The sequence below is a fragment of the Microlunatus sp. YIM B11417 genome, assembly GCF_059617205.1.
On record NZ_JCAMPJ010000003.1, the window covers coordinates 170,386 to 281,926 of the forward strand.

Here is a 111,541-nt window from a genome sequence, read left to right on the forward strand (position 1 = left end):
CGCCCAAGGACCGCGTCATGTTCTGCGGCTACTGGCGCCACTGACCCTTCCCCCAGAAAGGGACCCCGCCGACCGGTCACCAAAGCAGGCGTTCTGGCGGCGTGTCGGAGCGTAAGTGACGGGTCAGCGGGGAGGCACGGCGACCGGCCTGCGGGTGACGACGCCCCGACTCTCCACCAGGCCATCGAGTGGACGGTTCGACCTTGCGATCGATCTAGCCGGTGTGTCCACTCGACGGAAATCCCTTGGGATCCGGTGGTGGGCGGCGGCGCGAGGCTGGGCTTTGCTGGAGCCGTTCAGGTGCGCGTGACCGCTGAAACGGCCCGTCGGTTCCTCAGTTGCCCGCCTCGGCCTTCGCCTTCTCCTCGGCGGCGCGTTTGGCGGCCTCTTGCTTGGCAGCACCCTCCGCCTCCTTCTCGGCGGCCTCGGCCTCGCGTTTGGCGGCTTCCTCCTTGAAGGACTGCTCGGCCTCCCGCTTGGCCGCCTCTTGCTTCGCGGCCTCCTCGGCAGCGCGCTTCTCCTCGTGCTGCTGCCGTTTCGCCCGCTCGGCCTCTTCGGCGGCCTTGCTCTCGCCGGCCCGACCCTTCTCGGCCTCGAGCTCCTTGGCTCGCTTCTGCTCCTCGGCCTTCCGCTCCGCCTCGGTGCGCCGGGCAAGCTCCTCGCACTGCTTCGGATCGGGTTTGCCGGCGCAGTCGAGCCGCTCCTGATCATGGTCCTTACCGGCCGTCGCCACGGGCGGCTTGGGCTGGTCGGCCGGCTGGCTGATCGTGCCGGCGCTCTGCAGGGTGCCGATCAGGAGCGCGGAGAGGGCGAGGGCGGCGGCACCGCCGGCGGCGGCCCCGGCGGTCCGGCGGCGGCGCTGGCGGGCGGCTCGTCCCCGGGCAAGATCATCGGCGACCGGTCCCGGCGGCGGCTCGCCGGCGTAGCAGGCGGCGAAGTCGATCGTCTCCTGTTGATCATGGTGCAGGCTCATGGTCGTCCGTTCCTTCCGGTGCCGACGGGAGCCGCCGGCGCTGGGTGTTGTGGTTCCGACAAGATCGTGTTGAGGCGTACGAGGGCTCGCGCGGTCTGGCTCTTCACGGTCCCGGTGGAGATGCGCAGGTCCTTCGCCACCTCGGCGACCGAGCAGCCCCAGCAGTGCCGGAGCACAACGATCCGGCGTTGCCGGGGCGGCAGCTGCTGCAGCGCGTCGAGCAGCGCCGAACGCTCCTCGTACGCCAGCGGGGCCGACTCGTCCACCAGTTCGAGCATCCCCTCGTCGGACACGGTCCGCCGCCGGGACGCGCTCCGCCATTCATTGATCGCGGTCCGGCCGACGATCCGGCGGAGGTAGCCGTCGGCGCCCTCGGCCCGGACCCGCGGCCAGGCCAGGTAGAGCTTGATCAGGGCCTGCTGGACGATGTCCTCGGCGAGACCCCAGTCACCGCACATCAGATACGCCGCGCGCCGGCACCTGGTCCGGTGCGCGGCGACGAACTCGGTGAACTCCGCGTCCCGCCCGTTCATCGCCCTCCCGTGCTCGCTCCGATCCCCTCACCGTTCCATACACCGGCGGTACCCGATCGGTTGTCAGCGGATCGGAAAAATCTTCGGTTCGGCCGGCCGGAACGCGATCTTGACACCGATACCGTGTTTGCGATCCTGGAGTACGCCGTCGAAGGGATCATGATCATGAGGTTCACCGACAAGGTCGTCGTCGTCACCGGCGGAGCCGCGGGCATCGGACGGGCCGCCGCCGAGCTGATCGCTGCCGAGGGCGGTTCCGTCGTCGTCGCCGACCTGGACCAGAGCCTGGCCGACGAGACTGCCGCCGCACTGCTCGAGCTCGGGGCGCCGCGGACCGTCGCGGTCCGGGTCGACGTCGCCGACGAGGAGGACGTACGGGCGCTGGCCGGTCGGTGCCGCGCCGAGTTCGGCCGGGTCGACGTCTTGATCAACAACGCCGCGGCCCGGCTCTGGGGCCCGGTCACCGAGGCGACCGTCGAGTCCTGGCAGCAGATCGTCGCGGCGAACCTGATCAGCGTCGGGCTGACCGGCAAGCACCTGATCCCGCTGATGCCGCCCGGCGCCGCGATCGTCAACGTGTCCTCGGCCAACGGCATCGTCGGCAGGACGGGGATGGCGCAGTACGACGCCACCAAGGCCGGCGTGCTCGGGCTGACCCGGGCGATGGCCTGTGATCATGCCGAGGCCGGAATCCGGATCAACGCCGTGCTGCCGGGCCCGACCCTGACCGACTTCCACAAGAACCGGCTCCGGGCCGAGGGCAAGGAGATCGACCTCAGCCGGCTGGAGCCGCATCAGGGCGGCCCGGGCATCCTGCGCCGGCAGGCCCGGCCGGTCGAGATCGCGCACCCGATCGTGTTCCTGGCCAGCGACGACGCCTCGTACATCACCGGGACGATGCTGTCCGCCGACGGCGGACTGGCCGCGGTCTCGGGTCACATCGGGTGAACTCCGCGGGAACCGATCTCGGAAAGGTGCCCCGGGGCGCGCGACCAGCCGTACAGTGTGATCATGGAAGCCAGACTCACGCCGCGCCGGTCACTGTTGATCGGAGCCGGCGGATTCGCACTGGCTGCGGGGATCGGTACGCAAGCGACGGCAGCCGGGCGGTGGCATCCGGCGCCTCAAGATCATCCGTTCCGGTTGCCGGACACGGTCCCGTTGCCGAACGGGTTCCGGCCCGAGGGCATCGCGTCCGGCCCCGGCACCCGCGTCTACGCCGGGTCGCTGGCCGACGGCGCGGTGAGGGCCGGCGACGTGCGCCAGGCAGGCCTGGAACCGCTCTGGCCCGGCGAAGCGGGCCGGGCCATCCGCGGAATGATGTTCGATCACCGGACCGGACTGCTCTGGATCGCCGGCCAGATCGGGACGGCCGGCTGGGTCTGGGCCATCCACGCGTGGACCGGAGCGGTCGTCAAGGCCGTTCCGGTGCCGGGCGCCGTCTTCCTGAATGACCTCGTGATCACCCGGTCCGCGGTCTGGGTCACCGACTCACGGCTCGCACCCGACCGGCTGACCAGGATCAACCTGCGTCGCGGCCGGCCGACCGACCAGGCACCCGAGTTCGTGCCGCTCGGCGGGGCCTGGCCGGCCGGCGACGGCACCGCGGTCAACGCGAACGGCATCCGCGAGCTGCCCGACGGCATGCTGCTGCTGAACAACTCCGCTGCCGGCGGGCTGTGGCAGGTCGACCAGCGCACCGGTGACACCAGGAGCGTTCCGGTGAGCGGCGGTCCCGGGATCACCGGCGGTGACGGACTGCTGATCGAGGGCCGGACGATCTACGTGGTCCGCGGCTCAGGCCAGGCCGAGGTCTCGGTGCTGACCCTTGATCATGATCGCGCCGGTTGGACCGCCCGGTGGCGCGGTGCGCGCACCGCCGACACGCTCGACGTGCCGTCCACCGCGACCCTGGCCGGCGGCGCGCTCTGGGCGGTCAACGCCCGCTTCGGCGTGCCGGAGCCGGGCGCCGCCGAATACTGGATCACCCGGCTCCGCCGCTGACTAGTCCTCGACCGCACGGAGAGCGACGTCGTCGAGCTGCAGGATCGCGTCGCCGCCGTCGGCACCGTACCCGAGCAGCACGGTGATCGTGTCGACGTCGTCCGGGACGTCGATCACCGTCGCCTGCCGGGTGTAGCTGTCCGGCGTCGTGGGCGCGATCTCCTTGATCGACTCGCCGCCGTCCCAGCGGGCACCGATCATGACCCGCTCGACCACCGACGAGGTACGGAACCAGCCGGACAGCTCGATCCGGCTGCCCGGGACGACACTGACCCGCTGCGTCACGTACTGCGGGCCGAGCGTCTCGGAGGTCCGGACCCAGGCGTTCTTCTCGCCCGCATGGGACAGGTTGCCGCCGCCGTCGAAGCCGTGCCCGGCCTTGCCGTCGAAGCCCCAGACCGGACCGTAGTCGGAGGACTGCTCGAAGCCGCCGTCGATCAGTTGCTGTCGGTGCGACGCGGACAGCTCGGCCAGCGATGTGTAGCGCTGATCACCGCCGGCCGGCCCGATCACCCGGACGCCGGTGGCGGTCACGGTCGGGAACCGTACCGCGTACTCCTTGCGGGCTCCGGCCCGGCCGGGCACGAACGCTGGCGTGATCAACTGGCCGCGGACGTCGACCCAGCGGCCGTCCACCCGGACCTGCACCTTCGGCGCCGAGACGAACCAGCCGCCGTCCCGGCCGGCCCGGCCGGTGGTGAAGTCCACCCGGTTCAGGTCGACCTGCTCCGGCCAGGTGTAGCCCCACCAGCCCTGGTCCTTCACCTCGCCGTCGCGGTCATCGACCTGGGTGTCGGCCGCGCCGTCCCGCAGTGCTTCCAGGTCGGGCTGCCGGGACGACTTCGACACCGGTACCGCATCGTCGCGTCGACCAAGATCAACATCGGCGACCGGATTGTCCGCCGGCCCGTCCCGCAAGGGAACCAGCTCGACCCGCCGCAGCGAGTAGTGGTACGAGACGCTCGGGTTCGGCAGGCCGCAGCAGACGTTGGACTGCAGCAGCATCGAACGGCCGTCCGCGGACAGGAACTTCGACGGCAGCGTCGTCCCGTAGCCGCCGAAGACGTCCGGAGTGAGGTTCAGCGCGGTGTAGTCACGGTCGGCCAGCCGCCGCCACGGACCCCACGGTTGCGGTGCCTCGTAGAGGTGGTGGGCGTACTCGGACCAACTGGAGTAGAGGTAGCGGTCCAGCGGCTTGTCGTACAGCACATGGCCTTGGGACAGCACCGAAAGATCATTGCGGAGTCCTTGATCGAACATCCGCTGGTAGACCCGGCGCTCGTCGGTCAGCACCGGTTTCCGATCATCGATCGCGGCCGACCAGGCGGGTGCCTCCGGCGTGCCGGAGAAGAACTCCCAGGCGGACCGGTCGGCCACCTGCGCGGCCGGCACCCGGGCCAGGAACAGGTCGGTCGGGTCCGGCACGGTGTCGCGGTACGAGTCGCGCCAGTTGCCGTCCAGACCGTACGCGTAGACGTAGCCGTCCGGCGCCCAGGCCCCGCCCTTGCCGTAGTCGGCGAACCAGATCGTCGTGAAGACATGATCATCGAACATCGGGCCGGACCGGTCCCAGGTCCAGGTCCTGCCGCCGTCGTCCGAGGTGGCGATCGTCGCGGCCGGTGCGTCGTCGAAGTTGTGCGAGAGGTCCTGCACCGCGAGGTGGAGGGTGTTGCCGACACAGACCATGCCGGTCGGCTTGCGGCTGTACCCGCCGGTGGTCCAGACCCGGCCCACCTCGTCGCCGACCGCCAGGTTGCTGCCGGCCAGCTTCTCCGCGGGACCGGTCAGCCGGGCGACGCCGATGTCGAAGAACTCGCCGTCCAGTTCGAAGCCGCGACCGTCGCCCCAGGCCGAGTAGAGGTTGTCGTCGTCGGCCCAGCAGGACGGCCAGAGATCACCGTCGGCCGCGGTGCCGTACCGCTCCGCGGCCTCGATCGCGGCCGTGCCGATCCAGTCGCTCGGCTCGGCCTCCTGCCGGGTCGCCCGAGGTTCGGCGAGCGCGGAGGCCGTGCCGATCATGATCATGGCCAGCACCAGGGTGAGTGATCCCGCAAGTCGACACCGCATCGTGTCATCCCTTCATCCTCGGTTCCTAGGAGAGCCGCCCGGCCTGTTCCGGATCTGGTGCCACGGTAGCGGCACCTTCCTCCTCCGCGGCCTCGACCTCGGCCAGGTCGATCCGATCCTTCCACCGCCGGTTCGGGTCGGGGATCGGCACCGAGGACAGCAGTTGCGCCGTGTAGGAGTGCTTCGGCCGGGTCATCACCTCGCTGACCTTGCCGCGCTCGACGATGTTGCCGCGGTGGATCACCATCACGTCGCCGCCCAGGTAGTGCACCGTGGACAGGTCGTGGGTGATGAACAGCGTCGTCATCCGGTAGGTCTCCTGGAAGTCGAGCAGGATGTCCAGGAAGGCCTTGCGCACCTGGGCGTCCAGCATCGACACCGGTTCGTCCGCGATCACGAACGCCGGCCGCAGCATGTGGATCCGGGCCAGCATGATCCGCTGCCGCTGGCCACCGGACAACTGGTGCGGATAGCGGCCGAGTACCTGCTCCGGGTCCAACCGGACCGCCTCCAGCGAGGCGTTGATCAACTCCGCGCCCTGCTGCGGCGTCTTGGCCAGTTTGAACTTCTTGACCGCGGTCTGCAGCACCCGGTCCACCCGGTAGAACGGGTTGAAGATCGCGTACGGATCCTGGAACACCGGCTGGACGTTGCGCCGGTAGTCCTCGGTCGCCGCTCGGTTGAGCCGATAGATGTCCTGCCCGTTGTACGTGATCGTGCCGGCGGTCGGCTTCTGCAGGCCGAGGATGTTCCGGGCGATCGTGCTCTTGCCGCTGCCGCTCTGGCCGACCAGGCTGATCACCTGCGGCGGCTCCGAGGTCAGGTCGAAGGTGGCGTCGTCGACGGCCGTCAGGTAGCCGCCGGCCGCGCCGCGGGCGTGGAACCGCTGCTGCACCTGGTTCAGCTGGATGATCTTGGAGTCCGGTGCGGGCGCACTGGTCATCGGACCGCTCCTTCTGCCGGGGCCGACGGTTCGGGCACTTCCATCCGGGGGATCGAGGCGATCAGGCCGCGGGTGTAGTCGTCCTTCGGCGCGTCGAACACCTGGAAGACGTCGCCGACCTCGACGATCCGGCCCTGGTGCATGACGGCCACCCGGTCGACCAGCTGGGCGTGCACGCCCATGTCGTGCGAGATCACCACCAGCGTCACCCCGTACTGCTCGCGGAGGTCGGCCAGGCTCTGCAGGATCACCCGCTGGATGGTCACGTCCAGCGCGGTGGTCGGCTCGTCGGCGATGATCAGGTCCGGCTCCAGCGCGATGCAGATCGCCATCAGCACCCGCTGCTTCATGCCACCGGACAACTCGTGCGGATACATCTGGGCGACCCGGGTCTCCAGCCCCACCTGACGGAGCAGCCGGGGCACCATCTCCCGGACCTCGCCCTTCCGGTTCGGCGCATGCTCGATGATCACGTCGGCGAACTGGTCCCGGATCCGCATCACCGGGTTCAGCGAGTTCATCGAACCCTGCGGGAGATAGGAGAGGTTGCGCCAGCGGAGCGCACGGAGCTGCCGGCCCTGGGTCTTGATCAGATCGACCGGCTTGCCGCCGTCGGGACGGAACGTGATCGAGCCGCCGGCGACCCGGCCGGGTGGCTTGAGCAGTCGCAGCAGGGCCAGTGCGAGCGTACTCTTGCCGCTGCCGGACTCGCCGGCGATGCCGAGGATCTCGCCGCGCCGGACCGCCAGGTCGACGCCCTGGACTGCGGTGAAGGCGCCGGTGCTGGTCGCGTACTCCACGGTGAGGTCGGAGACCTCGAGGATGCTGTCCTGCCCTTCGACCGGCTCGGGGCGCGTTGGGGTGGAATCAGGCACCGGTCACACTCCTCAGCCGGGGGTTGTAGACCTCTTCCAACCCGATGTTGATCAAGTTCAGGGCGGCGAACAGCAGGGTCAGCAGGCCGATCGGCACCACGAACATCGGCCAGGCGCCCAGCGTCAGTGCGCCGGTGTTGATCGCGTTGAAGATCAGGTGGCCGAGGTCGATCACGCCGGACGGGCCGAGGCCGATCACCTCGAGACCGATCAGGCCGAAGATCGCGCCGAGGGCGGCGTTGGCGAACCCGACGCCGATGTACGGCAACAGGTTCGGCAGCAGTTCCTTGACGATGATCTCCAGGTCGCGCGCCTTGCTGACCTTGGCCAGCTCCACGTACGGGCGCGATCTCAGGCTGAGCACCTGCGACCTGATCGTCTTCGCCGCGAACGGCCAGGCGAAGATCGACAACATCAGGCCGACCTGGAACAGCGTCACCTCCCGGGTGTACGCGGACAGGGCGATCAGCAGCGGGAAGGTCGGGATCACCAGCAGGATGCCGGTGAAGGTGGACAGCACGCTGTCCACCCAGCCGCCCTTGTAGCCGGCGATGAACGCGACGACCACCCCGACCGCGGTCGAGATCAGACCGGCGATGCCACCGATCTGCAGCGAGACCGCGGTGCCCTTGACGACCATGGCCAGCACATCCCGGCCGAACTGGTCGGTGCCGAACGGGTGCGCGCCGGACGGCCGGAGCCACTTCTTGTAGGCGGCGATCTCGATCGGGTCGGCGCCCTGGCCGATCGCGCCGACGATCAGCGGCGCGGACAGCGCGAACAGCACCAGCACCGCGATGATGATCAGGCCGGCCAGCAGCTTCGGGCTGCCGAGGATGGTCCGGCCGATCGCGGCGAAGAACCGGCGGGCGCCGCCCGCGATGTCGGGCCGACCGGTGTCGGCGACTTCTGAAGAGGACATGATCATCACCGCCAGTACTTCACTCGGGGATCCAGCAGCGGGAGCAGCAGATCCAGGATCAGGTTCGCGGTCAGCACGAAGAAGATCGAGATCGTCGTCACCGCGAGCACCGTGTTGAAGTCGAGCTGGTTGATCGCGGTGACCAGGGTGAAGCCGAGGCCCGGGTAGTTGAACAGCTGCTCCACCAGCAGGTTGCCGTTGAAGATGAAGCCGAGCGAGATGCCGAAGCCGGTGACCTGCGGCAGATAGCAGTTGCGCAGCGCGTACCGGGTCAGGATCCGGGTCGGCCGCAGCCCCTTCGCCTCGGCGTAGTGCAGATAGTCCTCGCCGAGGATCGGCACCATCAGCATCCGGGTCGACAGCAGCCAGTTGAACACGCCGATGATCACGATCGACCCGGCCGGCAGCAGCCCGTGCTGGATCAGGCTGCCGATGAACTCGGGGGAGAAGGCGACCGGGATCGAGGAGTCGTACGCCGACCGGTTCGGCAGGATGTTCAACAGATAGGAGAAGACGTACACCAGGATCAGCGCCAGGAAGTAGAACGGCACGTGACCGAGCGCGATCGACGTCGTGGTGGCCACCTCGGCGCCGAGCTTGCCGCGCCGCCAGCCGGCGACCGCGCCGGCCAGGATGCCGAGCACGAAGGCCAGCACGGCGGAGATGCCGAGCAGGCCCACCGTCCAGGGCAGCGACTGGCTGACCACCTCGAACGCCGGTGTCGGATAGTTGATCAACGACGGTCCGAGGTCCTGCTCGAAGATCAGCCGCTGCAGGAACTTCACGTACTGGACGAAGAGATTGCCGTCCAGGCCGAACTCCTCGCGGTACTTGTTGATCACCTCCTCGCTGGCCTGCTGGTTGTAGACGTAGTTCTGCGCCAGCGTCTGGATGAACGTCTGCACCGGGTCGCCGGGGATCAGCCGGAAGAAGAAGAACGCGATCGTCAAGGATCCCCAGAGCTCGACCAGGTAGAGGCCGAACCGGCGGATGCCGTACTCCAGCAGGGGATGGGCCGCGAGGAAGGCGCGGGGGACCGACAACGGGCCGCGTCGGGCAGGCGGTTGAGGCGGCCCGGGACTGCGCTCCCGAGCCGCAGTCGTGGCGCTCACGGCGCGACCTGGCCCGTGGGCTCCAACCTGCCGATCACGAACATGAAGTGGCCCCACCAGTTCAGCGGTACCTGGTAGAGGTCCTCGTCGGTCGGCCAGCCCTTCCAGAACGTCGTGTTGTAGTACTGCGGATAGCCCGTCTGGATGATCGGGATCACCGGCAGGTTCTGGTAGTAGATCTCCAGCGCCTGGTCCAGCAGCGGCTTCGCCTCCGGCGAGGTCGGGTCCATGTTGGCCAGCTGCTTGGAGATCTGATCGAGCTGCGGGTTGCGGAACCGGGTCTTGTTCTTGTCCACCGCGTTCTTGCCGATCGGCTGGGCCCGGTCGCTCTCAAGATCACGATAGAGCTGTTCCGGGTCCTGCGAGATGTGGCAGACCCAGTTGTCGGCGATGTCGAACTCGCCCTTCTGGAACTTCTCGTCGTGCACCGAACCGCTCAGGCTGCGCATCGTGGTCTTCACGCCGAGCTTGTCCAACTCGGCCTTGAGCATCGTCCCGATCACGTACTCGGCGCCGTCGACCGCGACCGGCGTGATGATCTCGATGGTGGCCGGCTTGCCCTTGTAGGCGCGTTGGCCGTCGGCACCCTTGGGCGCGATCTCGTCCAGCAACTGCGCGGCCTTGGCCGGGTCGTAGACCAGCGGGTACTTGTCGGCGATCGCCGGGTTCTTCCATTGCTCGAGGCTGGCGTAGTCGGCCCACGGATACTGGGCCGGAGCGGTCTCGACCGGCCACACCGAGAGTCCGATCTTCTTGCGGTCGATCAGGTTGCTGACCACCCAGTGCATCTTCGGCTCGGAGATCAGTCCGCGGGACGGATCGTTGTTCAGCCAGAACGCCCGCGGGCACGGGTCGTTGAACTGGGTGGTGATCAGATTCGGGTAGCCCTTGGCCCGGAGCTGCTTCGCGTGCTCCTCGTTGACCGAGCCGACGTCCACCTGGACCCGCTCGAAGGCCAGCGCGGCCGCGTCGGCCTGCTTCGCGGTGCTCTGGTAGATCACGTACTCCGGCTTGGGATCCAGGGCCTCCTTGTTCCAGTAGTCCGGGTTCTTCTTCCAGACGAACATCTTCTGGTTCTGGATCGCGTCGTCGAGGACGTACGGTCCGGTCCGGATCGGCGGGTTGTCCTTGAACTTGGTCGGGTCCTGCTTCTCCCAGATGTGCTTCGGCCGGACGTCGAAGGAGCCGAGGATCGTGGTGATGAAGCCGTAGTGGATCCGCGGGTTCGACTTCTTGAGTTGGAGGACGGCGGTGTGCGGGTCGGGCGTGGCGACGTCCTTGAGGAAGTCGGCCCAGTCACCGCCGCCGCCGAGCAGGTCCTTGCGGTCGCGCAGCAGCCGCAGCGTGAACTGCAGGTCGGCCGAGGTGAACGGTTCGCCGTCGCTCCACTTGGCCCGCGGCTCCAGCTTGAGCGTGAGCTCGGTGAAGTCGGGGTTGTAGCTGTAGTCCTGCGCGAGCCAGTTGATCCGCTCGCCCGTGGCCAGGTTGAGATAGAAGAGGTACTCCTTGCAGAACACGTCGAAGCCGGAGCCGGACGGGGAGCCGTTGGGGACGAACCCGTTCCAGCTGTTGAAGACCGTGTATTCGGTCTGACCGACGATCAAGGTCTTCTCCCGTGGCGTCGGGATGTTCGCCTTCGCGATCTTGACCGTTCCGGTCGGCGAGGGCTTGCTGGAGCCGGTCGGCTCGTCGCCGTACGACCCACCGTCGTCGCCGGAGCATCCGGCCAGACCGGCGAGGGCCGCCGCACCGCCGAGGCCGAGCAGGCCGCGGCGATCGAACTGATAATTGAGTACGTCCCGCACATTCTCGTACTGGGCCATGGCAGACCATCCCTTCGGGCGCAACGTTGCGGAGATCCGAAAATCCGAGTTGGTTAAATCAATCCCTTTTAGTTGTTCTGGTCAAGGTCCATCTCACCGCCCGCGTGATGCGTCGTCCGCATCGTGGAACCGGCGGTCCCGGGGCGCCTGCGCAACGCCCCTGGGCAACAACTCCACAACGAAATGTGCGGTCGGCATGCAACGCAGACCTACCGTCACGGCGTATCCGTACCGGATGGATCGGTGACGAGGTCGGGGAGGGACGATGCGGGTGGAGTTCGACCAGGTCGGGAGCGACGGCGCGGGGATTCAGGCACCGCCGGGGCCGGTTGCGGCGCCGGACGTGGCGGAGCGGCAGGAAGCGGGACTGCCGGAGGGGTTCCGGCTGCCGGCGGCGCTGCGGGAACGGAAGGCAAGGCTGACCGAGCGGTTCCCGGCGCTGTTCCCGGCTGCCGTGGCCCTGCACCGGATGCGCCGCCGGGCGATCTGGGCCGCGTCGGGGATCGAGTGGGCGAGCCGGCGCCAGGCCGAGGACCTGCCGGTCCGGGTGAAGCGGCACAAGTCACTGCTGCTGCGGACGCTCGGCCAGTCCGAGATGTGGATGCAGCACAACAAGGTGACCAACCTGAGGCTCGCGGTGGAGCGGATGGACGGGCTGATCATCGAGCCCGGCCAGGAGTTCTCGTTCTGCCGCACCGTCGGTAAGACCTCCAAGCGGAAGGGCTACCTCGACGGCATGCTGCTGGACAACGGCGAGGCGAAGCCCGGCGTCGGCGGCGGCATCTGTCAACTGGCCAACCTGCTGCACTGGATGGTGCTGCACACGCCGCTGGTGGTGACCGAACGGTCCGAGCACTCCTTCGACCCGTTCCCGGACAACGGGCGGGTGCTGCCCTGGGGTGTCGGCTGCGCGATCTACTACAACTACGTCGACTTCCGGTTCCGCAACGAGACCCCGGCGACCTACCAACTGCGGGTGTCGGTGGGGGACCGCTACCTGGCCGGCGAGATCAGGTCCGACCGCCCGCAGGTCCATTCCTACAAGGTGTTCGCGGTGGACGAGGAGTTCGTCCCGTACCGCGGCCAGTGGTACCGGATGAACGAGATCTGGCGCAACGTCATCGACCGCCGGACCGGCGACCAGGTCCGCAAGGAGTTGATCAAGAAGAACTGCGCGCTGGTCAAGTACCTGCCGCCGGGCGTGGCCGCGACGACGCGCCGACCAGCCGGTTTGGGCGAGGCCGAGGTCGTACAGTAAAGTTCATCCTCGTGCCGCGGCAGTGGCCACTGGGGTATGGGGTAATTGGCAGCCCGACTGATTCTGGTTCAGTTAGTCTAGGTTCGAGTCCTAGTACCCCAGCGACGGAGACTTCCGATTCGCTGGATCGCAGAGTGTTTTGGTAGTCTTCCGCAGGCTGATCGGAGACGATCAGCAGCTAGGGCCCCGTTGTGTAGCGGCCTAGCACGCCGCCCTCTCAAGGCGGTAGCGCGGGTTCGAATCCCGTCGGGGCTACCTTACGGCCCCGCCTGTTCGCAGGCGGGGCCCTTCTGCTTCCCTGGTCAAGTCCGCGTTTCTTTGCGGGGCCCGAGGCCCCGCAGGCCCCGCGGTGCGATGGGTGCGGTGCGGTGGGTGTCAGTGGGTGCGGTGCGGTGGGTGCGGAGAGCGTGGGCTCCATGTCTCGGAGGAACACCGCAACGTTTCGGGCGGCCGGCGATGGCTCGCCGCAAATGATCATGAATCGGGTCGTGGTGGTTCGCGCTTCGGCGCGCTGCCGACCATCGCCCGACCAGTCCGAAACCGATTGCAGGCCGTTCAGATCGCTGATCAGCACCGGTAGGGTCCGAAGGGTCGGCGGCCGCCGGCAACGGGCGGAGGAGGAACTGGTGGTAGGCAACAAAGCCGTGACCTATGTCGGTTCAGGCAAGGTCGAAGTCCGCAACATCGACTATCCGGGGTTGGAGCTTCGCGACGGGCCCGGCGTCAACCCGGCCAACGTCGGGCGGAAGGTGCCGCACGGCGTGATCTTGAAGAACGTCGCGACCAACATCTGCGGCAGCGACCAGCACATGGTGCGCGGCCGGACCACCGCGCCGGAGGGTCTGGTGCTGGGCCACGAGATCACGGGCGAGGTGGTCGAGAAGGGGCCGGACGTCGAATTCATCCAGGTCGGCGATCTGTGCTCGGTGCCGTTCAACATCTCCTGTGGCCGCTGCCGCAACTGCAAGACCGGCAAGACCGGCATCTGCCTCAACGTGAATCCCGACCGGCCGGGTTCGGCGTACGGGTACGTCGACATGGGCGGCTGGGTCGGCGGCCAGGCGGAGTACGTCATGGTGCCGTACGCCGACTGGAACCTGCTGAAGTTCCCGGACCGGGACCAGGCGATGGAGAAGATCCTCGACCTGACCATGCTGTCCGACATCTTCCCGACCGGCTACCACGGCTGTGTCTCCGCCGGGGTGACCACCGGCTCCACGGTCTACATCGCCGGCGCCGGCCCGGTCGGGCTCGCGGCGGCGACGTCGGCGTTCCTGCTCGGCGCGGCCGTGGTGATCGTCGGCGACCTCAACGCGGAGCGGCTCGCCAAGGCCAAGAGCTTCGGCTGCGAGACGGTCGACGTGTCCCAGGGCGAACCGCAAGATCAGATCGAGCAGATCCTCGGCGTCCCCGAGGTCGACTGCGCGGTCGATGCGGTCGGGTTCGAGGCACGCGGGCACGGGCCGGACGGGTCGGCCGTCGAGCAGCCGGCCAGCGTGCTGAACTCCCTGATGGACCTCACCCGGGCCGGCGGCTCGCTCGGCATCCCCGGGCTCTACGTCACCGGCGATCCCGGCGCGCAGGAGGAAGCGGCCAAGGTCGGCTCGCTGTCCCTGCGGCTCGGTCTCGGCTGGGCCAAGTCGCACGCGTTCTACACCGGACAGTGCCCGGTGATGCGGTACAACCATCAGCTGATGATGGCGATCCTGCATGATCGGGTGCAGATCGCGAAGAACGTCGACGCCACCCCCATCCCGCTCGAGGACGCACCGCAGGGCTACGCCGATTTCGATCAAGGAGCGGCGAAGAAGTTCGTCCTCGATCCGCACGGGTTGATCAAGGCGGCCCGCGCGTGACGGGATCGATCAGCGAGCCGGCTCTCGACTACCGGTGGACGGCCTTCCCGCAGGATCCGGCGAAGGCGGACGGCTGGGCCCACCACGGTGTGGCCGTGACGACGGACGGCCGGGTCGTGACCTTCGCTCCGTCGGGCGACGAGGTGGTGATCACCGACGCGGAGGGCCGGCGGCTGGACAGCTGGTCCACCGGTCTGACCGAGGGACACTGCATCTCGCTGTCCCGCGATGCCGACGCTGATCACGTCTGGATCGCCGATCCCGGCAGCAAGATGGTGACCGACACTCCGGGCAGCTACCACGGCCACACGCCCGGTGATCATGGTCGGGTGGCGAAGTTCGACCTGACCGGGCGGCTGGTGCTCGAACTCCCGCTACCCGATCACCCGGCCTACGCCGAGGGACGGTTCGCCCCGACCTCGGTGATCGCGGACGCCACCGGCGACGGCGGTACGGGCACCGTCTGGGTCGGCGACGGCTACGGCGCCAGCCTGGTCCACGCCTACGGTCCGGACGGCACGTATCGGCAGACCCTGCCGAACGAGTTCAGGTGCCCGCACGGCTTGATCATCGACCGCCGCCGGGACGAACCGGAACTCTACGTCGCCGACCGGGAGAACCAGCGGCTCCAGGTCTTCGGCCTGGACGGCGGGTTCCGCCGGATGGCCGGTGAGGGGCTGCTGCGGCGACCGTCGGCGTTCGCCATCGCCGGCGAGAACCTGATCATCGCCGAGCTGGAGGCGCGCCTGGCCGTGCTCGACCTCGATGATCAACTCGTCGGCTACATCGGAGCCGACGACGAAGCGGTCTCGCGGGCGGGCTGGCCCAACGCGCTGTCGTCCGACGGCCTGACCGTGCGGCCCGACGTACAGCCGGGCCGGTTCAACTCGCCGCACGGTGTCGCGGTGACGCCCGCCGGCAAGATCATCGTCGCCGAATGGCTGATCGGCGGGCGGGTCAACGGATTGAGCCGCGACGCCGACTGACCTCCGGCGTATCCGGTCTCAGCGAACCGAGTTGCTCAGTGGCAGGTGCGCGGGCTCGGCGGGGCGGTGGCGAGGCGCGACCACTGGGCTGCCGGTCGGCCGACCCGCTCTCCGCCCTGACCCCAGCCGGTCAGCGTTCCGTCGGAGTCGGTCCGCCAGAAGGCGCCGGTCGGTCCCTGCGGCCAGCCGTCGGGGGAGTCCTCCCAAACCTCCTGCCGGCCGTAGACGGTCAGATCGATCAACTGCAGTGACGACGACATGACCTCGACCCCGCGATCGGTCGTCTCCCAGGTCAGGAAGACCCTGTCCCCGCGCCGCAGGTAACAGGCCAGGTGTCCGCTGCCGCCGGACGACAGCGCGGGGTCGTCGATCCCGTGGTTGGAGTACCAGGCATAGGTGTGACCCATGAACGCGCGCAACTGCGCCAGCTCCCCGTAGGGTCCGTCGCCGAAGACGGCGAAGGTGATGCCGCGGGTGTTGAGGTACGTGGCGTCCTGGAGCCCCCAGGTGAACAGCGTGCATCCCTCGCACTGCCGATCGATCGGTTCGCCGGGGTAGAACATGTGCTGATAGACGATCAGTTGATCCCGGCCCTCGAAGATGTCGATCAACGGTGTGGGCCCATCCGCCCCTTCGAGGTAGGTCGGTGCGATCTCCGTCATCGGCAGGCGCCGCCGGGCGGCCGCGATCGCGTCGCCCTCTCGGGTATGGGCCTTCTCCCGAACCAGGAGCTCGGCGCGCTGCCGGAGCCAGGTGTCCCGGTCGACGATCGGCGGGGTGGCTGTCTCGGTGATCATGGTGCAACTCCTTGGTGAGTGGATGGACCTGGTCGGTCGGGCCTTGACTCGACCGCGGGCCTCGACGATGCGGCCCGCGTGAGTCCTCGCGAAAGTAGATCATTCGGTCTACTGACCATATAGACCGATTGGTCTACGAGTCAAGGGTGTCCCTTGTCGGGAAATGTGAGGGATTGCCAATGTAGATCGATTGGTCTACTCTCCGAATATAGACCGATTGGTCTATCGCAGCGTGAGGAGCAGATCATGTATCAGTACGTCGACAGCGATGAGCCGAGGGCGCGGTACGCCGCGCTGGTCAGGTCACGGGAACAGGGGCGCCTCGCACGGCAGGGGCGGCGAGACGACGGACCCGTGCGGGCGCGGTTGCTCCAGTTGCTGCAGCGGGTCCTGGAGCGCCGCGGCGGTACGCGCAAGGTCGTGGGTCGCGTTGTGGGTGCGTAGTGCACGTCGGCGGGCCTCGGGTCCGCGCCGGCGCGGCCGAATGTCTCGCTGCGAGTCGTCGGCCACGCACTCCGCGGCGCGCGTACAGTAGAATGATTGGTCTACTCTCAGCAGAGGAGGCGTTCGAAGGTGCGTGACAGTGCTGTTGGCCCGCGCGAGCGGTTGCTCCGAGCCGCTCAGGAGCTCTTCTACAGCCAGGGTGCCTCGGTCGGGATCGGCGCGGTGCTCCAGGAGGCGAACGTCGCCCGGCGATCCTTGTACGAACACTTCGGTGGCAAGGACGGGCTGGTGACGGAGGTGCTCCGGCGGGCGTCCGAGGAGGACATCGCCTGGTACGAGTCGGCGCTGGCCGGGGCGACGGAGCCGCGGGAGCGGCTGCTCGGGCTGTTCGGCCGACTGGACGAACTGGTGTCGGACGAGAACTTTCGGGGCTGCCGCTATTTCGCCACCGATCTCGCCTTCGCCGAGCCCGATCACCCGGCCCATGCCGAGACCGAGAACTTCCGCCGCCGGCTGCACGGACTCCTGGTCCGCGAACTCGAGGCGATGGATCATCCGCACCCCGAGCGGACGGCCGAACAACTGCATCTGCTGATCGAGGGCGCCCTGGTCAGAGGGGCCGGGCAGAGTGGTCGACATCCCGGCCTGGCGGCGCAGGAACTCGCGGCCATCGCGATCGACGGTCGGTGAGCCGCGGGGTTCCAGGGCACGGTCGGCCGGGACAGGTCCGGCTTCCGCAGCGGGGTCAGGTCTGAGCTCCGGTTCCGTCGTACAGGTAGCACTTGACGAGCCGGTTGCCGACCGGGAAGTCGGGCGGGTTGGTCGACCGGCACCGGTCCATCACGTGCGGGCAGCGATTGGCGAACTTGCAGCCGGCCTGGCCGAACTCGCGGGCCTCGGTCGCACCCAGCGTGATCTGCTGGGTCCAGGCGGCCTTGTCCTCCGGTACGGGCTCCGGGATCGACTCCTTGAGCAGCTGCGCGTACGGGTGCGCGGGATGATCAAGGACCTCGTCCACCGGGCCGGACTCGACCACGTGCCCGCGGAGCATGATCGCGATCCGGTCCGATACGTAGTAGGCGGTGGCCAGGTCGTGGGTGATGTAGATGACGGTCACCCCCTCCTCGTCCCGCAGCCGCTTGAAGACGTTGACGATCTCCATCCGCAGCGACGCGTCGACCATCGAGACCGGTTCGTCCGCGACGATCACCTTCGGGTTCGGGATCAACGCCCGGGCCACCGAGACCCGCTGCAACTGCCCGCCGGACAACTCGTGCGGGTAGCGCTGCTGGACCTCCGCCAGCGAGAGGCCGACCGTCCGCAACGCGGCGTCCACCGGCTCAGCCGCCTGCCGGCGGTTGCTCGCGATCTTGAAGTTGATCGCGGTGTCGAACAGGTACTCCTGGACGTGGCGCAGCGGATTGAAGGTCTCGAACGGGTTCTGGAAGACCGGCTGGACCTCGCTCATGAAGGCCAGCTGGCCGTTGGTCTTGATCACCTCCGCGACCGGCCGGCCCAGGAACCGCACGTCGCCGCTGGACGGCGCCTGGTCGCCGAGCAGGACCCGGGCCAGAGTCGTCTTCCCACTGCCGCTCTCACCGGCCAGCGTGAAGATCTCGGGCTTGCCGGCGGCCAGTCGCAGCGAGACGTCGTTGACGGCGACGAGCTGGCTGCCGGCCAGCACCGAGCCGATCCGGAACGTGACGACGGCATGGTCCAGTTCGAACAGCGGCGCGTCGGCCTGCGTGGCGGTCACCGGGATTCCTCCGTCCGGGTCAGGTCGGGCCGCGGTACCGGGAGCCCCTCCTCCTCGGCGACGGCATGGCAGGCGACCCGGTGCCGGTTCTCGAGCTGGAGGGTCTCCGGGACCACGGTCCGGCAGACCTCCATGGCCGCGGGACAGCGGGGGTGGAAGCGGCAGCCGGCGGGCGGGTCGGCGAGATTCGGCGGACTGCCCGGCAGCGAGGCGCGGGCGGTCCGTTCGCCGATCTTGGGCAGCGAGGCGATCAGATGTTTCGTGTACGGATGCCGCGGCGCCTGGAAGATCGTCTCGGTGGGACCCTCCTCCATGATCCGCCCGGCGTACATGATCATGACCCGGTCGGCGACGTTGGCGTGGACCGCCATGTCGTGCGTCACCAGCAGGACCGTGTTGCCGCTGTCCGCCTGGATCTGCTTGAGCAGCTGCAGGACGCCGCGCTGCACCACCACGTCGAGAGCCGTCGTCGGCTCGTCGGCGATGATCAGGTTCGGCTGGAAGATCGTCGCCAGCGCGATCGCCACCCGTTGCCGCATGCCGCCCGAGAGCTGGTGCGGGAACGACCGCAGCACCTCCGACGGCAGTCCGAGCCGGGCCACGTGGGCGCTGATCTCCTTCCGGAACTCCGTGCGGTTGTCGATCCCGCGGTGGGTGGCCACGATGTCGGCGAACGTGCGCAGCACCCGGCGGACCGGGTTCAGCACGCTCATCGAGCCCTGCATGACGTAGGAAATCCGCTTCCAGCGCATCGTCTTGCGCAGTTCGTCGTTCGTCATCGTCGTCAGGTCGCGGTCGATGCCGTCCGCCGCGAAGCGCACCTCGCCGCCGACCACACGGAGCGGGTTCTTCAGGTTGCCCGAGATGACCTTGATCAACGTCGTCTTCCCGCAGCTGGACTCGCCGGCCAGCCCGTAGATCTCGTTCGGGTACAGGTCGAACGAGACACCGTCGACCGCCCGCACCGTCCGGGAGACGCCGTAGGCCTCGGTCCGGTAGTACGCCTTCAGGTCCGTCACTCTCAGCAGAGGTTCCATGTCAGGCTCCGATCAGACGAAGACGGGTGCGGGGATCGATGTACTCGTTGACGCTGGACATCAACAGGTACAGGCCGACGAACAGCACCATCGCCACCAGCACCGGCGCGCCGATCCACCACCAGACGCCGGCGACCAACGCCTGGTGCTGGTTCGCCCAGTACAACGACGTGCCGAGACTCGGCCGGCTCAGGTCGGACAGCCCCAGCACGCTCAGCGTGACCTCCATCCCCATCGACCACAGCATGTTGTTGATCGACGTCGCGAACACGATCGGCAGCACGAACGGCAGATGCTCGGCGATCATGATCCGCCAGGACGGTGCGCCGCTGTACGAGGCCGTCCGGGTGAACGCCCGTTCCTTCAGGCTGAGCACCTGGGACCGGATCAGCCGGGCGTCCCAGGGCCAGCCGAACAGACCGAGCAGCACGGCCAGCAGATAGATGTTGAGCTGGCCCTTGAACAGGAAGCCCAGCAGGATCAGGATCGGCAGCAGCGGCATCACCACGAACGAGTCGTTGATCGACATCAGGACCCGGTCCAGCCAGCCGCCGCGGTAGCCGGCGGTCAACCCGACGGCGATCGCGATCACGCGGCTGATCAGCGCGGTCATCAGGCCGAGCAGCAGCGAGTTCCGTACCCCGAAGGTCATCCACCAGAACAGGTCCTGCCCGCGCGACGTGGTCCCGAACGGGTGCTCGAGCGAGGGTCCGGAGTCCATGGCGACCACGAAGGTCTTGTCGGGGGAGTAGGGCGAGACGAACGACACCAGCACCATGAGCAGGATCAGCCCGATCATCGCGAAGGCGAAGCGGAACCGGACGTCGTACTTCAGCAGATCCCGGATGACTTTGATCATGGCCGCCTCACTGGTGCCGAACCCGCGGATCGAGCAGCGGATAGATGAGATCGATCACGAAGACGGCGGTCGCGACCCCGATGATCGAATAGAGGGTGATGCCCATCATCAGCGAATAGTCGTTGCGGAACACCGCCTGCAGGCTGAGCAACCCGACGCCCGGGTACCCGAAGACCACCTCCATGATCAACGCGCCGGAGAAGACGGTGCCCAGATCCATCCCCAGTCCGGTGATCTGCGGCAGCATCGCGTTCCGCGCGATGTAGTGCGGCAGCACTCGTTTCGGTGCGATGCCCGCCGTCTCGGCGTAGACGACGTAGTCCTCGGAGATCACGTTGCTGGTCAGCGCCTTCATGCCGACGAACCAGCCGCCGAAGCCGACCAGGATCAGGGTCAGCGCGGGCAGTGCCGCGTGCCACAGGTAGTCGGCGATGAAGGCCGGGGTGAACCCCGGCCGGCCGCCCACGCTGTAGGCGCCGCTGAAGGGGAAGAGCGGCAGGATGTAGGCGAAGACGACGAGCAGGATGATCGCGATCACGTAGTACGGGATCGGCCGGATCGCCTGGCTGGCGACGTCGACGATGCCGAGCAGCCGCTTCCGCGGGTAGTAGCTCGCCAGCACGCCGAACAGGTTGCCCAGCACCCAGGACAGCAGCGTGGCGGCCAGGACGATGGACAACGTCCACGGCATCGCCCGCCCGACCAGTTCGCTGACCGGGGTCGGGAAGCTGGACAGCGACGGTCCCAGATCGCCGCGGAGCAGCCTGCCCCAGAACGCGAAGTACTGCTGGAGCGGGCTGCCCGAGAGGCCGTACATCTCGGTCAGCGACTCGCGCAGATGCTGGATGGCCTCCGGATCGATCGACGAGCCGCTACTGGTGATCAAGCTGATCTGCGACTCCACCGGACTGGTCGGCGAGAGCCTCGGGATGATGAAGGCCACCGTGACGCCGATGAAGATCACGACGAGGTACTGCACGATGCGCGGGATCAGGTAGCGCAGCAGGAAAGTCCGCATTCAACCTCCTCGGGCGACGGTGCTCGGGGTCTGACGTGACGGTGATCAGCTCTTCGGTTTGATCCTGGTGAACATGTACTTCGTGTTGCCCCAGTTGGGCACCGGATTCGTGTACGGATCGTCGGCCGTCGGATAGCCGGTGAAGTACGTCGTGTCACAGACGGTGAACACGTTGTAGCTCATCATCGGCGTGACCGGCATCTCGGCCGCCGCGAGCTTGATGAACTCCTGGCCCAGTTCGATGCCCTTCGGGTCGTCGAAGTCCAGGCGCTGGATCTCGGTGATGATGCGATCCAGGTCGGGATGCTTCCAGCGCATCGTGTTCGAGCCGGCGGCCCGTTTCCCGGACGGGACGTAGAAGCGCGAATGCCACGAGTTCAGGAAGTAGAACAGGTCGGGATGGCCGCCCCAGGTCTCGATGGTCCAGCCGACCGCGGCCGAGTAGTCGCCCGGGCCGACCAGGTCGCCGGTGTTGTCGCGGGCGTCGTGGCTCGCGTCGATGCCGAACTCCTTCCACGACTCCACCACCATGCTCGCCGCGCGGTTCATCGTCGGATTGCTCTCGGCCGCGCTCAGCAACGCGATCTTGAACGGCGATCCGTCGGGCAGCGCCCAGGTGTCGCCCGACTTCTTCATCCCGGCCGCCAGCATCAGCTGCTCCGCGGCCGCCAGGTCGTGCTTCCACCAGCCGCGGCCGAGCGCCGTCTTGATCTGTTCCGGGTCGGTCGGGACAAGATCACCGAGCGTCTTCCGCGCCTCCTCCGCGGCACGCTTGGACGCCTCGGCGTCGAACGGCTTGTACGGGCTGCCGCCGACGTCGATGGTGAACTCGTTCAGCCACGACTCCAGCGGATCGAAGTAGTACTGGGGATACAGCCCGGTCGGCGGGACGTGGATCGCCGACAGCGTGGCCGCGCCCCGGTACGAGGCGAGGGACACCCGGACGATGTCGATGGCCAGGGTGAGCGCCCACCGCACCTCCTTGCGATCGAGCCCCGGCTTCTCGTTGTTGTAGATCACCATCGGCAGCGTGGGGTCGGGATGCGCCCACGGGAAGCTGGGGAACCAGCCCACCGACGACTTGCTCTCCTTGGCGAGCTTGATCATTCCCTCGGGTGCGAGGTCGTGGATCACGTCGAGGTTGTGCTGGGTCTGGGCGATCACGCGCTTGTCGCTCGGTCCCGGCGCGGTGTACATAGCGTACTTGGGGCCGGGCTCGCCGATCAGCCCCATCGACGTCTTCTGCCAGTCCTCCCGCTTCTCCCAGAGGTACCAGTTCCCGTTCGGATCGAAGTCCTTGAGCTTGTACGCACTCAGGCTGACCGGCGGATTGAACTTGAACGCCAGCGGGTCCGACTGCTTTTCGAAGATGTGCTTGGGCATCATCCAGCAGGCCGCCCAACGGACCGTGAAGTATCCGTGGAAGCGCGAGTTCGACTGCTTGAGGTTGAAGACCACGGTGTACTTGTCCGGCATCTCCATGCTGGCGACGTTGCCCCGGAACTGGCCGGTGAAGGACCAGCCGTCGTTGTTCATGTGCAGATCGACCGTGTAGTGGAGGTCCTCGGCGGTGAACTCGACCCCGTCGCTCCACATCAGGCCCTCGCGCAGCTTGACGGTCATCTGGGTGAAATCCTCGTTGTAGATCGGCTTCTCGGCGGCGCAGGCGTTGTCCCAGACGCCGTTCACGCCGGCGTCGGGATCGATGTACCAGAGCGCGTCCAGCCCGATCTGCTGCAGCCCGGTCGACGAACCGGTGAAGCCGGGGCGCCACCGGTTGAAGTCGTCGGGCGTGGTGATCCGCCCGGTCGGGTTCTCCAAGATCAAACAGTCCTTGCGTTGTACGCCCGGGGCGACTTCCTTCGTGCCGTCGGGCGGGGGAGCCTCCTCGCCGGGGTCCTGGCCGGGCCCCTGACTGGGGGCGCCCCGGTCGAGGTTGCAGGCGGCCAGTCCGGTGGTCGCGGCCGCGGCTGAGGCGGCCACCAGGAAGCCGCGTCGGGTCATCGGATGCATCATCGTTGGTCCTCCGATTCGGATGGTTGGGTGGTGCCGGTCGCGAATCGCACCGTGACAAACGCGTGGGCCGGGATCGTGACCGTGAGGGTGTTCTGGGACAGGGCCACGCCGTCGTAGGCGACCGGCGCCACGGCGTCGGGGGCCTCGCGGGTGTTGTGGGCCTGCGGGGAGTCGGCATGGAGGATCCGAGCCGAGACCTCCGCCGGGGCGCCGCCGCGCAGGTCGTAGACCACGGTGTGCTCGGCCGTGGGGTCGAGATTGGTCAGCGAGATCAGGGCGTGGCCGTCCTTCGTCGTCGCCGTCGTGGTGATCAGCGGCACGGTCCGCTCGTCGCCGTCCTGCGCTGTCGGCACGGCGTCGAGCAGATGGACGTCCAGCCGGGCGGCGTCGTGATGATCTTTGTTCATCTCGAAGACGTGATAGGTCGGCGTCTTGATCAACACGTCGTCGGAGGTCAGCAGCATGGCCTGCAGGACGTTGACGGTCTGCGCGATGTTGGCCATGATCAACCGCTCGGCGTTGCGGTGGAACGCGTCGAAGTGCAGGCCGGCGATCAGCGCGTCGCGGAGAGCGTTCTGCTGGTAGAGGAAGCGCGGGTTGGTGCCCGGTTCGACGGCCCACCAGGTGCCCCACTCGTCGAGCACCAGGCCGATCCGGCCCTCGGGGTCGTACACGTCCATGACGTTGCTGTGCCGTTCGATCATGCTCTCGACCCGCCAGGCGTTGGCCAGGGATTCGAGGTATTCATCGGTGCCGAAGTCGGTCGCGCTGCCGTGCTTGCGATTCGTCAGGCCCGTGTAGAAGTGGAACGAGACGGCGTCGAAGTAGTGCTTCGGGTTGCAGCCGCAGCCGTAGTCGCCCATGGTCTGCATCAGCGACTGGGTCCACGCGTAGTCGTCGCTGCGGGCACCGGAGGCGATCTTGTACAAGACGTTGCCGTCGTGGTTGCGGCAGTAGGTCGAGTACTGCCGGGCGAGGTCGGCGAAGTAGTCGCCGCGCATGTTGCCGCCGCAGCCCCAGGTCTCGTTGCCGATGCCCCAGAACTTCACCTTCCAGGGCTCGGCCTGCCCGTGCGCGCGGCGCAGGCTCGACATCGGTGCCTCGCCGCCGCGGGTCAGGTACTCGACCCACTCGGCCATCTCCCGGACGGTGCCGGACCCGACGTTGCCGCTGATGTACGGCTCGGTGCCGAGCTGGGCGCACAGGTCCATGAACTCGTGGGTGCCGAAGCTGTTGTCCTCGACCACGTTGCCCCAGTGGGTGTTCACCATCGACGGCCGGCTCTCCCGGGGACCCACCCCGTCGCGCCAGTGGTACTCGTCGGCGAAGCAGCCGCCCGGCCAGCGCAGGTTCGGGATCGCGATGCCTCGCAGTGCCTCGACGATGTCGGTACGGATGCCTCGGACGTTCGGGATGGGCGAGTTCTCGCCGACCCAGATCCCGCCGTAGATGCAGGCACCCAGGTGTTCGGCGAAGTGGCCGTACAGGTGCCTGCTGACGGTGGGGCCTGCGACATCGAGATTGATCACGGCGCGCAACGGGGACACAGGATTCTCCTCAGGGGGTGGATGTCACCAAGTGGTCGGATCGGGATTTCGCTTATAGTCGGTCGGGTGACAGCGATGGCGGACGTTGCTCGTCGGGCGGGTGTTTCGACGATGACCGTCTCCCATGTCATCAACGGCAACCGGCCGGTGCGGGACGAGACGCGGGCCCGCGTGCTGGCCGCGATCGAGGAACTCGACTACCAGCCGAACCTGGCCGCCCGGGCCCTCCGCCGCGGTCGGGTGGGTGCCATCGGGCTCGCCGTCGGTCACATCGAGCACCCGTACAACGCCAACCTGGCCCGCGAGGTGACGGTCCAGGCGTCCGTCCTCGACTACCACGTTGCGATCGAGGCGACCGGCGGTCACCTGGACGCCGAGGTCGCGACCTGGCAGCGCTCGCCGTTGTTCTACGACGGCCTGTTGATCAACGCCATCCAGCTGGAGCGGCTGCCGGACGGCGTCCGCAACGACTTCCCGGTGGTGTTCCTCGGCGAGAGCATGTCCGACCCCGCGGTCGATCACGTCGCGATGGCCAACGTCGACGGCACCCGGCTGGCCACCCGGCACCTGCTCGACAAGGGCTGCCGCCGGATCGCGATGGTCGGCGGCAGCCTGACCACCCGGACGCGGATGGTGGCGCTGCGGACCGAGGGCTATCTGAAGGCCCTGACCGAGGCGGGGCTGCCGATCGACCCGGCGCTCGTCGTCGAGACCGAGGAGGGCACACCGCAGAAGGCGGGCGCGGCCACGATCCGCGAGCTGGCGGCGGCCGGTGTGCCGTTCGACGGCGTGGTCTGCACCACCGACAGCATCGCCCACGGCGTGCTCCGCGGCCTTGCCGATGCGGGCCTCGACTGTCCCGGGGACGTACGGGTGGTCGGCTTCGACAACCTGCCCGACTCGAACTACACCGTGCCCAGCCTGACCTCCGTCGACCCCGATAACGAAACCCTCGTCGCGGCCGCGCTCGGCATGCTGATCGAGCGGATGGAGGGCTTCACCGGACCCGGTCGCAGCATCACGGGGACGTGCTCGCTCATCGAGCGAGAATCCACTCGCTGACTCCGTCGTCGTCTGCCCCGTCATTGGCGCCGGCACCCTTCTTGTATCGATACACAAAAGGTGGTTGGACCGACTTTAAGGGACGCATCGCCGGAGTGGAAGGGTCGAAGGACGCGAACCGGGCCGTTGCCGGTCCGCGCCGCAGGAACGCTGGTCCCGGCCGGACCGCATGCCGGGACGGTGGGGTAGCGGGCGTGGGCCTAGTGGGATGCCTGGCCGTCACCGGGACCGGCCGGTCCCGGCGGCGGAGGTGGCGGAGGCTGCCAACCCGGTGCCGGCGGCCGTCCGTGGCCGGCCGGACCGGGCGGCGCGGCCGGGTACGGGGGTCTCTGCGGCGGCGTGCCGCGCTGGCGACGGGACAGGGCGATGATCAGCACGATCGCGCCGATGATCACCGGCAGGGCGATGATCATGATCAGGATCAACTCGATCGGGCCGATCGGGAACGCCAGTGGGTGCACGGTTGCTTCCTTGTCGGTGGGCTGGCTCGGACCCACGACAATAACAGCGTTATGCGCTCACGTCGCTGTGGCGTAGGTGACCAGGTAGGAGCCGCCGGCGAAGGTCTCGACCCCGACCAGGCCGACGTCGGTCGGCGCCTGCCGCAACCGTCGGCTCCCGGACCTGTGCGGCCGTCACCGGATCGGGCGCAGTCCGCACGGCTCGCGGGCGCGGACGATCAGCGCGTGATCATGGACGGACGGGGGCATGGTGGCAGTCGTGTTCGGCGAGCTTGCGGCGGCGGCGGGCCCCGGGCGGGCAGAACGGGATGGCCAGGGCGACCACGGCCGCGGCGGCCACGAGCGCGGGACCGTAGCCGTACCGGCCGGCGCCGAGGCCGGCCAGCGCGGGTCCGGTCAGGGTGCCCAGGGTGACCGCGACGTTGACGGCGGCCAGGCCGGCGACCGGATGGCCGGAGAAGACCCGGGAGCTCCAGATCCCCTGGGCGGCGAGAACGCCGTTGTAGAAGACGCCGAAGAGGATCGCGGCCGCCGTGGCCGTCGCGAGGTGGCCGATCGCGAGACCCAGCAGGGCCAGCGAACCGGCCAGCAGCAGGCAACTGGTCAGGTAGCCGCGGCGCAGACCCCACCGCCCGAGCGCGCTGCCGCCGAGGGTGGCGAGGATGCCGGCCGCACCGCAACCGGCGTAGACGATCCGGGCCGTGGTCGCTCCGTGGCCGGCTTCGCGCAGGGCATCGACGCAGAACGCCCACCACACCGCGCTGCCCAGGCCGAGCAGTACCGCCGAGACCAGCAGCGGCCGCGACTTCGGGCAGAGGAACCAGCTCGGACTCAATTGAGGCATGCGCGCCGAGCCGCTGTCCCTGGCCGGGGCCAGCAGGACGGCGGCGGCGCCGACGGCGACCGCAGCCACGACGAAGGCGGCCCACACCAGGCGCCAGCGGTCGCCGGCCATGATCGCGATCGGTCCGGCCAGGGCGACGCCCCAGCCGGTTCCGGAGCTGATCGCCGGCCACACCCGGTCCCGGCGGCGTGGTTCCACCCGGGAGGCGACCAGGCCCGAGTACGGCGGCAGGGCCAGGCCGGAGGCGGCACCGGCGACCAGTACGCCGCAGGTCAGCGCCGCGGGGTCGGACGCGACCGCCATGATCACCATGCCGCCGGCCGCGAGGGCTGCCGAGAGGCCGATCGTGATCTTGGAACCGAAGCGTTTCATCAGGACGACGACGGCCACGTTCGCGATCAGATAGGCGGCATAGGTCGCCGACGCGATCAGTCCGGCCGCCCCCTCACCGAGCGAGAACTCCGACCGCATCTCCGGCAACAACAGGCCGTAGCCGTACCGGGCCAGGCCGAACGTGACCGCGACCAGGGCGACACCGGGCAGCAGAGTGCGAGCGGCGGGCTGGTAGCCGGCGCTCTCGTCGAGTCGTACGCGGGGCGTGGTCACCAGACTTCTCTACCCAGTCGGCCGCACCCTCACTCCGGTCGATAGGGTCGCAAGTCCGACCAGACGAGGCATCTCGATGATCGATCCGCATTTCGTCTTCCTGGCCGCAGCCATCGGTCTGACCGGCACGATCCGGTACGCGATCGGCACCCTGCGCGGATGGACGAGCCCGAACCGGGTCACCTGGACGCTCTGGGCCGCGGCACCCTTGATCGGCTTCTTCGCCCAGCTGGACAGCCAGGTCGGCCTGCCCGCGGTGTCGACGCTGGCCATCGGCGTCGGGCCGCTGCTGGTACTGATCGCCTCTTTCGTCAACCGGAAGGCGACGGTGCGGCTGACCGGGTTCGACCTCGGCTGCGGTGCGGTCGCCGTGCTCTCGTTGATCATCTGGCTGGGGATGGACGCGGCACCGGTCGCGGTGGTGTTCGCCGTGCTCGCCGATGCGGTGGGTGCCGTGCCGACCGTACGGAAGGCGTGGGCGGACCCGCGGTCGGAGAGCGCGTTGTTCTACGTCCTGGTCGGGGTCAACGGCACCCTGACCCTGCTGACCTTGATCGACTGGGCGCCGAAGTCCTGGGCCTTCCCGGTCTATCTGATCTTGCTCAGCCTGACCATGACGGTGATCATCCGCGTACGCCGCGGCGTCGTCCGGTCCTGAGGCTCAGCCGGAACGCGCCGGGACCGGTGCGAAGGACCGCCGGTAGGCGAGGGGAGTGGTGCCGACCACGCGACGGAAGTGCTGCCGGAGCCCGATGGCGGTGCCGAACCCGGCCCGGGAGGCGATCTCCTCGACCGGGAGGTCGGTCGTCTCCAGCAACTCCCGGGCCCGTTGCAGCCGCCGCTGGATCAGCCACTGCAACGGCGTGGTGCCGGTCTGGGCCCGGAACGTGCGGTTGAGCGTCCGTACGCTGGTCGCCGCCCGCTCGGCGATCTCGGTCAGGGTCAGGTCGTGATCGAGTCGGTCCTCCATCCACTGCATGACCGGCTCGAGGCTGCCGCCCGACTCGGGCTCGGCGTGGTGGATGAACTGGGCCTGGCCGCCGTCGCGCTGCAGCGGCATCACCGTGAGCCGCGCAGTCTGGGCGGCCACGGCGGAGCCGAAGTCGCGCCGGACCAGGTGCAGGCAGAGGTCCAGCGCGGCCGCGCCGCCGGCCGAGGTGACGATGTCGCCGTCGTCGATGTAGAGGACCGAGTCCTCGACCTGGATGGCCGGATAGTGCGCGGCGAGCTCGGCGGCGTGGCCCCAGTGCACGGCGGCCCGGCGGCCGTCCAGCAGTCCGGCTGCGGCGAGCACGAAGACGCCGTTGCAGATGGAGCCGATCCGGACCCCGCGGCGGTGCGCGTCGCGCAGCAGGTCGATGATCTCCGGCGGTGGCGGCACGTCGTGCGGGTTCAGGCCGGGCACCAGGATCGTGTCGGCGCCGGCGGCCTCCTCCAGGGGGTACGGCGGCGTGACCTTGAACGTCTTCCGGCCGCCGGAGAACGTCGTGGTCACCTCGGGGCCGCAGACCCGCACGTCGTACAGGGATCGCTCGCCATGCCGGTGCGGCCGGGGGTAGGTCTGGCCGAAGATCATGCAGGGCATGGCGATGTCGATCCCGCCGGCCCCGTCCAGGGTCACCACCGCAACGACGTGCATGACCAGAATCTATCGGATCATGTCATTCTTGCCACTGGGTTGGCGCGGCCTTCGCCGGAAGCATGGCGGTCATGGAGATCGGCACGTTCCTGATCGCGGTGGCGGCCGGAGGCGTCGGGCTGACGGCCCTGCTCGGGCTCGGCTGGCTGCTCGAGCGCCCGCTCGGACATGAGGTCCGCGCCTGGGTGAGCCGGCTCCGTGATCAGCGGCGCCGCTGACCCGCGTCCGTGCTGCCGAGCTTGTCGTCCGGGGCGAACTTGAGGCCGAGCACGGCGGTGATGATCAGGAGCAGACAGGCGATGATGGCCAGGTTGTCGCCCATCATCCCTTGCTCGGTACGGATCGCCGGGCGGATGACGACGCAGATGATCAACAGACCGAGGCCCATCCGGAGCAGCACCCGGGCGGCGGTCTTCATCATGATCATCGTCCTCAGGCCGCGTCGTCGGTGAGGTGGACCAGGGGCGGCACCTCGTCGGAGAAGTGGCAGGCCGACCGGTGGCCGGAACCGATCTCGGTCAGCTGCGGGGACTGCTTCCGGCAGACGTCCTGCACCAGCGGGCAGCGGTTGGCGAACACGCAGCCGGTGGTCGCCGGCTCGCCGATCATGCGTTCGGGGTCCCGGCCCTCCTCGTCGCGCTTGCGGACCAGCACCGGGTCCGGCACCGGGATCGCCTGCAGCAGCATATGGGTGTACGGATGCTTCGGCGCAGTGATCAACTCCTCCACCGGGCCCTCCTCGACGATGTAGCCGAAGAACATCACCGCGATCCGGCCGCCCTGGGCGAAGTAGCGGACCACCCCGAAGTCGTGGCTGATGAACACGTACCCGATGCCGCGGTCACGCTGGAAGGACAGCAGCAGATCGAGGATGGCCACCCGCATCGACACGTCGAGCATGCTGGTCACCTCGTCGGCGACGATCAGGCTCGGCTGCAGACTGATCGCCCGGGCGATCGACACCCGCTGCCGCTGACCGCCGGACAACTGGTGCGGGTAGCGCTGCAGGAACGCCGGCGTGGCATCCAGCCCGACCTGCTGCAACAGCTTGATCATCTCCCGCTGCACGGTGCGCCAGGTGGCCAGCTTGTGCTCCAGGATCCCGGGCGCCAGCGTGCTGCCGATGGTCAGGCCGGGGTTCAGCGACCCGTACGGGTCCTGGTGCACCATCTGCACCCGGCGCCGCCAGTGCCGGCGCTGCTTGCCGCGCAGCCGCGCGATGTCCGTGCCGTCGAAGGAGATCCGGCCACTACTGGGCTCGTGCAGCCCGGCGATCAGCCGGCCCAGCGTGGTCTTGCCGCAGCCGGACTCGCCGACCAGGGCGACGATCTCGCCCTCGCCGGTCGACAGGTTGACGTCGTGCAGCACCGGCCGGCCGGTGCCGGAGGCGTACGTGTGGGTGACCTCTTCGATCTCGAGCAGACTCACGCCTTCGACACCTCCACCAGTTCGGACCTGCGGTTGACGACGTGGCAGGCCACCAGATGTCCATGATCATCATCGAGCAGCGGCGGCTCCGTCTCGTGACAGAGCTCCTCGGCGCGCGCGCAGCGTGGCGCGAACCGGCAGCCGGCCGGCAGCTCGGCGAGGTTGGGCACCGCGCCGCCGATCGGGCGGACCCGGAGACCGGCGTCCAGCACGCTCGGGATCGCGTTGATCAACGCCTCCACGTACGGGTGCCGGCGGCCGGCCTTGAAGATCTCCTCGACGGTGCCCGACTCCACCAGCCGGCCGGCGTACATCACCGCGACCCGGGTGGCGAGCTCGGCGACCACCGCCAGGTCGTGGGTGACGAAGATGATCGTCACGCCGAGACTCCGGTGCAGGTCCTTGAGGATGTCGATCACCAGCCGCTGGTTCAACACGTCCAGCGCCGTGGTCGGCTCGTCCAGGATCACCACCGACGGCCGCAGCAGAAGGGCGACGGCGATCGCGACCCGCTGCTTCATGCCACCGGACAGCTGGCTCTCGTACGCCTTCCAGATCCGGTCCGGCGGCAGCTGGACCAGGTCGAGCAGGTGCCGGAAGTATTCCCGGCCGTCCTTCGGATCGGCGAACACCTCGGGATGGGCCTGCAGGATGTGGTCCACCTGGGTGCCGATCGTCAGGACCGGGTTGAACGCGTTCATCGCGCCCTGGAAGACCATCGCGAGCTCGGCGCCGCGGAGCGCGTTCAGCTCCCGCTTCGCCAGCGTGGTGATGTCCTGGCTACGGAACCGTACGGTGCCGCCGGTGATCCGGCCGGGCGGGGGCAGGATCTGCAGCAGCGAGTACGCCAGCGTGGACTTGCCGCAGCCGGACTCGCCGACCAGCGCGTAGATCTCACCGGCGCCGACGGTGAGGCTGACGTTCTCGACCGCCCGCACCGAGCCCGGGCCGTCACCGAAGGCCACGGTCAGGTCGTCGACCTCGAGCAGGGTTTGATCATCTGTGGTCACTGGACACGCAGCCTCGGGTTGAACACGCTGTCGAGCGCGCGGGAGAAGAACACGAAGGACACCTGCAGGATGACGATGGCGGCCATCGGGGAGAACAGGTAGAAGGCGCTGTCGGTGGTGTACAGCGCACCCTGCGCCATCGCCAGGTTGATCATGATGCCCCAGTTGTTGCCGCTGATCGGGGCCACCCCGAGCAGGAAGAGCCCGACCGAGGCGTAGATCGCTCCGGTGATCGCGAGCAGGAAGTGGATCGCGACGTACGGGCCGACGTTCGGCAGCAGCTGGCGGCCGATCATGTTGCCGAGCGAGACACCCTGGAGCTGGGCCGCCTCGACGAAGTCGCTGCTGCGCAGGCTCATCGCCTGGGACCGGATCGCCCGGGCCAGACCCGCCCACGCGGTGATCGACAGGATGCAGGCCAGCACGAACGGGTTGGTCGTGTGGATGACGCTGGCCAGCACGATGATCAGCGGCAGCCCGGGGATGGTCAGGAAGATGTCGGTGATCCGCATGATGATCGTGTCGACGACCCCGCCGATGTAGCCGGTCAGCAGCCCGACCGCCACTCCGACGAAGATCGTGATCACCGCCGACAGGACACCGACGATCATGATCGGCTGGGTGCCGACGATGATCTGCTCGAGCACACCCTGACCGAGCGAGTCGGTGCCGAGCGGGTGCTTCCAGGACGGCGGCTGGTAGGCCTGGCTGGCGTCCTGCTCGTCGCCCACCTGAACGAAGATCGGCCCGAAGATCGCCACCAGGCCGTAGATGCAGACGATCACGCCGCCGATCAGTGCGCCCTTGTCGTTGCGCAGGATCCGCCACAGGTCACTGAGGAATCTCATGCCACCGAACCTCCCGCCGGCAGCACTTCCTTGTCCGGCTCCGGCGGCTTGTCCGCGGCCCGCCGGCGGGCCGCCGGGTTGGCGATCCGCGGATCGACCAGCGGATACAGCAGGTCGACCAGCAGGTTGGTGATGATCACCGAGACGGTGATCAACAGGAAGCAGCCCATCATCAGCGAGTAGTCGCGCTGGCCGACCGACTGGATCATGTAGAACCCGATCCCCGGGTACTGGAAGTAGGTCTCGATGAAGACCGAGCCGCCGAACATGAAGCCGATCGAGAGGGCCAGCTGGGTGACCATCGGCAGCATCGAGTTGCGGCCGACGTAGGACTGGGTGATCCGGCGGTCGCTCAGGCCGCGAGCCTCGGCGGCCCGGACGTACTCCGAGCCGAGCACCGAGATCGCGCTGCCCTTCATGCCGAGGGCCCAGCCGCCGAACGACGTGATCACCGACGCCACGATGGGCAGAAAGGCGTGGTACAACACGCTGAGCAGGTACGGCCCGTTGAAGCCGGGGGTGACGTCGACGCCGTACGCGCCGCCGGAGGGGAAGATCTGGTAGACGCTGGTCAGGAAGTAGAGCAGCGCGATCGCCACCAGATAGCTGGGCACGGCGCTCAGGAACGACACGATGAACGTCATCGCCTGGGAGAACCGGCTGTTCTGGAAGGCCGCCATCACGGCGCCGATGGCGATCCCGATCAAGAAGCTGACGATCAGGGAGACCGCGACGACCATGATCGTCCACGGCAGCGCCTCGGCGATCACGGCGACCACGGTGGTCCCGGGGTTGGTGATCGGCACCCCGAGGTCGCCGCGGATCGCGCCCCACACGTACTGCAGGTACTGCTCGCCGACCGGAGCATTCGGAGTCACCCCGTAGACGGCGTTGATCCGTTGCTGGATCTCGACCTCACTCAGGCCGCCCTGCATCCGCAGCTGCGCCTCGAGCGCCGCCATCGGATTGCCCGGCATCAGCCGGATCATGAAGAAGGACAGCGAGATGACGATGAAGATGATCAACAGCGACATCGCGAGTCGCTTCGCGACATAGGAAACCATCGGCGCCTTCCGGATTAGGGGGTGTCACCGGGTGACGGGGGAGGTTGACCACGCTCCCTGAGCTTGGCGAAGGGCGAGCCCGGTGCGGCTTGGCACCTCGACAAGCTCAGCGCGCGTTCGGCACTAGGGCTTCGGGGTGATGAAGCCCTGCTGGATCGCCAGCGAGACGCCTCCGTTCATGTCGGCGGCGATGATGTCCCACAGTTCGCTGGTGTTCTTGTCGTTCAGCGGCGGCCAGTTGGTGAATTCCTTGGTGGAGAAGGGGAACTGGTACACCTTGGTCGCGTACCAGATGTACGGGACCTCCTCGTTGACCAGCTGCGCCCAGTTCCACACCTGCGCGTTCATCTCCGGGCCCGGTTCGATGGCGCGGACCTGGCCGTCGATGGTGCTGACGACGTCGACCTCACCGAGTCCCGGGACATTCTTCGTCGGGCCGAAGCCGATCCCGCGCTTGCCGGCGTAGTTGCCCTGCTTGGTGAAGTTGTAGCCCGGGCCCAGCAACGAGTTGTACATGCCGAGCGGGTTGTTGCCGCCGACGAAGCCGGAGCCGATGTCGAAGTCGCCGTTGTGCTGGTCGGCGTTCTGCTGTGCACCGGAGGTCGCGTTGACCTCGGACTTGATCCCGAAGGCCGTCAGCGCCTTGGCCGCGGAGTTGAAGGAGGTGACGATGTCGGTGGTCTCGGCGTTGGCGATGAAGGTCAGCGTGAACGGCTGGCCGTCCGGCTTGAGCCATTGATCACCCTTCTTGGTGAAGCCCTCGCCCTCCAGCAGCGCGGTCGCCTTGGCCTCGTCCACCGGGTACTTGTTCAACTGGTCGAGCTTGCCCTGGTCGAGATAGATCGCTTCCAGGGAAGGCGAGATGCCGGTGTTGACTTCCTTCCAGGTGCCGCCGGCCGCTTCGTCGGTGCCGTAGGCGGCCTCGCTGATCTGCTGCCGCGGGATCACGTACGCCAGCGCCTGCCGGACCGCCTTGGAGTCGAGCGGCTTGCGGTTGCTGTTGAACAGCATCGTGAAGCCGAAGGCCAGCGGCAGCGCGGTGTTGGAGTCCGGGGTCTTCTTCCAGCGCTGCAGGATCGGCGGCGGCATGTAGACGTTGGAGAAGTGCACGTTGCCGCTGAAGAGCTGCGGGTAGACCGTCTGGGTCGAGCCGTTCAGGTAGCGGATCCCGGCGAACGTGATCTTGCTCGCGTCCCAGAAGCCGTCCCACTTGACCAGCTTGGCCTCCTTGGTGGTGATGTTCTCCAGCTGGAACGGGCCGTTGCCGATCAGCTTCTCCACCTTCATCGCGGCCAGGTCCTTGAACACCGCGCTCATCCGCTTGAACTCCGGCAGCTTGCCGGCCTTCTCCGGATCCTCGTGCGCCGTCGTGTAGTACGTGATCACGTCCTGCTTCAGCTCGTCGGTGACGAGCTTGCCGTACACGCTGGACGGATAGGGCCGGATCGCGTTGAGAATGTCCAACTTGGCCAGGGATTCCGGCTGACCCTTCTTCAGGGTGAAGGCGACGGTGTGATCATCGACGATGTCGACGCTGGTGATGTCGTTCCAGAATCCGTCGCCGCGCAGCGCGTTGAGGATCGCGGTGTCGTGCAGGTCCTTGCTGGTCAGCGGCGTGCCGTCCTGCCACTTCGCGTCCTCGCGCAGGTGGACGTTGAGCTTGCCGTCGACGATCTCCCAGGTGTCGGCGAGCTGCGGGATGAACTCGGTCAGGCTGGGCGACTTGACGATCGCCAGCCGCAGTGTGACGAAGTCGTTCTGGATACCGAGCCCGTTCACGTTGTACGGGTTGAAGGACCAGGTCGTATTCCAACTGCAGCAGGGAAAGAACGTCAGAAACTTGCTCGAGTCGCCCGGTGCGGTGCCACCGGAGTTGGCGCCGCCGCCCGGGGTGCCGCCACCGGCAGTGCCGGCCGTGCAGGCCGCCATCAAGATCAGCGCCGTACAGGCGGCGATCACCGCCAGCAGGTGTTTTCTGGCGCGCACAACCGTTCGATGTAAGGACATCGTTGATCCTCCTCGGCCCCGAGGCCGTCCGCGTGGATGGGCAAGACCGATCATGACCGAGGAGAACCGCATTAGTAAAGGGGATGGAGGAATTTGATCAAGGTTGTCGCGCCGATGATCACAACGTCGCCCAGCCTGTCCGTCCGACGAACATTCTCGTCCGTCTGGAACCTTCCGGATTCGCCCGAGCTTGATCATGAAGGATCAGAAATATACGATCACGTATGAAAATCTCGATGGAAGAGAGGGCTGCTGTGCAACGCCGTACCTACCGGGTCATCCTGCGTGGCCGCTTCGGTGACCTGTCGGAGGAACAGCGGGAGCGGCTGCTCGGCGAGGCCGAGCGGCACACGGTGCTGGACGCTGCGTTCACCGATGCGGGAACGCTGAGCTACGAGCCCGGGCTGCACGGCTGGGTCGGGCGCGTCCAGGTCGCGACCGACGAGGCGGACCCGGCTGACGCCGATGCACTGGCCGGCCTGGTGGCCCGGGACCGGATCACCGAGATTCTGGCCGGGTTCGGGCTCGGGCTGGGTGATCCGCAGTTCTCGGCATCGTGCCTCGAGGATCTCAAGATCAACCGGAAGGGCGGAGCGGGGTCCGGCCGATGACGGGCCGGCGGGCGCGGCGCACCCAGGCGGAGCGCCGTGCCGCGACCCGGCAGGGTCTGATCGAGGCGGCCGTGGCGCTGTGGGCCGAGACCCCGGTCGCCGACGTCTCGCTGGACCTCCTGGCCGAGACGGCCGGCTACACGCGCGGTGCGTTCCACGGCAACTTCGCCGGCCGGGACGAGTTCGTCGATGCCGTCCGGGAGTCCTTGATCGACAGGGCCTCGATCATGATCAACAGCTCGGTCGATGCTGACCTGGAACCCCTGGCCGCGCTGGGCGGCCATCTCCGCGCGACCGTGCGGTACGTGGTCGAGCAGCCGGCGGAGACCCGGGCACTGGTCGCGATCACGCGCTATCAGGAAGCCCGTCGCGCGGGTTCCTACCAGGGACGGGTCGAGGCGGGCGTGGCGCCGCTGGCGGACCTGTTGCGCCGCGGGATCGAGGCCGGCACGATCCGGGACCTCGACGTGGACCTGACGGCCCGGGTCATCCAGGCGGCTCTGGACTCGCTGGTGCTGCTCGACCCGCCGGACGATCCGGACGCGGTCACCGACGAGCTGGTGGCGCTGTTCACCGCAGCGGTCCGAGCCTGATTCATGATCGGTTCGGGAGGTTGATCACGGCCGGCGGGGCCGGCATCGCGGCGCCGTGCTCGATCACTTCCGCAGCGGCCAGGCAGTCGTCCTCACGGTAGGCGCGGCCGATCAGCTGCACGCCGACCGGCAGGCCGTGGATCACGCCGGTCGGTACGGCCACGGCCGGCAGCCCGGCACACGTGCTGATCACGTTCAGGGCCATGGCGCGGCCGTAGCGCTCGTTCGCCGCGGCCGACTCCCGCTCCGCGTGGGGACGGGGTGCCGGTTCGGCGTAGACCGGGCCGAGGACGAGTTCATGATCACGGCCGAACTCGGCCCAGGCGCGGCGGACCCCGTGCAGGGCCGCGGTCGCCGCGAGATACTCCGGCAGCGGCACCGGCGGGCGCCGCTCCATCGCCAGTTCCTGATAGCGCCGGTCCTCCGGTGACAGCACGGTCTTGATCCGCTCCCAGCCCTGTCCGAACTCGGTGTTGATCAAGATCCCGTACGTGTCCAGCGCCTGCTGCTGCGCCGGAAGCTCACCGACGTCGCGTACCTCGTATCCGGCCTTGATCAGCAGCTCGCTCGCCAGGTCGAGCGCGGCAGCCACGGCGGGGGAGAGGCCGAGGCTGCCCGGGTCGCGGACCAGCGCGACGCGGCACGGTGCTCCACCGCCGAGGTCGGGCGGGATCGGCAGGGCGCGCGGATCGGTCGGATCTGCACCGCTCAGCACGCCGTGGACCAGACGAAGGTCGGCCACTGTCCGGGCGATCGGGCCGTCCACCGGAAACCACTGCGAGGCCAGCGTCGGCTCGTCAGGACCGATCCGGTGATCGGCCGGGTAGCGCCCGGAACTCGGTTTCAGAGCGGCGACACCGCAGAAGTTGGCCGGCAGGCGCAACGAGCCGGCCGAGTCGTTGCCGAGGCCGATCGCGGTCATCCCGCTGGCCACGGCGACGGCGTCACCGCCGCTGGACCCGCCCGGCGTCCGGTCGCGGTGCCACGGGTTCCGGGTGTCGCCGAAGAGTTCGCTGCTGGTGTGCATGCCGGCCAGGGTGAGAGTCGGCATGTTGGTGTGGCCGATGATCACCGCGCCTGCCGCACGCAGCCGGGCCACCGGCGGCGCGTCCTGCCGGGCGACGTGTTCCCGCAAGAACCTGGCGCCATGGGTGGTCGCCAGACCGCGCACGGCCACGCTCTCCTTGACGGTGACGGGCACGCCGGCCAGCAGGCCCAGGCCTTCCCCGCGGCGCCGTCGCTCGTCCAGCTCCGCGGCCGCCGTCAGCGCATCGTCGGCCCGTTGGGTGATCGCGTTGAGGTCGGGGTTGACCGCGTCGATCAGGCTCAGTCGTTCCTCGATCACCTCGCTCGCGGTCACGTGCCCGTCGCGGACGGCTTCGGCGATCCAGGTCGCGGTTCCGGCAGTGCGCATGCGTCAACTATATACGAGGCGGTATATAAATGAACGTCCTAGGGTCGCGAAGGGTGATCGTCGGAGGCGGCGTCCCGGCGCTGGACCAGTTTGTGCATTCCGTCGCACCAGGGCGGTTCGGTCGAGGTCCCGCACCGGCAGACCGCGACGACCGGCCGGAGCACCGGGTGCCGGTGATCGTTCTCGTCGATGATCATGGTGGCGCCGCGGACCAGCAGCGGGCCGTCCGGGCAGGACTCCAGGTCAAGCTCCTGGTCGCCGACGCACCGCAGGAAGGTCCCGGCGACGTTGATCATCCGGCAGCTGATCATGACGACGTGGCCAACTCGGTGATCGGCCGGGGCGGCGCCGGTGGCTCGACCAGGTGCCGGTCCTGCTGCCAGGCGGCCAGCAGCGGCCTGGCGGTCAGGTCGTCGGCGACCAGGCAGGCCACCGCACCGAGCGCGATGTCGCGCTGCAGGTCCGGCTCCTCCTTGATCAGGGCAGCGCAGATCCCGCGCACGGCGAGCTGCTCGTGAACGGCGTCGGCCTCGACGTGCTCGTCGAAGTAGCGGGCCACCTCCTCGCCCAGCCCGACCCGCCGGATACCCGCCGCACAACGGCGACTCGGCACCGAACTGGTCGCCTCGAACGCGGCCAGGTGTCCCATCGCCGCACCGCGGCGGGCCCGGTGCAGGCCGAACCGCGACATCACGTTGCTGATCACCAGAGTCTCCGCGGGCACCACCTCGACATAGGCGCCGTAGCCGGGATCGAGGCCGGCACCGCGCAGAGCGGTCGCGTACAGATCCTGGTGCACTCGGTCGGCGCGGCCGTCGCCGTACTCGTCGTACTGCAGCTCGACCAGTGCCGCCTTCGCCGCTCCGGTCAGCCGCGGGATGGCGAAGCTGTGCGGATCGGCCTCCTTCAGCTGATAGAGGCTGCGCAACAGCAGCATCTCCCGGACCTGGTCGAGGGTGGCCCGCCGCTGGATGTGCTCGGAGATCGGCGGCCCGTCGAAGCTCTCCGCGAGGGCGAACAGCTGGTCCGGGAAGTCGTCGGCCGGGACCGCGGCGAGCAGTTCGACCGGGCCGGCGCACTCGCGCTCCAGGGCCGTGTCGAAGATCGACTCGAGCGCTCCGCGAACGGCCAGCAGGACCGGTGACCACTCGGCCGAATCGGGCGCGTCGTCGAAGGACCGGTAGTGCAGCTCGTAGAGCACCCACAGGGTCAACTGGAAGTCGGGATCGTGCAACGCCGCGTCGGGCTCGGCCAGGACGGGGACCTTGATCAGCGCGTCGTCCGGCCGGCGGATCGCGGCCGTGACGGCCGCGCTCAGCGGTCCGCGCGGTGGGGGCAGCAGCATGATCGTTCCTCTCGTCTCGGCCGGTGCGGCCGTGATCATGGACTACCCGCAATCCGGCCACCGAAAACATCCGCCGCCGGCCGGGCCCGGGTTTGCGCTCGGGGCCTGCGGGTACCTGTCCGGCGAGCCGAGCAGAGGAGTCGCCGATGGAATCCCGGACCGGGCATCGCCCTGGCGGCAACACGGTCAGCCTGCGGATGACGGCGACGCCGGCGGAGGTCTTCGCCGTGCTCGGCAACGGCTGGCTCTATCCGGGGTGGGTGGTCGGAGCCTCCCGGATGCGCGAGGTCGACCAGGACTGGCCGCTGCCACGGTCGGAACTGCATCACTCGTTCGGCGTCTGGCCGGTGTTGCTCAACGACACGACGACGGTCCTCGAGTGGCAGTACGAGCGCCGGCTGGTGCTGCGGGCCCGCGGCTGGCCGGCCGGCGAGGCCACCGTGGTGATCACGATCGAACCGATCCACGACGGCTGTGTGGTCTCGATCGACGAAGACGTTGCCGCCGGCCCGGGTTTGGCGGTGCTGGCTCCGGTACGCCGCGGGCTGCTGCGGGTCCGCAATCGTGAGGCACTGCGCCGACTCCGGTTCCTGGCCGAGGGCGCCGCGGGGACCGACCGGGACCAGTCCTGATCATCAGGCCGACCGGCCGAGCCGGCCGAGGCGGGCGGCCGCGAGGGCGGCATGAGCGGCGTTCGCCCCGCAGGCGCCGTGCACCGCACCGCCCGGATGAGCCGCCGAGGAGGCCAGGTAGACGCCCCGGAACGGTGTCGTCGGACGGCCGGTGCCCGGCACCGGCCGGAAGATCAACTGCTGGTGCAGGCCGGCCGTGCCGCCGCCGAGCGCGCCGTCGGGCAGTCCCTCGTTGCGCTCCTCGAGGTCGGCCGGCCCGAGGACCCGGCGGGCGAGGACCGTACGGTCGAAGTCCGGCGCGTAGCGCCGCAGCCGGTCCTGCACCCGGTCGGCGAACCGTTCTTGATCAGCGGCGGACAGCCGGCCGGCACCGATCACGCCGGCCTCGTCGCCGTGGATCTCCCGCGGCAGGTGAGTGTAGGCCCACAGCGATTCGGCACCGGCCGGGGCTCGGCCGGGATCGGTGGTCGCCATCTGGCCGACCAGCAGGAACGGCCGCGCGGGGACGCGATGATGCGCGACCTGGGCCAGCGCCAGGGCGAGGTCGTCCGCGGAATCGGCCAGATGCACGGTGCCCGGAGCCACGGCCGGCCGGGTCTGCCACGGCACCGGTCCGGACAGCGCCCAGTCGATCTTGAACGTCGCCGGGTCCGGATCGAACACGGCCATTGCCGAGCGGAGCCGGGCCGGCAGCTGTTCGGCCGGGATCAGGTCGCCGTAGAGGCTCGGCGCCGGCACGTCGGCGAGCACTGCGCGGGTCCGGATCCGCTCGCCGTCCGCGGTACGGACTCCGACGGCCCGGCCGCGGTCCAGCAGGATCTGGTCCACCCGGCTGGCGCAACGCAGTTCACCGCCGCGGGTCACCAACCGTTCGGCCAGGCTGCGGGTCAGCGCCCCGGCCCCGCCGCGGGGGACCGGGAAGCCGTGGGTGTGGCCGATCATGGCCAGCAGCAGGCCCATCAGGCCGGAGCCCGGCGCCGCCAGTGGGATGTCGGCATGGGCGGCGAGGCCGGTCAGCAGCAGCCGGGCCCGCTCGCCGCCGAACCGACGCTCGGCGAGCGTGCTGGCCGGTTCGAGCAGCATCCGGAGGAAGCCGAGGCCGCCCGCCCGGCGCAGCCGAGCCAGCAGGGCGAGGCCGGGGCCGACCGGTGGGAACGGTCGGAGCAGGGCCGCCGTGAGCTGGTTCCCGACAGCGCGCCAGCGCTCGTACAGCGCCAGCCAGGCGTCGCCGTCGCCCGGATGATCTTGATCGAGACCCGCCGCGGTGAGTTCGGGATCCCTGTGCAGCAAGGCCCAGTCGCCGTCGGGCAGCGGGTGGCCGAGCACGGCGGGCGCCTGGACCCAGTCCAGTCCGAACGCCTCCAGGCCGAGACCGCGCAGGGCGGGGGAGACGGCGGCCAGCGGATAGAAGCTGCTGAAGGTGTCGTGGACGTAGCCCGGATGGACGGCGGAGTCCGAGCGGACCGCGCCGCCGGGTTCCGGCTGGGCCTCCAGCACCAGGACGTTCCAGCCCCGGTCGGCGAGCAGGTTCGCGGCGACCAGGCCGTTCGGTCCCGAGCCGATGATCACCGCGTCACGCACGGGCGGCCTCCCGGGTCCGGGCCACTGTCCGGGCACCGCGGGCCCGGCGGAGGCGGAGCAGCCGTTCGGCCAGCGTCCGCAAGCCGGCCGCGCCGCGGTCCGTGCCGAGCGCGGCGGCGCCGGCCTCCAGGATCCGGGCCGGGAGCAGCCTGGTCATCGCGGCGATCAGCCGGGCGTGACCCGGCACGGACTGCCGGCCCGGCGGTGCGGCCCGGGTCAGGCTGCGGACCACGGCCGCGGCGAGCCGGGCCGGCTCGGCGCCGTAGCGGTGCGCCAGCACGGCCACCGTCGGTGCGGTGCCGAGCAGCGGCCGACAGCGGTCGTCGCGACCCGGGCGCAGCCGCAGCAGTTGATCATGGGCGCGCAGCCAGATCCGGGTGGCGAAGACCCCGGGCTCGATCAGGCCGACCCGGATCCGCTCCGGGGCGAGCTCGGCGCGCAGGGAATCGGTCAGGCCGACCAGGGCGTGTTTGGTCAGGGCGTACGGACCGAAGAGCGGCAGCGGGACGGCGGTGATCATGGAGCCGACGAGGATCACCCGGGCGTCGCCGTGGCGGTGCCGGGCCTGGCGGAGCGCGGGCAGCAGTGCCTGGGTGAGACGCAGCGGGCCGACGACGTTGGTCTCCAGCAGTTCGGTGATCATGGCCGGATCGGCGTGCTCCAACGGAGTCGGTACGGCAGCACCGGCGTTGTTGATCACCGCGGAGAGCGGCCCGCCGCCGCGGATCAGGGAGGCCGCGTCCTTGATCGACTCCGGGTCGGTCAACTCGAGCAGGACGGGCCGGATCCGCTCGCCGTCCTTCCTCAGCGCCACCGCATCGGCCTCGGTACGGACCGTTCCCCAGACATCGAAACCCGCCTCGTCCAAGGCCACGGCGATGGCCCGGCCGAGTCCGGACGAGGCTCCGGTCACCAGGGCCTGACGTCGCATCATCACTCCTCACCCGGGGTCGGCGTTGCCGATCGGGTACCCGCCGCGGTCCGCGGACAAACTCAGTCCAGCAGCGCGACGACGGCGCGCTCGATCCGCCGCGGGTACGGTGGCGCGGCGTCGGCGCCGAGCCCGGCCACCACGGCGGGAGCGAGCACCGAGCCCTCGTGGAAGAGGTCGATCACCCGCGGGTGGATGTAGGAGGACCGGGCGATCGAGCGCGTGTTGCCGAGGCGCTCGGCGACCTCGTCGACCACCTGCAGGACCTGGGTCCGGCGCCGCCGCGCGGTCCCGGCCCGCTCCACCAGGGCCAGCAGCAACCCGGCCTGAACGGTCGCGTGCCAGGTGCGGAAGTCCTTCGCGGTGAAGTCCGGGCCGATCGCCGTGGCCAGGTAGTCGTTGACGTCGTCCGCGGTCAGGTTGTGCCACCGGCGGCCGTCCCGGAACGCGAGCAGCTCGGTGCGCAGCGACCGGCGCCGGGCGAGGGTCCGCACCACCTGGGCGGCCAGCCGGTCGGTGACCTCGATCTCGGCGAGCTCGCCGGCCTTGGCCGGGAAGACGAAGCTCATCGTGTCGCCCGAGACGCGGACCTGGTCCGGGCCCAGCGAGGCCAGGCCGAGGCTGCCGTACCGCTGCTTGTACGACTCCGAACCGACCCGGAACAGGCCGCGGTCGAGCAGCCGGAAGGCCGCGGCCAGCGCCTTCTCCCGCGGCAGCCCGGTCGCCTTGAGGTCGCGGACGGCGCGCCGCCGCGCGGCCGGCAGCCGGTCGGCGAGGCCGAGGACCCGGTCGAACTTCGCCTCGTCCTGCCGCCGGCGCCAGTCCGGGTGGTAGAGGTACTGGGACCGGCCCACGCTGTCCGTACCCACGGCTTGGAGGTGGCCGTTCGGGTCCGGGCAGATCCAGACGTCGGTCCAGGCCGGCGGGATCGCCAGCGCCCGGCAGCGCCGGAGCTCCTCGTCGGCCAGCGCCGAACCGGCCTCGTCGAGATAGCTGAAACCGCGGCCCCTGCGGCGCCGCCGCCAGCCCCGGGTCCGGTCGGTCACCCGGCGCAGGCGGGTCATCCGAAACCGTCCTCAGGAAATCCCCGATCCGGTCGTACCGGCCTGCCATTCTGGGTACCTTGCTGGCGGTCGAGCCGGTCTCGGCCGCCGATCAGCCTGTCCCGAGCGAATGGAGGTCGCATGACCCGTACGGAGTTCCACGTCGTGCCCGACCGGGGCGCGTGGGTGATCGAACACGCCGGCCGAGCCCTCGGCCGGCACGGCAGCAGGGAGGCCGCCGTCGTCGCGGCCAACGACCGGGCCCGCCGGGTCCAGCCGTCGCGGGTCATGGTCCACGACGAGGACGGCCGGGTCTTCGACCAGGCCCGGCCGGACGCGCCGCTCCCGGCCCGGAGTTGATCATCGCCCGTCGAGTTCCGGGTGCGGCTCGGTGAAGACGCAGAACTCGTTGCCTTCCGGGTCGGCCAGCACGATGAAGCTCTCCGATCCGGTCTGACCGACGTCGCAGTGCCGGGCGCCGAGTTCCAGCAGCCGGGCCACCTCGGCCTCCGGGTCCGCTGCGCCGAAGTCGAGGTGCAGCCGGTTCTTGGTCCGCTTCGGGTCGTGCGTCGGCTGCAGCCAGACCGAGGGCCCGGAGCCGCCGTCCGGCGGATGCAGGTGGATCGATTCGGTACGGGCCGGCTCGGTCGGATAGCCGAGCGCGGCGGACCAGAACTCGGCCTCGCGCTCGACGTCGTCGACGTCGAGGGTCCACTGGGCAACGGCGATCGGCATCGGGGGCCACCTTCCGGTCGGGGCAACGGACGAACTGTTCCTCTGCAGTTCCCTGCCGCGCCGTCGATCAAACCGTGCGTCGGACCGGGTTGACCTGCTCCGGTTCCGGGTACGGGATCGGCGAGTGAGCGATCGAGGAGGGGTCATGACCATCGGGAACTGGGACGCGTGGAACTTCCGGTCCGAGCCGGGTGAGGCGTGGCCGTTGATGGCCAAGCTGATCGGCTTCCGGGTGCACGCCACCGACGGCGAGATCGGCAAGATCACCGACGCGTCGACCGAGGAGAACGCCAGTTGGATCGTCGTGGACACCGGGCCGTGGATCTTCGGCCATCAGGTGGTGTTGCCGGCCGGCACGATCCAGCGGGTGGACTGGGAACGCGAGTCGGTCGGGGTCGACCTGAGCAAGGACGATGTGGCCCAGGCGCCGCCGCCGGAGACCGAGTTCGCCTCCGTCCAGGACGAGGAGTACCGGGGCCAGCTCGGCACCTACTACGGCACCGTCGTCACCGCGCACTGACCCGAGGAGGATCGATGGAGCAGGGCAGCGTGTGGTCGGCGACGGCCGATCTGCCGCGGCATCCGCCGCTCACCGCCGATCTCGAGGTGGACGTGGCAGTCGTCGGCGGCGGCCTGGTCGGGCTGACCACCGCCCTGCTGGCCTGTCGCGACGGCGCCCGGGTCGCGGTCCTGGAGGCGGCCGGGATCGGCGCCGGCACCAGCGGCCGGACCACCGGCAAGGTGACCGCGCAGCACGGGCTGATCTACGCCGACCTGGCTGAACGGCACGGCGTGGAGGTGGCCCGCGGCTACGCCGAGGCGAACCAGGCCGGGCTGGCCGAGGTCGCCGAGCTGGCCGCTGAGCTTCCGGTCGACTGCGAGACGGCGCGGCTGCCCGCCTTCGTCTACGCCGTCCGTCGGGAGGGCCGCGACCGGATCGAGGCCGAGGTGGCAGCCGCGCGGCGGGCCGGGCTGCCGGCGACCCGGACCGACGACGTGCCGCTCCCGTTCCCGGTCGAGGCGGCGGTGCGGTTCGATGATCAACTTCTGCTGCATCCGGGCCGCTACCTGGCCGGGCTGGCCCGGGCGGTGTCGGCGGCCGGCGGGATGATCTTCGACGGGACCCGGATCGGCGACGTCGACGAGCGCGGGAACGGGATGGTGCGGCTCACCGCGGAGTCCGGGGTACGGGTGCACGCGGACCGGGCCGTGCTCGCCACGCTGCTGCCGCCCGGCGTCATCGGCGGCTACTTCGCCCGGACCCGGCCGACGAGGTCGTACGCCCTCGCGGTGACGTTGCGCGGTCCGGCGCCCGCGGCGATGACGATCTCGGTGGACGCTGCCCCGACCCGGTCGTTGCGGCCGTGGCGGACGGACGGCCTGATCGTGGTCGGGAACGATCATGAACCGGGAGCGGAGACCGACACCGAGGCCGGCTATCGCGACCTCGAGGAGTGGGTCCGGTCGGCCTTCGACGTCGTGGCGGTGGAGCATCGCTGGGCGGCCCAGGACTACCGCACCCCGGACCGGCTGCCCTACGTCGGCCGGACGCCCTTCAACAGCAGGATCCTGACCGCGACCGGCTTCGCCAAGTGGGGCCTCAGCGGCGGCACCGCGGCCGCCCTGCAGTTGGCCGATCTGATCGCCGGGCGGCCGGACCGCCCGTGGCAGTCGATCTTCGACGCCACCCGGATCGGCGACGCCGCCTCGGTCGGCACGTTGATCAAGGACAACCTCTCGGTCGGCACCGAGTTCGTCGGCGGCCGGTTCGGCGAGGCAGGCGAGGCGTCCGGCCTGGCCCCGGGCCAGGGCGGCCTGATCCTGCTCGACGGCCATCGCCGGGGCGGCTACCGCGATCATGGCGGCACCTTGCACGCCGTCACGCCGACGTGCACCCATCTCGGTTGCCCGCTGCACTGGAACCAGGCCGACACCAGCTGGGACTGTCGCTGCCACGGCTCCCGCTTCGACGTCGACGGAGCGGTCCTGGACGGGCCGGCGGTCGAGCCGCTGGCCCGGCACGAGCCGCCGGAATGATCATGAACCGGACCGCAGGTCCAGCTCCCGGAGCGGCGTCCCGCCGTCGATGAGGAGGCGGCCGTGCGGCGCCAGCGCGGCGGCGAGCCGGGCCCGGGCGGCCACACCGGCGACCGGGTGCCGGCCGTCCAGGGCGCCGACCCGGACCGCGAAGGCGAGGTCGTACGGGGGCTCGCCGGGCTCCAGTTCGAAGTCCTCGACCGCGACCTGGCGGAGCCGGAGCACCCCGGCCGCGACGAGGTCCGCCGCTCCGGCGCGGGCCTGCTCGATCGCCTTCGCGGAACGGTCGATCATGAGGATCGTCCCGCCGCCGGTGAGCCGTTCGGCGACCGCACGAGCGGCGGCGCCCGGGCCGCCGCCGATCTCCAGGACCCGGAGGCCCGGGGTGAGCGGGAGGGCGTCGACGATCTGCCGCAGCCGCGGTGAGAGCTCTGCCATGGGAATGATCCTTTCCGTCGTTCGGGGTCTCGTCCGGTAGGACCGCTCCGGGGCACGCGAATCGTCGCTGCTCAGCGGGCAGTTCCGATCACGTCTGCCAATGGGGATCCTCGAGCAGCCCAATGAATCTTCCAGTCGCTGGGCGGATCGGGACGACCGATTGACTGGCAACATCCGACGACCTAGCGTCGAACGGACGGCGCGGTTCCTGCCGTCACCAGGGGCCCAACCGTGAGGGTGATCATGACCGGCACAATGACTGCCGCCGAACTGGACCATTTCGAGACCGAGGGGTTTCTGCTCAAGCGGGGACTGCTCGACCCGGATGCTGATCTTGCACCGGTGCTGAACGAGTACGCGGGAGTCCTGGACGGCCTGGCCGAGCGGCTGCACGCCGAGGGCGTGATCAGCTCGACGTACGCCGAGCTGCCGTTCGCGGACCGGGTGAACGCCGTGTTCGCCGAGAGCGGCCGGGACCACACGCAGCACTTCGACTTCTCGCTGCCGCAGGGCGGGACCAAGCCGGACACCCCGCTCTGGGTCGGGCCGGCGGTGTTCGCGCTGCTGCGCAACGAGGCCATCCTCGACGTGATCGAGTCGATCATCGGGCCGGAGATCTGGTCGAACCCGGTGCAGCACGTACGGCTCAAGGTGCCGGAGCAGCTGATGCCGCCGGACCCGGAGACCGGCCGACCGAAGAACGTCGCCACCCCATGGCACCAGGACAACGGCGTGATCACCGAGGACGCCGATGAGACCGACCTGGTCACCGTCTGGCTGCCGCTCGGCGACACCGACCCGGCCAACGGCTGCCTGATGGTGAAGCCGCGCCGGCATCGGGAGGGAGTGCTGCCGCACTGCCCGGGCAACTCGCCGATGGGTGTCCGGCGCGGCGGCGTGGGCGGCCTGGCGATCCCGGGGATCCACCTGGGCGGCGAGACGGTCGACCTGCCGATGGCGGCCGGCGACGTGCTGTTCATGCACCGGCGCACCCCGCACGCGGCGCACCGCAACACCAGTGATCATCTGCGGTGGAGCTTCGACCTGCGCTACCAGCCGATCGGGCAGCCGTCCGGTCGTGACGCGTACCCGGGTTTCGTGGCCCGCAGCGCCGCCGATCCGGGGGCCGAACTGCGCGATCCGCAGGCCTGGGCCGATTCCTGGTACGAGGCACGGGCCGCCTCCGCGGTCCCCTCGGAGCGTCGGTTCAACCGGTGGGACCCGGACGCCGCCGCCTGCGCCTGAACCCAGTGGGCCGGATTCATCGAATGAATTCTTGACCGGTGCGCGAGCCCGTACCTACTCTGTAACAGAATTTGCGCGAATCAGTGCAAATCTGAACAGGGGAGGGTTCATGCAGCGTCGTACGTTCCTTGCCGCCTGCGGAGTCGTCGTGGGCACCGCCGGATCGGTGATCACCGGCACCGCCCAGGCCGCCGAATCGATCCGGGTGGAGAGCCTGGACGCGCTCCGCCGGGCGATCGCCGAGGCCCGGCCGGGCTCGGTCATCGTCCTGGCCGACGGCAGCTACCAGGTCCCGCCGGGGGAGCCGATCCCGATCACCGGCCGGCACGGGACCGAGCGGGCGCCGATCATGATCAAGGCGGCGTCGGTCGGCGGGGTGGAGCTGACCGGCGTGCAGAGCTTCGAGCTCGGCGACTCCTCGCACCTGGTGATCAGCGGCTTCGTGTTCCGGCAGTCGACGACCCTCGAGGTGCCGGCCGACTGCCACCACGTCCGGCTGTCCCGGAACTCCTTCCGGCTGGCCGATCTCGAGGGTCTGCACTGGGTGATGATCCGCGGTGATCACTCGGTGGTCGACCGCAACTCCTTCGCCGGCAAGTCGACGCTCGGGATCTTCCTCGGCGTCGAGGGCGGCGCTGGGCCGGACGTGATGGCCCAGGGCGTCAAGATCACCAGGAATCACTTCACCGACCACACGTTTGCCGGCAGCAACGGCGGCGAGCCGATCCGGCTCGGCCTCAGCGGGCGGGCACTGGGCGACGCCGGTGCGCTGGTGGAGTCGAACCTGTTCGAGCGGGTCGACGGCGATCCGGAGGCCATCTCGGTCAAGTCGTCCGGCAACCTGATCCGGCACAACACGATCCGGGACTCGCTGGGCGGCATCGTGCTCCGGCACGGCAACGGCAACCGGGTCGACGCGAATCACCTGCTGGGCGGCCGGAACGGGATCCGGATCTACGGCGATGATCACCTGGTGATCAACAACTACCTGCACGGGATCGCCGGCTCCGGAATCGTGCTCGGCAGTGGCAGCGTCCGTGATCATCTGCCGGGGGAGTCGCCGGAGTCGCGGCGGGGCAACGACGCTCCGGACCGGGTCACCCTCGTGCACAACACGGTGATCGACTGCGGCACCGGGATCAGCGGGGAGTCGCACCGCACGTTACCGCCGCTGGACTGCGTGCTGGCCGACAACATCCTGGTCGGCGCGGCCGGCCGGCTGACCGACCTGCCGTTCCAGGACGGTACCGCCTGGGCCGGGAATCTCTTCTGGGGTGCCGCCGCGGACGGTACGGCGCCTGCCGCCGGGTTCCGCCGGCTCGATCCACGGCTGGCCGCCGGGCCGGACAGCGTGCACCGGCTGACGCAGGGGAGCCCGGCGATCGGTGCGGCCTCGCGGCGGCACCCCGGTGTCGACCATGATCTTGACGGCGACGAACGGGGCCGGCTGCGCGACGTCGGTGCCGACGAGTACGCGACCGGGCGACCGCGGTTCCGGCCGCTGACCGCCGCCGACGTGGGACCGCTGTCCCGATGAGTGGCGTCGACGAGGTCGTCCGGGCCCAGCTCGACCGGCTCCGGCTCGACCTCGTCGTGGCCAGCCGGCTCACCCGGGTGCCGCGCTCCTGGACTCGGCCGAGCCAGCCGGATCCGTACAGCCGGCTCTATCTGATCTTGTCCGGGGAGGGGCGGCTGCGGGTCGGCGACACGGAGTTGTCGCCCGGTCCGGGTGACCTGGTCTATCTGCCGGCCGACCGGCCGGTGGCGTACGGGACGATCAGCGACGACACCTACCTCAAGCACTGGCTGCACTTCTCCGCCCTGATCGGCGACAGCGATCTCGGCGAGGTGCTCGACCTGCCGTACGTGGTGCCGAGCCTCGATCCGGAGGCCGCCGCCGGACTCTTCGAGCGGGTGGCGGCGATCGACCGGGATCCGCCGGGGCTGGCCACGCCGCTGCGTCTGCGGGCCGCGCTGTCGGAGCTGTTCGGCCACTTCCTGGAGAGCGCCCCGCCGGGTTCGGTACGGCTCGCCGGCGGACCCGAGGCGGCGGGCGCCGGAGCGTTCCGGCGAGTCGTCCGCTTCGTCGGCGGTGCGCTCGGCGAGTCGCTGACCCTGGACCGGCTGGCGGCCGAGGCCGGGCTGGCCCCGGCCGAGTTCGCCCGCCGGTTCAAGATCGAATTCGGCCTGTCCCCGAAGCAGTACGTGAAGCGGGCCCGGATCGAACACGCCCAGCGGGAGCTCGTCGACACCGACCGGCCGATCGAGGAGATCGCCGCCGACGTCGGGATGGACCAGTCCTACTTCAGCCGCGCCTTCCGCCAGGTCAGTTCGATCACCCCGAGCGACTACCGGCGGCTCTACCGACCATGATCATGATGGTTCCCTGAGCCTGCCGAAGGGCCAGATCCGACGGGCCGTTCGACAAGCTCACGCAGCGTTGGGGCTCGGCGGCTCGACGTACCGGCGCCGGGCCGGATTCGCGAGCCACGGCGGCGGTGCGGGCGCGGTCGGCTCGTACACGTTCGTGCCGGCCGGGACGATCTCGTCGATCCGGTCCAGGGCGGCCTCGTCGAGCCGGGCCGGCGCATCCAGGATCGAGGTGAGTTGATCTTCGGTACGCGGACCGAGCAGCACCGTGCTGACCGCCCGATGGCTGAGCGGGAAGGCGGCCGCGAGGGCGGGCAGGCTGCTGCCCAGGTCGTCGGCGACCTTGATCAACTCCTCGACGGCGTCGAGCTTCCGCGCGGTCACCGGATCGGCCGGATCGAACCACTCGGGCCGCAGCCTGGCCCGGGCGCCCTGCTCGCTCGCCGTGTCGTCGCGCCGGTAGCGGCCGGTGAGGAAGCCCCAGGCGAGCGGGCTCCAGGTGAGCACGCCCAGACCCTGCCGCTCGGCGACGACCAGCACGTCCCGTTCGATCCCGCGGGCCAGCAGGTTGTACGGCGGCTGCTCGGTCCGGAACGGCCGCAGCCCGTGCCGGTCGGCGATCCGCTGCGCTTCGACGAGCTCGAAGGCGGGGTAGACCGAACACCCGAAGACGCCGATCTTGCCGGCCTGCTGCAGGTCGGTCAGGGTGGCCAGGGTCTCGGTCAGGTCGGTGTCCCAGTCCGGCCGGTGGACCTGATAGAGGTCCAGATGGTCGGTGTCCAGCCGGCGCAGGCTGGCCTCGACGGCTCGGGTCAGGTAGCGGCGCGAGTTCCCGCTCCGGTTCGGCCCCTCCTCGAGCGCGAAGTGGCCCTTGGTCGCCAGCACGACCTCGTGGCGATGGCCCTTCAGCGCCTTGCCGACGATCTCCTCGGACTCGCCGGTCGAGTACATGTCGGCGGTGTCGATCAGGTTGACGCCCCGGTCCAGCGCGGCGTGCAGGATCCGGGCACAGGCCTCGTGATCAGGATTGCCGGCCGAGCCGAACATCATCGTGCCGAGGGCGTACTCGGAGACCTCGAGGCCGGTCCGGCCCAGCTTGCGATAGCGCATGATCACGAGCGTAGGTCTGCAAGGGAATTTGCGCAAATGTCCTTGCTAAGGTGGAGCGATGCGAGACGGTTCACCCGGTGACGTGCGGCAGGTCCACGACGCGCGGGCGCTGGCGGCGCTCGGCCACCCGGACCGCTGGCGGATCATCGATCGGCTGGCCGTGTCCGGCACGGCGACGACCGGCGAACTCGCCGCCGCCCTCGAGCTGGCCACCGGCAGCATCTCGCACCATCTGAAGGTGCTCGGCGAGGCCGGGCTGGTCGAGCGGGCACCGGACGGCGACGACCGCCGGCAGCGGACGTGGCGACTGGTCAGCCGCGGCCTGCGCTGGAGTCCCGCCCAGTTCCGGGACAGTGCCGCGGAGGCGGCCGCGACCGCCGCGGATGGTGCCCTGCTGGCCCGCCAGTTCGAGAGCGCCCGGGCCTTCCTGGCCTCGGCCGAGGAACCCTGGGACGAGGCGGCGTACGGCAGCCATGTCTGGCTCCGGCTCACCCCGGCCGAGCTGGCCGAGTTCGGCGCCGAACTGGACGAGCTGCTGCTGCGCTGGCGCCGGCGCGACGTCCCGGACGACGGCGCCGACCGGAACACCGTCCTCGCCTTCGCCCGCGCCTTCCCCTCTGAGCCCTGATCCCCCAAAAAACCTCCGCCGACCGGTCACAAAAGCAGGCGTTTGGGCGGCGTGTCGCTGCAGTAGTGACCGGTCGATGGCTCGGGTCCGGTGGGGTGTGGGGTGGGGAGTCGGGACCCGCCCGGTGCGGGGATCTTCGCGTCAGGTCAGCGTGGCTGTCGCGGCTTGTACGGCGCGGAGCTCCTCGCGGGTCAGGGCTGCCAACTCCGCGGTCTCGCCGGCGGTCACCCAGCGGGCGTACGCACGCCTGAAGGCGAGCATGCCGATCTCGGCGGCCAGGCTGGCGGCCGGATCGGGAACGCCGCGCCGGTGCAGGGCCTCGGTGAGGACGGCAGCCAGGCCGACGTGCTTGAGCGTGTCGCGTTCCTGGAGCTCGGCGCTGGCGGCGATCGCGGCCTGCACCTTCGGTCCCAGCTCCCGACGCTCCGGGGTGAAGGCGGCCGTGGCTGCGTCGAGCGCGGCCAGGACGGCTTCCAGCGGAGTCGCGGAGTCCGGCGCGGCGGCGGCGCCCTCGGCGAGCAGGGTGGCCAGCGTGTCCTGGCCGGCGACGAGCAGCTCGCGCTTGTCCGGGAAGTGCCGGAAGAAGGTGCTCTTGGTCAGCCCGGCGCGTTCGGCGATCTGGGCCACCGTCGTCGCGTCGTAGCCCTGCTCGCCGAACAGATCGAGGGCTGCACGTACCAAGCGCTCGCGCGCGTCCGGTTCCCATCTGGCCACGGCCCCATCATAGTGACGGGACTCTTGTCTCATCACTTTGCTACAGTGATGGGACAAGAGTCTTATCACTTGCGCGAGAGGAAGAGATCATGCGCATCTTCGTCACCGGGGCGACCGGGTGGATCGGGTCTGCCGTCGTCCCGGAGTTGATCAAGGCCGGCCACGAAGTGACCGGGCTGGCTCGTTCCGATACATCTGTATCGGCGCTGCGCGCGGCCGGCGCCGAGGCCCTGCGTGGCGACCTGGCCGACCCCGCTGCCCTGGCCGCCGGGGCCGCGGCCGCGGACGGCGTCATCCACCTGGCCTTCGACCATTCGGACTTCGGCGCCGGGTTCGCCGAGGCGATCCGGCAGGAGGCGCGGACCGTCGAGGTGTTCGGCGAGGCGCTGGTCGGGACCGGGAAGGCGCTGGTGGTGGCCTCCGGCACTCCGGCGCTGCCGGGTCAGGTCTCGACCGAGGCCGACTGGCAGGCCGGCCCCGGCCGTGTCGAGGGCCGGGACCTGGCGGCCCGGGCCGCCGTCGCGCTGGCCGAGCGGGACGTCCGGACCGCGGTGGTCCGGCTGCCGCGGTCGGTGCACGGCACGGGGGACCGCGGCTTCGTCGCGCACCTGATCACGGTCGCCCGGGCCAAGGGCCGCTCGGGCTTCCTCGGCGACGGGGACAACCGGTGGCCGGCGGTCCATGTGACCGACGCCGCGCGGCTGTTCCGACTGGCCGTCGAGGGCGCGCCAGCGGGCTCGGTGCTGCACGCGGTCGGTGACGAAGGGGTACGGCTGCGCGACCTGGCCGCCGTGATCGGGCGGCACCTCGAGCTGCCGGTCGGCCCGCTGCAGCCGGCCGACTACGGTCCGCTGGGCCTGATCTTCCAGCTCGACCAGCCGTCCTCAGCGGTACGGACCCGGGAACGGCTGGGCTGGACGCCGACCGGCCCGGGGCTGCTCAACGATGTCGATCAAGGCCACTACTTCGCGGCCGCGCACCTCACCTCGAGCTGACGGTCGTCCCGTCGGTCAGGGCCAGCAGCGCTCGCCGGCGATCCAGGTCTCGGCGACCCGTACCTCCGGAAGTTCGTCGGCCGGCGCGGTGAAGATGTCGCGATCGAGCACGACGAAGTCGCCGGCCGAGCCGGGCTCGAGGACGCCGACCGGACCAAGATCAGCGAGCTGCCGGGCCCGCCCGGTGTAGAGCAGCAGGGCCTGCGGCACGGTGACGGCCTCGGGCTGTCCGATGTCGGTGCCGTCGTGGGCGAGCCGCCGGACCGCCGCGGCGACCGAGCAGAACACGTCGTCGGCGTCGTCCCAGGCCGTGGCCGGGCGGTCCGAGGTGAGGGCCAGCGGGAGGCCGGAGTCGTAGAGCGCCCGGATCGGGTACGCGACGCGAGCCTGGTCCGGTCCGAGGTTGCTCCGGTAGGCCGAGGTCTCGGCGAACAGGAAGATCGTGTGGGTCGCGATGCCGAAGCCGACCCGAGCGCGGACGAGGCGTTCGACCAGCCCCGGCGCGACCAGGGTCGCATGCTCGATCCGTACCGAAGGGACGCCGTCCAGCCAGGGCTCGTCGTCGCCGAGCAGGTCCACGACCCGGTTCAGGGCCCGGTCGCCCATCGCGTGGATCGCGAGTTGGACCCGGTTGCGGCGGGCCCAGTCGGCCGCCTGCCGCAGTTCGTCGTCGCCGATGCTGCGGAGCCCGTGCTCGCAGGAGTCCGGGTACGGGTCCTCGACCCAGGCCGTCCGGTTCGAGAAGGCCCCGTCGGCGAACACCTTGACGCCGGCGATCTTGATCGGACCGGTCCGGTCGTCCTCGGTCAGGTCGGCGAGTCCGGGCTGCCAGCCGGGGTAGAGCGCGACCCGGGGCCGGAAGCCGAGTTCGCGGGCGGCCCGGAAGGCCGGCAGCGGATCGGGTACGAAGCTGGACAGCAGATCGCAGACGCCGGTCAGGCCGTGGGAGAGGAAGTGCTCGTCCAGGTCGGCCAGCCGCCGGGCGATCGTCGCGGCGTCCGGTTCCGGGATCCGGTCGGCGACGGCGTCGACCGCGGCGATCTCGGTCAGCACGCCGGTCGGGTTGCCGTCGGCGTCCCGTTCGAAACGGGCGCCGGACGGATCGGCGGTCGCCGCCGTGATGCCCGCGAGTTCGAGGGCGCGGGTGTTGCACGAGGCGGAGTGGCCGTCGCAGCGCCGGACCAGCACCGGCTGGGTCGTCGACACGGTGTCCAAATCGGCCGCAGTCGGGGCCCGGCCCTCCGGGAAGCGGGCGTCGTCGAAGCCGGTGCCGAGGATCCAGGCATCCGGCCCGGCTCCGTACGACGGATGGTCGCGGAGCCGGTCCAGCAGCGCGGCGAGCGACGTCACCCGGGGCGGCAGGCAGTCGATCGCGTCGGCCTGGGCCGCCATCACGGCCGGATGCGTGTGGACGTCGAGCAGGCCGGGCAGGACCGTCCGACCACCGAGATCGGTCGCGGCCCGATCGGCGACCTCGGCCTGGTCGCCGACCCAGCTCACCCGGCCGCCCTCGATCCGGAACGCGGTGGCGAAGTCGTCCTCGGCGCGTCCCGTGAAGACCTTCGCGTTGCGGAACAGCCCGTCGCTCATCGGTTCTCCCGGCCGTGCCACGGCTCGATGATCATGAATCCGCCCGTTGATCATGGACCATCAGACGAGCGTAGCGGCGAGGACGGCGTCGCCGCGGACCGGGTCGGCGTGCCGGGTGGCGACCCGGCCGAACCCGGCGGCGAGCAGGGCGTCCCGGTGCTCTTCGGCCGTCATCGCGTTGCCGCCGCCGAGGGCGCCGGCGGTGTCTAGGCGGCGCCGGGCGAAGGCGTCCGCGAGCCTCGGTTCCCGGCCGGCGTCGCGCCACCACCGGTGCCAGCCGGCCAGCGCCTGCCAGTCCGGCGCCGTCGGGCCGAACCGGTCGGCGTTGATCAAGGTCGCTCCGCCGGGCAGGCGTTCGGCGAGCCGGCGGTAGAGCTCGGCCACCTCGTCCCGGCTCGGGTAGTGCAGCGCGCGTACGGCGACGACCACCCGCGGTCCGGTCTCGGCGAGCCAGTCGAGGTCGCGGAAGTCGCCCTCGATGACCGTCACCGCGTGCACCTCGCGAGCCAGCCGGCGCAGGACCGGATCGGCCTCGACCCCGGTGAGGCTCGGGCCGTCGCCGACCCGGGTGCGCAGCGCGGCCAGCAGGGCACCGGTCCCGCAGCCGAGCTCGACGACCGGCCCGCCGGACTGCCGGGCGAGATCCGCCACCAGCGGGAGACAGCGGTCCAGGCCGGGGCCGAACCGCGGCTGCAGCAGGTCGAAGCGCGCGGCGAGGACATCGAGCTCGGTCACCGTACGGCCTCCGGGCGCCGGCGCAGCAGGGCGGTGATCATGATCAGGTGCGGGAACTCGATGAGCATCCCGGCGACGATCGTGGCCACCACGGCCGGCCGGTCCGGGAACGTGACGGCCGCGATGGCGATCATCAGCGGCGCGTTCCGCGCGGAGGTCGTCATGGTCAGCAGAACGTGGTCGGGACGGTCGAACCGGCCCGCCCGCCGGACCAGTTCACCGACGGCGAGCATGATCACGAAGAAGACCGCGACGGTGCCCAGGACCCTCGGCAACGTGGCCAGCTCGGCGACCAGGGTGCCGGCGTGGCCGGCGAAGATCGTGATGATCAGAGCAGCGATCGTCCACGGCACCAGTCGCCGCGCGGCGCCGATGATCACGTCGCCCGCCGACCGGGGCAGCAACGCCCGGATCAGCAGCCTGACCAGGGAAGCCGCCAGCACGGGACCGACGAACCACTGCCCGACCGTGATCGCGATCGCCTCCGGCCGATAGCCGAGCTGTGCGGCGCCGAGCAGGGCCCAGTAGACCGGGCAGAGCAGCAGTTGGGCGATCAGGTTGAGCGGCAGCAGCACCGAGCCGGCCGCCACATTCCCGCCGGCCAGCCGGGTGAAGCCGAGGAACCAGTCGGTGCACGGCGCGGTCAGGTAGATGATCAGGCCGAGCCAGACCTCGGGACGGTCGCCGCCGAACAGCCGGGCGATCACCACCGCGAGCAGCGGCACCAGCAGGAAGTTGATCAAGAGCGCGACGGCGATCACCCGCCGATGACGGCGGAACCGGCGGATTCCGGACAGTCCGACATCGAACAGCAACAGGAACACCAGCAGCAGGACCAGGGGGTCGGTGCCGGTCGAGAGCGCACCGCCGACGGTCGGGCCGGCCAGCCCGATCAGCGTCCCGCTGATCACCGCCGCCACCAGCAGGACCGGCACCAGCGGGCTGACTCCGGCGGTCCGGTCGGGGGCCGGGGCCGGCCGCGTCAGCAGGCGCATTCCGTACCACAGCAGGAAAGATCGTCGGTCCACATGCCGGCCGAGCGCCAGTACTCCAGCCCGCCGGCGTCCCGGCCCAGCCGCTCGGCGATCGCCCGGGCCACCTGGGCGAACCGCTGCCGGAACTTGTAGACGAAGCAGAACCGGAGGTGGTCGTGCCGCAGGCCGGCACCGACCAGGAAGATCCCCGGAGTGGTGGTCGATTCGTCGTTGGTGTCCACCAGTGGCCAGCCGTCCGGGCGCCGCTCGAACAGCGGCCCGGCCGGGCCGAGCCCGGAGCCGTAGCCGGTGGCGATGATCGGTGCGGTGTCGGTGATCAACTCCGCTCCGCTGCTGAGAGCGGCCCGGAAGCCGCCGTCGATCGCGGTCAGCCCGATGACCCTGGCGGTGCCGATCAAGGAGAGCCGGCCGGTCTGCTGGGCGGCCCGGAGTCGCTGCCTGGTTCGCGGTGCCAGCAGGAAGGACGGGTCGGAACCCTGCCGGGCGTCCCACGGATGCTCGGGATCGACAACGGTCACCTCGGCGCCGTGCCCGACCTGGTGACAGGCCAGATCGATGCCGGACTCGTACCCGCCGATCACCAGCACCCGGCCCTTGCGCGAAGCCCAGGCCGGCTCGGTCGAGGCGTGCTGGCCGAGGTCGGCTCCGGGGAAGGCCGGCCGCCCCGGGTCGCCGAACTCGCCGCCGGCCCAGACGACGGTTCTGGCCCGCAGCGCTCCCCGCGACGTGACGAGCCGGAACCGCCGTGGCTCGGGATTGATCCGGTGCACCTCGGTACGGGACCGGACGGCGAGCCCGAAGTGATCGGCGACCGCGGCGAGGTAGCGCGCGTAGCCGGGCCCGTCGGGATAGTCGACACCGAGCGAGAACGCCGGTGAGGTCAGCGGGTGCACCGAGTTGAGGTCGGTGGCGCCGAAGCCGTTGCCGGTGAACGACGGCGTCAGGAAGCGCTGCTCTGCCGGCCAGTCGAGGAACGTCTGACCGACCCGGCCGCGTTCGACGACGGTCCAGGTCAGGTCGTCGATCGCGCTCAGGGCGATGGCCGTGCCCACGCCCGCGGGGCCGGCTCCGATGATCACGCAGTCCAGCTCCCGGCTCGTTCGTCGTGCCACGCCCGACCTCCTCTTATTGAAAATGGATGTCAATAAGATTAGAGCAGGAGCGTGCCGGTGCGGCGACCGGGTCAGCCGCTGGGACTGCGGAACCGGCTCGGCGGGCGGCCCGCATAGGGTTGTCGTCATGACGGCCGGGGCACGGGAGAGCGGAGGCGGGCTTCGGCTCGTCGATGATCACCGGATCGGCGCCGGCGTCCGCGAGGTGATCGTCACCGGCCGGGACTGCCCGGAACTGGCCGAGGCCGGGATCTCGATGGTCGGGCTGTCCGACGTGCTGGACGAGTTCCGCTTCGTCCGTACGGATCCGGCCGAGGCCCAGCTGCTCGCCTGCCGGGACGGCCGTGGCGCGGTCTGGGTGGACGGGAAGTGGATCACCTGCCGGCCGGGCTTCGCCTACCTGACACCGCCGCACGCCCCGCACGCCTACCGGGCCTACGAGAACACGCCCTGGTCGGTCGCCTGGGCCTCGTTCCGGCCGATCCGGGCCGATGTCGCCGGGCCGCTGCTGCGCCCGGTCGAGGCGGAGCTGTGGACCCAGTTGATCAAGGCGCTGCAGGCGGAGCGGGTCGGCACCGCCGATCCCGAGGTGATCCGGATGCTGAGCGGGCTGATCACGCTCTATCTCTCCCGGCAGCTGGACACCGGCGCCGATCCGCGGCTGGCCGGGCTGTGGCGTACGGTCCGACAGCGACTCACCGACGACTGGACCCTGGACCGGCTCGCCGAGCGGGCCGGTATGAGCGCGGAGCACCTGCGCCGGCTGTGCCTGCGCGAGTTCGGCCAGACGCCGTCGGCGATGGTCCGCGGCCTGCGGATGGAGCAGGCCCGGCTGCTGCTGCGGACGACCGACCTGACGCTCGCCTCGATCGCCCGGCAGACCGGCTACCGGGACGCGTTCTCGTTCTCCCGCGCGTTCCGCCGCGTGGTGTCGATCAGCCCTGACCGCTGGCGCCGCCGGCACCGCTGACCCGGGCGTTCCACTTCCGCCGGCGCTCGGGATCGGCGAGCAGCTCGATGAAGGCGCCGCCGACGACGGACCTGGCCTGGAACGGCCCGCCGACGTCGGCGACCCGGCCGTCGTCGGTGTGGTAGACGTCGGTCAGCGCGATCCGGGACGGCGTCTCGTTCAGCCAGCGGTAGGCCGCATCGATCATGGTCGCCCGGAAGTCGGCGTCGTCGGTCAGCGCCGCGGTCCACAACGACCAGTCGAACTTGGTGTAGCTCTCCCGGTTGTCCAGCGGCAGCCCGTACGTGTCGAGCTTGGTCCGGTAGTACGCGAGCTCGCGCTCGATCACCGCACCCGGCACCAGGTCGAGGCCGAGCAGCCGGTCCCAGACCAGGTTGTACTTCTGGCTCCAGGTGTCCTGAGCGCCGAACGCGAGCGCCGTGTGATCACCGAGATCCGCGTCGGCGTACCACTGCTTGATCATGGACTCCGCCGTGCCGCGGTAGTCGGCGGCGGCGTTCGGATCGCCGAGGGCGGCCAGGATGTCCGCGTAGCAACGGATTCCGACGATCGCCTTCGCGGCCAGGTTGATGTTGTCGGCGAACGGGCCGGCGAAGTCGTCGGTGCACAGCTGCTCGGCCGGAGAGGCGCCGTGCTCGACCAGGTAGTCGGCCCAGGTGCGCAGCAGGTCGGGGTGCCGCTCGGCCAGGCTCCAGTCGCCGGCCAGCGTGCCGAGCGCGCCGATCAAGATCAACATGTTGCCGCACTCCTCGAGCGGCATCTGATGATCTTCGGTCTCCTCGCCGCCACCGTAGACCTGGCCGTTGGCCAGCGGATAGGTGCCGAGGTCGTGCGGCGCGTACGGGAAGCGCCAGCGCGGCGACGCGGCGTAGTCGAGGATCGGCAGCAGCTGCGCGATCAGCAGCTCGGGCCGGAACAGCAGGAACATCGGCGCGGACGGGTAGGTGACGTCGACGGTGCCGATGCAGCCGTTGGAGTAGTTCTCCTTGGAGAAGTAGAGCAGCGTGCCGTCGAGGTCCTGGACCAGCTTGTGGGCCGCCAGGCACTGCCGGTACGCGAGCGAGGCGACCGCCGCGTACTCCGGGCCACCGACCGCGGCCAGATCGGCCTCGACCTCCGCGTCGAACGCGACGCAGCGTTCCTTGATCGACGCGAAGTCGGCGGCCGCCTGCCGCAGCAGCTGCTCGGCGGTCAGGCCCTGGGCCCGCCAGTACGGCCGCAGCTTGCGGTGGTGGTACTCGATCGAGAACTGGTCGTCGTAGGCGACGATCAGGTGCCGGGCGACCGGCTGGTCCGGCCGGACCGTGACCGAGGCGGTGCAGGCGGCCGCCGGAGCCTTGCGGCCGGCCGGCGCCGGGAACTCCAGCGAATCGCTGGCCGGCAACGGTTCGCCGGCCACGAAGGCGTCCAGCGCGGCCCCGCCGCGCACCACCACGGAACGCTCGAACTGGCCGTCGGCGTACGCGAGATAGGCCCAGCCCCAGTCGATCCGAAGATCATCGCCGCTCCGGTTCAGCACCCGCTGGTCGGCGTTCCCGAACCCGGCAACGGTCAGCCCCTCGACGGCCGGCCGGACCGCCACCACCGACTGGGTGCCGTTGTCGACGCTGAGCTGGGCGGGCAGTTGGAAGAACAGGTCGACCTCATGATCATGACCGTCGACCGACTCGACGCCGAACTCGAGATACGTGACCGGCCAGGACAGCCGGACCAGGTCATCCGGCAGCGCCGGCGTGATGAAGCTGAGCGTCAGCCGTACCCCGAGCTCCTCGAACCGGTACACCGTCCGGGTCGGATGCACGGCCACGTCGACCTGCGGCATCGGCTCCGGCCCGTTCCGCCCGATCACCCGCCGCGCCGTCCCGTCGATCCGGACCGCACCGACCAGCGGCTGCACCGCCGACGTCCAGTGCTTCGTCGGGGCGTCGGTCAGCCGGTCCGCCATGGACCAGACGCTGAGGTACGGGTCGACGGTGATCAACGGGACCGCCGGCGGGCGCAACGATGCTGAACTCATGCCCCGAGCCTGCCTCGCCGCGCCCCACCGGACCATGGCCCCGTTCCACCTCTCCCTGCCCCGAATCCACGCCGAACGACCAACGTGCCCTGAGCCTGTCGAAGGGCCAAGCCGGAGTTCGTGCCCTGAGCCTGTCGAAGGGCGCGGTGGGTTGGTAGCTCGTGCCCTGAGCCTGTCGAAGGGCCAAGCCGGAGTTCGTGCCCTGAGCCTGTCGAAGGGCGTGGGGGGTTGGTAGCGCGTGCCCTGAGCCTGATCAAGGACCAAGGCGGATGTGGCCCAGTCCTTCGACAAGCTCAGGGCACGTGGTGGGCGGAATCAGGGTTCGTCGCGACGTCCGTAGGACCGGGAGAGGTTCGGCAGATCCGAGAACCGTCCCTCGATCGAGGCGCGCCGCTTCTCCCGACGCCAGCCCTTGATCTTGCGCTCGAGCACGTAGGCCTCGTCGATCCGTTCGCACTCGCAGAACCAGGCCAATCGGACCGGGCGTCTCGTCACCGTGTAGCCGTCGGCGGACCCAAGATGATGATCTTGCATTCGTTGATCAAGGTTGCGCGCGCTACCGACATGGTAGGAGCCGTCGGCGCATTCGAGGATGTAGACAAAGGGCATGGGTCGAGGTTGGGTGCGGACGGTTCCCCTGGCAAGCGCGAGGCTCTCCGCTTGTGGATAACCTCCCGGAATGCCAGTTCTCCACAATCTCTCCTGAGACATCGGGCCCTTCGACAAGCTCAGGGCGCGGTTGCGAGTCAGTGGAACTGCTGCTGTTCGGTGGAGCCGGCCAGGGCGGTGGTCTCGCTGGTGGGGTTGAGGGCGGTGGCGACGGCGTCGAAGTAGCCGGTGCCGACCTCGGCCTGGTGCTTGGTCGCGGTGTAGCCGTTCGGCTCGTCGCCGAACTCGGCCTCCTGGAGCTCCACGTAGGCGGGCATGCCGCGGCGGGCGTAGTCGCGGGCGAGGCTGAACATGGAGTGGTTCAGGGCATGGAAGCCGGCCAGGGTGATGAATTGGAACGCGTACCCGAGTTCGCCGAGTCGATCTTGGAACTCGGCGATCTGCCGGTCGTCCAGGGCGGCCTTCCAGTTGAACGACGGCGAGCAGTTGTAGGCCAGTCGCCGGCCCGGGAACTCCCGGTGCAGTTCGGTCGCGAACTCCGCGGCCAGACCAAGATCAGGAGTGCCGGTCTCGACCCAGATCAGGTCCGCGTACGGCGCGTACGCCTTGGCCCGGGCCAGCACCGGCTCGAGGCCGCCGCTGACCCGGAAGTAGCCCTCGGCGGTCCGTTCACCGGTGCAGAACTCGGCGTCGATCGGGTCGACGTCACTGGTCAGCAGGTTCGCCGCCAGCGCGTCGGTACGGGCGATCACCAGGGTCGGCACGCCGAGCACGTCGGCGGCCAGCCGAGCGCTGTTCAGCGTCCGGACGTGCTGCCGGGTCGGGATCAGCACCTTGCCGCCGAGATGGTCGCACTTCTTCTCCGAGGCGAGTTGATCTTCCCAGTGCACCCCGGCCGCACCCGCGGCGATCATCTGCTTCATCAGCTCGAAGGCGTTCAGCGGGCCGCCGAAGCCGGCCTCGGCGTCGGCCACGATCGGTGCCAGCAACCGGCCCGGCTCGCCGGTCGGTCCGCGGTTGGCGGCCGTCTCGATCTGGTCGGCGCGCAGCATCGCGTTGTTGATCCGGCGCACCACGCTCGGCACCGAGTTGGCCGGGTAGAGACTCTGATCGGGATAGGTCTGGCCGGCCAGATTCGCGTCGGCGGCGACCTGCCAGCCGGACAGGTAGATCGCCTCCAGACCGGCCTTCACCTGCTGCACGGCCTGGTTGCCGGTGAGCGCACCCAGACTGCGGACGAACCGGCGCTCGTCGAGCAGCCGCCACAGCTTCTCGGCACCGAACCTCGCCAGGGTGTGCTCCTCGACCAGCGACCCGCGCAGCGCCACCACGTCCTGAGCCGTGTAGCTGCGTGAAATCCCGGACCACCGCGGGTTGGTGGCCCAGTCCCGCTGCAGGGCGAGCGCGGACTCCGCTGCGGTCCCGGTCGGCTGGGTCGGATTGATGGTACTGGTCATGATCACTCCTCGCGTCGTCGCTCCCCGGCGGTACGGGGAGCCGGTGATCATCACTGTGCAAGCCTCGGGGCCGGCCGAGCACGACCTGGCGCCGTCAAGATCAACTGATCTTGACGGAACCGGGCTAACCGAGCTTTCCCTTGTGGTACGCGGCGAGCGCGGCCTGATCGACCGCACCGACGGTCCACAGCCGGGACCGGTCGGCGGCCAGGCCGGTGAGCACCCCGGTCGACGGCTTCGGCACGGCCGGTGCCTCGACGGCCACGAACCGGCCGCCGCGCCGGACGAGGACGTACGGCTTGTTGATCACCAGATCGCCGCTCTCGAAGAACCGTTCGCCGACGGCGACCGGCCGGCCGTTCCAGAGCGCCACGGCATAGAGCTGCGCGTACTCGGCCGGGGCTTCGATCGTCCGCCAGCCGGAACCGTCGTAGTGAACCACCAGGGGCCGTTCCCGGTCCGGGGTGTGCGCGACGCCGGCGCCCCAGACGTCGGTCCGGCCGTCCGCGGCCAGTCCGGTGAGGATCCGGGAGCCGTCGGCCGGGAACTCCTCGACCGGCGTCCAGCGCTTGCCGTCGAACCGGGCCAGCCCGGGATTGGCTCCCAGCCAGACCTCCTCGGCGGACCGGACCAGCAGCGTGTTGCCGTTGATCGTCTGTTCCAGGCCGTCGCCGAGCAGCCGCCAGGACCCGTGCGCGTAGGTGTAGACGACACCCCGCTCGGCCCCGTCGACGCTCGCCCAGCCGGCCACCCAGACGGTGCCGTCCGGACCGACCGCGACATCGCCGAACGTGCCGGTCGGCACTGCCGGCGGCTTGATCATCCGCCACGCGCGGCCGTCCCACCGGAGCGCCAACGGTCGATCCACCTGATCGGTGGTGCTGCTGCCGACCGCCCAGACCTGGCCGGCCGGGCCGATCGCCACGCTCAGCAGCCTCGCGTTCGTCCGGACCGGCTGCGGGGTCGCCAGCCACCGGCCACCCTGGCGGCGCAGCGCGAGGGGCCGGGTCTCCTGGAACCCGTCCAGCAGCCGGATCCCGACGGCCCAGGTGCCGTGCCGGGTGCTCGCGACGGCGTCGAGGTACGTGTTCGGCAGCCCGATCGGCGTACCGGTCCAGGTCGGCCCCGCCGTCTCGGCCCGGGCCGGGCCGGACCCGATCGCCCAGCCCAATCCGGCCAGGCCCGTCGCCGCCAGCAGCTTCCGTCGATTCAGCATCGTGCCGTCCTCCTGTCCCCGGCGGGCCGGAGCTCGGCCCGCTCGTACCCTCTACGTCACGGTCCGGGTCCGAGGTTGCATCCGCCGGCGAGCGGGTGCCGGCAGCGGGTTCGTCAAGAACTGCAGAAATTGATGATGCTCGGCGACTCCGCCGTCGCAATCCTGGTGGTCTAATCGAGAAATGACACCTTCGCAGCGCGACGCGGCGTCAAGATCTTCGGTTCTTGACGAGGGTCACAGGCAGCCGATCGGGCCGCGTTCGCCCGTCCGGCAGGCGACGAAGGCCGACGGCCCGGATGCGCTGCTGATCGGCAAGCGGCTGCGGCACCTGCGGAAGAGCCGCGGCGGGACGCTCGATCAGGTCGCGGCCGCCGCCGGGATCTCGCCGTCCGCGCTGTCGCTGATCGAGACCGGCAAGCGGGAGGCCCGGCTCTCGGTGCTGTCCGCGCTGGCCGAGGCGCTCGGCGCGGAACTCGCCGACTTCCTCACCACCACCGCGCCGAACCGCCGTGCCGGCCTGGAGATCGAGTTGGAACGTGCCCAGCGGCTCGCCTCCTTCGCCGACCTCGGCGTCGCGCCGGTACGTGCCGGACCCAGACTGCCGCTGGACGCGTTGGAGTCCCTGGTCGCCCTGCACCGGGCGCTCGCCGCGGTCAAGGCCGAGCGCGACAGCACACCGGAGTACGCCCGCCGGGCCAACGCGGAGCTACGGGCCTGGATGCGCGCCTCGGACAACTACTTCCCGGAGATCGAACAGTTGGCCGATGCGTTGTTGATCAAGATCGGCCACCAGGGCGGGCCGCTGACCCGGTTCGGTGTGGCCGGGCTGGCCGAGGTGATGGGCTTCTCGCTGCTGTCCGTACCGGATCTGCCGCGGACCACCCGCAGCGTCACCGATCTTGAACGGCGCCGCATCTTCCTGCCCACGACGGACGCGCAATCCCAACGGACGTTGGCTCTGGCGGCGCTCGGCCATGTCGCTCTCGATCATCGTCCGCCGGCCGACTACGCGGAGTTCCTGCGCCAGCGGGTCGAGGTCAACTACTTCGCGGCGGCGGCGCTGGTACCCGAGCGATGGGCGGTCGAGTTCCTGCAGCAGGCCAAGGCGGCCAAGGACCTCGAGCTCGAGGACCTGCAGGAGCGCTACTCGGTGTCGTACGAGATGGCCGCGCACCGGTTCACCAACCTGGCCACGAAGCACCTGGAGATCCCGGTGCACTTTATGCGGGTCAACCAGGCCGGCATCATCTACAAGGCGTACTCCAACGACGGCGTGATCTTCCCGATGGACCCGTCCGGCGCGGTCGAGGGGCAGCAGGTGTGTCGCTCCTGGACCGCGCGCGAGGTGTTCGAGACCGAGGACTGGACGCAGCCGTACCAGCAGTACACCGACACCGTCGGCGGCACCTTCTGGTGTACGGCCGTCGCCGAGCGAGGGGAGCGGGAGAACTTCTCGGTCTCGGTCGGCACGCCCTATCAATACGTGAAATGGTTCCGCGGCCGCGACACGCCGCACCGGGGCCGGTCCACCTGCCCCGACCCCGCCTGCTGCGCCGAGCCGCCGGAACCGCTGGCCACGCGGTGGCGGGGCCGGAACTGGCCGAGTGCGAAGGTCCAGTCGAGCCTGCTCGCCTCGCTCCCGGCCGGCGCCTTTCCCGGCGTGGACGAGACCGAGGTGCTGGAATTCCTGGAGCGGCAGCCCTAGGGTTCACCGGTGCGAATCCGGCAGTACGTCTATCTCGCCCTGACCAGCAGCAAGCTCTCGGCCGGCCAGATCGGCCGGCGGATCGGCCTGGAGCCCGACGAGGTCGGGGTGCTCGGCAGCCGCCGCGCCGACCCGCCGAGACCGCCGCGGCACACCTGGAAACTGGTCTGCCGCGAGTCCGGCCTCCGCGTCGACGAGCAGATCGGCCAGGTCCTGGACCGGGTCCGGCCACAGCGGAACAAGATCGCCGAGGTCGCCCGCGAACTCCGCCGGGACGACCCGAACCACGGCGGCGCCCGCTTCTTCGTGGTCCGCAACTTCGATCACGAGGACGGCGAGGAGGAACTGCTCAGTCCGCCGGACGCCGAGCTGCAGAAGCTGCCCGGCCAGCACCAACTTCTCGGCTTCGACCTGGATGCCGAGCTGATGGCCTTCCTGGTCGACGCCGAGGCCGATCTGGACGTCGACGAGTACGGCTGATCGGGTCGTGCCGTGGCAGTGCCGATCGATGCGGCAGTGGGCCGACCGAGGCCGCCGGGGATGATCAGCGCAGGCCGAGGGTCCGCAGATGATCACTCTCGACGAGGTGAGCGATCGTGTCCGGGCGGACGGTCGGCAGGCCGCCGGGTCCGCTGCCGACCAGTTCGCGAAGTCCGGTGACGGCCTGGGCGGGGGTCCAGTGCGGGAAGTCGGAGCCGAACACGAGCTTCGGGACGACGTCCCATTCCTGCGCCCGGACCAGGGCGAAGTAGCCGTCCAGCGGGCGGGCCCAGACCGCCGACACATCCGTGTACACGTTGCGGTTCTTGCGGACCGTGACGATGGTCTCGCGTTGCCACGGATGCCCCAGGTGCGCGATCACCTGCACCAGGCCGGGATGCCGGCGGGCGACATCGTCGATCAGCAGCGGCAGGCTCAGCGCGAGGCTGGCGGCCGGGACCGGGGTGGCGCCCTGATGCCACAGCAGCACCAGTCCGGCCTCGGCAGCACGCCGGTAGACCGGGTCGTGGCTCGGGTCCCGCGGATCGAACAGCGCCGTCGTCGGATAGCACTTGATGCCGCGGAACCCACGGGCGATCCCGTCCTCGAGTTGATCAAGGACGTCGGGGTCGGCCAGGTCGAGCGCGGTGAACGGGATGGTCTCGGTCGCGGTCTCCTCGCAGAACCACTGGACGTAGTCGTTCGGGGTCGCGATCCCGGCCGCGGTAGCCCGGACGCCGAACACCACGGCCGCGGAGATGCCGCCCTCGCGCATCACCTGGTCGTACCGGCCCGGCGTGAAGTCCCGCTCGAACCCCGTTCGGTACGCGCGCGCCATGTCCCGCTGCCAGACCGGGCCGAGATGCACGGACTGATGGCAGTGGGTGTGGATGTCGATCATGGAACCATCAGACCATGATCACTCGCCGGAGAGCTGCAGCCAGGCCTCACGGCGCTGCCGCTGCTCGTCCGGGTCGGCGACCGGTACGGCGGCCAGCAACCGTTGCGTGTAAGGCTCCGCGGGCCGGCTCAGCACCCGCTCCGTCGGACCGGTCTCCACGATCCGGCCCTGCCGCATGACGGCGATCCGGTCGGTCAGCTGGCCGACCACCGCAAGGTCGTGCGAGATGAACAGGCAGCCGAAGCCGAGGTCGCGGTGCAGGTCGGCGAGCAGTTCGATGATCGTCTGCTGCACCGACACGTCCAGCGCGCTGGTCGGCTCGTCGGCGATCAACAGTTCCGGGTTGTTGGCCAGCGCGCGGGCGATCGCCACCCGTTGCCGCTGGCCGCCGGACAGTTCGTGCGGCAGCCGCTGGGCCAGCGCGGCACCGAGCCGGACGGCGTCGAGCAACTCCAGGACGCGGCGCCGACGCTCCACCGGCGCCACGCCGGCCAGCTGCAGCGGCTCGGCAATGCTGCGCTCGATCGGGTGCCGCGGGTTGAGGCTGGACCCGGGGTCCTGGAAGATCATGCCGAGCCGGGAGCGGGCGCGGTGCAGCAGCCGCCGGTTGGCCCGGGTGATGTCGATCCCGGCCAGCTCGACCGACCCGTCGGCGGCCCGGACCAGACCGGCCAGCCCCCGTCCGATGGTGGACTTGCCGGAGCCGGACTCGCCGACCAGCCCGACCAGGTCGCCGCGTCCGATCCGCAGGTCCACCTGCTCGGCAGCGGTGACCGCCCGGCCGAAGCCGGTGCCCGGGTAGGTGATCGTCACCTGCTTCAGCTCGGCCGCCGGCGGAGCCTCGGCATCGCTGTCCGGCAAGGGATCCGGAGACGGCACGGCCTCGGTCAGGGTGAGCCCGGCCAGCCTGGGCACGGCGCTCAGCAGGGTGCGCGTGTAGTCGTCGCGCGGGTTGCCGAACAGCTCCCGTACCGGCGCGGACTCGACCAGCAGGCCGGACCGCAGCACGGCCACGTCGTCGGCCAGGTCGGCGACCACGCCCATGTCGTGGGTGATCAACAGGATCGCCATGCCGAGTTCGTCGCGCAGCCGCCGGAGCAGGGCGAGGATGCCGGCCTGCACCGTGACGTCGAGCGCCGTCGTCGGCTCGTCGGCGATCAAGAGCTGCGGGCCGTTGCCGATCGCCATCGCGATCATGCACCGCTGCAGTTGGCCGCCGGACAGTTCGTGCGGATAGGACCGGGCGATCCGCAGGCCGTCGGTCAGCCCGACCTGGGCCAGCAGTTCGCGGACGCGGTGCCGGGCATCGGTCGGCGACAGGTTCCGGTCGTGCGCCCGCAGCGCCTCGGTGATCTGCCAGCCGACCGAGTAGACCGGGTTCAGTGCGCTGGCCGGTTCCTGGAAGATCGTTCCGATGGTACCGCCGCGGACCTGCCGCAGCCGTTCCGGCGGTGCCCCGAGCAGTTCCTCACCGGCGAGCCGGATGCTGCCGGCGACCCGGGCGGTGTCCGGCAACAGGCCGAGCGTCGCCAGCGCGCTGACGCTCTTGCCGGAGCCGGACTCGCCGACCAGGGCGAGCACCCGGCCGCGCTGGACCGCGAAGCTCACCCCGGCGACGGCCTCCACCTCGGCGCCGCGTCCCGACCGGGGCCGGAACGTGACGCCGAGATCGTCGACCTCGAGGACGGGAACGGTCATTGCTTGAGCGTGACCTTGACGTAGTTCGGATAGGCGGGGAACGCACCGATGGCGAAGTTCTGCACGTTGGAGCCGTGCAGGAACGAGTTCTTCGTGTACGTCAGCGGGATCACCGGGGCGTCGGTCATGATCTTCTTGTCGATCTCCGCCCAGATGGCCTCGGCCGCGGCCGGGTCGATCGTCCCGGTCGCCTTCTTGATCAACTCGTCCACCTCCGGATTGCTGTAGCGGGAGATGTTGTAGTTGCCGTTGCCGATCTGGCTGGACGCGAACAGCGGCTGGATGTTGCCGTTGGCGGACGGGAAGTCCGGCTGCCAGCTGCCCAGGTAGAGGTCGTAGTCGCCCTTCGGCCCGGTCGCCGTCTGGATCAGTGCGTTGGAGTCCAGCGGCCGGAGGGTGACCGTCACGCCGGCCTTCGCGAAACCCTGCTGCAGGGCCTGCGCCTGGGCCTGGTCGGAGCCGTCGTCGCCGACGATCAGCGTGAGCTTCAGCCCGTCCGCGTGTCCGGCCTCGGCCAGCAGCGCCTTGGCCTTCTCGATGTCGCCGGTCTCCGGGGCGGGGTAGAGGTCGTACACCTGACGGCCCGGGATGCCCGGCGTGATCAAGGTCGTCGCGTAGTCACCGGAGATCGGCCCGCCGACCGCGGTCAGGTAGGCCTTGCGATCGGCCGCGTACTGCAGCGCCTGGCGCACCTTCACGTCCTTCAGCACACCGCGCTGGGTGTTCATCGCCAGGTAGGACACCGCGCCCGGCTCGGAGGTGACCAGTCGCTCCTTGGCCTGCGGATTCGCCTGCGCCTGGGCCAATTGGGCGGCCGGGACGAACCCGGCGCCGAACGCGTCCTTCGCCTCGCCGGAGTCGGCGATCAGCGCCTGCGCAGCGACCGTGTCGTCCTGGCTGAGCTTGAACGTGATCTTGTCCGGCCCAGCGGTGCGGACCTGGTCGGTCTCGCGCTTCCAGTTCTCGTTGCGGGTCAGCCGCATCGCGACGCCCTGGTCGTAGCTCTCGACCGTGTACGGACCGGAGGCGGCGGGCTTCTGACCGTACGTCGCCGGATCGGTGTCCTTCGCCTTCGGGACCGGGGAGAACGCGACGGTGGAGGCGACCCACGGCCAGTCGCCGTACGGCACGTCGAGCTCGAAGATGATCGTCTTGTCGTCCGGCGTCTTGATCGAATCGAGTTCCTTGCCCTGGTACGGGCCCTCGTAGTCGGCCCCGCCGGTCAACAGCGTCTTGTGGTACGAGAGCCCGCCGGACAACTCCGGGGCGAAGGACCGCTCGATCCCGTACTTGATGTCGGCGCTGGTGATCGGCGTGCCGTCGTCGAAGGCCAGCCCGTCCTTCAGCGTGAAGGTCCAGGTCTTGCCGTCCTCGCTGGGCTTGCCCGTGTCGGTGGCGAGGTCCGGCACCACGGCCGGCGGCTTGCCCGGCGTGATGTCCCAGGCGGTCAGCCGGCGGTGCACCAGGGCATTGGAGGTGATCGCGAGGCCCTGGCTCTTCGCCGGGTCGAAGGCCATCTCGGTGGCCGAGGAGAAGATCGTCAGCGTGCCGCCGGTGGTCGGCGGAGCCGAGTTGCCGCCGCCCGGACTGGGTGCGTTGGCGTTGCAGCCGGTCAACGCGATCACCGCCGCGGCGATCAGGGCTCCGGCGAGTTTCAGTCTCTTCATGATCAGATGGATCCTTCCGTTCAGTGCACCGCAGCGCGTCGGGCGCGGGGGTCGAGGAGGCCGTACCCCAGGTCGATGACCAGGTTGGCCAGAATGATCAGGAACGCCGAGAACAGGGTCACTCCGACGATCACCGGGAGATCGAGGTTGCCGACCGCGTCCAGCAGCAGGGCGCCGAGCCCGGGCATCGAGAACACCCGCTCGGTGATCACCGCACCGCCGAGCAGCCCGCCGAGGTCGAGGCCGAACACGGTCGCGATCGGCAGCAGGACGTTGCGCAGCGCGTGCAGCGGGATGATCCGGCGCTCGCTGAGCCCCTTCGCCCGCGCGGTCCGGATGTAGTCCTCGTTGAGCACCTCGAGCAACTGGCCGCGGGTCAGCCGGGTGTAGATCGCGGCGTTGATCAGCGCCAGCACGCACCAGGGCAGCACCAGGTGCCAGAGCCAGTCGATCATGCCGTCGGCGACGGGGGAGTAGCCGCCGATCGGCACCATGTCGAGGGTGAAGCCGAACAGCAGGATGCCCAGCAACCCCACCAGATAAGAGGGAGCCGAGACTCCAGCGATGGACAGTGTCATCAGCGAGCGGTCCAGCAGGCTGCCGCGACGGAGTGCGGAGATGGTGCCGGTGCCGACGCCGAGGATCAGCCAGAGCACCGCGGCGCCGATGGCCAGCGAGAACGTCACGCCGATCCGGTCCATGATCAGGTCGGTGACCGGCGCGCTGAGCCGGAACGAGTAACCGAAGCACGGCGCCGCGCATTCGATCGCCGCCGGGCCGGAGCCGAACGTTCGGCCGGCGACGATGCCGATCGCGAACTGGACCACCTGGGTGTACCAGGGCGAGTCGAAGCCCATGAAGGTGCGGGCCTGCGCCAGCCGTTCCGGGGTGCACGGCCGGCCGCAGGACAGCTGGGCCGGGTCGGCGGGGGACAGGTAGAAGACGGCGTAGGTGACGAAGGTCAAGATCACCAACACCAGCAGCATGCCGCCGATGCGGCCGGCCAGGTAGCGGAGCAGGTTCATCGGGGTTCGCTCATCTCCCGATCCCGGCTCGGGCGGTGACGGCCGTGCGCGGGTCCAGCGCGTCACGCAGCCCGTCGCCGAACAGGTTGAACGCCAACGTGATCAGGAACAGCGCCGCTCCCGGGAAGATCAGGAACATCGGGTCGGTACCGACCCAGCCGATCGCCTCGCCGATCGAGCGGCCCCAGGCCGGGGTCGGCGGCGGCACTCCGACGCCGAGGAAGGACAGCGCAGCCTCGGTGCCGATCTTGCCCGGGATCGAGATCGTGGCGAAGACGATCACGGTCGCCGCGAGGTTCGGCAACAGCTGCCGGAACAGGACGTGCACGGTGCCGCCGCCGGCGATCTGGGACGCGATCACGAAGTTGCGGTCCTTCAGCACCAGGGTCTGGGACCGGACCACCCGGGCGATACCGGGCCAGCCGAAGAAGCCGATCACGACGATGATCAACACCGGCTTCGGCAGCCAGACGGGCACGATCGCCCCCAACGCGATCATGAACACGAGGCCGGGGAAGCCGAACACGACGTCGGCGGTCCGGCCCAGGATGCGGTCGGTCCAGCCGCCGAAGTAGCCGGCCAGCAGGCCGACCACGACGCCGAGCGCCACCGAGACGACGGTCGCCGCGATGCCCACGACGAGCGAGGTCCGCGACCCGTGCACGACGATCGCGAAGAGGTCCCGGCCGGTCAGCGGTTCGACGCCGAACCAGTGCCGGGCACTGATCCCGCCGCCGAACCCGGCCGGCGCGCCGGTGGCGTCGAGGGCGTCCAGGTCATAGGTGTACGGGTCGTGGCCCGAGATCATCGTGATCAGCGGGGCGAAGATCGCGGCCAGCACGAACACGGCGATGGTGACCGCTCCGAAGACGGCCCCGGGATCGGCGCGGAGCCGCCGGAGCAGGCTCCGGGCGCCGGTGACCCGGTCGGTCACTCCGGCGTCGGCGTACCCGTCGGTCATCGTGTGGCACCTCCCTCGTCCCCCGTACCGCTGCGCGATGCTGCCAGGCGTGATGTTGCCACGAACGGGCCGCCGAACCGGTTCATCTCACGTCGTCTCGATCGTCGCGTCGCTCGCGTACGTTCTGGTAAGGGTGAGCCTGGTGGTGCTGGTGTAGTCCTTGCGGGGGCCGGTCACGTTCCAGACGATGATCAGGCCCGACGCGTCCGGTACCGGCTCGACCGAACCGGTGTAGTCGTCGGCGCCGCAGGCGTGCCGGACCGTCTCGCCGGGTCGCCAGCGGTGGAAGAGCCGGCCGTCGTCGAAGGTGAGCTGCCAGCCGCCGGGCGCGGGTTCCAGGTAGTAGGTGCGGGTCGCCGCGCCGCGGTAGTCGCCCCATTCCAGGAGGCACTCCTCGAACCAGCGGATCCGTTCGCCGGCCGGTTCCGGCTCGAGGGTGAGCTGCCCGCTGGCCGTGCCGCGGACCTGGTTGCGGCGGTCGTCGATCACCCGGTCCAGGAGCCAGGTGCCGAGCAGGGTCAGCGGATCCGCGAGGTTCATCGCGCGCAGGTCACCGCGCTGCTGATCATGAGGCGGGTCCCGGTTCGATCGAGGCGAGCCGGGCCGAGGCGGTCGCCATGTGGGCGGCCATGGCGGAGGCCGCCGCGTCCGGGTCGCGCTGGCGCAGGGCCTCGTAGAGGGCTGCATGCTCGCGTACCGCGGTCTCGGCGTGCTCGTCGTCCTGGACGGCACGGTCGACCCAGATCCGCAGCAGGGACCGGACGATCTGGAGCAGGTCCAGCAGCACCGCGTTGCCGGTGCTGGTGGCCAGCAGGTGGTGGAAGGCGAGGTCTGCGTCGACGAACGCGGCAAGATCACCGACGCCTGCCCGCATCCGCTCCAGATGCTCGCCCAGCCTGGTCAGTTGATCATCGTCCAGCCGTTCGGCGGCGAGCCGCGCGGCGAAGATCTCCAGCCCGGACCGGACCTCGATCAACTCCAGCGTGCTCCGCTCGCCGATCACCATGCCCCAGCGCAGCGACTGCGGCAGCAGCTCGCTGGCGTGGCCCCGCAGATAGGTGCCCGATCCCGGCCGTACGTCGACGATGCCGAGGATCTCCAGTGCCGCCAGCGCCTCCCGTACCGCCGACCGGCCGACACCGAGCGTCGCCGCGAGCTGCCGTTCCGGCGGCAGCCGGGTGCCCGGCGCGATCGAACCCCCGGTGAACAGGTCCAGCAGCCGATTGGCCACCGCCGACACCGCGGAGCCGGTCGGCAACGCCCCGAGCGCGGCACTGATCTCCGCCGACTGATCCCGGTACGCAGGCATGTCGCAAACCCTAACCCCACCCCCACTTCCGCCGACCGGTCACAAGAGCAGCGTTTTCGACGGCGTGTCGCCGCGGAAGTGACGGGTCGACGGATCTGGGAGGCGGCGGTCCGGGAGTCGGGTGGCAACAATCCGGAGTCCTCGCTGCGGTCGTAGTACCAGCTGGCGCGGTCGCACTCCGAATCACCGAGTGGACAGTTTGATCTCGAGAATCGCCGCTCAGCCGGTCAAAGTGACCACTCGATGAAGGTTGGCGTGAAGCATGGCGCCGAGCGAAGGGCGCGGCAGCCTGCCACCTCGGTTCCGCGCATGTGGCCGCCTCGATGCTTGATCCCTTGGTCGAATTGGTCAACCGGTTGACAGATTCTGTTCAGGTGGGTGACCATGATCGGCATGAGGGCAGTGCAAAGTGGCCAGGAGCCTCAGCAGCATCCGGCAGAGTCAGCAGGGGCGGTCGAGCGGTTGGCGATTCGGAAGGTCGCCGTGCGGCTGGTGCCGTTCGTCGCGTTGATGTTCTTCATCAACTACCTGGACCGGACCGCGATCGGGTTCGCCGCGCCGAACGGGATGAACACCGATCTCGCGTTGTCGGCGGCACAGTTCGGGTTCGCGTCCGGGGTGTTCTTCATCGGGTACATCCTGTTGGAGGTGCCGTCGAACCTGGCGTTGCACCGATTCGGCGCCCGCCGCTGGCTGGCCCGGATCATGATCAGTTGGGGCGTGGTCGCGGCCCTGTTCACCTGGGTGCAGGGGTTCGAGCAACTGGTCGTGCTGCGGTTCCTGCTCGGTGTCGCCGAGGCCGGGTTCTTCCCGGGCGCGATCCTGTTCCTCAGCCTGTGGGTGCCGGCCCGGCACCGCAGCAAGATCCTGGCCCTGTTCTACCTGGCCCAGCCGCTGACGACGGTGATCGGCGCACCGCTGGCCGGGCTGCTGATCAACCAGCACGGCGTCTTCTTCGGCCTCGAGGGCTGGCGGTTCATGTTCCTCGGCGTCGCGATCCCGGCCGTCGTCGTCGGCGTGATCGCCTGGTTCTACCTCAAGGACAGCCCCAAGGACGCGCGGTGGCTCACGGACCAGGAGCGGGACTGGCTGACCGCGGAACTGCGGGCCGAGAACAGCGGGGAGCAGCGCCCGCACACGTCGATCAGGCACGCCTTCGGCAGCGGCCGGGTCTGGTTGTTGTCGATCATGTACTTCGGTTTCATCTACGGCCTGTACGCTCTCGCGTTCTTCCTGCCCACGATCATCAAGGGCTTCCAGGCGGCGAGCGGGACCACGTTCGACGTGGTGCAGCAGGGGCTGATCACCGCGATCCCGTACCTGCCGGCGGCGGTAGCCCTCTATCTGTGGTCCCGCGACGTGACCCGGCGCGGCCTGCGCACCTGGCACATCGTCATCCCGGCTGTGCTCGGCGCGGTGAGCATCCCGCTGGCCCTGTTCGCGCAGAGCCCGGCGCTGACGATCGCGATCATCACCATCACCGCGATGTCGATCTTCTCCGTGCTGCCGAACTTCTGGACCCTGCCGACCCGCTTTCTGTCCGGCGCCGCCGCGGCGGCCGGGATCGCGTTGATCAACACGGTGGGCAACCTGGCCGGCTTCTCGGCACCGTACGTCACCGGGGCGGTGCACGACCTGACCGGGGGCTACCAGGTCCCGATGTTCATCGTCGGCGGATTCCTCGCCCTGTCGGCGATCTTGATGGTGGTCCTGGCCCGTCGGGGTAGCGTCGCCCTGAACCCTGACGAGGAGGCCAGATGACCCGACTGTTCAACGACCCCACCGCGTTCGCCGACGAGTTCGCGGAGGGCTTCGTCGCCGCCAACCGGCGCACCGTCCGCGCCGTGTCCGGCGGCGTGGTGCGCGCGACCGCCGTTCCGCCCGGCCAGGTGGCGGTGATCATCGGCGGCGGCTCCGGCCACTATCCGGCCTTCGGCGGCTTGGTCGGCCAGGGCCTCGCCCACGGGGCAGCGCTCGGCAACATCTTCGCGTCGCCGTCGGCCGGCCAGGTCCACTCGGTGGCGAAGGCCGCCGAGACCGGTGGCGGCGTCCTGCTCACGTACGGCAACTATGCCGGCGACGTGCTCAACTTCGATGCGGCCCAAGATCGGCTGCGGGCCGAGGGCATCGCCTGCGAGACCGTCACCACCACCGACGACATCTCCAGCGCCGACCCGGCCGAGCGGGAGCGCCGGCGCGGCGTGGCCGGCAACCTGTGCGTGTTCAAGATCGCCGCGGCCGCCGCCGAGGAGGGACGCGACCTGGCCGACGTGGTCCGGCTGGCCAGGCTGGCGAACGACCGGACCCGGTCGATGGGCGTCGCGTTCGGAGGCTGCACGCTGCCCGGCGCGGGGGCGCCGCTGTTCGAGGTGCCGGCCGGCAAGATGGCCGTCGGGCTGGGCATCCACGGCGAACCGGGCCTGTCCGAGACGGACGTGCCGACCGCCGACGGGCTGGCCGAGCTGATGGTCGGCGACCTGTTGCGGGAGCTGCCGGACGGCCTGACGAGCCCGGTCGGTGCGCGCGTGGTGCCGATCCTGAACGGGCTGGGTTCGGTGAAGTACGAGGAGCTGTACGTCGTCTTCCGGCGGGTCGCCCAACTGCTCGAGGACGCGGGGGCGGTGATCGTCGAGCCCGAGGTCGGCGAGTTCTGCACCAGCCTCGACATGGCCGGAGCGTCACTGACCCTGTTCTGGCTGGACGACGAGCTGGAGCCGCTGTGGCTGGCCCCGGCCGACACACCGGCGTACCGGAAGGGTTCGGTGACGGCGGCCGCCACGGTGGACCAGGCGACGCTCGACGCCGGCACGGAGGCGGACGTCCCGCCGGCCAGCGACGAGTCCCGCGCGGCGGCGGTGATCATCGACGCGGCGCTGGCGACGATCCAGGACACCATCGACCGTTCCGTCGACGAACTGGGCCGGCTGGACGCGATCGCCGGCGACGGTGATCACGGGATCGGGATGCAACGCGGAGCCCGGGCAGGCCGTGCCGCGGCGGAGACGGCGCTGGCCGCCGGGGCCGGCGCCGGGACGTTGTTGATCAAGGCCGGTGACGCCTGGGCCGACCGGGCCGGCGGCACCTCGGGCGCGCTCTGGGGCGTCGCGCTGCGGGCGCTGGGGGAGCGGCTCGGCGACGCCGACCCTGCTTCGTCCGCTGCAGTCGTCGAAGGCGTCGCGGCGGCCCGGGACGGAGTGATCAACTACGGCAAGGCCGAGGTCGGCGACAAGACGCTGGTGGACGCGCTGGTCCCGTTCGCCGACACCCTGGCCGGCGCCGTCGGTGAGGGCGCCGACCTGGTCGATGCCTGGCGTCGTGCCGCCGGTTCCGCGACCAAGGCCGCCGCGGCCACGGCGGATCTCCTTCCCCGGAAGGGAAGGGCGCGGCCGCACGCCGAGAAGAGCCTCGGCACGCCGGACCCGGGCGCGCACTCGTTCGCGCTGATCGTGGTCGCCGTCGGCGATGTCCTGGACGGTGCCGCCGCGTCATGAGCCAGGCCAAGATCACCATCGGCGTCAGCCTGAAGATGTACTTCGGGCACGCCCGGACCCTCGCCTGGTGCCGCGACGTCGCGCGGGTCGCGGCGGACCGGCAGGGCGTCGTCCCGGAGCGGGTGGAACTGTTCGTGCTGCCGACGTTCCCGGCCCTGGCGCCGTCGATCACGGCGATCGGCGGCGCGCCGGTCGCGGTGGGCGCCCAGGACCTGCACTGGGCGGACGACGGCGCCTACACCGGCGAGGTGTCGGCGGTCGAGCTGGCCGAGCTCGGCGTCGGGTACGTCGAGGTCGGGCACGCCGAGCGGCGCCGGCTGTTCGGCGAGACCGACGAGGTGATCAGGCTCAAGACGGCCGCCGCGCTGCGGCACGGGCTGGTGCCGGTGCTCTGCGTCGGCGAGCCGGACCGGGTCGACACCGACGCGGCGATCGGCATCGTTCATGATCAACTCGACGCCGCGCTGGCCGGCGCGCCGGCCGGCCGGGTGATCGTCGCGTACGAGCCGGTCTGGGCCATCGGGGCCCCGGAACCGGCACCGGACGCGCACATCCGGGCCGTCTGCGCCGCCCTGCGCAGCACCGGTCGTGACGCGGACTCGGTGATCTACGGCGGTGCCGCCGGGCCGGGCCTGCTCGGCCGGCTGGAGGGGACGGTCGACGGCCTGTTCCTGGGCCGGTTCGCGCACGACCCGGCCGCGCTGGCCTCCGTGATCGATGAGGCCGCGGCTCTGGTGATCAAGGAGGACGCTCGGTGAACGGCAGGCTTGGGCTGGGCAGCTATGCCTATTTCTGGCGGCATTCGGACCGGGCGCCCGAGCCGTTGACCCTCGCCGACGAGCTGCGCCGGACCCGGGACGCCGGTCTCGACCTGTTCCAGATCTGCGACTACGCACCGCTGACGGACTTCACGGCCGCCGAGTTGCTCGCGATCCGAGCGGTCGCGGACGACTGCGGCGTCGACCTGGAGCTCGGGACGAAGGGCGTCGCCGTCGATCACCTGCAGCGGTTCGCCGAGCTGGCGATGATCTTGAACGCGCCGCTGGTTCGCAGCATGGTGCTGCCGGCCGACCGGGACGCCGGCCTGGCCGAGGTCGAGGCCGGGCTGCGTCGGGTGCTGCCGCGGTTCGCCGAGGCGGGGATCACGCTCGCCCTCGAGACGTACGAGCAGCTGCCGTCCACCGACCTGGTCTCCTTGATCGAGAGCATCGGCGACCCGAACCTGGGGATCTGCCTGGACCCGGCCAACAACGTGGCCGCGCTGGAGCATCCGCGGGACGTGGTCGAGCGCTGCGCGCCGTACACGAAGAACGTGCACATCAAGGACTTCGCCTTCACCCGGACCGGCGGCTGGATCGGCTTCACCCTGGAGGGCGCACCGCTCGGCACCGGGCTGCTCGATCTCGATCATCTGCTGGCCACGGTCGACCCGGTCGGCCGCGGCATCACCATGATCACCGAGCACTGGCTGACCTGGCGCGGGGACTACGCCGAGACCGCCCGCCTGGAAGGCGAATGGACCGATCAGACGATCACCCGAATGAAGGAGCACCTGACATGACCGAGCAACTGACCATCGCCGTGATCGGAGCCGGCGGCAAGATGGGCATGCGGATCTCGAACAACCTGCAGCGGACCGATCATGACGTCCGCTACGCCGAGACCTCGCCCGCCGGCCGGGACCGGGTGACCGACGCGGGGCGGGAGGTCGTCGACTCCGCCGAGGCCGTCAAGGGCGCGCAGGTGATCGTGCTGGCCGTGCCGGACCTGGCCCTCGGTCCGGTCACCGAGCAGCTGGTGCCGCTCGCCGAGCCCGGGGCGATCGTGCTCACCCTCGATCCGGCGGCCGCGTACGCCGGACTGCTGACCACCCGTGACGACGTGATCATGGGCGTCGCGCACCCCTGCCACCCGTCGGTGTTCCTGGAGCGGACCAGCAAGGAGGAGTGGGCCGACACGTTCGGCGGGATCGCCGCGCCGCAGGACGCGGTGGCCGCGATCGAGTCCGACGACCCGGCCAAGAAGACGATCTTGGAGGCGGTCATCCGGGCGATCTACGCGCCGGTGATCGACGTGCACTGGGTCACCGTCAAACAGCTGGCCCAGCTGGAGCCGACGCTGGTGGAGACCGTCGCCTGCATGATCGGCCGGCTGCTGAACGAGGCGCTGGAGGAGGCCGTCCACACGATGGGCGTACCGGAGCCGGCGGCGCGCGCGATGCTGCTCGGCCATACCCAGGTCGCCCTGGCCAACGGCCTCCGCGGCGACAACCCGTTCAGCGACGCCTGCCTGATCGCCATGGACTACGGGCAGGAGACGATCATCAAGGAGGATTGGAAGAAGATCTTCCGCGACGACGAGCTGGACAAGAACCTGGCCCGGATGCTGCACCTGGAGTCCATCCAGCGCTGACCCGAAATCGGTGGAACCTCCGGCCGGGAGGGTGCGATAGTCCGGTCATGACCAGCCCGTCGACCCCCGATGATCTTGTCCCGTTGCCCGGTGGCCTGACCCTGCGCCAGGCGGGCCCGGCGGATCTGGACCAGATCGGCACCCTGCTCACCGAACGCGGCGAGCCCGGCGATGCCCTTGATCATCGCCTGGTCGTCGAGGATCCCGATCTCGGCTGGCCTGCCTGTGCCGTGGTCGTCGACGGCGAGCGGGTGGTCTCGACGGCCACCCTGCTCGACGAGGGACTCCGGCTCGGTGATCTCCAACTGCCGGCCGGTCAGGTCGAGCTGGTGGCGACCGAGCGGTCGTACGAGGGACGCGGGCTGGCCCGGGCCCTGATGGCCTGGGCTCACCGTCGGTCCGCCGCCCGCGGTCACCTGCTGCAGATCATGATCGGGATCCCGTACTTCTACCGCCTCTTCGGGTACGAGTACGCGATCGACATCAACCCGGCCCTGGCAGCGCGAGCACCGGCCGGCCCGCCCGGGCCGGGGTTCCGGCCGGCCAGCGCCGAGGACCTGCCGGTCCTGGCGGAGCTGCAGCAGCGGACCCAGGCGGCGTTCGATCTCGCCGTGCCGCACCCGGCCGCCCGGTGGCGCTGGCTGCTGCACCAGGACGCGAGCGAGTTGTGGGTCGTGGAGCGAGCCGGTGTCGTCGTCGCCGCTGCCCGGGTCCGCCGCGGCGACGGCGAACTGCTGCTGGCCGAGGCCGCCGCGACGGACGAGCCCGCCGCGATCGACCTGCTGCGCGGCGTGGCCGGGCTCGCGCCCGAGGCGTCGCTGCAGGTGGTGCACCGCCCGGGCACCGTACCCGCAGCGGCGTGGCGAGCACTGCTTGATCATGAGACGCCCCGGCGGGCCGAGCAGTACTACGTCCGGATCCCCGACCCCGCCGCCCTGCTGGACCGGCTCCGCCCACTGCTCTGGCAGCGCCTGGCCGGAGGGCCGGACCGGACCGGCCGCGACCTGGTGATCTCCACCTTCGGCGCCCACTACCGGCTGCCAATCGGCGCGGACGGCCTCGGCCCGGTGATCAAGGGAGGCACGATGCAGAGCCCGGGCGTCGCCGGTGCCGTCGGTGTTGCGCCGGACCAACTCGCGGCCCTGCTCTTCGGCCCGTACGGTCTCGAAGGCCTGACCCGGTCGCGACCCGACGTCTACACCGCGGACGAGGAGCTCTACCGGGCGATCTTCCCGCCGGTCACCGCGGACGTGCTCAGCTACTACCTGCCCTACTGAGGGACGGGGTGATCAACGGGTCGCGAGCTGCTGTTCCAGGTCGGCCCTGAACTGATCACCGCCGCGTTTGTGCCATTCGGTCTTGAAGGCCTGGAAGTCCGACAGCGGGCGGCGGCCGGAGACGATCTGGTTGATGTAGTCGTCGGTGATCTTCTCCAACACGCCGCCGACCCGGTCGCCGACCTCCGAGGGCAGGCTGGCCAGCGGATTGTCGAAGCCGTCGGTGGCCAGGGCCTCGGCATAGGCGAGCGCGTCGGAGTGGCCGGTCGGGGTGCCGGGGTAGTAGTACGCGTGCGGGTAACCGGTGAGGCCGGTCAGCTCGGCCTGCAGGGCCGGGTCGTCGACCGGGGTCGGCTCGTGATCATCGTTGTAGTTCCAGTGCCGGCCCTCGATGCCGAACCGGTTGATCATGTATTCCTTGGTCCCGAAACGCGCGGCGAGGTAGTCGAGGCAGCGCAGGATCGTCTCGACCCGGCCGGGCTTCTCGGCGGCCTTGGCGGAGATCGCCGTACGGGAGAACCAGCCGGTCGACTTGATCCACCGGGCCTTCCCGCCGTCGTGGCCGGGCGGCAGCAGCGGGATCGTGCCCGGGTGTTTGACGATCATCTGCCGGCCTTCGGAGGTGGCGGCGAAGGCGTAGCCGATGCCGCCCTTGGCGATGCCGATCTGGCTGGAGTTGAACATGCCGAGGACCTTGATCTCCTGGGCGTCCAGGGCCAGCGCGTCCGGGTGGTAGCCGCCGGCGGCCCACAGTTCGCGGCACCAGGTGATCGCCGCCTCGTACTCCGGTGTGTCGATCCGCGGGATCACCCCGGCCTCGGTGACCTGCCAGTCCGGGCCGACCCGGAACATGGCCAGGATGAACGGCATGATCGATCCGGGGAAGGCGCCGATGCCGTACGGGGTCTGGCCGTTCTGCGGCGGGATCGCCTTCGGGATGTTGATCAGGAACTCGCGGAACTCGTCGGCGTTCGCCGGCGGCCCGGCCAGGCCGATCTTCTCGGCCCAGTCGCCACGATGGATGAAGACCGTGTCGACGGCGGGCAGCGGGTTGGCCACGCCCAGTACGCGACCGTTGATCATGGTGTTCTGCCAGGCCTCGACCGGGATGTTGGCCGCCAGGTTGGGGTAGTTCTGCATCTTGTCGCCGGCCAGGTGGTCGGTCAGGTCGGCGAATGCCCCTTGCCGCAGCGCCTTGTCACCGATCGGGTTCGGCAGCAGGCCGGTCACATCCGGCAGGTCGCCGCCGGCGAGCAGGGTGGCCAACTTCGATTCGTACGCGTCGGACGGGCCCCACACCTTCTTCAGTTCCAGGCCGAGCCGGTCGTTCAGATCAGCCCAGAACGGGTTCTGCCCGACCGGCGGAGGCGGCGGCGACCAGATGATCGAGAACATCGACATCGACGTGCCGTCGCCCGGCTTCTCCGGCCAGGAGACCCGAAGCTGATCCGGCACCTTCGCGTACGCGCTCGGCAGGCCGGGGACCTTGCTCCGGATCTCGCCCTCCACGGGCGGCGCCGGCAGGTGCTTCGGCAGCTCGCCGGTGGAGCCGGCCGGGGCCGACGGCTTCCCGCCACCCTCACCGGTGATCGCCGAGCAGCCGGCGGCAACCGCCACGGCCGTGCCGAGCCCGGCCTGGAGCAGCCGGCGGCGGCCCACGGCGCCCGGCGCGATCCGGCCGGTGGGGATTCCCTGATCACTCATGACGAGACGACCTCTCTGCCTGGTTCGGGTGATCAACGTCCGGCGAGCTGTTGCTCCAGGTCGGCCTTGATCTGATCACCGCCGCGTTTGTGCCATTCGGTCTTGAAGGCCTGGAGGTCCGACAGCGGTCGGCGGCCGGAGACGATCTGGTTGATGTAGTCGTCGGTGATCTTCTCCAGCACGCCGCCGACCCGGTCGCCGACCTCCGAGGGCAGGCTGGCCAGCGGGTCGTCGTACCCGTCGGTGGCCAGCGCCTCGGCGTACGCGAGCGCGTCCGAATAGCCGGTGGGCGTGCCCGGGTAGTAGTAGGCGTGCGGATACTGGGTCAGGCCGGTCAACTCGGCCTGCAGCGCCGGGTCGTCGACCGGTGTCGGTTCACGCTTGTCGTTGTAGTTCCAGTGCCGGCCCTCGATGCCGAACCGGTTGGCCATGTATTCCTTGGTTCCGAAGCAGGCGCTCAGGTAGTCGATGCAGCGCAGGATCGTCTCGACCCGGCCCGGCTTCGCGGCCGCCTTCGCCGAGATGCCCCAGCGGGAGAACCAGCCGGAGGTCTTGACCCACTTGGGTTTCCCGCCGTCGTGGCCGGGCGGGAGCAGCGGGACGGTGCCGGGGTGCTTGGCAATCATCTGCCGGCCTTCGGAGGTGGCGGCGAAGGCGTAGCCGATGCCGCCCTTGGCGATGCCGATCTGGCTGGAGTTGAACATGCCGAGGACCTTGATCTCCTGGGCGTCCAGGGCCAGGGCGTCCGGGTGGTAGCCGCCGGCGGCCCACAGTTCGCGGCACCAGGTGATCGCCGCCTCGTACTCCGGCGTCTCGATCCGCGACACCACCTTGCCGTCCAGCACCTGCCACTGCGGCCCGACCCGGAACATGGCCAGGATGAACGCCATGATCGATCCGGGGAAGGCGCCGATGCCGTACGGCTTCTGGCCGTTCTGCGGCGGGATCGCCTTCGGGATGTTGATCAGGAACTCGCGGAACTCGTCGGCGTTGGCCGGCGGTGCGGTGAGGCCGATCTTCTCGGCCCAGTCGCCGCGATAGATGAAGACCGTGTCGACGGCGGGCACCGGGTTGGTGACGCCCATCACCCGGCCGTTGATCATGGTGTTCTGCCAGGCGTCCTCGGCGGTGTTGGCCGCCAGGTTGGGGTAGTTCTGCATCTTGTCGCCGGCCAGGTAGTCGGTCAGGTCGGCGAACGCTCCCTGCTTGAGAGCCTTGTCGCCGATCGGGTTCGGCAGCAGGTTGGTGACGTCGGGCAGGTCGCCGCCGGCGAGCAGGGTGGCCAACTTCGATTCGTACGCGTCGGACGGGCCCCAGACCATCGTGAGCTCCAGGCCGAGCCGGTCGTTCAGGTCCTGCCAGAACACGTTCTGGGCCAGAGGAGGGGGCGGCGGCGACCAGATGATCGAGAACATCGACATCGACGTGCCGTCGCCCGGCTTCTCCGGCCACGAGGTGCGCAACGGGTCCGGCACCTTGGCGAACGCGTTCGGCAGGCCGGGGATCTTGCTCTTGATCTCGCCGTCGACGGCGGGAGCCGGAATGTGCTTCGGCACCTCGGCGGTGGCCCCGCCGGTCGTGGCCGGTGGTGCGCCGGCACCGCCCTCGCCGGTGATCGCCGAACAGCCGGCGCCGGCCACGGCCAACGACGCGCCGAGCCCGGCCTGGAGCAGCCGACGGCGGCCCACCGTGCCTCGGCTCAGGGCGGGAATTCCATGATCACTCATGACAGGACGACCTCTCTGCGTGCACCGGTGATCAGCCCTTGATCGCGCCGGTCAGCACGCCCTTGGTGAAGTACTTCTGCAGGAAGGGATAGACGAGCAGGATCGGCAGCACGGCGAGCACGACGACCGCCATCTGCACCGACTCCGGCTGCGGCGGAGTGTGGTTCGGGTCCTCGATCTGCGGCATCGGGGACCCCTGCACCACATAGAGGTTGAGCACCAGCTGGATCGGCCACTTGGTCGCGTCGTTGATGTAGAGCAGAGCGGTGAAGAACGTGTTCCAGTAGCCCACCGCGTAGAACAGGGCGATCACCGCGCTGACCGCCTTGGACAGCGGCAGCACGATGCTGGTGAAGATCTGCCGGTCGTTGCAGCCGTCGATCCGGGCCGCCTCGATCAGCTCCCGGGGCAGTTGCAGATAGAAGTTCCGCAGCACCACCAGGTTGAACGCGCTGATCAGCCCGGGCAGGATCATCGCGGCGTAGCTGTCCAGCAGGCCGAGGCTCTTGATCAACAGGAAGTTCGGGATCATGCCGGCCCCGAACAGCATCGTGAAGAGCGCCAGATACAAGATCACCCGCATCCCCGGCAGGTCAGCGGTCCGGGTCAGGCCGTACGCCATCATCGACGTGCAGACCATCGAACAGGCGGTGCCGATCACCGTGACCCCGATCGACACCAGCAGCGCCCGGGTGACGATCCCGCCCCGCAGGATCGAGGTGTACGCCTCCAGGCTGAACCGGTCGGGCAGCAGCCCGCCGAATCCGACCTCGGCCGAGTCGGCCAGCGAGACCGCGATCACGTTGAGGAACGGGTACAGCATCAGCACCGTGATCAGCACGATGACGATGATCTTGAGCGCCTGGACCGGCAGCGACGGCTTGCCGACCCAGATCGGGCGGGTCTCCCGGACCCTTGGCCGCCGCCGGCCCGCGATGCCGGACAGAGTCGCCATCAGAAGAGTCCTTCCGCGCCGAACCGTTTGGACAGGGCGTTCGCGCCGAGGACGAGCAGCGTGCCGACAACGCCCTTGACCAGGCCGACCGCGGTGGAGAAGCCCCAGTCGCTGCCGACCACGCCGCGGAAGTAGACGAAGGTGTCCAGCACCTCGGCCGCGGCTGCGCCGACGGTGTTGTACTGCAGGTAGATCTGCTCGAACCCGACGGTCAGCACGTCACCGAGCCGCAAGATCAACAGCAGCAGGATGACCGGCAGCAGCCCGGGCAGGGTGACGTGCACGATCCGCCGCCAGGCGCCGGCACCGTCCACGGCCGCGCTCTCGTACAACTCGGTCGGGATGGTGGTCAGGGCGGCGAAGAAGATGATCGTGCCCCAGCCGGAGTCCTTCCAGATCACCTGCGAGGTGACCAGCAGCTGGAACGTCTCCGGGTTGCTCATCAGGTTGACGTGTTCGATGCCGACCCGGCTGAGCAGGTCGGTGACGATCCCGGTGCCGCCGAGGATCTGCTGCCAGATGGAGATCACGATCACCCAGGAGATGAAGTGCGGCAGGTAGACGATCGATTGCAGCCACCGCTTCGTCCGGGTACTGATCAAGGAGTTCAGCAGCAGGGCCAGCGCGATCGGCGCCGGGAACGCGAAGATGATCTGGAGCAGCGAGAGCTGCAGGGTGTTGATCACCGCGTGCCCGACGTCCGGATCGGTGATCAACCGTTGGAAGTTCTCCAGACCGACCCAGGGGCTGTTCGCGAAGCCGAGGAAGGGGGAGTAGTCCTGGAACGCCGCGACGTTGCCCAGCATCGGTACGTAGGCGAAGATCACGAAGAAGATCAATCCGGGCAGCACAAAGGCGTACATACGCCAGTGCCGACGGGCCAGCAGCCAGCGGCGGCGGCGGATTCGCCCGGACGTAGCGGCGGCCCGGTCGACCGCCGTGGCTCGCGCCCCGAGCCGGCCCAACTCGGGGCCGGTTTCGCTGATCACGGACACGCTCCTTCACGGTCGCCATGCGGGATGTCGGACAGGGCTGTGCTGCCATCGTCGAACGGGCGCGGGTACGGCCACAACCGCCCTGGTTAGACCAGTCGTTACCTGTTTCCGCCGGAGTCGGTGCAGACTGGTTCAGCACAGTCGCCATGGGGACCTGAAGGAGCGAACGTGACACAGGAGGCGGTGACCTCGAAGGTCGACCTGGTCCGGACCCAGCTGCTGAACCTGATCGACCAGACCGAGGAGGGCACGGCGCTGCCGTCGGAACGGATCCTGGCGGCCCGGTTCCAGGTCGCCCGGATGACGCTGCGCCGGGCCATGGATGATCTTGCGTTCGACGGTCTGATCGTCCGGCAGCACGGCCGCGGCGTGTTCACGGCCCGGCCGAAGGTGGCCGGCCGACTGGCCGTGTCCTCCTTCTCCGAGGACACCCGACGGCGCGGCCTGACGCCCGGCACGCGGGTGATCGCGTTCCGGAAGGGCCGGGCCGACCGCAACATCGCGCGCCAGCTGCGGATCCCGGTGAACGACTTCGCGTACTTCTACACCCGGCTCCGGCTGGCCGACGGGGTGCCGATGGCGCTGCAGCACTGCACCTTGGTGGCCGACGCGGTGCCGGACCTGACCGAAGAGGACCTCACCGGTTCGCTGTACGAGTCACTGGAGCGGCGCTACGGCGTCAAGATCAACGGGGCCACGGTCGATCTCGAAGCGGTGATGCCGGACGCCCGCGGCGCGGAACTGCTGACGATCCCGATGAGCCAGCCGTGCATCCAGCTGCGCGGCTTCGGACTGGACCAGACGGGCCGGGTCGTGGAGATCGGTCGCAGCCTGTTCCGCGGTGACCGGTACCGGCTGAGCAGTTCGTTCTCCCGTGGCGATCTGGGGCCTCGGCGGGCCCGGCCGAGCGCGCGCTGAAGGCTGGTGATCATGATGTCCAGCTGGTCTAATCCGGATCGCCGGAATCCCTGGCCCGGTCCCGTACGGCCCCCTAGCTTCGTTTCCGTTGGCGAGGCTCTTGCCGGACCGAGGCCGAGGAGGCGGGTGTGAGGCGCTGGATGGCGATCGACGTCGGCCAGACGACGGTACGCCTTCGTACCTCCTGGACATCCGAGGTGATCACCGCCCCCGGCTTCCACGACCCGACAGCCGACCCGGTCGCGGCGGCCTTCGGTGCCGTCCGGCCGATCCTCGCCGCGGTCGCCGGCTCCCTGAGCGACGACGACGCACTCGTCCTGGCGATCGGCCACACCGGGTTGCCGGAACCAGCTGGCGAGCTGGATGCCGTCGCGAAGCTGATCTTGGACGAGCTGCCCGCGGTGGGCGAGGTGCGGCTGTTCCCGGACGCGGTGACGGCGCATGCCGGCGCCCTGGCGGGCCAGGCCGGCGTCGTCGTGGCAGCCGGGACCGGAACCGTCTGCCTCGGCGTGGACAGCACCGGCCGGGCGGTCCGGGTCGACGGCGTCGGGCACCTGGTCGGTGACGCCGGAAGCGCGTACGACCTCGGCCGGGCCGGCTTGCGGCAGGCCGTCTGGCATCAGGAGCAGCGGGAGGCGGCCCCTGATCTGCATGACGCGGCACGGCGCTATCTCCTCGACGATCTTGATCTCGGCGACGATCTCGGTGCGGCCCTGCGCCGGCTCTGCTGGCTGCCGGACCGGGTCAAGCTCGTCGCCGCGTTCGCCCGGCCGGTGATCGACTTCGCCCGGGCCGGCGATCCGGTCGCGACGCGCCTGGTCGGGCGTGCGGCCGCGGACCTGGCCGAGACGGTCCGTGCCTGCTGTGCCCTGATCGATCCGGCCGCCGAGGACCGCCGGATCGCCTGCATCGGTGGGATGTTCGCGAGCGACACCCTGGTGCAGCCGTTCCAAGCCGCGCTCGACCTGCCCGATTGGCGGTTGGTCCCGGCCGACGGGACCGTCCTGGACGGCACGGTGCTGCTGGCCGGAGACTCGGCAGGTCCCCACGCCTCCCTCGGCCACTTGACCGAGCGAATCTCGCTCTCGCGGATGAAAGGAACCTGATGACCGCGACGTTCACCGAGCAGATCCCGCAGCACGGACTGATCGTCTCCTGCCAGGCGACCACCGGCTCGCCGCTGCGCGAGTCGATGATCATGGCGCTGATGGCGGAGTCGGCGGAGCTGGGCGGCGCGGCCGGGCTGCGGGCCAACGGGGCGGCCGACATCGCCATGATCAGCTCCCGGGTCGACCTGCCGCTGATCGGGATCAACAAGCTCGGTGACCCGTCCGGCGTCTTCATCACCCCGACCGTGCAGGCGGCGCTGGAGATCGTCGATGCGGGGGCGACGATCATCGCCCTGGACGGGACGCAGCGGCCACGGCCGGACGGCAGTTCGCTGGCCGACCAACTGGCGATGATCAAGGCCGAGACCCAGGTGCCGATCATGGCGGACGTGGACACGGTGGCGGCGGGGATCTCCGCCCGCCGGGCCGGCGCCGACGTCGTCGCCACCACGCTGTCCGGCTACACCGCTGCCGGCGACGGCGGCCCCGGCCCCGACCTCGGCCTGGTCACAGCCCTGGCCGCCGCCGTCGACTGCCCGGTCATCGCCGAGGGCCGGATCCGGGACGACTCCGAGGCCCTGGCCGCGCTGGCCGCCGGCGCCTATGCGGTCGTCGTCGGCAGCGCGATCACCAACCCGGTCCTGACCACCCGCCGCTTCGTCGACCGCCTCGGCACGTTCGCCTCCTGAGTTCGGGCCGGGCAGTTTTTCACGTTAACGTGAAAAACTGGCGCTTCCCTCGAGATATAACGCGCGCAAAGTGACAGGAAGTGTCGGGGAAGATGGCGGCTCCCGATGGTCGTCACCCCGGCGTACCGGTGGGCGGGATCATGAAGGTGATCACGTCCTGCGCCTCGGCCGGGTCGGGCCGGACCTTGGCCAGCTCGTCCCAGAGCGTGCTGCCGCGGTCGTGCAACGCCAGCGCGGTGACGCCCCAGGCCGGGGCCCAGCCGAGTTCCAGGCACCAGGCGCCCCAGCCGGCGTCGCCCGAGCTGCCCCAGAAGTCCCAGCGGCGGAAGTCGAAGGAGCGGAACCAGCTCCCGTCCAGCTCCGGCCGGTCGCTGCGCAGCTGGATCCTGATCAGGTAGTCCGCCAGCCGGTCGGCGGCCGCGGCCACCCGATGATCATCGAGGACCGCGGCCGCCTCGTACAGGCCGAGCAGGGCGAAGCCGGAGGAGTAGAGCTGGTCGGAGGCCGGGTCTCCGGTCGCGAAGATGATCGGCTCCTCGGTGGTGCCGTACTCCTCGTTGGTCCGGGCGACCTGGAACAGGTCGATGCCGCCGGCCTCGATCTCACCGATGCCGCCACTCGCGTCCTGGCGGCTCAGCAGGGCGTCGACGACTGCGCTCAACCAGTCGCGGAATCGGTCCGACGGCTCGAGCCGGAGCTGCCACGCCAGCGGCAGCAGGATCCGGGCCAGCTCGGTCACGTCGTTGCGCCGCCAGCCGCCGGGGAAGCGCTCCATCATCGTGATCAACGCGGTCCGGGTCCGGTCCAGGAACGGCCGGTAGCCGGTCGCGGCGTAGGCCCATTGGTAGCAGGCCCACAGGTACGCCTCGAAGTGCGCGCTGGGATTGATCAAGGAACCGTCGAAGTAGTGCCGCCAGCCGTGCTCGGCGAGCTGGGGCTGGTCGATCCGGTCGCCCCGGAAGCCGGTCCGGCCGGTGGTCCGGAAGTTCGCGGTGATGGCGGTGATCAACGAGCGGTGCCCGTCGGTGACGCCGAGCGTCGCGTCGGCCAGCAGCCAGGCCAGGATCACCCGGGCGTTGTCGTCGCCGTAGTTGGCGATCTCCCAGGCCGGCGTGCCGGTGCCCCAGCCGATCAGTCCGTACGAGGGCCGCGCGGGATCGGCCCGCTCGCCGGCGCACAACCCGGACGGTCCGCGCAGGTAGCCGATCAGGTTCCGCGCCGTCCGCGGGCCGTCCGATCCGGGCTTGTCGAGGGCCAGCACCATCGCCGTCTCCGCGATGCAGTCGGCCCGCAGCGGCAGCCGGATCCGCTGGCTGCCGTCCGGCTGGATGGTGGACTCGAAGCCCTCGGCGACCCCATGGCTGCCGTCACCGGTGCCCGCCGGGAGCCGGTCCCGGTCCACGGCCTCGCCGGCGACCATCAGCTTGCGGACCGCCCGTTCCTGATCTTGGTCGAGCAGCAGCCCCGACCGGCGCAGCCAGTCCTGGTAGGCCGCCACCGCCGCCGCGGCCGCGTCGTCGGGCAGCACCTCGTCCCGGCCGAACCGCGGCGCCACCGCTCCCGGGATGATCATGGCCGGCGGCTCGGCGTCCGGCTGCAGGACGCGCAGGATCCCCTGCCAGAGGGAGATCCAGGCCGACTGCGGCTCGTACCGGCCGCGGCCGAACCGGCTCAGCTGGGTGGTGGCGACCAGCACCGGCGCGTCCGGCAGTCGGTAGAGGACCGACCGGGCGTTCTCGGGCAGGCCGTAGACGGCGGTGTCGAAGCCGGCCACCCTGGCCAGCCAGAGCAACGTGTCCGGCTGCCGGGTCGGCAGATACCGGCAGGCGTGGACGGCGAGCAGCCCGAGCTCCGGGCCGAGCCGCGGATCGCCGATCACCAACCGCTCCAGCGTCGCCGTCTCCGGCTCGGTGTCGAGCCCGGGCAGGCCGGCCGGATACTCGACCAGCACCGACACCTGCCGCTCGGCCGCGGCGCTGATCAACTCCGGCGGGAACGCCGTCCGCCGGTCCGGATAGCCGTCGGCGAGCACCAGCACCGTGTCACCGGCCGCGGCGGCGTCCAGGGCCGCGGCCGGCTCCTCGTACCGGACGGGCTGGTGATCTTCGGTGGACAGGGCTCGGAGGAGATCGTTGTCCGCATCACAGCAGAACAGAATCCGGTTCACGCTTCTGGGGTCCCCGCGGCGTAGTTCGGAGGAGCGAAGCGGGGGAGAACTACGTCGTGGGGTATCCATGGATCGTCACGCTAGTGATCATGACCGGGTCCGACACCCAACTCCGTTAGACCACCGGCACCGTGCTCAGTCGCCGCTGCGGCGCAGCACCTCGCTGAGCCGCTCGGCGGCCGCGATCACGGCCGGAGCGTGTAACCGGCCCGGCTGCCTGGACAGGCGCTCGATCGGACCCGAAACGCTCACCGCGGCAATGACCTTGCCGGACGGGGACCGCACCGGGGCCGAGACCGACGCCACGCCGGGCTCGCGCTCGCCGACCGACTGGGCCCAGCCGCGGCGGCGTACCGCGGCGAGGGCCACGGCGGAGTAGCGGGAGCCGCGCAGGCCGCGCTGCATCCGGTCCGGCTCTTCCCAGGCGAGCAGGACCTGCGCCGCGGAGCCGGCGCTCATGGTCAGCTGGGTGCCGACCGGGACGGTGTCACGGAGCCCCGAGGTGCGCTCGGCGGTGGCGACGCAGACGCGGTAATCGCCTTGCCGGCGGAACATCTGAGCAGATTCGCCGGTGATGTCCCGGAGCCGGGCCAGCACCGGTCCGGCGGTGGCCAGCAGCCGGTCCTCACCGGCGGCGGAGGCGAGTTCGGCGAGCCTCGGGCCGAGGATGAAGCGCCCTTGCAGATCGCGGCTGACCAGTCGATGATGTTCGAGAGCGACGGCGAGTCGATGGGCTGTGGGCCGGGCCAGTCCGGTGGCGGCGACCAGTCCGGCCAAGGTTGTCGGTCCCGTCTCCAAGGCACTGAGCACCAGTGCGGCTTTGTCGAGCACCCCGACACCGCTAGAGTTGTCCATGTCCTGATATTGCCGTCTCGGATGCTGGAATGCAAGTCGACAACAGGTAGCTCCGGCAACTAGGACGAGAGCCTGGAGATTCGTTGCGGGACGAGCATCTCCGAAGACATTTTTTCATTTTTCAGAGGAAGTGACCATCGATGGGCAAGACGTTGAGCGAGAAGATCTGGGACGACCATGTCGTCCGATCGCATGCCGGGGAACCGGATCTGCTCTACATCGACCTTCACCTGGTCCACGAGGTCACGAGCCCCCAGGCGTTCGACGGTCTGCGCCAGGCGGGCCGTCCGGTTCGCCGGCCCGATCTGACCCTGGCCACCGAAGATCACAACACGCCGACCCTCAACATCGACCAGCCGATCGCCGATCCGGTGTCGCGGACGCAGGTCGACACGCTGCGCAAGAACGCCGCCGAGTTCGGGGTACGACTGCACAGCCTGGGTGATCTCGACCAGGGCGTGGTGCACATCATCGGCCCGCAGCTTGGCCTGACCCAGCCCGGGATGACCGTCGTCTGCGGCGATTCGCACACCTCGACCCACGGCGCCTTCGGCGCGATCGCGTTCGGCATCGGCACCTCCGAGGTCGAGCACGTGCTGGCCACCCAGACGTTGCCGCAGGCGAAGCCGAAGACCATGGCCGTCAACATCAACGGCGAACTGCCGCCCGGTGTGGTGGCCAAGGACGTCGTGCTGGCGTTGATCGCCAAGGTCGGCACCGGCGGCGGTCAGGGCTACATCGTCGAGTACCGCGGCAGCACCATCGAGAAGATGTCGATGGAGGGCCGGATGACGATCTGCAACATGAGCATCGAGTGGGGTGCCAAGGCCGGCCTGGTGGCACCCGACCAGACCACCTTCGACTACGTGCAAGGGCGTCCGCACGCTCCGGCCGGCGCCGACTGGGACGCCGCGGTGGAGTACTGGAAGACCCTGCGGACGGATCCCGACGCGACCTTCGATGCCGAGATCGATCTTGATGCGGCGCAGTTGACGCCGTTCGTCACCTGGGGCACCAACCCAGGCCAGGGCGTTCCGCTGTCCGCCGACGTACCCGATCCCGAGGTGTTCCCGGACGCCGCCGACCGCACCGCGGCGACGAAAGCCCTGGAGTACATGGATCTCCGGCCGGGCACGCCGATGCGGGAGATCAAGGTCGACACCGTCTTCCTGGGTTCCTGCACCAACGGGCGGATCGAGGACCTGCGTGCCGCCGCCGAGGTGATCAAGGGTCGCCAGGTCGCCGACGGGGTACGGATGCTGGTGGTGCCCGGGTCCGCCCGGGTGCGGCTGCAGGCCGAGGGCGAGGGCCTGGACGTGATCTTCAAGGAGGCCGGCGCCGAGTGGCGCGCGGCGGGCTGCTCGATGTGTCTCGGCATGAACCCGGACCAGCTGGCGCCGGGGGAGCGCTCCGCCTCGACCTCCAACCGCAACTTCGAAGGCCGGCAGGGCAAGGGCGGCCGGACCCACCTGGTCTCGCCCCCGGTCGCCGCGGCGACCGCCGTCACCGGAACCCTGGCCGCGCCGGCCGATCTGCCGGCCGCCGTCTCGGCCTGATCGTCAAAAGGAATCGCGTGATCATGGAAAAGTTCAGCAGCCACACCGGAACCGCGCTGCCGCTGCGGCGGAGCAACGTCGACACCGACCAGATCATCCCGGCCGTCTACCTCAAGCGGGTCACCAAGACCGGCTTCGAGGACGGGCTCTTCGCGGCCTGGCGGGCCGATCCCGACTTCGTCCTCAATCGGCCGGAGCACGCCGGTGCCACGATCCTCATCCCCGGGCCGGACTTCGGCACCGGGTCGTCCCGCGAGCATGCCGTCTGGGCCCTGCAGAACTACGGGTTCAAGGTGGTGATCGGCGCTCGGTTCGGCGACATCTTCCGCGGCAACTCCGGTAAGGCCGGCCTGCTGATCGCGGTCGTCGACCAGAAGATCATCGAGGAGCTCTGGGAGTTCGTCGAGGCCGACCCGAGCCGTGAGCTGACCGTCGACCTGGCCGAGCGCAAGATCACGGCCGACGGCTTCGAGACCACGTTCGAGATCGACGACTACACCCGCTGGCGCCTGATGGAGGGGCTGGACGACATCGGCCTCACCCTGCGTCACGAGGAGTTGATCGACGGGTACGAGAGCACGCGGCCGTCGTTCAAGCCGGCCACGCTGCCGGCCAAGGTCGCCTCGGCCGGCTGAGCTCCGTACGGGTCCGATCGGCCCGATTCTCTTGCGACACGGCGTTTTCTCCGCGTTGGTGTTTGTCAGGACGCGTGGACTTCCCTAGCGTTATTCCTGCAGACGTACGGTACGGCTGCCCATTGGCCTACAACAAGGCTTGGAAAGTGTTCGTAAGAAGGGAAGCTGTGAACAAGGCTGAGTTGATTGAGGCGTTGTCGACTCATTACGAGGGCAACAAGGCTGAGGCGGCCCGGGCGTTGAACGCGGTGGTGCAGACCATCACGTACCAGACGGCGTCTGGCGAGAAGGTTTCGATCACCGGGTTCGGCGTCTTCGAGAAGGTGCACCGGTCGGCTCGGATGGTTCGCAACCCGCGGACCGGCGAGCGGAAGCGCGCCAAGGCCACCGCGGTCCCGCGGTTCCGTGCCGGCTCGGATCTGAAGGCGTTCGTCTCCGGCGCCAAGAAGGTGCCGAAGACCACCGCCAAGAAGGCCGCCGCGAAGACGACGGCCACCGCGACCGCCGCCAAGAAGACGGCCGCTCCGGCGAAGCGCGTCGCCAAGGCCGCACCGGCCAAGACGGCGGCGACCAAGAAGGCCGCGGTGAAGGCGCCGGCGAAGAAGGCCGCGCCGGCGAAGAAGGCTCCGGCGAAGAAGGCAGCGGCGAAGAAGACCGCGAAGCGCTGAGCCACGCACCACTGAAGATCGAAATCCGGGCCGACCCCCAACGGGGCCGGCCCGGATTTTCATGTCCGCAAGAGATCCGGGCACGGATTCGACGCCCCGCGGGTTGATCAAGCGCGCCCCAGCCGACCCGCCTCACCACCTTTCCTGTCGCCTTACCAGGGAAGCTTCTGTGGTAAGCGACAGTTTTTCACGGGACGTGAAAAACCGACGGGCGGCGAGTCGGAGGGGCCGGCGGACAGATCAGGCGGTACGGGACCAGGTCGCGATCGCCGAGCGGGCGGCGGGGCCGAGTCCCAGGCCGGAGATGGCGGCAAGATCATCCTCGGTGTCGACGTCCAGCCGCGCGTCCGGCACGGGACGGCCGATCATCGCGTCGGTCAGGGCGACGGCGCCGCTGGCCCGATGTGCGGCCGCGGACCCGGGGCCGAAGCGTGGATCGAGCGGCACGCCGTCGGCGAACAGCATCGTGGTGCCGACCCCGTCCGCGTCGGCGAGGAAGCTGCGCGGCTTCCCGGCCGTGGCGTCGATCACCGCCCGGAGCGACTCCGGTCGCAACGCCGGCAGGTCGGCGACGCAGGCGAACAGTCTCCGGATTCCCTGTCCGTGCAGGTATTCCTCGCCCGCCCGGAGGGCCTGGTTGAGGCCGCCCGGCTCGGTCTCCGCGACCAGGTCCACCGACAGGCCGTGATCAACGAGCCGCGCGTGCAGGCCCGGTTCGGCGGTGACGATCACGGTCCGGGCGGCGCCGGAAAGGATCCGTACCGTGTCCAGCAGCATGGCCCAGACCAGATCGCGACGGAGCGGACCGGGCAGCGTCGCGAGGCGCGACTTCGCCAGACCCAGCGGCTTGATCGCCACCACCGCGCCGAGACCGGACCCGGCCGCGGGCCGCGGCGTCGCCGAAGGAGCTTCCATGGCAGCCATGGTGCCACCCCGCCCCAGCCGTACGCCCTAAGGTGTGGCTGGTGGACCATCCCCGTCGCCTGCCGGACATCGTGGCCCGGATCGCCGAACCGGGCGAGCCGACGCTGCGGCGTACGGTCCGGCTGCTGAACGCGACCTTCGGCCGGCTGACCCGGCGGGACTGGCACGGCGCGGACAAGGTGCCCAAGGCCGGCGGGCTGGTGATCGTCGCCAATCACATCTCCAACGTCGATCCGCTGGCCCTCGGCCAGTTCGTGGCCTACGCCGGTCGCTGGCCGCGGTTCCTGGCCAAGGAGTCGTTGTTCCGGATCCCGGTGATCGGGGCGGTGATCACGCGCTGCGGCCAGATTCCGGTGCGGCGCGGCACCCACCAGGCCGGACACGCGCTCGATCATGCGGTCGACGCGGTACGATCCGGCCGGTCCGTGATCATCTACCCGGAAGGAACGATCACCATGGACCCCGACCTCTGGCCGATGGCCGGCAAGACCGGCGCTGCCCGGGTCGCGCTGGCCACCGGCTGCCCGGTGATCCCGATCGGGCAGTGGGGCGCCCAGGAGATCATGTACGGCAAGCGGATCCATTTCCCCCGGCTGCTGCCCCGCAAGACGTTGCGGGTGATCGCGGGCGACCCGGTGCCGCTCGATGATCTTCGGGACCGGCCGCTCACCGCCGAACTGCTGCGGCAGGCCACGGACCGGATCATGGAGTCGATCACGGCGCTGGTCTCGGCACTGCGGAACGAGGCGCGATGACCGCCCGGGTGACGGTGATGGGGTCCGGGTCCTGGGGGACCGCGTTCGCCCTGGTGCTCTCCGACGCCGGCCAGCAGGTCACGCTGTGGGCCCGCCGCCCGGAATTGGCCGACAAGATCAACAGCCAGCACTGCAATCCCGACTACTTCCCGACGATCGACCTGCCGGACACGTTGCGGGCCGATCATGATCCGGACCGGGCGATGGCCGACGCCGAGTACGTCGTGCTCGCCGTACCGGCGCAGTCGTTGCGGGCCACGATGGCGGGCTGGCGGATCCCTGCCGATGCCGTCGTGATCAGCCTGGCCAAGGGAATCGAGCTCGGCACCGGCTACCGGATGAGCCAGGTGATCGGTGAGGTCGGCGGGATCGGTGCCGACCGGATCGGCGTCGTCACAGGGCCCAACCTGGCCCGGGAGATCGCCGAGCGGCAGCCGTCCGCGAGCGTCGTGGCCAGCACTTCGCCGGAGACGGCGATCCGGCTGCAGGAGCTGTGCCACACCAGCCGGTTCCGCGCCTACACCAACCACGACGTGGTCGGCTGTGAGCTGGCCGGCGCGACCAAGAACGTGATCGCGCTGGCGGTCGGAATGGCCGCCGGGCTGGGCTTCGGTGCGAACGCCACCGCGTCGGTGATCACTCGCGGGCTGGCCGAGACGACTCGGCTCGGTGTGGCGCTCGGCGCGGACCCGTACACCTTCTCGGGGCTGGCCGGGCTCGGTGATCTTGTGGCGACCTGCTCCTCGCCGCTGTCCAGGAACCGGTCCTTCGGCGAGGAACTCGGTTGGGGCCGGACCGTCGCGGAGATCACCGGCGAGACCCGGCAGGTGGCCGAGGGCGTCAAGTCGTGTGCGTCGATCCAGGACCTGGCCCGGCGCTCCGGCGTCGAGATGCCGATCGTCGATCAGGTCGCCGCGGTGATCGCCGGCACGATCACGGCCAAGGAGATGATCCCGGCGCTGATGTCCCGAGCGGCGAAACCCGAGCGATACTGAGCACGGCCGAAATGTCGAGGTGATCCGTGCGGGCGGCAGAATCATGACCACTGTGCAGATTCGGGTACTGGGTGAGGTCGAGCTCTGGCGGGACGGCCGGCGGGTCGAATCGCTGGTCGGCAAGCAGCAGGCGCTGTTGTCGACCCTCCTCACCGCGCCCGGATTCTCGGTCAGCCAGGACTTCCTGATCGATCAGCTGTGGCCGGACAGTGATCTGGACGCGGCGACCGCGGCCCTGCACTCCTGCATCTACCGGGTCCGCAAGGCGATCGCCTCCGATGCGGTACGGCTCCGCCGGGAGGCCCGCAACTATCAACTCGAACTCGCTCCCGACGTCGTCGATCTGCAGCGGTTCGAGGCACTCACCGCCGCCGGCCGCGCCGCCCTGGACCACGGCGATCACCAGAGCGCAGCGAACCAGCTGCGGGCCGCGCTGGACTTGTGGCGCGGCGAATCCTTCTCCGGCGTCGATCTGCCCTCGGTCCGGGACCGGGCCCGGGCGGTGGACGAGACCCGGTTCGACGTCGCCGAGTGGTGGCTGAGCGCCGAACTGGCGCTCGGCCACAACGAGGAGGTCGGTCGGCAGGCGGCCGCGCTGATCGCCCGGAACCCGTTGCGGGAAAGGCTTTGGGAGCTGGAGCTGCTCGCGCTCTACCGGGCCGGCCGGCAGACCGTGGCCCTGGAGCGGTACGGGGAGCTGCGCCGGCAGCTGGCCGACGAGCTCGGCATCGACCCGTCGCCCTCGGTGCAGGAACTGCACCAGCAGATCCTGGCCGGTGCCGAGGAGTTGCGAGCCGAGCTGCCGGACCGGGCCGCCGAACGGCGCCCGGTCGCCGTACCCCGGCAGCTGCCCGCCGGGGTCGGCCGGTTCGTCGGCCGGGCCGCGCTGCTGGCCGAGCTGACCCGGCTGTCCGACCGGCCGCGGGTCACCGAGCCGCTGTTGGCGGTGATCACCGGGCCGGCCGGGATGGGCAAGACGACCCTTGCCGTGCATTGGGCGCACACGATCGCCGACGAGTACCCGGACGGCCAGCTCTACTTCAATCTGCAGGGATTCGACCCGTCCGGGCAGGTCCGGACGGTCGGCGAGGTGGCCCGCGGCTACCTGGTCGGGCTCGGGGTGCCGGCCGGTGAACTGCCGGCCGACGTCGATGATCAACTCGCGCTGTTCCGGACGATCACGGCCGACCGGGAACTCCTGATCATCCTGGACAACGCGCGCGATGCCGAGCAGGTCCGGCCGCTGCTGCCGTCCGGTCCGGGCTGCTGCGTCCTGATCACCAGCCGTGATCAACTCGGCGGGCTGGTCGCCACCGAAGGCGCCTGGACGCTACCGCTGTCGTTGCTGGAGGACGCGGAGTGCGAGGAACTGCTGGTCGGCCGGATCGGCGCCGATCGGGTCGCGGCGGATCGGCAGAGTGCGGCCATGATCATCGAGACCTGCGGCCGGTTGCCGCTGGCGCTGGCGATCGCCGCGGCCCGGGTGTCCAGCCGGCCGCAGCTGTCGCTGGCCGGTGCCGTCGAGTCGTTGTTCGATCCGCGGCGTGGCCTGGACGTGTTGGACGCCGGGACCGCGGTCGGCGACCTGCGGCAGGTCTTCTCGTGGTCGTACGCGACCCTGGATGCGGAGGCCGCGCGGTTGTTCCGGCTGCTCGGCGTCCATCCGGGCCCGGAGATCGGCAGCGGTGCGGTGGCCAGCCTGGCCGGCCGCCCGGCCGCCGAGGTGCCCCGGCTGTTGGACCGGCTCGTCGCCGCCAGCCTGATCACCGAGCACGAGCCCGGTCGCTACCAGCTGCACGACCTGCTGCGCCGCTACGCCGCGGAGCTGGCCGACCGGGTCGACGGGGCGACGGAACGACGGCAGGCCGAACTGCGGGTCCTTGATCATTATCTGCGGACGGCCGCCCGGTCGGTGGCCCTGGACGAGCCGTCCCGGCCGCCGATCGAGCTGCCGCCGCCGGAACCGGGCGTCACGCCGGAGGAACTCGACCACAACGACCTGCTGCGCTGGTGTCGGGCCGAGCACACCGTGCTGACCGCGGTCGTCTGTCGCGGGATCGAGCTCGGGGCCGACCGGGCGGCGTACGCCCTGGTCTGGGGCATCCGTACCTACCTGGCCACGATCCAGCCGCCGCTGCCCGACCTCGCGTTCAGCCGGGCAGCCCTGACCGCGGCGCAGCGGATGGGCGACCCGACGGCCGAGCTCGGTGCGCGCAGTTATCTGATGTACAACTACGCCGATCTCGGCCGGCTGGACGACGCGCTGCGGGAGGCCGAGATCGCCGGGGAACTCGCGGCCGAGCTGGACCGGCCCCGGGAGCGGGGCGTCGTCCTGATCGCCGCCGGTCACGTTCATTCCACCAAGACGGGCGACAAGGCCGACGAGCTGCCGTACAACCGGGAGGCCCTGTACTGGTTCCGGAAGGCCGGGTACACCCGCGGCGTGGCCTTCGCGCTGAACGCGCTCGGTGAGTCCGAGTTGTCCCGCGACAACGGGCCGGCCGCGCTGCAGCACTGCCTGGAGGCGGTGGAGACCTATGCGGGGGAGGGGGACGACGCCGGCCTCGGCGATCTGGTGGACACGCTCGCGGCGGCCTACGCCACGACGGGGGACCTCGACCTGGCGGTGACGACCTTCGACCGGGCCATCGAGCTGTACCACAGCGCCGGCTTCCACCGGGCCGCCGGCGACTCCTGGGTCCGGCTGGCCGGCTACTACGAGGAGGCCGACCGCTCGGCCGACGCGCTGCACGCCTACCGTCAGGCGCTGGCGATCTATCAGGAGACGGCACCGGACCGAGCCGACCAGATCCGGCGGCGGATGGTCAGCGCCGCGACGGTGCGCCGCCTGGGCGACCGGAGCCGTGCGTCCTGATCAACCCAGGGCGCGCAGCGCCTGATCGAGATCGGCCCAGAGATCGTCGACGTGCTCGACGCCGACGGACATCCTGATCAGGCCCTCCGGTACGGTCGGCAGCTCGCCGGCCCAGCGGCGGCGCCGTTCCAGCATCGACTCCACGCCGCCGAGGCTGGTCGCGAACACCCAGAGTCGCAGCGCCGCGATGAACCGGTCCGCGGTCGCGGCGTCGGCCAGCTCGATCGACAGCAGGCTGCCGAAACCGGGGTAGCGCACCTTCCGTACCGCAGGCTGCGAGGCCAACCGTTCGGCCAAGATCATCGCCGACGCCTGTGCCGCGTTCTGCCGGACCGGCAGCGTGCGCAGGCCGCGCAGCACCAGGTAGGTCTCCAGCGTTCCGGGTATCGCACCGCCGAGCTTGCGGCCGGCCTCCAGCCGGTCGTAATGATCATGATCATCGCGGTCCCGGACCACGACCGCGCCGAGCAGTGCGTCAGAATGGCCGGAGATGATCTTGGTCGCCGAGTGCAGCACCAGGTCGGCGCCGTCCCGCAACGGCTGCTGCAGCAGTGGCGAGGCGAAGGTGTTGTCCACCACCAGCACGGTGCGCGGATCGCGGCCGGCGGCGATCGCGGCCAGGTCGGCGACCTCCATCATCGGGTTCGTCGGCGACTCGAGCCAGATCACGTCGGCACTGCGGGCGGCGGCCAGGAACGCCTCGGTGTCGGCCGGGTCGGCCTCCCGGACCGTCCAGCCCTGCCGCAGCACCCGCTGCTCCATCGCCGCCGCGACGCCGAGATAGCAGTGGGCCGGGCGCAGCACGACGGTGCCGGGACCGAACAGATCCAGGATCGCGGCGGCCGCGGCCATCCCGGAGGAGTACGTCAGGCAGCGGCCGCCCTCGAGCTCGCCGATCGCCTGCTCCAGCGCCTGCCAGCCCGGATTGCCGTAACGGCCGTACCCGATCTCGGGCCCGTCGGTGCGCGGGCTGCCCACGTACGTCGCCGCCGGGGTCAACGGTGCGTTGAGCGGTGCGTCCGGGACGCGCTCCGGGCGCCCGGCGGTGACGGCGACGGTCTCGGGGCGCAGACGTGGCTGGCTCTCGGTCATGGCGACAGACTAGGAAGGACACGCCCAAGGCCCGGGCGCGGGGTGGACCGGCCGGGGTGGTCCTTGGGTAGGGTCGGCTCCGTTCAAGCATCGTAGGGAGAACCTGATGAGTGATGTCCTGACCCGGCCCCGGGTCGCGGTCGTGTTCGGCGGCGTCAGCAGCGAGCACAACGTGTCCTGCCTGACAGCGGCGGGCGTGCTGGGCGCGATCGACCGGGACGCGTACGACGTGATCGGCGTCGGCATCACCAAGACCGGCCGCTGGCTGGTCATGGAGCCGGAAGCCGTCGCGGCGCTCCAGGTCAGGGATCACCGGCTGCCGGAGCTGACCGAGTCCACCGCCGACGCGGTGCTGGTCCGCGGCAGCGCCGGCAGCGAGCTCGCGGTGCGCGACGAGAGCAGCGCGCTGGCCAAGGTCGGGCCGGTCGACGTGGCGTTCTCCCTGCTGCACGGGCCGTTCGGCGAGGACGGCACGATCCAGGGCCTGTTCGAGATGATGGGCACCCGCTATGTCGGGGCCGGGGTGCTGGCCAGCGCGGTCGGCATGGACAAGCACTACATGAAGCTGGTGCTGGCCGGCTCGGCGATCCCCGTCGGCCCGTACGCCGTCGTCACGCCGCACCAGTGGCGGACCGACCGGGTCGCGGCGCTGGAGGCGGTCGCCCCGCTGACGTACCCGCTCTATGTGAAGCCCGCCCGCGGGGGTTCCAGCCTGGGCATCAGCAAGGTCGACGACCCGAGCAAGCTGGAGGCCGCGATCGAACAGGCCCACGAGTTCGACCCCAAGGTGATCGTCGAGCAGGCATTCGTCGGGGCCCGCGAGCTCGAGTGCGGCGTGCTGGCGCAGGTCGACGGCGGCACCCCGCAGGCCAGCAAGATCGCCGAGATCCGGATGCACAACGAGTCCGGCTTCTACGACTTCGAGGCGAAGTACCTGCCCGAGGAGCAGGTCGACCTGGACGTGCCGGCCGACATCGAGCCGGCCCTCGCCGAGGAGATCCAGCGGCTCGCGGTCGAGACGTTCGAGGCGATCGGCTGCGAGGGACTGGCCCGGGTGGACGTGTTCGTCACGCCGGAGGGCCGGGTCGTGGTCAACGAGATCAACACGATGCCCGGGTTCACCGAGCACTCGATGTTCCCGCGGATGTGGGCCGCCAGCGGCGTCAGCTATCCGGAACTGGTCGACCGGCTGATCCGGCTCGGCCTGGAGCGCCCGCTCGGCCTGCGCTGACCACCCGGCACGGCTCGCCATGACGCAGTCTCGGGGGCCGGTGAAGTCGGCCGACCGGGCCCTGGCCGCGATCGACCTGGTCGCGTCGCTCGGGTCGGCGAGCTTCGCCGAGATCGCGGAGGCGCTGCAACTGCCCCGGTCCAGTGCGCACGGCCTCCTCGGCACCCTGGTCGACGCCGGCTGGCTGGACGTGTCGGCGGAGCCGCGGCGGTACCGGCTCGGGCTGCACGCGTGGCAGATCGGGCAGCGCTACGACGGGCACCGGCTGTTGCTGGAGAAGGCCAAGCCGCTGATGGACGCCCTGGTCGGCGCGACCGGCGAGACCGTGCAGCTGGCCCGCCTGGACGGCGTGGAGAACGTCTACATCGGGATCAGCCTGTCGCCGAACCCGATGCGGATGGCCTCCTCGGTGGGAATGCGGCTGCACGCGCATGCGACCGGGATCGGCAAGGCGCTGCTCAGCGTGCTCGACGAGGACGATGCCCGGGCCCGGCTGGAGTCCGTGGTGCTGCCTCAGCTGACCCCGCGGACCCTGACCGACGTCCAGGAGATCCTGGCCGCCGTCGCGCGGGCTCGCGAAGTGGGGTTCGCGACCGACGACGAGGAGTTCGTGGCCGGGTGCCGGTGCGTCGCCGTACCGCTGACGACCGAGCGGGAGACCGGGATCGCCTCCGCGTTGAGCCTGACCATGCCGACGTCGCGTACGGACGGCTCGTGGCCGCACGGCCTCTATCCGCCGCTCCGCGACGCCGCCCAGGCGATCCGGGAGCAGCTCGGACTGACCGGCGCCCTGTCGCCCTGACCCCGTTGTTGCGAGGCGCCCTCCGTTGTGGCACCATCTGCCGATTTCACATTGATGAACCCAGATTCACATCCGTGAACAGCTCTGGAGATCGACGGAGATTCCTATGACCACGACGTCGACGGCGACCCTCGCGCCCGTCATCCGCAAGGTGACAGCACGGCTCATCCCGATCCTGCTGATCATGTACATCCTGGCCTTCCTGGACCGGTCCAACCTCGGTTTCGCCAAGGCCTCGTTCCAGGCGGACACCGGCCTGTCCAATGCCGCGTACGCCCTCGGTGCCGGGATCTTCTTCCTCGGCTACGCGGTGCTCGAGGTGCCGAGCAACCTGCTGATGCGGCGGGTCGGCGCCAAGGCCTGGCTGGCCCGGATCATGATCAGCTGGGGCATCGTCTCGGCGCTGATGATGTTCGCCACCAACGAGCCGTCCTTCTACCTGCTGCGGGTGCTGCTCGGCATCACCGAGGCCGGATTCTTCCCGGGCGTGATCTACTACCTGACCCACTGGATCCCGGTCGAGCACCGGGCCCGGGTGAACGGGCTGTTCTACTTCGGGGCGCCGCTGGCGTTCATCTTCGGCGGGCCGCTGTCCGGCCTGCTGCTCGATCTCGACGGGCTCGGCGGGTTGCACGGCTGGCAGCTGATGTTCTTGATCACCGGCCTGCTCACGATCATCGTCGGCATCGTGGTGATCAGCTATCTGCCGAACGGGCCGAAGGACGCTCGCTGGCTGTCCGATGCCGAGCGGACGACGCTGCTCGCGGCGATGGACTCCGAGGACGACGCAAAGCAAGATCATTCTCCGCGCGGTGCGCTGCGAGCACTGGCGAATCCGGGAGTGCTCTACTTCAGTGCCATCTACCTGACGATCCAGATGGCCGTGTACGGCGTCACGTTCTACCTGCCGACCCAGGTGGCCGGCGTGGTCGGTCAGGACGTCGGGTTCCAGGTCGGCCTGCTCACCGGCGCGGTCTGGACGCTGGCGCTCGTCGGCGTCGTCGTGGCGACCCGGATCGCCGACCGGACCGGGCAGCGCCGGGTGGTGGCGGCCGTGTCGCTCGGCCTTGCAGCGTTGGGCATCCTGCTGTCAGTGACGCTGTCCCAGCCGGTGCTCGTGCTGCTGTCGCTGGCCGTCGGGGCGGCCGGATTCATCGCCGTCCAGCCGGTGTTCTGGACCCTGCCGACCTCGTTCCTGGTCGGTGCCGCCGCCGCGTCCGGGATCGCCTTGATCAACTCGGTCGGCAGCCTGGGCGGCTTCCTGGCGCCGATCGTGAAGAACTGGGCCGACGGCGTCTGGGGTGCCAGCGGCGGATCGATCACGTTGGCGATCATCGCGGCCGTCGGCGCCGTGCTGATCGCGGTCAGTCACTTCGTCTCCGCGGGAGTCCGTACGATCGCGGAACGCCGAGAGAACATGGAGGAGCGTCGATGAAAGCGTTGCGGCTGGAGGAGATCGGGCGGCTCGAGGTGGTCGACCTGCCCGATCCGGAGCCGGGTCCGGGCGAGGTCCGACTCAGGATCGTCGCGACCGGGATCTGCGGGTCGGACCTGCACGGGTTCACCGGGGAGAACGGACGGCGGCATCCCGGCCAGGTGATGGGCCACGAGGCGGTCGCCGTGGTCGACGCGGTCGGTGCCGGGGTGGAGGGCCTCGCGGTCGGGTCGCCGGCGACGTTCAACCCGGTGGTGCTGCCGGAAGCTGATCTTGAGGCCTTCGCCGGGCGGGAGCAGCTGTCACCGGGCAAGCAGGTGATCGGAGTGGCCCGCGAGATCGTCGCGGCCTTCGCGCAGTTGATCATCGTGCCGGCCCGCAACGTGGTGCCGCTGCCGGACTCGATGCCGATCGAGCTGGGCGCTCTGGTCGAGCCGCTCGCGGTCGCGGTGCACGCGGTGCGCCGGGCCGGTGCGTCGGCCGGCGACCGGGTGCTGGTCGTCGGCGGTGGGCCGATCGGCCAGTCGGTGGTGCTGGCGCTGCAGATGGCCGGCGTGGAGCGGATCGCGGTGACCGAGCTGGCTTCGTCGCGCCGGGCCCTGGTCGAACGGCTCGGGGCTTCGTCGCTGGACGCGGCGTCGGCGGACGCGGCGGCGGTCGCCTCGGCGCTGGGCGGGCCGGCCGACGTGGCGATCGACGCGGTCGGGGTCGAGCCGACGGTCCGGCTGGCCCTGGAGGCGACCCGGCTCGGCGGCACGGTGTGCCTGGTCGGGATGGGATCACCGAAGCTCGGCCTGGACGCCTACCTGGTCAGCACGGGGGAGCGGGCCCTGGTCGGCAGCTTCACGTACACGGCGCAGGACTTCGCCGATGCCGCCGCCTGGATCGGTCAGGCCCCGGCGCAGGCCGCGGAGTTGATCTCCCGGGTGGTGCCGCTGGCCGACGGTCCGGCCGCCTTCGTCGAGTTGGCCGGGCATGCTGACGTACCCGGAAAGATCTTGGTCCGGTTGGACGAGGAGGGACAGCGATGACGCAGCCGACGATCCGCGAGGTGCGTGCGACCACGGTTCGCGGCAAGGGCGCGGACTACCATGATCAATCCGGTTACCACTGGATCGATGATCACATCGCCACGCCGATGGCGGTCTATCCGGAGTACCGGCAGTCGCGGCAGTCGTTCGGACTGAACGTGCTCGGCACGCTGGTGGTGGAGATCGAGGCGAGCGACGGCACCGTCGGGTTCGCGGTCACCACCGGCGGTGAGATCGGCGCCTGGATCGTGGAGAAGCACCTGGCCCGGTTCCTGGAAGGGCGGCCGGTCACCGACCTGGAACGGATCTGGGACCAGCTGTACCGCTCGACGCTCTACTACGGCCGCCGGGGCGTGGTGCTGAACACGATCTCCGGTGTCGATCTTGCCCTGTACGACCTGCTGGGCCGGTTGCGCGGCGAGCCGGTCTATGCGCTGATCGGCGGGCCGGTGCGTGACGAGCTGCAGTTCTACGCGACCGGCGCCCGGCCCGACATCGCCCAGCAGCTCGGCTTCATCGGCGGCAAGATGCCGCTGCACCACGCGCCGGCCGAGGGACAGCAGGGCTTCGTCGACAACGTGGCCGAGCTGGCCGACATGCGGTCCCGGGTCGGCGACGACTTCTGGCTGATGTGGGACTGCTGGATGTCGCTCGACGTGGAGTACGCGACCCGGCTCGCGCACGCCGCCGCCGAGCACAAGCTCAAGTGGATGGAGGAGGCGCTGATCCCGGACGACTACTGGGGTTACGCGCAGCTGAAGCGGCAGGCGCCGCCCGGGATGTTGATCACCAGCGGCGAGCACGAGGCGACCCGGTGGGGCTTCCGGCAGCTGCTGGAGACCGGCGTCGACATCATCCAGCCGGACGTCAACTGGTGCGGCGGGATCACAGAGTTGATCAAGATCTCGGCGCTGGCCGATGCTCACGGCACCATGGTCGTGCCGCACGGTTCGTCGGTGTACTCCTACCACTTCGTGGTGACCCGGACGAACAGCCCGTTCGCCGAGTTCCTGATGATGCACGAGACCGCCGAGGAGGTGGTGCCGATGTTCACGCCGCTGCTGCTGAACGAGCCGGTGCCGGTGAACGGGCGGCTGCGGGTGCCGGAGACGCCGGGCTTCGGCGTCGAACTCAACCCGGAGGTGCCGCGGGAGCGTCCGTACACGCATTGATCATGACGAGGGCGTGCCCTAGCAACCGCCGCGGTCCGGGTCGTGCTCGGTGATCACCGCAGCCAGGTCGATCAAGGCGTCGCCCGGAGGCTGGTAGCGCCCGGGCACCCGGACCTCGATCAGCGCGTCCCGGCCGATCGCGGTGAAGATCGCGCCACCGTCGGCCTCCTCGGGAAACCAGTCGACGCCGTTGGCGGTGAAACAGGTGACCCCGGCCACCATGGCAGCGGGCCGTTCGACGCCGCACCGGAAGGTGATCGTCGGGGAGCCCCAGGCGGCGGCGTAGCGGCCGGGGGTCACGTCTCGCCGGGGCTGCCCGAGCACCTGGTGCGGCAGGGCGGACATCACCGCGTCGCAGGCCGCGGCCGCGGGTCCCGTCGGGGCCGGCTCGTCGAGGGCGACGGTCTGCGTGCAGCCGGCCGCGAGCAGGAGCAGCGCCGCACCGAGACCGAGCCGGCGCAGACGTACGGGCTTCAGCTGGGCCCCGCGGTTCAGATGTGGACGACCGGGCAGGTGACGGTGCGGGTGATCCCCTCGACGACCTGCACCTTGGCCACCACGAGTTGGCCGAGCTCGTCGACGTTGGCCGCCTCGGCCCGGACGATCACGTCGTAAGGTCCCGTCACGTCCTCGGCCAACGTCACCCCCGGGATCGTTCCGATCTTGGCGGCGACCTCGGCGGCCTTCCCGACATTGGTCTGCACCAAGATGTATGCCTGTACCACCATCGCGTCGGTCTCCTTGTCACTCTGCTCCAGACCGGCCGCGATCTAGGAAGCAGCGCCGCCGGATGCCGCCACGGTACAGCGTTGGCGGTTGGGCCCGCGACCGGCGGGTGCCGGAAGCCGGATTGTCGAGGAAAGCCGAGGAAGCGAACGAATGAGCGAGCCAACGATCGGGGAGTTGGGCGAGTTCGGGTTGATCGAGCTGATCACTGCCGACCTGCCGGAGGCACCGGACCTGGTGATCGGGCCCGGCGACGACGCCGCGGCGATCACGCTGGACCCGCCGGTGCTGGCGACGACCGATGTCCTGGTCGAGAACGTGCACTTCCGCCGGGCCTGGTCCACCGGGACCGACCTCGGTCGGAAGGCGATCGCGGTCAACGTCGCCGACATCGAGGCGATGGGCGGCCGGGCGGTCGCCGTGACCCTCGCCCTGTCGGCTCCGCCGGACACGCCGGTCGCCTGGGCGCGCGAGTTCGCCGCCGGGGTCCGGGCCGAATGCGTCGCGGCGGGCGTCGCGCTGGCCGGCGGCGACATCACCGGAGCCGGCGAACTCGTCGTCTCCGTCACTGCGCTCGGCGTGACCGACGGCCGGGCGCCGGTACGCCGGGACGGTTGCCGGGCCGGCGACGTGGTCGCGGTGCGCGGCAGGCTGGGCTGGGCCGCCGCCGGGCTGGTCGTCCTCGGCCGCGGGTTCCGATCACCACGGGTCGTCGTCGAGGCGCAGCGGGCGCCCGAGGTGCCGTACGGGGCCGGGGCCCAGGCCGCCCGGGCCGGAGCCACCGCGATGATCGACGTCTCCGACGGTCTGCTCGCCGACCTCGGCCACCTGGCCCGGGCCTCCGGCGTGACCATCGACGTGACCACCGCCGCGTTCGAGATCCCGGAGCCGCTGCAGGCCGTCGCCGCCGCCACCGGCACCGACCCGCTCCGCCTCGTCCTCACCGGCGGCGAGGACCATGCCCTCGCCGCAACCTTCCCCGATTCCGGCGCGGTTCCGGAAGGCTGGCTCGTCGTCGGAGCCGTACGGGACGGTGAGCCGGCCGTCCTCGTCGACGGCGAGCCCTGGCCCGACGACGACCAGGGCTGGAAGCACTTCTAGAACCCGCCGACCGGTCACAACAGCAGGCGTTCGGACGGCGTGTCGCTGCAGAAGTGACGTGTCGGCGCAGTGGAGCGGGGGTCGCCCGGGACGGGCGGCCGGTCCGTGGTCGGGCCGTCCGGTCGGCGGCCATCGGGCCGCGGTCGGGCCCGGGTCGAGTCGTCCACTCGGCGTGTGGCCGTGTCAGCGTGTGGTTCGGCGGGGACGCTGGCTGGGGTCGCGGGGCGTGCCGAGGAAGAGGGGGAGGCCGCCGTGCCAGTCGGGGGCCTGGCCGGCCAGGAGCTGGGTCGGGGTCTGGCCGGAGATGGTGCGGCACTCACGGGACAGGTGGGCCTGGTCGGCGTAGCCGGTCTCGGCGGCGAGCTCCGCGAGCTGGGCGGACGGGCGGCTGCGGGCCAGGCGCATGAAGCGTTGCAGCCGGAGGATCGAGCGAAGGGTGGCCGGGCCGTACCCGAAATGGCGCTGGCTGCGCCGCTCCAACTGCCGCTCGGTGATCGAGGTCTCCGCCGCGAGGTCGCTGATCCGCCAGTTCCGGCCGGCCAGGGCCTGGCCGATCCGGCCGGCCCACGGGTCGGTGTCATCCGTTCGCCGGCGCAGTTCGCGGGCGAGGTCCTCCAGTACGGCGACCCGGGCGGTCGCATCGGGCGCCTCGTCCAGCTGGGCGGTCACGGTACGGCCGAGCTGGGCGCCGGCGAGATCGGCCAGCCCGGCGCGACGGTTCCGCAGCTCGTTCAGCGAGGTCCGGAACAGATCGGCGACCAGGCCCGGCCGGAACCGGATCCCGACCGATCTCGTACCCGGCGGCAGGGTGAAGGTCCAGGCGCTGGTGTCCGGGCCGCACAGGACCACGCCGGCGCCGTCCAGCCACATCAGGTCGACGCAGCCGTCCGGCACCAGGCGGTGGGTGCCCTCGATCTCGGCGGTCCAGGAACAGACCAGCCGTTCGGCCAGATCCGGGGCCACCGCCCGAGGCACGTACCAACCCATGATTCGAACACTAACCCCAGCCACTGACGCCGGGCGGCGTGTACCGGGCGCCGCGGAGGTCCCGATCGCGTAGGCTCGCGACCATGGCGACCCGCGCGTCTTCCCCGTCGCGGTCTCGGACCACCAGCGGTTCCCGCTCCGGTTCGAACTCGCGGTCGAGCGGAAGCAAGAAACAGTCGGCGAGCAAGAGCCAGTCGACGAGAATGAGGAACGTGCCCGGAAAGTCCTCGGCACGGTCCCGTTCCGGACGAGGTTCGGCTCGGAGCCGGCAACCACAGCGTAGGTCGCTGCCCCAGGTGATCGGTGGCGGCCTGGCGTCGCTGTGGCTCGGCATCGCCCGCGGGCTCGGCAACGGCATCCGGCGGATCGGCAACGACGCTCGCGAGCTCGATCCGGAGCTCCGGCGCGACGGCGTCGGGCTCTTCCTGGTCGGGGTCGCGGTGATCCTGGCGGCCCAGTTCTGGTTCGGGCTGCCGGAACCGGTCGGCCCGGTGATCAAGGTCGGTGTGACCAGCGTGATCGGCACGCTGGCGTACGCCGCTCCGCTGCTCTTCGGCCTGATGGCCTGGCGCACCCTGCGCCGCCCGGACCGC

General features: G+C 70.1%; 106 protein-coding genes and 2 tRNA genes (2 of these 108 running past the window's edge). 48 read left to right on the top strand and 60 right to left on the bottom strand.

Going from position 1 to position 111,541, the window contains the following annotated elements; translation table 11 throughout:
- Positions 1 to 44, top strand: partial view of a siderophore-interacting protein gene (locus AC6CCG_RS15940; RefSeq protein WP_496655559.1) — the final stretch only. 778 nt of this gene lie to the left of the window's left edge; 44 of the gene's 822 nt are visible here — the last part of the coding sequence; its start codon lies beyond the left edge, outside the window; the stop codon is at positions 42 to 44.
- A 290-nt stretch (positions 45 to 334) separates the two neighbouring features.
- Here the strand turns inward: AC6CCG_RS15940 and AC6CCG_RS15945 are convergent, their stop codons facing one another.
- Positions 335 to 973 carry a hypothetical protein gene (locus AC6CCG_RS15945; protein WP_496655560.1) on the bottom strand — a complete coding sequence of 213 codons (639 nt, stop codon included), beginning with the start codon at positions 971 to 973 and terminating at the stop codon, positions 335 to 337.
- Positions 970 to 1,506, bottom strand: coding sequence for an RNA polymerase sigma factor (locus AC6CCG_RS15950; protein WP_496655561.1), 537 nt, complete (start codon positions 1,504 to 1,506; stop codon positions 970 to 972). Before AC6CCG_RS15950 ends, AC6CCG_RS15945 begins: the two co-directional genes overlap by 4 nt.
- A 123-nt stretch (positions 1,507 to 1,629) precedes the next feature.
- On the opposite strand from AC6CCG_RS15950, the gene AC6CCG_RS15955 reads away from it, so the two are divergent.
- Together AC6CCG_RS15955 and AC6CCG_RS15960 are read left to right on the top strand one after the other, a co-directional pair.
- Positions 1,630 to 2,454, top strand: a complete 825-nt coding sequence (locus AC6CCG_RS15955) for an SDR family NAD(P)-dependent oxidoreductase (RefSeq protein ID WP_496655562.1) — start codon at positions 1,630 to 1,632, stop codon at positions 2,452 to 2,454.
- Positions 2,455 to 2,517: 63 nt separating this feature from the next.
- Entirely contained in the window at positions 2,518 to 3,510 is a 993-nt protein-coding gene (locus tag AC6CCG_RS15960) for a hypothetical protein (protein WP_496655563.1), read from the top strand.
- On the opposite strand, the gene AC6CCG_RS15965 is transcribed toward AC6CCG_RS15960, so the two are convergent.
- The 6 genes from AC6CCG_RS15965 to AC6CCG_RS15990 all read right to left on the bottom strand — a co-directional run bounded on the left by AC6CCG_RS15965 (position 3,511) and on the right by AC6CCG_RS15990 (position 11,252).
- The gene (locus AC6CCG_RS15965) at positions 3,511 to 5,577 is read right to left on the bottom strand and encodes a DUF4185 domain-containing protein (protein WP_496655564.1); all 2,067 of its coding nucleotides are present in this window, start codon (positions 5,575 to 5,577) and stop codon (positions 3,511 to 3,513) included.
- Between the two features lie 25 nt (positions 5,578 to 5,602).
- Positions 5,603 to 6,520 (bottom strand): ABC transporter ATP-binding protein, encoded by a 918-nt coding sequence (locus AC6CCG_RS15970; RefSeq protein WP_496655566.1) that lies wholly within the window; start codon positions 6,518 to 6,520, stop codon positions 5,603 to 5,605.
- Positions 6,517 to 7,395, bottom strand: coding sequence for an ABC transporter ATP-binding protein (locus tag AC6CCG_RS15975; RefSeq protein ID WP_496655567.1), 879 nt, complete (start codon positions 7,393 to 7,395; stop codon positions 6,517 to 6,519). Before AC6CCG_RS15975 ends, AC6CCG_RS15970 begins: the two co-directional genes overlap by 4 nt.
- Positions 7,388 to 8,317, bottom strand: coding sequence for an ABC transporter permease (locus tag AC6CCG_RS15980; protein WP_496655568.1), 930 nt, complete (start codon positions 8,315 to 8,317; stop codon positions 7,388 to 7,390). Before AC6CCG_RS15980 ends, AC6CCG_RS15975 begins: the two co-directional genes overlap by 8 nt.
- Positions 8,318 to 8,322: 5 nt before the next feature.
- Entirely contained in the window at positions 8,323 to 9,360 is a 1,038-nt protein-coding gene (locus tag AC6CCG_RS15985) for an ABC transporter permease (RefSeq protein ID WP_496655569.1), read from the bottom strand.
- 65 nt (positions 9,361 to 9,425) lie between these two features.
- Positions 9,426 to 11,252 (bottom strand): ABC transporter substrate-binding protein, encoded by a 1,827-nt coding sequence (locus AC6CCG_RS15990; RefSeq protein ID WP_496655570.1) that lies wholly within the window; start codon positions 11,250 to 11,252, stop codon positions 9,426 to 9,428.
- 265 nt (positions 11,253 to 11,517) lie between these two features.
- On the opposite strand from AC6CCG_RS15990, the gene AC6CCG_RS15995 reads away from it, so the two are divergent.
- The 5 genes from AC6CCG_RS15995 to AC6CCG_RS16015 all read left to right on the top strand — a co-directional run bounded on the left by AC6CCG_RS15995 (position 11,518) and on the right by AC6CCG_RS16015 (position 15,352).
- Positions 11,518 to 12,510, top strand: a complete 993-nt coding sequence (locus AC6CCG_RS15995) for a VanW family protein (protein ID WP_496655572.1) — start codon at positions 11,518 to 11,520, stop codon at positions 12,508 to 12,510.
- A gap of 30 nt (positions 12,511 to 12,540) precedes the next feature.
- Positions 12,541 to 12,612: transfer RNA gene (locus AC6CCG_RS16000), tRNA-Gln, on the top strand.
- Positions 12,613 to 12,692: 80 nt separating this feature from the next.
- Positions 12,693 to 12,765 (top strand) — tRNA-Glu (locus tag AC6CCG_RS16005).
- 371 nt (positions 12,766 to 13,136) lie between these two features.
- A complete protein-coding gene (fdhA, locus tag AC6CCG_RS16010) occupies positions 13,137 to 14,366 on the top strand; it encodes a formaldehyde dehydrogenase, glutathione-independent (RefSeq protein ID WP_496655574.1) in 1,230 nt (409 codons plus the stop codon).
- Entirely contained in the window at positions 14,363 to 15,352 is a 990-nt protein-coding gene (locus AC6CCG_RS16015; RefSeq protein WP_496655576.1) for an NHL repeat-containing protein, read from the top strand. The genes fdhA and AC6CCG_RS16015 overlap by 4 nt, the downstream gene beginning before the upstream one ends.
- Positions 15,353 to 15,387: 35 nt before the next feature.
- On the opposite strand, the gene AC6CCG_RS16020 is transcribed toward AC6CCG_RS16015, so the two are convergent.
- Complete coding sequence (locus tag AC6CCG_RS16020; RefSeq protein WP_496655578.1) at positions 15,388 to 16,149, bottom strand: DUF899 family protein; 762 nt, start codon at positions 16,147 to 16,149, stop codon at positions 15,388 to 15,390.
- Between the two features lie 573 nt (positions 16,150 to 16,722).
- Between AC6CCG_RS16020 and AC6CCG_RS16025 the strand changes: the two genes are divergently transcribed.
- Positions 16,723 to 17,283 (top strand): TetR/AcrR family transcriptional regulator, encoded by a 561-nt coding sequence (locus tag AC6CCG_RS16025; protein ID WP_496655579.1) that lies wholly within the window; start codon positions 16,723 to 16,725, stop codon positions 17,281 to 17,283.
- Positions 17,284 to 17,338: 55 nt separating this feature from the next.
- Here AC6CCG_RS16025 and AC6CCG_RS16030 read toward each other — a convergent pair whose 3' ends face one another.
- The 6 genes from AC6CCG_RS16030 to AC6CCG_RS16055 are packed head-to-tail and all read right to left on the bottom strand — an operon-like array spanning position 17,339 to position 24,826.
- Positions 17,339 to 18,349, bottom strand: coding sequence for an ABC transporter ATP-binding protein (locus AC6CCG_RS16030; protein WP_496655581.1), 1,011 nt, complete (start codon positions 18,347 to 18,349; stop codon positions 17,339 to 17,341).
- Entirely contained in the window at positions 18,346 to 19,386 is a 1,041-nt protein-coding gene (locus AC6CCG_RS16035) for an ABC transporter ATP-binding protein (RefSeq protein WP_496655583.1), read from the bottom strand. The genes AC6CCG_RS16030 and AC6CCG_RS16035 overlap by 4 nt, the downstream gene beginning before the upstream one ends.
- A 1-nt stretch (position 19,387) precedes the next feature.
- Positions 19,388 to 20,245, bottom strand: coding sequence for an ABC transporter permease (locus AC6CCG_RS16040; RefSeq protein WP_496655585.1), 858 nt, complete (start codon positions 20,243 to 20,245; stop codon positions 19,388 to 19,390).
- Positions 20,246 to 20,252: 7 nt separating this feature from the next.
- Positions 20,253 to 21,263, bottom strand: coding sequence for an ABC transporter permease (locus AC6CCG_RS16045; protein ID WP_496655587.1), 1,011 nt, complete (start codon positions 21,261 to 21,263; stop codon positions 20,253 to 20,255).
- 45 nt (positions 21,264 to 21,308) lie between these two features.
- Positions 21,309 to 23,279 (bottom strand): ABC transporter substrate-binding protein, encoded by a 1,971-nt coding sequence (locus AC6CCG_RS16050; RefSeq protein ID WP_496655589.1) that lies wholly within the window; start codon positions 23,277 to 23,279, stop codon positions 21,309 to 21,311.
- On the bottom strand, positions 23,276 to 24,826 hold the full coding sequence (locus AC6CCG_RS16055) for an alpha-N-arabinofuranosidase (protein ID WP_496655591.1): 1,551 nt from the start codon (positions 24,824 to 24,826) through the stop codon (positions 23,276 to 23,278). The genes AC6CCG_RS16050 and AC6CCG_RS16055 overlap by 4 nt, the downstream gene beginning before the upstream one ends.
- Before the next feature lie 75 nt (positions 24,827 to 24,901).
- Between AC6CCG_RS16055 and AC6CCG_RS16060 the strand changes: the two genes are divergently transcribed.
- Entirely contained in the window at positions 24,902 to 25,888 is a 987-nt protein-coding gene (locus AC6CCG_RS16060; RefSeq protein WP_496655592.1) for a LacI family DNA-binding transcriptional regulator, read from the top strand.
- Positions 25,889 to 26,088: 200 nt separating this feature from the next.
- Here AC6CCG_RS16060 and AC6CCG_RS16065 read toward each other — a convergent pair whose 3' ends face one another.
- Positions 26,089 to 26,349: a hypothetical protein gene (locus AC6CCG_RS16065; protein WP_496655593.1), complete on the bottom strand. Its 261-nt coding sequence runs from the start codon at positions 26,347 to 26,349 to the stop codon at positions 26,089 to 26,091.
- 229 nt (positions 26,350 to 26,578) lie between these two features.
- A complete protein-coding gene (locus tag AC6CCG_RS16070) occupies positions 26,579 to 27,799 on the bottom strand; it encodes an MFS transporter (RefSeq protein WP_496655595.1) in 1,221 nt (406 codons plus the stop codon).
- 76 nt (positions 27,800 to 27,875) lie between these two features.
- On the opposite strand from AC6CCG_RS16070, the gene AC6CCG_RS16075 reads away from it, so the two are divergent.
- Positions 27,876 to 28,457 carry a hypothetical protein gene (locus AC6CCG_RS16075; RefSeq protein WP_496655597.1) on the top strand — a complete coding sequence of 194 codons (582 nt, stop codon included), beginning with the start codon at positions 27,876 to 27,878 and terminating at the stop codon, positions 28,455 to 28,457.
- Between the two features lie 3 nt (positions 28,458 to 28,460).
- On the opposite strand, the gene AC6CCG_RS16080 is transcribed toward AC6CCG_RS16075, so the two are convergent.
- Positions 28,461 to 29,438, bottom strand: a complete 978-nt coding sequence (locus AC6CCG_RS16080) for a GlxA family transcriptional regulator (RefSeq protein ID WP_496655598.1) — start codon at positions 29,436 to 29,438, stop codon at positions 28,461 to 28,463.
- Positions 29,439 to 29,509: 71 nt separating this feature from the next.
- On the opposite strand from AC6CCG_RS16080, the gene AC6CCG_RS16085 reads away from it, so the two are divergent.
- Positions 29,510 to 29,656, top strand: a complete 147-nt coding sequence (locus AC6CCG_RS16085; RefSeq protein WP_496655599.1) for a hypothetical protein — start codon at positions 29,510 to 29,512, stop codon at positions 29,654 to 29,656.
- On the opposite strand, the gene AC6CCG_RS16090 is transcribed toward AC6CCG_RS16085, so the two are convergent.
- The 6 genes from AC6CCG_RS16090 to AC6CCG_RS16115 all read right to left on the bottom strand — a co-directional run bounded on the left by AC6CCG_RS16090 (position 29,641) and on the right by AC6CCG_RS16115 (position 35,795).
- Complete coding sequence (locus tag AC6CCG_RS16090) at positions 29,641 to 29,865, bottom strand: hypothetical protein (protein WP_496655600.1); 225 nt, start codon at positions 29,863 to 29,865, stop codon at positions 29,641 to 29,643. The genes AC6CCG_RS16085 and AC6CCG_RS16090 overlap by 16 nt on opposite strands.
- Before the next feature lie 5 nt (positions 29,866 to 29,870).
- On the bottom strand, positions 29,871 to 30,866 hold the full coding sequence (locus tag AC6CCG_RS16095) for an ABC transporter ATP-binding protein (protein WP_496655601.1): 996 nt from the start codon (positions 30,864 to 30,866) through the stop codon (positions 29,871 to 29,873).
- A complete protein-coding gene (locus AC6CCG_RS16100) occupies positions 30,863 to 31,876 on the bottom strand; it encodes an ABC transporter ATP-binding protein (protein WP_496655602.1) in 1,014 nt (337 codons plus the stop codon). Before AC6CCG_RS16100 ends, AC6CCG_RS16095 begins: the two co-directional genes overlap by 4 nt.
- Positions 31,873 to 32,724 carry an ABC transporter permease gene (locus tag AC6CCG_RS16105; RefSeq protein WP_496655603.1) on the bottom strand — a complete coding sequence of 284 codons (852 nt, stop codon included), beginning with the start codon at positions 32,722 to 32,724 and terminating at the stop codon, positions 31,873 to 31,875. The genes AC6CCG_RS16100 and AC6CCG_RS16105 overlap by 4 nt, the downstream gene beginning before the upstream one ends.
- Positions 32,721 to 33,788, bottom strand: coding sequence for an ABC transporter permease (locus tag AC6CCG_RS16110; protein WP_496655604.1), 1,068 nt, complete (start codon positions 33,786 to 33,788; stop codon positions 32,721 to 32,723). The genes AC6CCG_RS16105 and AC6CCG_RS16110 overlap by 4 nt, the downstream gene beginning before the upstream one ends.
- A gap of 123 nt (positions 33,789 to 33,911) precedes the next feature.
- The gene (locus AC6CCG_RS16115; protein ID WP_496655605.1) at positions 33,912 to 35,795 is read right to left on the bottom strand and encodes an ABC transporter substrate-binding protein; all 1,884 of its coding nucleotides are present in this window, start codon (positions 35,793 to 35,795) and stop codon (positions 33,912 to 33,914) included.
- 236 nt (positions 35,796 to 36,031) lie between these two features.
- On the opposite strand from AC6CCG_RS16115, the gene AC6CCG_RS16120 reads away from it, so the two are divergent.
- Both AC6CCG_RS16120 and AC6CCG_RS16125 read left to right on the top strand, forming a co-directional pair.
- Positions 36,032 to 36,406 (top strand): DUF6204 family protein, encoded by a 375-nt coding sequence (locus AC6CCG_RS16120; protein WP_496655606.1) that lies wholly within the window; start codon positions 36,032 to 36,034, stop codon positions 36,404 to 36,406.
- The gene (locus tag AC6CCG_RS16125) at positions 36,403 to 36,999 is read left to right on the top strand and encodes a TetR family transcriptional regulator (protein WP_496655607.1); all 597 of its coding nucleotides are present in this window, start codon (positions 36,403 to 36,405) and stop codon (positions 36,997 to 36,999) included. Before AC6CCG_RS16120 ends, AC6CCG_RS16125 begins: the two co-directional genes overlap by 4 nt.
- Before the next feature lies 1 nt (position 37,000).
- On the opposite strand, the gene AC6CCG_RS16130 is transcribed toward AC6CCG_RS16125, so the two are convergent.
- From AC6CCG_RS16130 to AC6CCG_RS16140, 3 genes are read right to left on the bottom strand one after another with little or no spacing between them, the layout of a single operon-like run.
- On the bottom strand, positions 37,001 to 38,413 hold the full coding sequence (locus AC6CCG_RS16130; protein ID WP_496655608.1) for an amidase family protein: 1,413 nt from the start codon (positions 38,411 to 38,413) through the stop codon (positions 37,001 to 37,003).
- Between the two features lie 38 nt (positions 38,414 to 38,451).
- Positions 38,452 to 38,724, bottom strand: coding sequence for a CDGSH iron-sulfur domain-containing protein (locus AC6CCG_RS16135; RefSeq protein WP_496655609.1), 273 nt, complete (start codon positions 38,722 to 38,724; stop codon positions 38,452 to 38,454).
- Positions 38,721 to 39,797 (bottom strand): iron-containing redox enzyme family protein, encoded by a 1,077-nt coding sequence (locus AC6CCG_RS16140; protein WP_496655610.1) that lies wholly within the window; start codon positions 39,795 to 39,797, stop codon positions 38,721 to 38,723. Before AC6CCG_RS16140 ends, AC6CCG_RS16135 begins: the two co-directional genes overlap by 4 nt.
- A 107-nt stretch (positions 39,798 to 39,904) precedes the next feature.
- Here AC6CCG_RS16140 and AC6CCG_RS16145 point away from each other — a divergent pair, with 107 nt between their 5' ends.
- Positions 39,905 to 40,390: an SRPBCC family protein gene (locus AC6CCG_RS16145; protein WP_496655611.1), complete on the top strand. Its 486-nt coding sequence runs from the start codon at positions 39,905 to 39,907 to the stop codon at positions 40,388 to 40,390.
- A 3-nt stretch (positions 40,391 to 40,393) separates the two neighbouring features.
- On the opposite strand, the gene AC6CCG_RS16150 is transcribed toward AC6CCG_RS16145, so the two are convergent.
- From AC6CCG_RS16150 to AC6CCG_RS16160, 3 genes are read right to left on the bottom strand one after another with little or no spacing between them, the layout of a single operon-like run.
- Positions 40,394 to 41,971 (bottom strand): phytoene desaturase family protein, encoded by a 1,578-nt coding sequence (locus AC6CCG_RS16150; RefSeq protein ID WP_496655612.1) that lies wholly within the window; start codon positions 41,969 to 41,971, stop codon positions 40,394 to 40,396.
- Positions 41,964 to 42,905 carry an SDR family NAD(P)-dependent oxidoreductase gene (locus AC6CCG_RS16155; protein ID WP_496655613.1) on the bottom strand — a complete coding sequence of 314 codons (942 nt, stop codon included), beginning with the start codon at positions 42,903 to 42,905 and terminating at the stop codon, positions 41,964 to 41,966. Before AC6CCG_RS16155 ends, AC6CCG_RS16150 begins: the two co-directional genes overlap by 8 nt.
- Before the next feature lie 59 nt (positions 42,906 to 42,964).
- Entirely contained in the window at positions 42,965 to 43,966 is a 1,002-nt protein-coding gene (locus tag AC6CCG_RS16160) for a DNA topoisomerase IB (protein ID WP_496655614.1), read from the bottom strand.
- A 120-nt stretch (positions 43,967 to 44,086) separates the two neighbouring features.
- Here AC6CCG_RS16160 and AC6CCG_RS16165 point away from each other — a divergent pair, with 120 nt between their 5' ends.
- Complete coding sequence (locus AC6CCG_RS16165; RefSeq protein ID WP_496655615.1) at positions 44,087 to 44,305, top strand: DUF2188 domain-containing protein; 219 nt, start codon at positions 44,087 to 44,089, stop codon at positions 44,303 to 44,305.
- On the opposite strand, the gene AC6CCG_RS16170 is transcribed toward AC6CCG_RS16165, so the two are convergent.
- Positions 44,306 to 44,680 carry a VOC family protein gene (locus AC6CCG_RS16170; protein WP_496655616.1) on the bottom strand — a complete coding sequence of 125 codons (375 nt, stop codon included), beginning with the start codon at positions 44,678 to 44,680 and terminating at the stop codon, positions 44,306 to 44,308.
- A gap of 145 nt (positions 44,681 to 44,825) precedes the next feature.
- Between AC6CCG_RS16170 and AC6CCG_RS16175 the strand changes: the two genes are divergently transcribed.
- Both AC6CCG_RS16175 and AC6CCG_RS16180 read left to right on the top strand, forming a co-directional pair.
- A complete protein-coding gene (locus AC6CCG_RS16175; protein ID WP_496655617.1) occupies positions 44,826 to 45,200 on the top strand; it encodes a PRC-barrel domain containing protein in 375 nt (124 codons plus the stop codon).
- 14 nt (positions 45,201 to 45,214) lie between these two features.
- Positions 45,215 to 46,717 (top strand): FAD-dependent oxidoreductase, encoded by a 1,503-nt coding sequence (locus AC6CCG_RS16180; protein ID WP_496655618.1) that lies wholly within the window; start codon positions 45,215 to 45,217, stop codon positions 46,715 to 46,717.
- On the opposite strand, the gene AC6CCG_RS16185 is transcribed toward AC6CCG_RS16180, so the two are convergent.
- Positions 46,718 to 47,155, bottom strand: a complete 438-nt coding sequence (locus AC6CCG_RS16185; RefSeq protein ID WP_496655619.1) for a methyltransferase — start codon at positions 47,153 to 47,155, stop codon at positions 46,718 to 46,720. It lies immediately after the preceding gene.
- 243 nt (positions 47,156 to 47,398) lie between these two features.
- Between AC6CCG_RS16185 and AC6CCG_RS16190 the strand changes: the two genes are divergently transcribed.
- From AC6CCG_RS16190 to AC6CCG_RS16200, 3 genes are all read left to right on the top strand, one after another.
- Positions 47,399 to 48,400 (top strand): phytanoyl-CoA dioxygenase family protein, encoded by a 1,002-nt coding sequence (locus AC6CCG_RS16190; protein ID WP_496655620.1) that lies wholly within the window; start codon positions 47,399 to 47,401, stop codon positions 48,398 to 48,400.
- A gap of 109 nt (positions 48,401 to 48,509) precedes the next feature.
- Complete coding sequence (locus AC6CCG_RS16195; protein ID WP_496655621.1) at positions 48,510 to 49,937, top strand: polysaccharide lyase 6 family protein; 1,428 nt, start codon at positions 48,510 to 48,512, stop codon at positions 49,935 to 49,937.
- Positions 49,934 to 50,773, top strand: coding sequence for a helix-turn-helix transcriptional regulator (locus AC6CCG_RS16200; protein ID WP_496655622.1), 840 nt, complete (start codon positions 49,934 to 49,936; stop codon positions 50,771 to 50,773). The genes AC6CCG_RS16195 and AC6CCG_RS16200 overlap by 4 nt, the downstream gene beginning before the upstream one ends.
- A 57-nt stretch (positions 50,774 to 50,830) precedes the next feature.
- Here AC6CCG_RS16200 and AC6CCG_RS16205 read toward each other — a convergent pair whose 3' ends face one another.
- Positions 50,831 to 51,880 carry an aldo/keto reductase gene (locus tag AC6CCG_RS16205; RefSeq protein WP_496655623.1) on the bottom strand — a complete coding sequence of 350 codons (1,050 nt, stop codon included), beginning with the start codon at positions 51,878 to 51,880 and terminating at the stop codon, positions 50,831 to 50,833.
- Between the two features lie 58 nt (positions 51,881 to 51,938).
- Between AC6CCG_RS16205 and AC6CCG_RS16210 the strand changes: the two genes are divergently transcribed.
- Positions 51,939 to 52,508 carry an ArsR/SmtB family transcription factor gene (locus AC6CCG_RS16210; RefSeq protein ID WP_496655624.1) on the top strand — a complete coding sequence of 190 codons (570 nt, stop codon included), beginning with the start codon at positions 51,939 to 51,941 and terminating at the stop codon, positions 52,506 to 52,508.
- A 141-nt stretch (positions 52,509 to 52,649) separates the two neighbouring features.
- On the opposite strand, the gene AC6CCG_RS16215 is transcribed toward AC6CCG_RS16210, so the two are convergent.
- A complete protein-coding gene (locus AC6CCG_RS16215; RefSeq protein ID WP_496655625.1) occupies positions 52,650 to 53,222 on the bottom strand; it encodes a TetR/AcrR family transcriptional regulator in 573 nt (190 codons plus the stop codon).
- 89 nt (positions 53,223 to 53,311) lie between these two features.
- Between AC6CCG_RS16215 and AC6CCG_RS16220 the strand changes: the two genes are divergently transcribed.
- Positions 53,312 to 54,217 (top strand): SDR family oxidoreductase, encoded by a 906-nt coding sequence (locus AC6CCG_RS16220; protein ID WP_496655626.1) that lies wholly within the window; start codon positions 53,312 to 53,314, stop codon positions 54,215 to 54,217.
- Positions 54,218 to 54,232: 15 nt separating this feature from the next.
- Here the strand turns inward: AC6CCG_RS16220 and AC6CCG_RS16225 are convergent, their stop codons facing one another.
- From AC6CCG_RS16225 to AC6CCG_RS16240, 4 genes are read right to left on the bottom strand one after another with little or no spacing between them, the layout of a single operon-like run.
- A complete protein-coding gene (locus AC6CCG_RS16225) occupies positions 54,233 to 55,861 on the bottom strand; it encodes an amidohydrolase (protein ID WP_496655627.1) in 1,629 nt (542 codons plus the stop codon).
- A gap of 6 nt (positions 55,862 to 55,867) precedes the next feature.
- The gene (locus AC6CCG_RS16230; protein WP_496655628.1) at positions 55,868 to 56,542 is read right to left on the bottom strand and encodes a class I SAM-dependent methyltransferase; all 675 of its coding nucleotides are present in this window, start codon (positions 56,540 to 56,542) and stop codon (positions 55,868 to 55,870) included.
- Complete coding sequence (locus tag AC6CCG_RS16235; RefSeq protein ID WP_496655629.1) at positions 56,539 to 57,537, bottom strand: arsenic resistance protein; 999 nt, start codon at positions 57,535 to 57,537, stop codon at positions 56,539 to 56,541. The genes AC6CCG_RS16230 and AC6CCG_RS16235 overlap by 4 nt, the downstream gene beginning before the upstream one ends.
- Positions 57,525 to 58,649, bottom strand: a complete 1,125-nt coding sequence (locus AC6CCG_RS16240) for an NAD(P)/FAD-dependent oxidoreductase (RefSeq protein ID WP_496655630.1) — start codon at positions 58,647 to 58,649, stop codon at positions 57,525 to 57,527. The genes AC6CCG_RS16235 and AC6CCG_RS16240 overlap by 13 nt, the downstream gene beginning before the upstream one ends.
- Before the next feature lie 127 nt (positions 58,650 to 58,776).
- Here AC6CCG_RS16240 and AC6CCG_RS16245 point away from each other — a divergent pair, with 127 nt between their 5' ends.
- Entirely contained in the window at positions 58,777 to 59,619 is an 843-nt protein-coding gene (locus tag AC6CCG_RS16245) for a helix-turn-helix transcriptional regulator (RefSeq protein WP_496655631.1), read from the top strand.
- Here AC6CCG_RS16245 and AC6CCG_RS16250 read toward each other — a convergent pair.
- From AC6CCG_RS16250 to AC6CCG_RS16265, 4 genes are all read right to left on the bottom strand, one after another.
- Complete coding sequence (locus AC6CCG_RS16250; protein WP_496655632.1) at positions 59,585 to 61,636, bottom strand: glutaminase domain-containing protein; 2,052 nt, start codon at positions 61,634 to 61,636, stop codon at positions 59,585 to 59,587. The genes AC6CCG_RS16245 and AC6CCG_RS16250 overlap by 35 nt on opposite strands.
- Before the next feature lie 315 nt (positions 61,637 to 61,951).
- Positions 61,952 to 62,245, bottom strand: a complete 294-nt coding sequence (locus tag AC6CCG_RS16255; protein ID WP_496655633.1) for a GIY-YIG nuclease family protein — start codon at positions 62,243 to 62,245, stop codon at positions 61,952 to 61,954.
- A gap of 137 nt (positions 62,246 to 62,382) precedes the next feature.
- On the bottom strand, positions 62,383 to 63,702 hold the full coding sequence (aceA, locus tag AC6CCG_RS16260) for an isocitrate lyase (RefSeq protein WP_496655634.1): 1,320 nt from the start codon (positions 63,700 to 63,702) through the stop codon (positions 62,383 to 62,385).
- Positions 63,703 to 63,826: 124 nt separating this feature from the next.
- Entirely contained in the window at positions 63,827 to 64,918 is a 1,092-nt protein-coding gene (locus AC6CCG_RS16265; protein WP_496655635.1) for a hypothetical protein, read from the bottom strand.
- 181 nt (positions 64,919 to 65,099) lie between these two features.
- Here AC6CCG_RS16265 and AC6CCG_RS16270 point away from each other — a divergent pair, with 181 nt between their 5' ends.
- Both AC6CCG_RS16270 and AC6CCG_RS16275 read left to right on the top strand, forming a co-directional pair.
- Positions 65,100 to 66,623, top strand: coding sequence for a helix-turn-helix domain-containing protein (locus tag AC6CCG_RS16270; RefSeq protein WP_496655636.1), 1,524 nt, complete (start codon positions 65,100 to 65,102; stop codon positions 66,621 to 66,623).
- Between the two features lie 9 nt (positions 66,624 to 66,632).
- Positions 66,633 to 67,103, top strand: coding sequence for a DUF4279 domain-containing protein (locus tag AC6CCG_RS16275; protein WP_496655637.1), 471 nt, complete (start codon positions 66,633 to 66,635; stop codon positions 67,101 to 67,103).
- Between the two features lie 64 nt (positions 67,104 to 67,167).
- Here AC6CCG_RS16275 and AC6CCG_RS16280 read toward each other — a convergent pair whose 3' ends face one another.
- From AC6CCG_RS16280 to AC6CCG_RS16310, 7 genes are all read right to left on the bottom strand, one after another.
- On the bottom strand, positions 67,168 to 68,004 hold the full coding sequence (locus AC6CCG_RS16280) for an amidohydrolase family protein (RefSeq protein WP_496655638.1): 837 nt from the start codon (positions 68,002 to 68,004) through the stop codon (positions 67,168 to 67,170).
- An 18-nt stretch (positions 68,005 to 68,022) separates the two neighbouring features.
- Positions 68,023 to 69,702, bottom strand: coding sequence for a dipeptide ABC transporter ATP-binding protein (locus AC6CCG_RS16285; RefSeq protein ID WP_496655639.1), 1,680 nt, complete (start codon positions 69,700 to 69,702; stop codon positions 68,023 to 68,025).
- A complete protein-coding gene (locus tag AC6CCG_RS16290; RefSeq protein WP_496655640.1) occupies positions 69,699 to 71,369 on the bottom strand; it encodes an ABC transporter substrate-binding protein in 1,671 nt (556 codons plus the stop codon). Before AC6CCG_RS16290 ends, AC6CCG_RS16285 begins: the two co-directional genes overlap by 4 nt.
- A 20-nt stretch (positions 71,370 to 71,389) precedes the next feature.
- Positions 71,390 to 72,394: an ABC transporter permease gene (locus tag AC6CCG_RS16295; protein ID WP_496655641.1), complete on the bottom strand. Its 1,005-nt coding sequence runs from the start codon at positions 72,392 to 72,394 to the stop codon at positions 71,390 to 71,392.
- A gap of 10 nt (positions 72,395 to 72,404) precedes the next feature.
- A complete protein-coding gene (locus AC6CCG_RS16300) occupies positions 72,405 to 73,355 on the bottom strand; it encodes an ABC transporter permease (RefSeq protein WP_496655642.1) in 951 nt (316 codons plus the stop codon).
- A gap of 87 nt (positions 73,356 to 73,442) precedes the next feature.
- Positions 73,443 to 73,895, bottom strand: a complete 453-nt coding sequence (locus tag AC6CCG_RS16305) for a DUF6314 family protein (protein ID WP_496655643.1) — start codon at positions 73,893 to 73,895, stop codon at positions 73,443 to 73,445.
- Positions 73,896 to 73,920: 25 nt separating this feature from the next.
- Positions 73,921 to 74,664 carry a FadR/GntR family transcriptional regulator gene (locus tag AC6CCG_RS16310; protein WP_496655644.1) on the bottom strand — a complete coding sequence of 248 codons (744 nt, stop codon included), beginning with the start codon at positions 74,662 to 74,664 and terminating at the stop codon, positions 73,921 to 73,923.
- Between the two features lie 462 nt (positions 74,665 to 75,126).
- On the opposite strand from AC6CCG_RS16310, the gene AC6CCG_RS16315 reads away from it, so the two are divergent.
- Genes AC6CCG_RS16315 through AC6CCG_RS16340 form a run of 6 tightly spaced genes read left to right on the top strand, consistent with a single transcriptional unit; the run spans position 75,127 to position 81,844 of the window.
- Complete coding sequence (locus AC6CCG_RS16315; protein WP_496655645.1) at positions 75,127 to 76,425, top strand: MFS transporter; 1,299 nt, start codon at positions 75,127 to 75,129, stop codon at positions 76,423 to 76,425.
- A complete protein-coding gene (locus tag AC6CCG_RS16320; RefSeq protein WP_496655646.1) occupies positions 76,422 to 78,155 on the top strand; it encodes a dihydroxyacetone kinase family protein in 1,734 nt (577 codons plus the stop codon). The genes AC6CCG_RS16315 and AC6CCG_RS16320 overlap by 4 nt, the downstream gene beginning before the upstream one ends.
- A complete protein-coding gene (locus tag AC6CCG_RS16325; RefSeq protein WP_496655647.1) occupies positions 78,152 to 78,913 on the top strand; it encodes a triose-phosphate isomerase family protein in 762 nt (253 codons plus the stop codon). Before AC6CCG_RS16320 ends, AC6CCG_RS16325 begins: the two co-directional genes overlap by 4 nt.
- Positions 78,910 to 79,716: a sugar phosphate isomerase/epimerase family protein gene (locus AC6CCG_RS16330; RefSeq protein ID WP_496655648.1), complete on the top strand. Its 807-nt coding sequence runs from the start codon at positions 78,910 to 78,912 to the stop codon at positions 79,714 to 79,716. The genes AC6CCG_RS16325 and AC6CCG_RS16330 overlap by 4 nt, the downstream gene beginning before the upstream one ends.
- On the top strand, positions 79,713 to 80,567 hold the full coding sequence (locus AC6CCG_RS16335; RefSeq protein ID WP_496655649.1) for a phosphogluconate dehydrogenase C-terminal domain-containing protein: 855 nt from the start codon (positions 79,713 to 79,715) through the stop codon (positions 80,565 to 80,567). Before AC6CCG_RS16330 ends, AC6CCG_RS16335 begins: the two co-directional genes overlap by 4 nt.
- Positions 80,568 to 80,614: 47 nt before the next feature.
- Positions 80,615 to 81,844, top strand: coding sequence for a GNAT family N-acetyltransferase (locus AC6CCG_RS16340; protein ID WP_496655650.1), 1,230 nt, complete (start codon positions 80,615 to 80,617; stop codon positions 81,842 to 81,844).
- 12 nt (positions 81,845 to 81,856) lie between these two features.
- On the opposite strand, the gene AC6CCG_RS16345 is transcribed toward AC6CCG_RS16340, so the two are convergent.
- From AC6CCG_RS16345 to AC6CCG_RS16360, 4 genes are read right to left on the bottom strand one after another with little or no spacing between them, the layout of a single operon-like run.
- A complete protein-coding gene (locus AC6CCG_RS16345) occupies positions 81,857 to 83,548 on the bottom strand; it encodes a type 2 periplasmic-binding domain-containing protein (RefSeq protein WP_496655651.1) in 1,692 nt (563 codons plus the stop codon).
- A 32-nt stretch (positions 83,549 to 83,580) separates the two neighbouring features.
- Positions 83,581 to 85,275, bottom strand: coding sequence for an extracellular solute-binding protein (locus tag AC6CCG_RS16350; RefSeq protein ID WP_496655652.1), 1,695 nt, complete (start codon positions 85,273 to 85,275; stop codon positions 83,581 to 83,583).
- Positions 85,276 to 85,306: 31 nt separating this feature from the next.
- Complete coding sequence (locus AC6CCG_RS16355) at positions 85,307 to 86,230, bottom strand: carbohydrate ABC transporter permease (protein ID WP_496655653.1); 924 nt, start codon at positions 86,228 to 86,230, stop codon at positions 85,307 to 85,309.
- A complete protein-coding gene (locus AC6CCG_RS16360) occupies positions 86,230 to 87,219 on the bottom strand; it encodes an ABC transporter permease (protein WP_496655654.1) in 990 nt (329 codons plus the stop codon). The genes AC6CCG_RS16355 and AC6CCG_RS16360 overlap by 1 nt, the downstream gene beginning before the upstream one ends.
- Positions 87,220 to 87,393: 174 nt before the next feature.
- Here AC6CCG_RS16360 and AC6CCG_RS16365 point away from each other — a divergent pair, with 174 nt between their 5' ends.
- The 3 genes from AC6CCG_RS16365 (at position 87,394) to AC6CCG_RS16375 (ending at position 89,941) form a co-directional block, all read left to right on the top strand.
- Positions 87,394 to 88,143, top strand: coding sequence for a GntR family transcriptional regulator (locus AC6CCG_RS16365; protein WP_496655656.1), 750 nt, complete (start codon positions 87,394 to 87,396; stop codon positions 88,141 to 88,143).
- Between the two features lie 128 nt (positions 88,144 to 88,271).
- Positions 88,272 to 89,249 carry an N-acetylglucosamine kinase gene (locus tag AC6CCG_RS16370; RefSeq protein WP_496655657.1) on the top strand — a complete coding sequence of 326 codons (978 nt, stop codon included), beginning with the start codon at positions 88,272 to 88,274 and terminating at the stop codon, positions 89,247 to 89,249.
- The gene (locus AC6CCG_RS16375; protein ID WP_496655658.1) at positions 89,249 to 89,941 is read left to right on the top strand and encodes an N-acetylmannosamine-6-phosphate 2-epimerase; all 693 of its coding nucleotides are present in this window, start codon (positions 89,249 to 89,251) and stop codon (positions 89,939 to 89,941) included. The genes AC6CCG_RS16370 and AC6CCG_RS16375 overlap by 1 nt, the downstream gene beginning before the upstream one ends.
- Before the next feature lie 112 nt (positions 89,942 to 90,053).
- Here AC6CCG_RS16375 and AC6CCG_RS16380 read toward each other — a convergent pair whose 3' ends face one another.
- Both AC6CCG_RS16380 and AC6CCG_RS16385 read right to left on the bottom strand, forming a co-directional pair.
- Positions 90,054 to 92,108, bottom strand: coding sequence for a hypothetical protein (locus AC6CCG_RS16380; RefSeq protein ID WP_496655659.1), 2,055 nt, complete (start codon positions 92,106 to 92,108; stop codon positions 90,054 to 90,056).
- Between the two features lie 135 nt (positions 92,109 to 92,243).
- The gene (locus AC6CCG_RS16385; RefSeq protein WP_179748139.1) at positions 92,244 to 92,963 is read right to left on the bottom strand and encodes an IclR family transcriptional regulator; all 720 of its coding nucleotides are present in this window, start codon (positions 92,961 to 92,963) and stop codon (positions 92,244 to 92,246) included.
- A gap of 140 nt (positions 92,964 to 93,103) precedes the next feature.
- Between AC6CCG_RS16385 and leuC the strand changes: the two genes are divergently transcribed.
- From leuC to AC6CCG_RS16400, 3 genes are all read left to right on the top strand, one after another.
- On the top strand, positions 93,104 to 94,519 hold the full coding sequence (leuC, locus tag AC6CCG_RS16390; protein WP_496655660.1) for a 3-isopropylmalate dehydratase large subunit: 1,416 nt from the start codon (positions 93,104 to 93,106) through the stop codon (positions 94,517 to 94,519).
- A gap of 23 nt (positions 94,520 to 94,542) precedes the next feature.
- Complete coding sequence (leuD, locus tag AC6CCG_RS16395; RefSeq protein WP_496656273.1) at positions 94,543 to 95,154, top strand: 3-isopropylmalate dehydratase small subunit; 612 nt, start codon at positions 94,543 to 94,545, stop codon at positions 95,152 to 95,154.
- Between the two features lie 122 nt (positions 95,155 to 95,276).
- A complete protein-coding gene (locus AC6CCG_RS16400; protein WP_218871047.1) occupies positions 95,277 to 95,822 on the top strand; it encodes an HU family DNA-binding protein in 546 nt (181 codons plus the stop codon).
- Positions 95,823 to 96,062: 240 nt separating this feature from the next.
- Here AC6CCG_RS16400 and cofC read toward each other — a convergent pair whose 3' ends face one another.
- Complete coding sequence (gene cofC, locus AC6CCG_RS16405) at positions 96,063 to 96,737, bottom strand: 2-phospho-L-lactate guanylyltransferase (protein ID WP_496655661.1); 675 nt, start codon at positions 96,735 to 96,737, stop codon at positions 96,063 to 96,065.
- A 50-nt stretch (positions 96,738 to 96,787) separates the two neighbouring features.
- Here cofC and AC6CCG_RS16410 point away from each other — a divergent pair, with 50 nt between their 5' ends.
- From AC6CCG_RS16410 to AC6CCG_RS16420, 3 genes are read left to right on the top strand one after another with little or no spacing between them, the layout of a single operon-like run.
- Entirely contained in the window at positions 96,788 to 97,501 is a 714-nt protein-coding gene (locus tag AC6CCG_RS16410; protein ID WP_496655662.1) for a lysophospholipid acyltransferase family protein, read from the top strand.
- Positions 97,498 to 98,496: an NAD(P)H-dependent glycerol-3-phosphate dehydrogenase gene (locus tag AC6CCG_RS16415; protein ID WP_496655663.1), complete on the top strand. Its 999-nt coding sequence runs from the start codon at positions 97,498 to 97,500 to the stop codon at positions 98,494 to 98,496. The genes AC6CCG_RS16410 and AC6CCG_RS16415 overlap by 4 nt, the downstream gene beginning before the upstream one ends.
- A 52-nt stretch (positions 98,497 to 98,548) precedes the next feature.
- Positions 98,549 to 101,371, top strand: a complete 2,823-nt coding sequence (locus tag AC6CCG_RS16420) for an AfsR/SARP family transcriptional regulator (RefSeq protein WP_496655664.1) — start codon at positions 98,549 to 98,551, stop codon at positions 101,369 to 101,371.
- Here the strand turns inward: AC6CCG_RS16420 and AC6CCG_RS16425 are convergent, their stop codons facing one another.
- Positions 101,372 to 102,463, bottom strand: coding sequence for a trans-sulfuration enzyme family protein (locus tag AC6CCG_RS16425; protein WP_496655665.1), 1,092 nt, complete (start codon positions 102,461 to 102,463; stop codon positions 101,372 to 101,374).
- A 118-nt stretch (positions 102,464 to 102,581) separates the two neighbouring features.
- On the opposite strand from AC6CCG_RS16425, the gene AC6CCG_RS16430 reads away from it, so the two are divergent.
- From AC6CCG_RS16430 to rhmD, 5 genes are all read left to right on the top strand, one after another.
- Complete coding sequence (locus AC6CCG_RS16430) at positions 102,582 to 103,694, top strand: D-alanine--D-alanine ligase family protein (RefSeq protein ID WP_496656274.1); 1,113 nt, start codon at positions 102,582 to 102,584, stop codon at positions 103,692 to 103,694.
- Positions 103,695 to 103,713: 19 nt separating this feature from the next.
- On the top strand, positions 103,714 to 104,496 hold the full coding sequence (locus tag AC6CCG_RS16435; RefSeq protein ID WP_496655666.1) for an IclR family transcriptional regulator: 783 nt from the start codon (positions 103,714 to 103,716) through the stop codon (positions 104,494 to 104,496).
- A 106-nt stretch (positions 104,497 to 104,602) separates the two neighbouring features.
- Complete coding sequence (locus AC6CCG_RS16440) at positions 104,603 to 105,931, top strand: MFS transporter (RefSeq protein ID WP_496655667.1); 1,329 nt, start codon at positions 104,603 to 104,605, stop codon at positions 105,929 to 105,931.
- On the top strand, positions 105,928 to 106,962 hold the full coding sequence (locus AC6CCG_RS16445) for a zinc-dependent alcohol dehydrogenase (protein WP_496655668.1): 1,035 nt from the start codon (positions 105,928 to 105,930) through the stop codon (positions 106,960 to 106,962). The genes AC6CCG_RS16440 and AC6CCG_RS16445 overlap by 4 nt, the downstream gene beginning before the upstream one ends.
- Positions 106,959 to 108,134, top strand: coding sequence for an L-rhamnonate dehydratase (rhmD, locus tag AC6CCG_RS16450; RefSeq protein WP_496655669.1), 1,176 nt, complete (start codon positions 106,959 to 106,961; stop codon positions 108,132 to 108,134). The genes AC6CCG_RS16445 and rhmD overlap by 4 nt, the downstream gene beginning before the upstream one ends.
- A gap of 18 nt (positions 108,135 to 108,152) precedes the next feature.
- Here rhmD and AC6CCG_RS16455 read toward each other — a convergent pair whose 3' ends face one another.
- Together AC6CCG_RS16455 and AC6CCG_RS16460 are read right to left on the bottom strand one after the other, a co-directional pair.
- Positions 108,153 to 108,647: a DUF3515 domain-containing protein gene (locus AC6CCG_RS16455; RefSeq protein ID WP_496656275.1), complete on the bottom strand. Its 495-nt coding sequence runs from the start codon at positions 108,645 to 108,647 to the stop codon at positions 108,153 to 108,155.
- Positions 108,626 to 108,862 carry an Lrp/AsnC family transcriptional regulator gene (locus tag AC6CCG_RS16460; RefSeq protein WP_496655670.1) on the bottom strand — a complete coding sequence of 79 codons (237 nt, stop codon included), beginning with the start codon at positions 108,860 to 108,862 and terminating at the stop codon, positions 108,626 to 108,628. The genes AC6CCG_RS16455 and AC6CCG_RS16460 overlap by 22 nt, the downstream gene beginning before the upstream one ends.
- Before the next feature lie 151 nt (positions 108,863 to 109,013).
- Here AC6CCG_RS16460 and AC6CCG_RS16465 point away from each other — a divergent pair, with 151 nt between their 5' ends.
- Positions 109,014 to 109,961 carry a thiamine-phosphate kinase gene (locus AC6CCG_RS16465; protein WP_496655671.1) on the top strand — a complete coding sequence of 316 codons (948 nt, stop codon included), beginning with the start codon at positions 109,014 to 109,016 and terminating at the stop codon, positions 109,959 to 109,961.
- Between the two features lie 183 nt (positions 109,962 to 110,144).
- Here the strand turns inward: AC6CCG_RS16465 and AC6CCG_RS16470 are convergent, their stop codons facing one another.
- Positions 110,145 to 110,948, bottom strand: coding sequence for a helix-turn-helix domain-containing protein (locus AC6CCG_RS16470; RefSeq protein ID WP_496655672.1), 804 nt, complete (start codon positions 110,946 to 110,948; stop codon positions 110,145 to 110,147).
- A gap of 83 nt (positions 110,949 to 111,031) precedes the next feature.
- Between AC6CCG_RS16470 and AC6CCG_RS16475 the strand changes: the two genes are divergently transcribed.
- Positions 111,032 to 111,541 carry the 5' end (the start) of a DNA translocase FtsK gene (locus tag AC6CCG_RS16475; protein ID WP_496655673.1) on the top strand. 2,073 nt of this gene lie beyond the right edge of the window, so only the first 510 of its 2,583 coding nucleotides appear in the window; it begins with the start codon at positions 111,032 to 111,034; the stop codon falls past the right edge of the window.

Coding starts and splice junctions, on each gene's coding strand:
- AC6CCG_RS16435 (WP_496655666.1), top strand. CDS start 103,714: ATGACGCAGTCTCGGGGGCCGGTGAAGTCGGCCGACCGGGCCCTGGCC.
- AC6CCG_RS16130 (WP_496655608.1), bottom strand. CDS start 38,413: ATGCGCACTGCCGGAACCGCGACCTGGATCGCCGAAGCCGTCCGCGAC.
- AC6CCG_RS16385 (WP_179748139.1), bottom strand. CDS start 92,963: ATGGACAACTCTAGCGGTGTCGGGGTGCTCGACAAAGCCGCACTGGTG.
- AC6CCG_RS16375 (WP_496655658.1), top strand. CDS start 89,249: ATGACCGCGACGTTCACCGAGCAGATCCCGCAGCACGGACTGATCGTC.
- leuC (WP_496655660.1), top strand. CDS start 93,104: ATGGGCAAGACGTTGAGCGAGAAGATCTGGGACGACCATGTCGTCCGA.
- AC6CCG_RS16320 (WP_496655646.1), top strand. CDS start 76,422: ATGACCCGACTGTTCAACGACCCCACCGCGTTCGCCGACGAGTTCGCG.
- rhmD (WP_496655669.1), top strand. CDS start 106,959: ATGACGCAGCCGACGATCCGCGAGGTGCGTGCGACCACGGTTCGCGGC.
- AC6CCG_RS15960 (WP_496655563.1), top strand. CDS start 2,518: ATGGAAGCCAGACTCACGCCGCGCCGGTCACTGTTGATCGGAGCCGGC.
- AC6CCG_RS16440 (WP_496655667.1), top strand. CDS start 104,603: ATGACCACGACGTCGACGGCGACCCTCGCGCCCGTCATCCGCAAGGTG.
- AC6CCG_RS16265 (WP_496655635.1), bottom strand. CDS start 64,918: ATGCTGAATCGACGGAAGCTGCTGGCGGCGACGGGCCTGGCCGGATTG.
- AC6CCG_RS16340 (WP_496655650.1), top strand. CDS start 80,615: ATGACCAGCCCGTCGACCCCCGATGATCTTGTCCCGTTGCCCGGTGGC.
- AC6CCG_RS16160 (WP_496655614.1), bottom strand. CDS start 43,966: ATGACCCGCCTGCGCCGGGTGACCGACCGGACCCGGGGCTGGCGGCGG.
- AC6CCG_RS16075 (WP_496655597.1), top strand. CDS start 27,876: ATGATCGATCCGCATTTCGTCTTCCTGGCCGCAGCCATCGGTCTGACC.
- AC6CCG_RS15970 (WP_496655566.1), bottom strand. CDS start 6,520: ATGACCAGTGCGCCCGCACCGGACTCCAAGATCATCCAGCTGAACCAG.
- AC6CCG_RS16110 (WP_496655604.1), bottom strand. CDS start 33,788: ATGGTTTCCTATGTCGCGAAGCGACTCGCGATGTCGCTGTTGATCATC.
- AC6CCG_RS16195 (WP_496655621.1), top strand. CDS start 48,510: ATGCAGCGTCGTACGTTCCTTGCCGCCTGCGGAGTCGTCGTGGGCACC.
- AC6CCG_RS16180 (WP_496655618.1), top strand. CDS start 45,215: ATGGAGCAGGGCAGCGTGTGGTCGGCGACGGCCGATCTGCCGCGGCAT.
- AC6CCG_RS16465 (WP_496655671.1), top strand. CDS start 109,014: ATGAGCGAGCCAACGATCGGGGAGTTGGGCGAGTTCGGGTTGATCGAG.
- AC6CCG_RS16040 (WP_496655585.1), bottom strand. CDS start 20,245: ATGATCAAAGTCATCCGGGATCTGCTGAAGTACGACGTCCGGTTCCGC.
- AC6CCG_RS15950 (WP_496655561.1), bottom strand. CDS start 1,506: ATGAACGGGCGGGACGCGGAGTTCACCGAGTTCGTCGCCGCGCACCGG.
- AC6CCG_RS16210 (WP_496655624.1), top strand. CDS start 51,939: ATGCGAGACGGTTCACCCGGTGACGTGCGGCAGGTCCACGACGCGCGG.
- AC6CCG_RS16425 (WP_496655665.1), bottom strand. CDS start 102,463: ATGACCGAGAGCCAGCCACGTCTGCGCCCCGAGACCGTCGCCGTCACC.
- AC6CCG_RS16345 (WP_496655651.1), bottom strand. CDS start 83,548: ATGAGTGATCAGGGAATCCCCACCGGCCGGATCGCGCCGGGCGCCGTG.
- AC6CCG_RS16350 (WP_496655652.1), bottom strand. CDS start 85,275: ATGAGTGATCATGGAATTCCCGCCCTGAGCCGAGGCACGGTGGGCCGC.
- AC6CCG_RS16460 (WP_496655670.1), bottom strand. CDS start 108,862: ATGGTGGTACAGGCATACATCTTGGTGCAGACCAATGTCGGGAAGGCC.
- AC6CCG_RS16220 (WP_496655626.1), top strand. CDS start 53,312: ATGCGCATCTTCGTCACCGGGGCGACCGGGTGGATCGGGTCTGCCGTC.
- AC6CCG_RS16310 (WP_496655644.1), bottom strand. CDS start 74,664: ATGCCTGCGTACCGGGATCAGTCGGCGGAGATCAGTGCCGCGCTCGGG.
- AC6CCG_RS16415 (WP_496655663.1), top strand. CDS start 97,498: ATGACCGCCCGGGTGACGGTGATGGGGTCCGGGTCCTGGGGGACCGCG.
- AC6CCG_RS16355 (WP_496655653.1), bottom strand. CDS start 86,230: ATGGCGACTCTGTCCGGCATCGCGGGCCGGCGGCGGCCAAGGGTCCGG.
- AC6CCG_RS16060 (WP_496655592.1), top strand. CDS start 24,902: ATGGCGGACGTTGCTCGTCGGGCGGGTGTTTCGACGATGACCGTCTCC.
- AC6CCG_RS16325 (WP_496655647.1), top strand. CDS start 78,152: ATGAGCCAGGCCAAGATCACCATCGGCGTCAGCCTGAAGATGTACTTC.
- AC6CCG_RS16105 (WP_496655603.1), bottom strand. CDS start 32,724: ATGAGATTCCTCAGTGACCTGTGGCGGATCCTGCGCAACGACAAGGGC.
- AC6CCG_RS16200 (WP_496655622.1), top strand. CDS start 49,934: ATGAGTGGCGTCGACGAGGTCGTCCGGGCCCAGCTCGACCGGCTCCGG.
- AC6CCG_RS16280 (WP_496655638.1), bottom strand. CDS start 68,004: ATGATCGACATCCACACCCACTGCCATCAGTCCGTGCATCTCGGCCCG.
- AC6CCG_RS16235 (WP_496655629.1), bottom strand. CDS start 57,537: ATGCGCCTGCTGACGCGGCCGGCCCCGGCCCCCGACCGGACCGCCGGA.
- AC6CCG_RS16165 (WP_496655615.1), top strand. CDS start 44,087: ATGACCCGTACGGAGTTCCACGTCGTGCCCGACCGGGGCGCGTGGGTG.
- AC6CCG_RS15945 (WP_496655560.1), bottom strand. CDS start 973: ATGAGCCTGCACCATGATCAACAGGAGACGATCGACTTCGCCGCCTGC.
- AC6CCG_RS16140 (WP_496655610.1), bottom strand. CDS start 39,797: ATGATCACGGCCGCACCGGCCGAGACGAGAGGAACGATCATGCTGCTG.
- AC6CCG_RS16115 (WP_496655605.1), bottom strand. CDS start 35,795: ATGTCCTTACATCGAACGGTTGTGCGCGCCAGAAAACACCTGCTGGCG.
- AC6CCG_RS16035 (WP_496655583.1), bottom strand. CDS start 19,386: ATGGAACCTCTGCTGAGAGTGACGGACCTGAAGGCGTACTACCGGACC.
- AC6CCG_RS16255 (WP_496655633.1), bottom strand. CDS start 62,245: ATGCCCTTTGTCTACATCCTCGAATGCGCCGACGGCTCCTACCATGTC.
- AC6CCG_RS16245 (WP_496655631.1), top strand. CDS start 58,777: ATGACGGCCGGGGCACGGGAGAGCGGAGGCGGGCTTCGGCTCGTCGAT.
- AC6CCG_RS16270 (WP_496655636.1), top strand. CDS start 65,100: ATGACACCTTCGCAGCGCGACGCGGCGTCAAGATCTTCGGTTCTTGAC.
- AC6CCG_RS16295 (WP_496655641.1), bottom strand. CDS start 72,394: ATGAACCTGCTCCGCTACCTGGCCGGCCGCATCGGCGGCATGCTGCTG.
- AC6CCG_RS15990 (WP_496655570.1), bottom strand. CDS start 11,252: ATGGCCCAGTACGAGAATGTGCGGGACGTACTCAATTATCAGTTCGAT.
- AC6CCG_RS16300 (WP_496655642.1), bottom strand. CDS start 73,355: ATGACCGACGGGTACGCCGACGCCGGAGTGACCGACCGGGTCACCGGC.
- AC6CCG_RS16185 (WP_496655619.1), bottom strand. CDS start 47,155: ATGGCAGAGCTCTCACCGCGGCTGCGGCAGATCGTCGACGCCCTCCCG.
- AC6CCG_RS16205 (WP_496655623.1), bottom strand. CDS start 51,880: ATGCGCTATCGCAAGCTGGGCCGGACCGGCCTCGAGGTCTCCGAGTAC.
- AC6CCG_RS16045 (WP_496655587.1), bottom strand. CDS start 21,263: ATGCGGACTTTCCTGCTGCGCTACCTGATCCCGCGCATCGTGCAGTAC.
- AC6CCG_RS16470 (WP_496655672.1), bottom strand. CDS start 110,948: ATGGGTTGGTACGTGCCTCGGGCGGTGGCCCCGGATCTGGCCGAACGG.
- leuD (WP_496656273.1), top strand. CDS start 94,543: ATGGAAAAGTTCAGCAGCCACACCGGAACCGCGCTGCCGCTGCGGCGG.
- AC6CCG_RS16445 (WP_496655668.1), top strand. CDS start 105,928: ATGAAAGCGTTGCGGCTGGAGGAGATCGGGCGGCTCGAGGTGGTCGAC.
- AC6CCG_RS16190 (WP_496655620.1), top strand. CDS start 47,399: ATGACCGGCACAATGACTGCCGCCGAACTGGACCATTTCGAGACCGAG.
- AC6CCG_RS16305 (WP_496655643.1), bottom strand. CDS start 73,895: ATGAACCTCGCGGATCCGCTGACCCTGCTCGGCACCTGGCTCCTGGAC.
- AC6CCG_RS16170 (WP_496655616.1), bottom strand. CDS start 44,680: ATGCCGATCGCCGTTGCCCAGTGGACCCTCGACGTCGACGACGTCGAG.
- AC6CCG_RS15965 (WP_496655564.1), bottom strand. CDS start 5,577: ATGCGGTGTCGACTTGCGGGATCACTCACCCTGGTGCTGGCCATGATC.
- AC6CCG_RS16085 (WP_496655599.1), top strand. CDS start 29,510: ATGGAGATCGGCACGTTCCTGATCGCGGTGGCGGCCGGAGGCGTCGGG.
- AC6CCG_RS16090 (WP_496655600.1), bottom strand. CDS start 29,865: ATGATCATGATGAAGACCGCCGCCCGGGTGCTGCTCCGGATGGGCCTC.
- cofC (WP_496655661.1), bottom strand. CDS start 96,737: ATGGAAGCTCCTTCGGCGACGCCGCGGCCCGCGGCCGGGTCCGGTCTC.
- AC6CCG_RS16175 (WP_496655617.1), top strand. CDS start 44,826: ATGACCATCGGGAACTGGGACGCGTGGAACTTCCGGTCCGAGCCGGGT.
- AC6CCG_RS16250 (WP_496655632.1), bottom strand. CDS start 61,636: ATGAGTTCAGCATCGTTGCGCCCGCCGGCGGTCCCGTTGATCACCGTC.
- AC6CCG_RS16125 (WP_496655607.1), top strand. CDS start 36,403: ATGACGGGCCGGCGGGCGCGGCGCACCCAGGCGGAGCGCCGTGCCGCG.
- aceA (WP_496655634.1), bottom strand. CDS start 63,702: ATGACCAGTACCATCAATCCGACCCAGCCGACCGGGACCGCAGCGGAG.
- AC6CCG_RS16155 (WP_496655613.1), bottom strand. CDS start 42,905: ATGATGCGACGTCAGGCCCTGGTGACCGGAGCCTCGTCCGGACTCGGC.
- AC6CCG_RS16050 (WP_496655589.1), bottom strand. CDS start 23,279: ATGATGCATCCGATGACCCGACGCGGCTTCCTGGTGGCCGCCTCAGCC.
- AC6CCG_RS16020 (WP_496655578.1), bottom strand. CDS start 16,149: ATGATCACCGAGACAGCCACCCCGCCGATCGTCGACCGGGACACCTGG.
- AC6CCG_RS16335 (WP_496655649.1), top strand. CDS start 79,713: ATGACCGAGCAACTGACCATCGCCGTGATCGGAGCCGGCGGCAAGATG.
- AC6CCG_RS16135 (WP_496655609.1), bottom strand. CDS start 38,724: ATGATCAGCTGCCGGATGATCAACGTCGCCGGGACCTTCCTGCGGTGC.
- AC6CCG_RS16120 (WP_496655606.1), top strand. CDS start 36,032: ATGGAAGAGAGGGCTGCTGTGCAACGCCGTACCTACCGGGTCATCCTG.
- AC6CCG_RS16225 (WP_496655627.1), bottom strand. CDS start 55,861: ATGATCAACGGGCGGATTCATGATCATCGAGCCGTGGCACGGCCGGGA.
- AC6CCG_RS16290 (WP_496655640.1), bottom strand. CDS start 71,369: ATGAAGAGACTGAAACTCGCCGGAGCCCTGATCGCCGCGGCGGTGATC.
- AC6CCG_RS15995 (WP_496655572.1), top strand. CDS start 11,518: ATGCGGGTGGAGTTCGACCAGGTCGGGAGCGACGGCGCGGGGATTCAG.
- AC6CCG_RS16145 (WP_496655611.1), top strand. CDS start 39,905: ATGGAATCCCGGACCGGGCATCGCCCTGGCGGCAACACGGTCAGCCTG.
- AC6CCG_RS16080 (WP_496655598.1), bottom strand. CDS start 29,438: ATGCACGTCGTTGCGGTGGTGACCCTGGACGGGGCCGGCGGGATCGAC.
- AC6CCG_RS16285 (WP_496655639.1), bottom strand. CDS start 69,702: ATGACCGTTCCCGTCCTCGAGGTCGACGATCTCGGCGTCACGTTCCGG.
- AC6CCG_RS15980 (WP_496655568.1), bottom strand. CDS start 8,317: ATGTCCTCTTCAGAAGTCGCCGACACCGGTCGGCCCGACATCGCGGGC.